The sequence below is a fragment of the Mesorhizobium sp. CA5 genome (assembly GCF_020165105.1).
GTDB lineage: Bacteria > Pseudomonadota > Alphaproteobacteria > Rhizobiales > Rhizobiaceae > Mesorhizobium.
Genome location: NZ_JAIUHJ010000009.1, coordinates 55,904 through 168,681 on the forward strand (window position 1 = coordinate 55,904; position 112,778 = coordinate 168,681).

Sequence of the window (112,778 nt, forward strand, 5' to 3'; positions counted from 1 at the left end):
CGCGCTGCGCCTATTTCACGGACCCGGACGACACGGTTTGGGAGCTTTACGCCTGGCTCGACGGCGGCCTTGGCGACTACCACGACGAACAGCCGTAGACGACGCCGAGCCGAAGGGAACGGCGCCTGGAGAAGAGACGAGAAAAGTCTGCAACAGGAGCGAAAAATGAGTGGGAACAGGGACTTCGAATTGAATCGCCGCGCTTTCGTGAAAGGCGGCATGGCTGCCGTGGCGGCCGTATCTGCCGGCATGCAGCTGGTGCTGACGCCCGGCGCCAAGGCCGCCGGCAAGGTCGTCATCCAGTATGACTGGCTGATGTCCAACGGCCAGATCGGCGATATCGCGGCCGTCGCCAATGGCTACTTCAAGGACGCCGGGCTCGAGGTCGAGTTCAGCCCCGGCGGTCCGAATGCGTCGACCGTGCCGCCGGTGATCTCGGGCGCCGCGCAGCTTGGCCAGTTCTCGGAAACGCCGCAGCTCTATTCGGCCCGCGCCAGCGGCGTGCCGATCAGGATCATCGCCTGCGGCTTCCGCACCGGTCCTTATGCATTGACGTCCAAGCCCGCAAAACCGATCCGCGGCGTGGCCGATCTCAAGGGCAAGAAGATCGGCATCCAGCCGACGGCGCGCTTCGTCATCGACGAGATCCTGGCCAAGAACGGCATCGATCCGTCGGAGGTGACCATCGTCAATGTCGGCTTCGACAAGGCGCCGCTGGTTCGCGGCGATGTCGACGCGATCGGCGGCTGGATTACCAACACGCAGGCGCTCAGCGTCGTCGGCGACGACCGCATCGACCTCTTGACGCGTGACCTCGGGCTGAGCTCCTACGCCGATGTCTATTTCGCGACCGACGCGGCAATCGAAAAGGATCCTGAGACGCTGGCGAAGTTCATCGGCGCCGTCGGCAAAGGCTGGGGCTGGGTCCACGCCAACCCGCAGGAGGCGGTCAAGAAGATGGTCGCCGCTTATCCCGAAATGGATCTCGGCTGGGAGGAAAAGACCGTCAACCTGGTGCTGAAACTCTCCTTCGACGGCGCAACCGCCAAGGATGGCTGGGGTACGTTCGACCCGGCCTCGATCGAGGAGCAATTGGCGCTGCTCGACAAGGTTGGCCAATATCCGAACGGCCGCCCGGCGACCGCCGATGTCTACACCACCAAGATACTCGAACTCTCGGCCGCCGACCGGCCCAAGCTCGACGCGCCCGCCGCGTGATGCCGGACGCGATCGAAGCGCGACAGCTGGATGTCGGCTATGGCGGCGGCCGGAAGACAGCCGTCAAAGTGCTCGCCGGCCTCGACCTCACCGTCGCGGCCGGTTCCTTCCTGTCGATCCTGGGGCCGTCCGGCTGCGGCAAGTCGACCTTGCTCAGAGTGGTGGCCGACCTGCTCGACCCGCTTGGCGGCTCGATCAGCGTGCTGGGCGAAACGCCGCATACGGTGCGCTCGCGCCGCGATGTCGGCTTCGTGTTCCAGGATTCGACCCTCCTTCCCTGGCGCACGGTGCGCGACAATGTGCGCCTGCCGCTCGGCGTCGGTCAGGGCAGCCTGACGCGCAAGATCGAGGATCGCAGCACGGAACTGCTGGAATTGATGGGGCTCGGCGGCCTCAGTGAGCGCCTGCCGCATCAGCTCTCCGGCGGCCAGCGCCAACGCGTGGCAATCGCGCGTGCCTTGCTCGGCGAGCCCAAATTGCTTTTGATGGACGAACCCTTCGGCGCGCTCGACGAGATCACGCGCGACCGGTTGAACGACGAACTGCTGTCCCTTTGGCGGCGCAGCGGCACAACTATCCTTTTTGTCACCCATTCGATTGCCGAAGCCGCCTATCTTGGTGAGCGCGTCATCGTGCTGGCCGCCAATCCTGGGCGCGTGGTCAAGGACCTCGACATGCGGCCCTTCAAGCAGGAGGGCAACCGCTGCAAGCGCGAGGATCCGGCGATCGTCGCCGCCATGGCCGACCTGCGCGTGGCGCTGGAGCGCGCATCGTGAGACAGGCGCCGCTCTCCCCGCAAATGACGGTCGCGCTTCCCATCCTGGGCGCGGCTTCGATCCTGCTTGCCTGGCAATATCTTTTGCCGTTGCTCGGCGTGCCGGCCTATATCGTGCCGACGCCGACAGCGATCTTCGGCGTGTTCCAAAAGAATTTTGCGCTCCTCATCGACAATCTGAGGCCGACGCTGATCGAGGCGCTGGCCGGCTTCGTCATCGGCAATCTCGCCGCCGTGCTGCTCGCCGTGCTCTTCGTCCACAGCCGCGTCCTGCAAGCCGCCTATTTCCCGATCGTGCTCTTCTTCAACACCATTCCGATCCTGGCGCTGTCGCCGATCATCATCCTGATCTTCGGACTCGGCGTGACGCCGAAGATCGTGATTGCCGCGGTAATCTGCTTCTTCCCGACGCTGGTGAACATGATCCGCGGCCTCGATTCGGCGAGCGACAACGAGCACGAGCTGTTCCGCGTGCTGTCAGCGACACACTCGGAGATTTTCTGGAGCCTGCGTCTGCCCCGTGCCCTGCCGATGCTGTTCTCTTCGCTGAGGATCGCGTCGGCCACCGCCGTGATCGGCGCCATCGTCGGCGAGTGGATCGGCTCGGACAAAGGGCTCGGCGCGCTGATCATCCAGGCGACCTTCAACTATCAGTCCGATCGACTTTATGCGGCGATCGTGCTGTCGTCGTCGCTGTCGATCGCGTTGTTTTGCCTCGTCGTCCTGATCGAGCGGCGAATCATCAAATATTGAGCGAGACGGCGGCCCACGCGCCGTGTGCTCACGCATCGAGATAGGAACATCCTCCCGAGCAGGCATTCATCGCGCATTTATTCGGCCTGCGGTAGGATGCCGGCGTGCAACCAAACCGGGAGACAATTCGTGTCAAAAGCTTTTCACGTCTCGATCCGAACGATGCTGGCGTTCATATGTCTGGCCGGGCTGGTCGCCGCGGCGTCCGCCCTTTTCCCCGCCTCCGCCTCGGCGCAGCAACTGCGGCGATGCGCGAATGAGGGCGGCATATGCCGCTTGCCCTACCCCACCCAAGTGATCTACGGCGCCCGAGGCCGAACCACCGCACGGTTTTTCGACCGTCGGGCTGTGCCCTGCTCGAACCGCCTGTTTGGCGACCCCGCCCCCGGCCGCGAAAAGGCCTGTTATTTCGTGGCGCGCGGTGGCGGCGGCTATGGCGATGACGACGACTACGGGGACGACGATTACGGCTCACGCCCCTACCGTGGCGAATGGGTCGCCTGCGCCAGGGAGGGTGAGTTCTGCGATTTCAGCGGCCGCGCGATGGTCAGATACGGCGCACGCGGCCAGTACACGCAGGATGTTTTCAGGAACGGCGTCAGATGCGGCAACGACGCCTTTGGCGATGACCCCGCTCCTGGCGCTCACAAGCGCTGCTACGTCAGGCAGTAGCCGTGCCTGAACCCGGCGCGCAATAAGGTGGCGGCCCCAGCAAGGGCCGTCGCCGCATTCTGCTTCAGCTTGTCCGGCAGGCTGGTGGGCGATGACGGGCTCGAACCGCCGACATCTTCGGTGTAAACGAAGCGCTCTACCAACTGAGCTAATCGCCCGCTTGAGCGCGGACCTTTAAGCAGTTAGGGCCGTATTCGCAAGGCTAAATGAACAGACAGCGCACCCGTCGGTGCGCGGATTTCCCCAGCCTCGGCGCCGCTGTCAAAAAACCTTCTCCTGATTGCTGTAATGCTTGAATGCCGCGCTTGACACCCGCAGGCGAACCCCTTATCCACCGCCCCAACGACGAACACGCCTGACACGTGCTCGTCAAGTGCGCGGGTGTAGCTCAGTCGGTTAGAGTGCCGGCCTGTCACGCCGGAGGTCGCGGGTTCGAGCCCCGTCACTCGCGCCATTTAACTTCCTGACAGGTATATTTTCTGAAGTGGCTCCTGACACTTGGGGGAAGCGTCGGACCGTGTCGGTGCATCTTGCCGGCAGCCGAATGAGAGTGCTTCGCCGTCTCTCCTTGGTCTTTATATCAGCATCTGCTAAAATTTATTTTCGCAGGTGCCGTAATGCGAGCCAACGTTCCGCGCTTTCCCGGCAGTGATGTCGACCCGAGGCGTGATTGCACGCGGGCCAACGCTGGAACTACCGATTGATTCTGCTCGCAGATGGAGGGCCCACAACACAGGGAGGACACGATGGTCAGGCCAAGCAAGTGGGTGATAGCGGCTTTGTGGGTTCTTTGGCTTTTAAACCTGCCCGCCCAGGCGAGCAGCCTGGGCGATCTTGTCAGACATGGCGATCTCTCGGGGGTGGCTTCTGCCTTGGATAAAGGCGCTGCTGTCAACGAAGTTGACGGTGTTACGGCGCTCTATATCGCCTGCGAGGGCGGGAATGTGGAAATAGCAAAACTTCTGATCGATCGTGGGGCGGACGTTAACATGCCCGTCAGCTGGCAAAGAACGCCACTCTACGCGGCCAACAAGGGTGGCTATTCTGACGTCGTGAAGCTGCTGCTCGATAACGGCGCCGATCCAAATCAGGTGGCGAAATCGCAAACCCCGCTGCACGTGGCTGCCGAGAAAGGCTGTCTTCATTGCGTGGTCCATCTTGTGGATGCGGGAGCAGACGTCAACGCGCTGACGTCGAATGGAAACCCACCCATACATTTGGCCAAGCTTAGCGGTCACGAAGACGTCGTGGCTTACTTGCGCGCTCACGGCGCGGGACAACCGCCCATCGCGCCTATTTCGGCGCGACTTGCATCGGCAAACGCCGAATCGGGCAAAAGAACTTTCGACGAAACGTGCGGGGCCTGTCATCTTTCAGCGCCGGATCGCAAGATTCCCAAACGCGTCAATCTCTGGGGCGTGGTAGGGAGACCGAAAGCAGCACAAAGCGACGTCCCGTATTCGTCGGCTCTAAGGGAAGCTGGCGGCACATGGACTTTTGAAGATCTCAATTCCTTTATCTCAAACCCGGCATTCGCATTGCCTGGAACAGACATGATTTTCCCGGGCCTGCGAGACGAGAACCAGCGAGCAAACCTGATCGCTTACCTACGGACCTTGAGCGACAGGCCGTTGCCGCTTCCCGAGAATTGATTGCTCCTGCGAAAATGCGGCGCGACTGCGCTTCGGGCAGGCCCGCGCCCTCCTGGCTGAAGAAGACCGGCCGATTGTCGTCGTCGCAGAGCTGGTCGGTATCCAACGTTGGCAAATTTCAGGCGTCAATTCAAAGCGTTGAAGGGGCCGCCAGGCGAATGCCGCAGCAGGTTTGCAGTCTGAGATTTTTGATCCCGGAACCATTCCAATCTTGTCCCGTTCAGCCAACGGGCGAAAAGACGGGAGAGATAAGATGGCTGTGAGATGCCGGATTTCCATCGACGATGAGAGGGATGTCGACGAGCTCGCCTTCCAGGAATTGCCGCGGGTTGGCGAAAGCGTGTCGATACCGGTCGGAGAGTCGAGCAGGGACCTTCGTGTGCTTCGTGTCGTGCATGTGCCCGGCAGCGAGCAAGGCGCAACGACGATGCTGGAGCTGACCAGCAGGATTCTTTAGCGCTGCCCCCTCGGAATCATTCGCCCAGCACAACCCCGGAAGCGACGATCTGGGCCGTCCGTTCGGTGAGCTTCTGGCGCTTTACCAGCGTGGGCTTTTCGTAAGGCTTTTTCATCCTACCGTTCCAAATCGGCGCGCAGACAGGACGATGAACGCGCTCGCCTCAGTTGCGTTCCGCAATAAGGGGCCGCTAAAAAGCCGCAAAAAATGGAAGGCGGGAGGTCTCAGGCCCTGGCGAGCAGCGCCTCGACCTCCTGCGATGTCGGCATGGAAGGCGCAGTGCCGGGGCGGGTCACCGAGATGCCGGCGACCGCGCAGGCAAAGCGCACGGCCTCCAGCGGCTCGACGCCTTTTGCCAGGGCGGCCGCGAGACCGCCGTTGAACGCGTCACCCGCTCCCGTCGTCTCGATCACCGGACCGGCATTGACCGCGTCGACATGCTCCGAACGGTTCTTGGTGTGGAGCAAAGCGCCCTTCTCGCCGAGCGTCACGATGACTGCGCCGACACCCTTGGCCAGCAGCGCGTCGGCGGCGCGGCGGGCGTCGTCGATCGAGGAAACCTTGATGCCGGTCAGCCCTTCGGCCTCCGTCTCGTTGGGTGTGACATAGTCGCAGAGCGCGTAGACGCGGTCGGGCAGGCTGGCGGCGGGGGCGGGGTTGAGGATGGTCGTCACCCCTGCCCCGCGCGCGATCTCGAGCGCCTTCAATGCTGCGCCGATCGGCTGTTCAAGTTGGGTAACGAAGACGCCGGCGGACCGGATCAGGTCGGCATGCGCCTCGATGTCGGCGGGCGAGATCAGCATCGCCGCGCCCGGGCTGACGATGATGGCGTTGTTGCCGCTGCCTTCCTCGACAAAGATGTAGGCCGCGCCCGTATAGCTGTCCGGCGTGTCGATGACGGCGCTTTTCACACCTGCGTCCTTCCAGGTCTGCTTCGCCATGTCGGCGAAGGCATCGACTCCGAGCCTGGTCAGGAAGGTGATGTCGGCGCCGAGCTTGCCTGCCGCCACTGCCTGGTTCGAGCCCTTGCCGCCCGGGCCGAGCTTGAAGGAATTGCCGAGGATCGTTTCGCCCAGACGCGGCTGGCGGTCAGCGCGATAGGCTGTGTCGGCGACGAACACGCCCAGGATCACAACAGGCTTCATGATGACGGGCTCGCCTGTGGCCATGTCCTTACTCCGCCTTCGGCGGCACGACGCCCTTGCGGAAGGCAAAGCAGCCATAGAAGCGGCGCTCGCCGGTCTGGATCACGCAATAGGCTTTCTTGGAACGCTCGTAGAAGGCGTAGCGCTCGATCGAGATCATCGGCCAGGGCTTGCCCTCGGCGGCGTCGATCTCCTTCTGCACCTCCCTCTGCACCGGCGGGATTTCGTTTGGTTTGCCGACGATCTCCATGCGCGCTGCCGCATCGTCGACGAAAGTATCCAGCGGATAGAGCGAGAGCACCGCCTTCACCACCTCCGCCGCCGTCGCGTCGATACGCAACAGCTTGCCGAGCACCGTCTGCCTGGCCACGGAATCGGACGGGAAATTGGTGTCGGCGATGATCAGGTCGTCGCCATGGCCCATCGCCCGCAGCGCCTGGAGCACATCGGCATTGAGCAGCGGGTTGATCCCTTTGAGCATGGTTTCCTCTTGAAGGGTTGTGTGCGGTTAGAGACGCTTGCCGGTTGCGGCGTCGAAGAGGTGGACCTGGTCGAGACGCGGCTTGAGCTTGAGCGTGTCGCCCGGCTTGAAGTCGTGACGCTCGCGAAATAGTGCTACCATCTCGCCCTCGCCGAACCGTACGAACACCAGCGTCTCCGAGCCTGTCGGTTCGACCACCGAAATCGTGGATGCTACGCCGTCGGGATGGATTTCCAGGTGCTCGGGGCGCACGCCATAAATGACGGCCTGGCCGTCCGCCGCGGCGATATTGGTCGGCATCGGAAACGCCGAGCCTGCAATGTCGACCACGGGCTTCCCGCCCTTTTTAACGGTGCCCTTGAGCAGGTTCATCGCCGGCGAGCCGATGAAGCCGGCGACGAACAGATTGGCCGGCCGGTCGAACAGCTCCAGCGGCGCGCCGACCTGCTCGATGCGGCCGTCGCGCATCACCACGATCTTGTCGGCCATGGTCATGGCCTCGATCTGGTCGTGGGTGACGTAGATGGTTGTGGTCTTCAGCCGCTGGTGCAGCTCCTTGATCTCGGTGCGCATCTGCACGCGCAGCTTGGCGTCGAGGTTGGAAAGCGGCTCGTCGAACAGGAACACCTGCGGGTTGCGCACGATGGCGCGGCCCATGGCGACGCGCTGGCGCTGGCCGCCCGAAAGCTGGCGCGGATAGCGCTTGAGATAAGGCGCAAGGTCGAGGATGTCGGCGGCGCGCTTGACCCGTTCGGCGACGACGGCCGGATCGGTGCCGCGCAGCTTCAGCGCAAAGGCCATGTTCTGCTCCACCGTCTTGTGCGGATAGAGCGCATAGTTCTGAAACACCATGGCGATGTCGCGCTTCGCCGGCGGCAGGTTGTTGACGACGCGGTCGCCGATCGAGATCGTGCCGCCGGAAACGGTCTCCAGCCCGGCCACCATCCTCAAGAGCGTGGACTTGCCGCACCCCGACGGACCGACCAGCACGACGAACTGTCCGTCGGCGATGTCGACACTGACCTCATGCAGGACCTTGACGGTTCCGAACGCCTTGGCCACACTGCTGATCGCGACTTGAGCCATCGTCTCCCCTTTATCGTTTGCGGTGAAGCTAGCCATTGCGAACGGCAACGGCAAGTCGGTATCTTATAGATAAAAAGCCAATCTTGTTGACAAGGTAATCGATTACGCGAATAGTGGCGAGTGCCAATCCGAGAGCAGGCCTGTTATCCTGAAATCGGAGATCCGGCGACGCAGGGTGGGGTCCCACGTCCGGTATGATCGAGGAGAACCGAGAGGCGTTTCGACGTCTGAGAGATTGGCACTTCAATTCAAGCGTTGTTGTTCTGGGAGGAACCTGTAGATGAGAGTCGATCTGTATGAAAAACTGATGCGCGCCGGCGCCAGCCGCCGCGATGTGCTGAAGGGTGCGGCCAGCATGGCCGCAATCGCCGCCGCCTCCGGCGCCGGGCTCGGAGCACTGACGAAGCCCGCGGCCGCCGACGACAGTCTGCGCGCGAAAATCCTGCAGATCCCGGGCGTCGGCAAAGGCCAGCCGACGGATGCCGACTTCCAGAAGGTCGGCGAGCTCTGCCTCGAAGCGACCAAGGCCAATGTCAAGGAAGGCGAGTTTGCCGGTGTCGAGCTCACCTTCATGGGCCTCAACAACCAGAACCTCCACAACGTGCTGTTCCGCGGCTTCCTGAAGCCGTGGGAGGCCTATACGGGCGCCAAGATCAGCTGGATCGACCTTGCTCAGGCCGACTACAACGCCCGTCTGCAGCAGTCCATCGCAACCAAGACCGTCGACTTCGACATCATCGAGATGGGCGCGCCTTTCGAAGGCGACGTCTGCGGCAAGGGCCTTACCTCCGAGATGCCCGATTGGGTCAAGAAGCAGATCGATTTCGACGACCTCGTCAACTACCTGAAGCCGCCGGTCGGCACCTGGGACGGCAAGCAGTATCGCGTGACGATCGACGGCGATGCGCACAATTTCAACTACCGCACCGACGTGTTCGCGGATGCCGATCTCGCCAAAGCCTGGAAGGAAAGCGGCGCCACGACCGAATGGGGCGTGCCGAAGACCTGGCAGGAAGTGCAGGCCGTCACCAAGTTCCTCAAGGGCAAGCAGTTCAAGGGCCAGGACATCTATGGCTATCTGGACGCGCCCAAGCCCTGGGGCGGCTTCGGCTTCTATTTCCTCGGCAGCCGCGCCACCGCTTACGCCAAGCATCCCGATGACAAGGCCTGGCTGTTCGACGCCGACACGATGAAGCCGCGCATCAACAACCCGGCCTGGGTGCGCGCCATCCAGGACGTGATCGACGCCCTGCCGTCCGAACCCGCCGACCAGATCAATGCCGATCCGAACACCACTGCCTTCCAGCAGTTCCTGGCCGGCACCGGCTCGATGATCCCCTGGTGGGGCGACGTCGGCTCGAATGTGAAGACCAATGACTCGTCGGTCATCGGCGATGTCACCGGCTTCTCGATCCTGCCCGGCTCCGACGACGTCTACAATTCCAAGACCGGCAAGTGGGAAAAGCTCGCCAGCGGGCCGAACTATGCGCCGAACTGCGCCTATCTCGGCTGGGGCGTCTATGTCATGGCCCGCGTCGATTCCGACGAGAAGAAGAAGAAGGCCGCGTGGTCGGCCGCCGCTCATCTCGGCGGCAAGGACCTGTCGATCTGGACGGCGATGTATCCGTCGGGCTTCCAGCCCTACCGCAACTCCCATTTCAACGTTTCCGAATGGGTGGCCGCCGGCTATGACGAGGCCTTCATCACCTCCTATCTGAAGTCGGAAGGCGATTCCTACAACCACCCGAACGCGGCGATCGAGCCGCGCATCCCCGGCATCTTCCAGTACTATTCCGCCGCCGAGGACATCCTGGCCAACACCTTTGCCGGCAAGATGAAGGCGCAGGAAGGCGCCGACGCCATCGCCGCGGCCTGGGAAAAGCTGACCGACCAGATCGGCCGCGAGAACCAGATCAAGCTCTACAAAGCCTCGCTCGGCATGTAGGCTGGCTTATGAGACGTCGCGGCCCGGTGGCACATCGTCACCGGGCCGCATTTTTACCGGCTCGGCCGGTTTGATGCGTTTGAGCAATTCCAGGAAAAGTGTGGGCGGTTTTCCGTCCGGAATTGCGTAAAACAAAGAGATAGAGCGGTTCGCCGTTTCCGTGAAACGGTGAAGCGCTCTAGAAGGCGAGAGGCGTGGCTGAACAGACTTCGACCGTGAATGCGTGGCCGGCACATCCGGCCGACCTGATCCCGGCAGGCCGCAAGCGCCTCGGCTGGGGCCTGCTGGCCATTGCAACCCTTGGCCTGCTGGCGATCATCGTTGTGCAGATCCTCTACAAGACCGAGATGTCCACGGTCGGTTTCGACACATGGCGCCCTGTGGTCTACGCCTACATCTTGTGGGGCGCAGCGCTTGGCGCCTGGCAGGTGCTGACGCGCGGCGAGGACGGGCAGCGCGCGCTGTTCCTTTTGCCGGCCCTGCTCTTCACCATCGCCATGGTGATCTTCCCGACGCTGTTCGGCTTCTACATCGCGCTGACCGACTGGAATCTCAGCTCTTTCAGCGGACGCAGGTTCAATGGCCTCGACAATTTCTGGCAGATGCTGGCCGACCCCTATTACCGCAACGCGCTGTTGAACATGGTGCTCTATGTGCTTGCGGTGCTGGTCGAATATGTCATCGCCTTCGGCCTGGCGCTCCTGCTCAATGCGCAGATCCGGGCCCGCAAATTCTTCCGCGTCGTCTTCCTGCTGCCGCTGATGCTGTCGCCGGTCGCGGTATCCTGGATGGTCGGCAAGTCGCTGATGGAGTACCGGTTCGGACCGGCGGCGACGCTGGCGCGTCATCTTGGCTGGAACAATCCCGCCTTCTTCTCCGATCCGATCACTGCCCGCATCTCGATCATGATGCTCGACGCCTGGACCTTCATCCCGTTCATGATGATCATGCTTCTGGCCGGCCTGCAGGCGATGTCGCGCGAGGTGCTGGAAGCCGCCCGCGTCGATGGCGCGACCGCATGGCAGACATTCTGGCAGGTGACCTTTCCGCTGATGCTGCCGGTATCGGTGACAGCCGTGATCCTGCGCATCATCTTCAAGCTGAAGCTTGCCGACATCATCATCACCCTGACCTCCGGCGGACCCGGCGGCGCCACCGATTCCGTGTCGAGCTTCATCTATCGCGAATACCGCGACCGCTCGAATGTCGGCTACGGCACCATGCTGGCCATGGCCTATCTGGTCATCATCGTCGTGTTCGTGACCTGGCTGCTGAAATTTGCCAGTCGCTTCGTGCGCAACGTCAACTGAGCGGCATCATGAGCGTCCAGACCACCGACTACACCGTTTCCGAAATCCGCTCGCCGGCGGCCTTCATCGCCAGCCGCGTCTTCATCTATGGCGCGCTTGCCTTTTGGGCATTCGTCTGCCTGTTCCCGATCTATTGGACGATCACCACCTCGTTCAAATCGGCGGTCGACGTCACCCAAGGTCATCTCATTCCCTTCGTCGACTTCACGCCTGATTGGAAGGGTTGGCGCTCGCTCGGCCTGTCGCCGGATTCGATCTCCCAGACCTCGACCGTGCGCGACGAATTCCTCAAACGCTTCATGAATTCGGTCATCACCTCGGTCGGCGCATCGAGCCTCGCCATCATCATCGGCAGCCTCGCCGCCTATGGCCTTGTCCGCTACCGCTACAAGTTCGCCTGGTTCAAGAACGAGGACATCTCCTTCTTCTTCCTGTCGCAGTTGATCCTGCCGCCGGTCGTTCTGGCGCTCCCCTTCCTGGTGCTCTACCGCGAAGTGGCCCTCCTTGATACGCGCATCGGGCTCGTGCTCCTCTACACGCTGATGGTGCTGCCGATCGTCATCTGGATCATGCGCGACCAGTTCAACTCGATACCCGTTGAATTGGAGGAGGCAGCCCTTGTCGACGGGCTGTCGATCTGGGGCGCCTTTTTCCGCATCGTCATGCCGATCGCGTTGCCCGGCATGGTCGCCGCCTTCATCCTGGCGATGGTGCTGTGCTGGAACGAGTATTTCTTCGCCGCGCTGCTGACATCGACCGACGCCAAGACCATCCCCGTCATGGTGGCGAGCCAGACCGGCTCGCAAGGCATCAACTGGTGGTCGATGGCGGCCTTGGCCACCGCCGCGATCGCGCCGCTGGCCATCATCGGCATCGCGCTCGAGCGCTATCTGATCATGGGCATGACGGCCGGCTCAGTGAAGTAGGATTACTTCCCCTTCCCCCCTTGTGGGGGAAGGTGGCCGCGAAGCGGCCGGATGAGGGGTGTTCCAGGGAAAGCCGACCTCTCACTCCGCTGGAACACCCCTCATCCGTCTCGGCGCTGCGCGCCGATCCAGCTTCTCCCACAAGGAGAAAAGGAAGAACCGCACCTATCGCACCAGAATCGACCGCAAATGGTCGAGGATCATCGCAACCCCGATCTTACCGAGGCCCGCCGAGGCTTCCGCGGCACTTTTCGTGTACCAGCCGGTGTTGTCGGCCAAATGCTTCTCGTCCACCGCCTCCGGGCATAGCGCCAGCATCAGCGAGGTTTCGCCGATGCCGGCATGGTCGAACGGATATTTGCCGTTCATCGCGGCCGGCATCAGCGGATGCACCTGGACCCAGTTGAAGACATTCTCGCCCTGCGCATGGCCGGCATAGTAATCGGCCATCGCGTTCGAGCCCCACCAGCCCTCGCCGCGCTCCTTTTCGAGGAAGCGGAAGATTGCCTGCCGGCCGGCGGTCTTGAAGGCGAGATCGGTCGGCATGCCGGCCGCGAAATTCTCGGTCTGGTGATGAATGATGGCGTGAATGTTGCGGAAGCCGACGCGCAGCAGCCCATAGAACAATTCCTCCGCGAAAGGCGAAAGCGCCGGGCCGCCGACCTGCACCGAGCCGCTGCCTTCCGGCGCCGCCACCGCATAGCTTGCCGCGCCGTAATAGAAGGGCGGCAGGATGACGATGTCCCTTTCCTTCTCGATCAGCTCCACCGTCTTGATGACGGCCAGCGTGTCCATGCCGACCGCCATGTGCTCGCCGTGATATTCGAGCACGCCGAGCGGCAGCACGACCGGCCAGTTCTCCTCGATCGCCTTGCGGATCTGGTGCGGCAGCATCAGTTCGTAGCGCATCTCCTTACTCCATGTTGGTGTGCCTGGCGCGCATCGCTTCCGGCGTCGCATTGGTCAGCGCCTGGAGCTTCAGCACCATGATTTCGAACAGAAGGAACAGCGCGCCTTCGAACAGCGAGCCCATCGGCAGCACCGAGCTTCTTGCCTCGCCCTGGTCGCTGGCCATCGTCTGCGCCGGGATGACGAGCGTGAAGTCGGCGAGCTTGGCGGTGCTGCTTTCCGGTTCTGCCGTCAAGAGCAGCACCTTCGCGCCGGCCTCGCGGGCAACCCGCATCAAGGTCAGCACCGTGGCGGTCTCGCCTGGCCCTGAGCTCGCCAGGAACACATCCCCCCGCCCCAGCGGCGGCGTGGTCATGTCGCCGACGACCGAGACCGGCAGGCCGAGATGGTAGAGCCGCATGGCGAAGCCCTTGACCTGAAGCGCCTCGCGGCCGCAGCCATAGGCAGCGATCCTGCCGGCGCCGGCAAGCATTTCGCAGGCGGCGTCGATGCGAGCTTCATCCGTGCGCGCCAGCACCGCGCCAAGCTCGTCCAGCGCGGTCGCAAACATCCCTGATGCGGCTTTGGTCATGACAGCTCACCTTGCCTGCCGGGGCGTCGCTTGCCTCTATGGAATTGCGGCTCGCGACCACGAAAGGCTTGTTTTTGTTCATGCTACCATTGCGAAAATCGCTGTCCAACGAGCCTCGGCACTTTTGCTGGGCCACGAGCGTGATAGTGTCATGTCAGACAAATCACTCCGGGACATCGTCAGACATGAAGACACGGCACTTCGACCGCATCGGCAATGGCGGCATCACCTTCACCGAGCTCGGCTTCGGCACCGCGCCGCTCGGCAATCTCTATCGCGCCATCTCCGACGAGGACGCCAATGCCACCTTGGAAGCGGCATGGGCCACCGGCTGCCGCTACTATGATACGGCGCCTCTTTACGGCCTCGGCCTGTCGGAAACCCGCCTCAACCCGTTTCTGCGCGGCAGGAAGCGCGACGACTATGTGCTGTCGAGCAAGGTCGGGCGCATCATGCGCGTCGCCCCGCCGGACCAGCGCACCGGCATCGGCAAGTTCTTCGAGACGCCGTCGCGCCGGGAAGTCTACGATTACTCCTATGATGGCGTCATGCGCTCCTTCGAGGCCTCGCTGGAGCGCCTCGGGGTCGACCGTATCGACATCCTCTTCGTCCACGACGTCGACATCTTTACCCATGGCAGTAAGGAAGCCTCCGATGCCCGCATCGAGGAGTTCATGTCATCCGGCTATTACGGGCTGCTTTCGCTGCGCGACCAGGGCGTCATCAAGGCCTTTGGCGGCGGCATCAACGAGTGGCAGGTGGCACAGACCCTCGCCGAACGCGGCGATTTCGACCTGTTCCTGCTCGCCGGCCGCTACACGCTGCTCGAGCAGGAGGCGCTTGCCACCTTCCTGCCGCTTTGCCAGAAGCGCGGCATCGGCATCGTGCTGGGCGGCCCCTACAATTCCGGCGTGCTGGCGACCGGCCCGAAGCCCGGAGCCTTCTACAATTACAGCGAGGCGCCGAAGGAGATCCTGGATCGCGTGGCGCGCATCGAAGCCGTCTGCAAGCGCCACAACGTGCGCCTAATCGAGGCGGCGCTGCAGTTCCCGCTGCAGCATCCTTCGGTGGTGTCGGTGATTCCTGGCGGCCAGCGGCCATCAGAAGTCGAAAGCAACCGCGCGCTGCTCGACACCAAGATACCGGCGGCGCTGTGGGCGGATTTGAAACAGGAAGGCCTGATGCGCGCCGACGCGCCAACGGCCTGAATGGCCTGCGAACAGCCATAAAAAAGAAAAGCCGGGCTTGCCCGGCTTTTCTGTTCTTAAAAGAAAAAGGTCTTAGTTGACCGCGTCCTTGAGGCCCTTGCCGGCCGAGAACTTCGGCACGGTACGCGCCGGAATCTTCACTTCCGCGCCGGTCTGCGGGTTGCGGCCGGTCGAAGCAGCGCGTTTTGACACGGTGAAATTTCCGAAGCCGACAAGCCGGACATCGCCGCCCTTCTTCAGTTCGCCAGTGATCACGGAGAACACCGCATCGACAGCGGACTGCGCATCAGCCTTCGAAATGCTTGCGGAGTCGGCGACGGCGGACACCAGTTCGTTCTTGTTCATAAAAATTCCCTTCCATGAGAAAACCGGAACTACGACTCATCCGGCAGGAGACGGACTTTAGAAAGAAGCGCTCCGGAACCCAAGCCGAAAACCGCGGAATTCCGGGCTTTTTTCCACTTTTTCGTGGCTTTTCACACGAAAAAAGCCGGGCTTGAAAGCCCGGCTCTCTCTTTGTGCGCCGCAATATCAGCAAATGCTAATGAGCGAGCGACTTTCCAGCATCGTCGCCGCTGTCGACCGGAGCCGGCGCATTGACCGGTTCGACCCACTCGATCGGCTCAGGCATCCTGACCAGCGCGTGCGCGAGCACCTCGCCGACCCGCGAGACCGGCACGATCTCCATGCCGTTCTTCACATTGTCCGGAATCTCCGCCAGATCCTTGACGTTCTCTTCCGGGATCAGCACCTTCTTGATGCCGCCGCGCAGTGCCGCGAGCAGCTTCTCCTTCAGGCCGCCAATCGGCAGAATACGGCCGCGCAGCGTGATCTCGCCGGTCATCGCCACATCGGCGCGGACCGGAATACCCGTCAGCACCGACACGATGGCCGTGGCCATGGCCGCACCGGCGGACGGGCCGTCCTTCGGCGTGGCACCCTCCGGCAAATGCACGTGGATGTCGCGCTTGTCGAACAGCGGCGGCTCGATGCCGAAATCGATGGCGCGCGAGCGGACGTAGGACGCCGCCGCAGAGATCGATTCCTTCATCACGTCGCGCAAATTGCCGGTCACCGTCATGCGGCCCTTGCCGGGCATCATGACGCCTTCGACCGTCAGCAGCTCGCCGCCGACTTCCGTCCAGGCAAGACCCGTGACCACGCCGACCTGATCGTCGGCCTCGATCTGGCCGAAGCGGAAGCGCGGCACGCCGAGATAATCGGCGAGGTTGTCCGCCGTGATCTTCACCGTCTTCTTCTTGGTCCGCAGGATCTCGGTCACCGCCTTACGGCCGAGCTTCATCAGCTCGCGCTCCAGGCTGCGCACGCCGGCTTCCCGCGTGTAGGTCTGGATGATGCCGCGGATCGCGTCCTCGCCGACCGAGAATTCGTTCGGCTGCAGGGCATGGTCGCGGATCACCTTGGGCATCAGGTGACGCTTGGCGATCTCGATCTTCTCGTCCTCGGTGTAACCGGCGATACGGATGATCTCCATGCGGTCCATCAGGGGCGCAGGGATGTTCAGCGTGTTCGCCGTCGTCACGAACATCACGCTCGACAGGTCGTATTCGACCTCGAGGTAATGGTCCATGAACGTCGAGTTCTGTTCCGGATCGAGCACTTCGAGCAGGGCCGAGGACGGATCGCCGCGGAAGTCCTGGCCCATCTTGTCGATCTCGTCGAGCAGGAAGAGCGGGTTGGACTTCTTGGCCTTCTTCATCGACTGGATGACCTTGCCGGGCATCGAGCCGATATAGGTCCGCCTGTGGCCACGGATCTCGGCCTCGTCGCGCACGCCGCCGAGCGCCATGCGGATGAACTCGCGGCCGGTGGCCTTCGCGATCGACTTGCCAAGCGAGGTCTTGCCGACGCCGGGCGGGCCGACGAGGCACAGGATCGGCCCCTTCAGCTTCTTCTGGCGGCTCTGCACGGCGAGATACTCGACGATGCGTTCCTTGACCTTGTCGAGGCCGAAGTGATCGGCATCGAGCACGTCCTGCGCAAAGGCGAGGTCCTGCTTGACCTTGGAGTTCTTGCCCCACGGGATCGACAAGAGCCAATCGAGATAGTTGCGCACGACCGTCGATTCAGCCGACATCGGCGACATCGAGCGCAGCTTCTTCAACTCGGCCTCCGCCTTTTCGCGGGCCTCCTTGGAGAGCTTGGTCTTCTTGATGCGCGCCTCGATCTCGGCGGCCTCGTCGCGGCCGTCCTCGCCCTCGCCGAGCTCCTTCTGGATCGCCTTCATCTGCTCGTTGAGGTAGTACTCGCGCTGCGTCTTCTCCATCTGGCGCTTGACGCGCGAACGGATGCGCTTTTCTACCTGGAGCACGGAGATTTCGGCTTCCATGAAGCCCATCGCCTTCTCCAGACGCTCCTTGACGGAAAGCGTTGCAAGCATCTCCTGCTTCTCGGGGATCTTGATGGCGAGATGCGATGCAACCGTATCGGCGAGCTTGGAATAGTCGTCGATCTGGCTGGCGGCACCCACCACTTCGGGCGAGATCTTCTTGTTCAGCTTGACGTAATTCTCGAAGTCGGTGACGACCGAGCGGGCAAGCGCCTCGATTTCGACCTCTTCCTCTTCCGGCTCGGCGAGCGCCGTGGCGCGGGCCTCATGGAAATCGGCACGGTCGGTGAACGAGACGATCTTGGCGCGCGAGGCGCCCTCGACCAGCACCTTCACGGTGCCGTCGGGAAGCTTCAAAAGCTGCAGCACATTGGCGAGCGTGCCGATGTCGAAAATCGCACCGGGCTCAGGATCGTCGTCGGCTGCATTCATCTGGGTGGCAAGCAGGATCTGTTTTTCCTGACCCATCACCTCTTCCAGCGCCTTGATCGACTTTTCACGGCCCACGAAGAGCGGAACGATCATATGCGGGAACACGACGATATCGCGCAGTGGGAGGACTGCGAAAACGCCGTCGCCGGAAGCCTTGGATATCTTGGCCATTGTCCAACCTTTCATGTCGCGGCCGCTTATTTTAGCCAACCGCGAATCTCATATTAACGACCGAGCGTCGTTCCGCCTACCACCGTTTGTGACGGGAATTTTACAGCACAGAATTCGGCGCCTCGGCCTTCTGCTGTTAGGTGGATGTAACCGAGGCAAAGATCAAGGGTTAACACGGTCGTTCGAGCCCTTCCACTGCTCGCCTCCCCGCCCTTGACAGCAAAACGGCGCCACGCGGGCGCCGTTCCATGAAAATTGTCGGGCGCAGTGCCATTTCAGGCGCTGACATTGCCCTTCTTTTCCTTCTGCTCGGAGTAGATGTAGAGCGGCCGGGCGTTGCCGGACACCACCTCTTCCGAAATCACCACCTCGCGCACACCTTCCAGCGCCGGCAGCTCGAACATGGTGTCGAGCAGGATCGCTTCCATGATGGAGCGCAGGCCGCGTGCGCCGGTCTTGCGCTCGATGGCGCGCTTGGCGATCGCCGACAGCGCGTTCTCGTGGAACGTCAGATCGACATTCTCCATCTCGAAAAGCCGCTGATATTGCTTGACCAGCGCGTTCTTCGGTTCGGTCAGGATCTGGATCAGCGCCGGCTCGTCGAGGTCTTCCAGCGTCGCCAGGACCGGCAGACGACCTACGAATTCCGGGATCAGGCCGAATTTCAGGAGATCCTCCGGCTCGACCTGGCGGAACAGGTCGCCGGTGCGCCGATCCTCGGGCGAAGCCACGGTGGCGCCGAAGCCGATCGAGGTCTTGCGGCCGCGATCCGAGATGATCTTGTCCAGCCCCGCGAAGGCGCCGCCGCAGATGAACAGGATGTTTGCGGTGTCGACCTGCAGGAATTCCTGCTGCGGATGCTTGCGGCCGCCCTGCGGCGGCACGGAGGCGACCGTGCCTTCCATGATCTTCAGGAGCGCCTGCTGCACGCCCTCGCCCGACACGTCGCGGGTGATCGAGGGATTATCCGACTTGCGCGAGATCTTGTCGATTTCGTCGATATAGACGATGCCGCGCTGCGCCCGCTCGACATTGTAGTCGGCCGACTGCAACAGCTTCAGGATGATGTTCTCGACGTCCTCGCCGACATAGCCGGCCTCGGTCAGCGTCGTGGCGTCGGCCATGGTGAACGGCACGTCGATGATGCGGGCGAGCGTCTGCGCGAGAAGCGTCTTGCCGCAGCCGGTCGGGCCGATCAGAAGGATATTGGACTTGGCCAGCTCGACGTCGTTGTTCTTGCCGGCATGCGCCAGGCGCTTGTAGTGGTTGTGAACCGCCACCGAAAGCACGCGCTTGGCATAGGGCTGGCCGATGACGTAGTCGTCGAGGACCTTGAGGATTTCCTGCGGTGTCGGCACGCCTTCGCGCGACTTCACCATCGAGGTCTTGTTCTCCTCGCGGATGATGTCCATGCACAGCTCGACGCATTCATCGCAGATGAAGACCGTCGGCCCGGCGATCAGCTTGCGGACCTCGTGCTGGCTCTTGCCGCAAAACGAGCAGTAGAGGGTGTTCTTTGAATCACCGCCGCCGTTGCTGACCTTGCTCATTTTTCTGTCCTTTCACCGACGCCCGCCGACCGTCTGGCTTTGAGTGACGTCTTCACCAATCTATCGCGGGAATCCGCCACCGCCAGTGTCCCGGCTCACACAGCGCATTCCGTACGAAACACAAATCAGAAAACGCGGCAATGATTCGCAGCAACCCCACGCAAAGCTAAGCCGTCGAAAATCAACATAGCCTTAACGTAGGCAATCCCAACGCCTGAGGGAACAGCCAAATGTGGCCGAAATGCCGCAAGACGCGCCAAAACCGCGTTATGCTGCCATTTGCCGTCGAGGTCAGGCTGAAGCGGTGGCTGTCTCGACCGCCTCGCGGCTGGAAATGACCTTGTCGATCAGGCCGAAGTCCCTGGCCTCGTCCGCGGTCATGAAATGGTCGCGGTCGAGCGTCTTCTCGATCTCGTCATAGCTCTTGCCGGTATGCTTGACATAGACCTCGTTCAAGCGGCGCTTCAACTTGATGATGTCCTGCGCATGACGTTCGATGTCCGAGGCTTGGCCCTGGAAGCCGCCGGACGGCTGATGGACCATGATGCGGGCGTTCGGCGTGGCAAAACGCATGTCCTTGTGGCCGGCGGTCAGAAGCAGCGAACCCATCGAGGCGGCCTGGCCGATGCAGAGCGTCGACACCGCCGGCTTGATGAACTGCATGGTGTCGTAGATCGCCATGCCCGAGGTGACGACGCCGCCCGGCGAATTGATATAGAGGTTGATCTCCTTCTTGGGGTTCTCCGCCTCGAGGAACAAAAGCTGTGCACAAACCAGCGTCGCCATCCCGTCCTCGACCGGACCGGTGATGAAGATGATGCGTTCCTTCAAGAGGCGCGAGAAAATGTCATAAGCACGCTCGCCGCGGTTGGTCTGCTCGACCACCATCGGAACGAGGTTCATGTAGGTTTCAACGGGGTTCTTCATGGACTACCCTTGTAGGAGATGGATTCCGGCACCTTGATATATCAGCAATCGCGCGGAATCGTTCTGGATTGGTTACGACCTAAATAGGATGCCGGCTCACCCTAGCGCAAGGCCGCCTCTCCTAGCCATCTGGTTAAGCCGAATCAAGCGCGGTAAGCCCGCGGAGCACGGGCGCGCTCTGGCCTAATGAGACGGGCCCAGTCCCGGTCGGCCCCGTAAGCCGCTCGCACGGTAGCAATTCCTTAACCGCGATGCTTAACGAAAAGCCTTGAAATCGCTGTCCGCCCCCGGAGCTTCCGCTACAGTCCTGCGTTGTGAAGGCGTCCTTTCAACGGGGAATGTCATGATCCGCAAAAGCTCCGCATCGCTGGCGGCAGTCGCGATGCTTGCCAGCGTCTGTGAAACCGCCGCAGGCGGGCGCGCGCTCGAATGCTACGAGCCGATCCACAGGCCGGCACTTTACGATACCGTCTATGAGGACGTGATGCTGAACCCTGGCGGACAGGTGGTCAACTACGACGCGCCGATTTACGGCACCTATCAAGGCGTGGAGCAGATCGCGCCGCCGCGCGTCACCTACGAGACCGAGCCGGCGGTCACACGCACGGTCTACCACACGGTCAAAGTCGACGATGGCGGCTATGGTTGGGAATGGCGCGTCATCCATGGCCGCAAGGTGCTGTGCAAGGTATGGCGCAAGGCCCGCTATGCGCGCGTCGCCGAGACGGTCGTGGTCCAGCCGGAGCGCGTCCGGCGCGTCGTTCAGCCGGCGGAATTTGAAGCGGTTGCCCACGAAGTGCTGGTGCGGCCGCAACAGGTCCGCATCCGGGAAATCCCGCCGTCTTACGGGACGGTAGCGCGTAGGGTGGTGGTGCGGGAAGGTTCGACCAGTTGGCGGCGCGTGCACATTCCGCGGCATTGCCAGGATTAGGCGGTACTTCGCCTACGGGTTGCAGCCGGCCGGGCGGTGGTGTCGCGCGCGCCGGCCGGAGCTGTCGCCGGCTCAGGCGAGGTCGATGTCGAGGATCGCCATCGAGAAATTATAGTCGCCGTCGTCCTCGTCCTTGAAGACGATGCCGAGGAATTCGTCGCCGACATAGACTTCGGCCGAGTCTTCCTTGCGCGGACGCGCCTTCACCTGCAGCTTGGGATTCTGGAAGACGCGCTTGAAATAGGCGTCCAGCTTTCTGATTTCGTCAGGCTTCAAAAGACTTCTCCGAAATGTCGGCTTAATTCATGGGAACGCGCTTCTGACACGCCGACGATGGCGATGTAAAGGCAAGCCGACAGGATAACACGTGACAACCGGCACCTGAAAACCGTGGCCGGATTCCGGTCACCAGGCGGACTGACAGTCTCAGATGTCGAAGCTGACCACGTGGTCCATGCTCTGCGACGGCAGGAGCTGGTCCATCTGTCGCGAGGGCTGATCGCAGCCGGTCTCTCCCACGACCCGCGCCGGCACGCCGGCGACCGTCTTGTTGTGCGGCACGGGCGACAGCACCACCGAACCGGCGGCAATTTTCGAGCAATGACCGACCTCGATATTGCCGAGAATCTTGGCGCCGGCGCCGATCAGCACGCCGCGGCGGATCTTCGGATGACGGTCGCCATTGGCCTTGCCGGTGCCGCCCAGCGTCACGCCGTGCAGGATCGACACGTCATCCTCGATGACCGCCGTCTCGCCGACGACCAGCCCGGTGGCGTGATCGATAAAGATACCCTTGCCGATGCGAGCGGCCGGGTTGATATCGGTCTGGAACACCGATGACGACCTGCTCTGCAGGTAGAGCGCAAAGTCCCGGCGGCCATGGTTCCACAGCCAGTGCGCCAGACGATGCGTCTGGATGGCGTGAAAACCTTTGAAATAGAGCACCGGCATGATGAAACGGTCGCAGGCCGGGTCGCGGTCGTAATAGGCCTGGATGTCGACGCGCACCGTCGTGCTCCAGTCAGGATCGTCGTCCAGCATGGCTTTGAAGGTCTGGCGGATGAGATCGGAGCCGATATCCTGGTGATCGAGGCGCTCGGCAAGCCGGTGGATCACCGCTTCTTCCAGGCTCTCCTGGTTGAGGATCGTCGAATAGAGGAACGCCGCCAGCAGCGGATCGCGGTTCACCGCCTCCATCGCTTCGTCGCGGATCGACCGCCAGATCGGATCGACCGGCTGCACCCTGCTGGGGCGGGCAATCGTAATGCTGTTCATCGACGCTCTCCGGCCTTCCTCATTCTCCGGCGGCACATATAGGCCACATCATAGCACGGTTGAACTCAATTTTCCTTAGTGCTTTGTCAAATGGACCTGGTTCACGCAAATTCAAGCGGCGATGGAAAACGAACCCTTGATCGGGAGCGCATATGCTCTTGAAGCTGGCGGCGACTTGCGTTGTCCTGCCAGCCTTAGCCGCCCGGAAAAATTCGTCATGAAAAAAGAGACGCTGATCGATGATGCGCTGAAAGCCGAGCTTTGCGCCCTCTATCAGGCCGGGGACCGGCACTATCACGACCTCGCCCATATCGAGGCCATGCTGGCGCTGGCTGAAGAATACCAGGGCCTACTCGACGACCCGGGCGCCACCGAAGCGGCGATCTGGTTTCATGACGCGATCTATGACAGCCGCGCCAAGGACAATGAGGCAAAAAGCGCAGACCTGGCCGAGAAAAAGCTCGCCGGGCGCGTCGATCCTCATCGCCTAGCCCGCATAGCGGCGATGATCAACGCCACCGCCACCCATCAATTGCCGCCTTTGCGCGACGAGGGTGCGCTCAACGATGCGGCCCTTTTGCTCGACATGGATCTGGCGATCCTCGGCGCCGAACCGGCGGTGTTCAATGCTTATGAGAAGGCGGTCCGGCTGGAATATGGGTGGGTGGACGAGCCGATGTGGCACGCCGGCCGCTCGGCCGTCCTGAAGAGTTTCCTCGCCCGTCCGCACATTTTCTATACGACCGAGTTCCGGGATCGGTTCGAGGCGCAGGCCAGGGAAAATCTCAGCCATTCATTGCACGCCCTGCAAGACCAGCCCTGATAGGCCCATACTCACGCAGGGCTTTGCCTCTATGCCCAAATTCAAGGCCCTGCGATCGCTATCGAACGTGAACCGTTCTGGGATGGCCGTCACCATGGAAAACAGCTTCCACCAACCCGTCGACGCCGCGCAGGTGCCGCGCTTTGCCGGGCTTTCCACTTTCATGCGGCTGCCGGCCGTGCCGAGCGCGAAGGGGCTCGACATCGCCCTTGTCGGAATTCCCTGGGACGGCGGCACGACCAACCGGGCCGGCGCCCGCCACGGTCCGCGCGAAATCAGGAACCAGTCGAGCCTGATGCGCCGGGTCCACCATGTCTCGGGAACCGAACCGTTCTCCATCGCCAATATTGCCGATGTCGGCGACGTCTCGGTCAACCCGATCAACCTGCTCGACGGGTTGAAGCGCATCGAGGACGGCATTGCCGCGATCGTGGCGGACGGTGCCCTGCCGCTTGCTGCGGGCGGCGATCATTTGACTACGCTGCCGGTGCTGCGCGCGGTAGCCCGCAAGCGGCCGGTCGGCATGATCCACTTCGATGCGCATTCCGACACCAACGACCGCTATTTCGGCGACAATCCCTACACCCACGGAACGCCTTTTCGTCGCGCGATCGAGGAAGGGCTGCTCGACCCGAAACGGATTGTCCAGATCGGGATCAGAGGCTCGATCTATGAACCGGGCGAACACGATTGGGCGACCGCTCAGGGCGTGCGCATCATCTATATGGAAGAATTCGTCCGGCGCGGCGTCGCTTCGGTCATGCAGGAAGCGCGCGATCTAGTCGGCAACAGCCCGACCTATGTGACGTTCGACATCGATTGCATCGACCCGTCCATGGCTCCCGGCACCGGCACGCCGGAGATCGGCGGTTTCACGACACGCGAGGCGCAGGAGTTGGTTCGATTTTTGGACGGATTGAATTTCGTCGGCGCCGATGTCGTCGAGGTCGCGCCTCCCTTCGACGTCGGCGGCATGACGGCGCTGGTCGGCGCGACGATGATGTTCGAGCTGCTGTGCGTCATGGCGAGATCCCTCGCCGACAGGAGGGCGCAGGGCTAGCGCGACGTGCAGATCGACCATTTGTCAGCCCAGCAGCGCCGCGCGCTCAGAGCGGGTTCTCGGCGTAGAACTCGAGCACGCGTTGCTTGAAGCTCTTGTCGCCAACGGCGAGCATGTGGTCGCGGCCCTCAATATGAAAGGCCCTGGCATTCGGCATGAGGGCGGCAAGCTCGTCCGGCGAGCCGCCGATGTCATCTTTGGTGCCGACGGCGATCAGTGTCGGCTGGGCGATGCGGGCCATGTCATCCTCGCTCAGCAACTCGCGCGACTTTGCGATGCAAGCCGCAAGCGCACGACGGTCGCTGCGCGTCTGATCTGCGAAGGCGCGAAAGGAGCGCCCGCGCGGATGCGTGGTCTGGGAAGGGTCTTCCGCCAGCAGGGCCGCCGCGATCGGATCCCAGTCGCCAACGCCGTCGATCATGCCGATGCCGAGGCCGCCGAACACCAGCGTCGCAACCTTCTCCGGATCGGAGAGCGCCAGGAAAGCCGAGACGCGCGCGCCCATCGAATAACCCATAACATGCGCGCGCTCGATGCCGAGATTATCAAGCAGCGCGGCCGCATCGGACGCCATCTTGGCCGGCGTGTAATCGGCCTCGTCATAGCTCTTCGACGACGAGCCATGGCCGCGATGGTCGAAGGCGATCGCCCGGTAGCCGGCGTCGTTCAGCGTCTTGAACCAGCCCGGCGAGACCCAGTTGACGTAGTGGCTCGAGGCAAAGCCATGGATCATCAGCACCGGGTCGCCCTGCCCCGAGGCCGGCCGGCGATCGAGATAGGCAAGTTCGAAACCGTCATGGGAAAAGAACTGCATCGGCAGATTTGCTTTTCAGTTGGCGCCAGTACCGATAGCCGGGTGGCGCAACAGATCGCCTTCCTTGATGCCGTCCCTGGCGGCTGTGCCAGCCTTGAGCTCAAGCACGAAGCGCACGGGTTGTCCCGGCGAGATGATCGCTTCGGATTCGGGCTCGCCGCGCTTGATGGCTTTGATCCTGCCATCCTCACCGATGAAGATCAGGTCGAGGGCCATCGGCGTGTTCTTCATCCAGAAGTCCACCTCGTCCGTTCTTTCAAAGACGAACAACATGCCGTGATCGTCGGCCATGGTCTGGCGAAACATCAGTCCCGCCTCGCGTTCGGCAGAGGTATCGGCGATCTCGATGGAGAAGGAACGCTCTCCCGAACCGGTCGACACCACAAGCGGCGTCCGGTCGATCGGCAGCAGCATCGCATCCGCCGAACTTGGCTTCGCAGCGATGAAACAGGCGGCGAAAACGATCGCGGCGCAGAATATGCCCGCAGTCAGCCAATTGCGATGAACCATGCGTACCTCGTCCAGACGCTCGTCCTAACCCATGATCCGGACAAGTGGAACCGGTTTTCGGACAAGATGGTCGCGCCGCGGCAAAGGGACTTTTCGAGTTGCGTCGAGAAGCCCTCAGTGCGAGACCGACAAGGTACCCATATCAGGGTGGATTTCGGCGGCCATAAGGCCTTTGTCGCCGCGCCCGAACCGAACGAGCACGACTTGGCCGGGCCGGAGCTCGGTTATGCCGTAGCGCCGCAGCGTCTCCATGTGGACGAAGATGTCTTCCGTCCCCTCGCCCCGCGTCAGGAAGCCGAATCCCTTGGTGCGGTTGAACCACTTGACCAAGGCTCGCTCGAGGCCGCTCTCCGGGTTGACGGTGACGTGGGTGCGCTGTTCCTGCTCTGCCGGGTGGACGGCCGTCGAAGCATCCATGGAAAGGACGCGGAAAGCTTGCAAGCCGCGCTCGCCCTGTTTCACCAGGCAGACGACCCGCGCGCCCTCGAGCGCCGTCTGGAAACCGTCCCTTCGAAGACATGTCACATGGAGGAGAATATCACCCGAGACGCCGTCGTCCGGAAGAATGAAGCCGTAGCCCTTGGCCACGTCGAACCATTTGATAGCGCCGGCGATTTCGACAAGCTCGGCGGAGTCGCCGCCATTGTCCCGCTGCAAGGCGTCGTCAAGGCTTCCGTCCCGCCTCGTGAAAGAGGCTTTTTCCCCCATAAGAATGCCCCCTTTTTTCCAACTGAACTGCAACTGATTCTTGCCAAGAGATTAACACTGCGGCTTCCGGGGTGTGCAAGGGCTGACGTGCCTTTTTTCACCGTTCAGCACCGGAAAGGCTGAAATGTCCTTTGCCGGCGCTTCCGGAAGCCGAAATCGCAAGGCCTGAAGTCGACCGTGCCGCCGCTATTGTCGGACGATTGCCCTTTCCCCGGACGGCTCCTATGGTGCCTTCCAACCCCAACACTTTGAGGAAGCCGCCATGCGCTATCTGCACACAATGGTCCGCGTCGCCGATATCGACCAGTCGCTCGATTTCTACTGCAACAAGCTCGGCCTCAAGGAGGTGCGCCGCTACGAGAACGAGCAGGGCCGCTACACGTTGATCTTCCTCGCCGCGCCGGAAGACGAGCAAAGCGGCATCCATGAGAAGGCGCCGCTGATCGAATTGACCTACAATTGGGACCCGGAGGACTATAAGGGCGGCCGCAATTTCGGCCACCTCGCCTATGAGGTCGACGACATCTACGCAACCTGCCAGAAGCTGATGGACAATGGCGTGACCATCAATCGTCCGCCGCGCGACGGCAACATGGCTTTTGTCCGCTCGCCGGACGGCATTTCGATCGAGCTGCTGCAGAAAGGCCCGGCCAAGGCGAAGGCCGAACCATGGGCCTCGATGCCGAACACGGGCGTCTGGTAAATCCACCCCGATTTGACCGGGGGCAGCTAGCGTTTCGCCCGGCGCTGCCTATCTATCCGCGATTGGCGCCAGCCTCATCCAGGCTGGCGTCTCTTCATCCGCCAGGAGAATTTCATGCTGACCAGCCGCGCCGATGTCGCCACCGAACATGCCAGCCGCTACCTGCAGCAGCTCTGCAAGCACTGGTCGCATAAATTCCCGGTCGAGTTCGACCCGCAGCACGGCGCTATCCAGCTCTCGATCGGCCGCACCGTGATGGATGCCGACGATCGTGCCCTGCACATCGCTGTGGCCGCCGACGACGAAGCGTCGCTGGAGCGGCTGGAGAGCGTGGTCGCGGACCATATCAAGCGCTTCGCCTTCCGCGAGGAATTGAGCTTCGACTGGCAAAAGGCTGCCTGAGCCGGAGCAATTCCCGGAAAAGTGCCTCGGACAGTCAGCCGCCGGCCTTGTCGGCCATGTCGAGCAGGGCCAGCACGCTGCGCCAGTTGCGCGCCGTGCCCGGCACCTTCAAGGTACGCGGGATGAGGTTGGCGAACACCGATTTGCCGAGCCCGTCCGGCGCATGGAGGTAAAGCACGTCGCCCTTGATCTCGAAGCGCTCGGGGCCGGAGCATTTGTCGGCGAGCCGCTTCGTCTCCTCGGCGGTCGGCTCCCGTTCCAGCGCATAAGCGTGCAGCTTGGTCGGCTCGCCGGCGACCTCGGGATAGGGATTGTCCTTCACCAGCCGCTCGAACCAGCCGGCATCGCGCACCATGATGCGCGAATGAAAACCCCACTTCTTCTCGAAGGCAGCCTCGATCTCCTTGGTCAGCGCCGCCGCGTCCCCCTTCTTCGCCCGGAACACGACATTGCCGCTCTGCACATAAGTCGCGACATCGCTGAAGCCGAGACTTTCGAAGAAGGCTTTGAGCTCCGCCATTTTGACGATGCGGTTGCCGCCGACATTGATGCCGGAAAATAGCGCAACGAAAACCGGGCCCTTCATATGATGAACCCCGCCAGCGTCTCGTTGTCGGTGATATCCTGATATTGCACGCCTTCGGCGTCGAAATTGGTCTTCAGCAGGTCGAAATTGCGCCGGTCCTTGGTCTCGATGCCGATCAGCACCGAGCCGAAATTGCGCGCCGATTTTTTCAGATACTCGAAGCGGGCGATGTCATCGTCGGGACCGAGCATTTCGAGGAAATCACGCAGCGCGCCCGGCCGTTGCGGGAAGCGGATGATGAAATACTTCTTCAGCCCCTCGAAGCGCAGCGCCCTCTCCTTCACGTCCGGCAGCCGCTCGAAGTCGAAATTGCCGCCGGAGACGACCGCGACGATGGTCTTGCCCCTGATCTCCTTGCGCGAAAAATCCTTGAGCGCGTCGATCGCCAGCGCGCCGGCCGGCTCCAGTACGACCCCCTCGACATTGAGCATCTCGATCATAGTGGCGCAGAGCCGGTTCTCCGGAACCAGCCGCACGGCATCGGCGGTGAAGTCCTTGAGATGGCGCAACGGCTCGCGTCCGATCTCGGCCACCGCGGCACCGTCGACAAAATTGTCGACCTTGGCGAGCTTGACCCGCTTGCCGCCGGCAAGGCTCTCGCGCAGGCTCGGCGCGCCCGCCGGCTCGCAGAACACGAAACGCGGATCGCGATGCTGGTCGGCGAAATAGTGGGTCACACCGGCGGCGAGGCCGCCGCCGCCCACCGGCAGCATGACGATGTCGGGCACGCGCCCGCCCGGCATCTGGGCCGCGATCTCGTAGGCAACCGTCGCCTGGCCCTCGATAATGTCCTTGTGGTCAAAGGGCGGCACCATATGCGCGCCGGCGGCTTCGGTGAATTCGAAGGCGGCGCGGTAGCAATCGTCGAAGAAGTCGCCGACCAGCCTGATCTCGACGAAATCGCCGCCGAACAGCCGCGTCTTGTCGATCTTCTGCTGCGGCGTCGTCACCGGCATGAACACGACGCCCTTCTTGCCGAAATGGCGGCAGACGAAGGCAAAGCCTTGGGCGTGATTGCCTGCCGAGGCGCAGACGAACAGCTCGGCATTATTGCCGGCGGCGAGCGCCTTGCGGAAGAAGTTGAACGCGCCCCTGATCTTGTAGGAGCGCACCGGCGTCAGATCCTCACGCTTCAAAAGGATGCGCGCGCCTGTCTTCTTGGACAGATAATCGTTCTCCTGCAGCGGCGTTTCCGGAAAGATTTCGCGGATCGCCTCGGCGGCAGCGGCGACGCGAGAAGAGAAGCTGTTCAATAGAAGTCCCTCATTTGGTCTCGGCGGTACGCCAGGACAGCCATATCCCGCGCCTGCAATCTTCCTGCCGCCGTTTTGGCTTTCGCGCAACAGTGCGATGGCCGTCGCCCGACGCTGAGCCAATTTCCGCTGGACACGACTTACTTTAGCCGCACTTCGGCTGTCCGGGAGATTTCCGCGGAGGTGGACGGCCAATCGTGGCCGGAGTGGAATGCCAGTGAAAGTGTCGACGTGCGGTTGAAGACAATTCTGATCATCGCCTTTGCCCTGCTGATAGCAGGCTGCGCGGGCCAGCAGACGCAGGAAATCCTGGGCAGCGTCGTCGTGCCGACGACGGCGACCGAGATCGCCGGCAACCACTCGATCTTCATCGCCACGACCCGCAAGCGCTCCGACGACCCGAACAAGGTTTTTGACGGCGAACGCTCGGCGACCCTCAACTATGCGCGTGTCAACGTCACCGTTCCCCCCATTCACCAGACCGGCCAGATCGAGCGCCGTTCGCGCGGCAAGTCGAACGACCCGACGAAATATTTCATGGCCTCCGAAGTCGTCGGCTACGACACGCAGCCGAAATTCGCCAGCGCCCTCAACACCGACATCGACGCCCGCGGCGGCCGCGTCATGGTTTTCGTCCACGGCTACAACACCGGCTTCGACGACGCCGTCTACCGGCTGACCCAGATCGTCCACGATTCCGGCTATCCGGGCACGCCGGTGCTGTTTTCCTGGGCCTCCGGCGCCAAGACCACCGACTATGTCTATGACAAGGAAAGCGCCGCCGCCGCCCGCGACCAGCTGGAGGTGACGTTGCGGATGCTGGCGCAGACCGGCGCCCGGCGCATCGACATTGTCGCCCATTCGATGGGAACCTGGGTGACGATGGAGACGCTGCGCCAGCTTGCCATCACCGGCGACCGCGATCTCGGCGGCAAGCTCGGCGACGTTGTGCTCGCCTCGCCCGACATCGATGTCGATGTGTTCAAGAGCCAGATGCGCCGCTACGGCAAGCCGGACAAGCCCTTCATCCTGCTCCTGTCGGACGACGACCGGGCGCTGCGGCTCTCCGGCCTGATCGCCGGCGCGCGGCCGCGCGTCGGCGACTATCGGGATGCCGCAGATCTCGCCTCCTATGGCGTCACGGTGGTCGACCTCTCCAAGATCAAGGGCGTCGACAGTTTCAACCACACCAAATTCGCCGACAATCCGATGATGGTGCAGATGATCGGACAGCGGCTGCGCGAGGACGATGGCTTTGCCAGCGATCGTGATGTGACGGACCGCATCCGTCAGCTGGCTGCGCAGTAACCGTATCGGTGCGGGTTCCGCGCCGCAGGGACTTTGAACTGGACCCGGCCGCTCTCTGGCTTTATCGCAGTAGCAAGAGATGTTGCCGCCCTTGGGGGACCCCGGGTGATTGCGCATGTGAAGATCGTTGTCGGCCTTGCCTTCACGCTCGCCCTCGCCGGCTGCGCCGGTCCCACGCATGATCTTCTCAACCGCAAAACAGTTACAACGCCTGCCTCCGACATCGCCGCCACGCATGAGATCTTCGTCGCCACCACCCGCCAGCAGGCGACCAAGGATCCGCGCCAGGTCTTCGACGGCGACCGTTCGCTGACCACCAGCTACGCCCGCGTCGACGTCACCGTGCCGAAGATCCACCAGGTCGGCGCGATCGAGCGCGCCAAGGGCTCGGCAGACTCCAATCCGGCCAAGCAGTTCACCGCCACCGATGTCGTCCACTATGGCGACGCGCTGCAATTCGCCAAGGCGGTCGGCGCCGACATTTCCATGCGCGGCGACCGTGCCCTGGTGTTCGTGCACGGCTTCAACAACGGTTTCGACGACGGTATCTACCGCATCACGCAGATAGCGCATGACACCAAATATCCCGGAACGCCGGTGCTGTTCTCATGGGCATCGAGCGCCAAGGCGACCGGCTACATCTATGACAAGGACAGTTCGACCGCCGCGCGCGACGATCTCGAGGCGACGCTGCGGATGCTTGCCAAGACACGCGTCAAGAGCATCGACATCATCGCCCATTCAATGGGCACCTGGCTGACGATGGAGGCGCTGCGACAGCTCGCCATCACCGGCGACCGCGATCTCGGCGGCAAGCTCGGCTACGTCATCCTCGCCTCGCCCGACATCGACGTCGATGTCTTCAAGAAGCAGATGATCCGCTACGGCAAGCCGGACAAACCCTTCGCCATCCTGCTTTCGGGCGACGACCGGGCGCTGAAGCTGTCGAGCTTCATTTCCGGCGACAAGCCGCGCGTCGGCGACTACGGCAACGCCGCCGATCTCGCCGATTACGGCGTGACGGTCGTCGACCTGACCCACGCCAAGGGCGGCGACGGCCTGAACCATGCCAAATTCGCCGACAACCCGATCCTGGTGCAACTGCTGGGCAACCGGCTGCGCACACCGGCCGGGCTTGCGTCGGACGAGCCCGACCCGACGCAGCTCAACGATATCGGCCAAGGCCTCGGCAAGGCGGTCGGCTCGGTCGCCGAGGTCGTCATCACCACGCCGTTCAGGGTCTTGACCATCGTTACCGGCGGATAGCTGACGCTCAGATAAAAAGATCGACCTTCTGGAACGTCGTCACGTCGACCAGGCCGACGTCCGAGATCCTGAGCTCCGGAATGACCACGAGCGCCAGCAGCGAGTGCTGCATATAGGCGTTGTTGAGCGAGCAGCCGACCTTGCGCATCGCCTCGGTCAGTTGATCGGCCTTGGCCGCGACGATCTCGGCGCGTTCGTCGGACATCAGGCCGGCGATCGGCATCTCGACCAGCGCCAGTTCCTCGCCCTCGGAATAAAGCACGACGCCGCCGCCCACCTCGCTCAGCCGGTTCACGGCCAAAGCCATATCTTCCTTGTTGGTGCCGACGACGATGATGTGGTGCGCGTCATGCGCGACGCTGGACGCCATTGCGCAGTCTTTCACATAGCCGAAGCCGGAGACGAAGGCGTTGGTGACGCCGCCCGTGCCGCTATGCCGCTCGACCAGGGCGATCTGGCAGATGTCGTTGCGGCGATCCATGGCGACCAACCCGTCCTCGACCGCCAGATCGGCTTCCAGAGCCCGCGTCGGCGCCTGGTTCTCGATCACGCCGATCACCCGCGCCCGCACCTCGTTGGCGCCCTGCGGCGCGGAAATGTCAAAATCCTCCGCCGCGAGTTTCTTGCCGAGCTTGACGGTGTTCTTCGCGGATTGCGGATAGTCATAGGCGGGGATGTCGATCTCGAGCTTGCCGGCCTTGGCCAGCCGGACGCCGCGGGCATAGACCTCGTCGATGGTCATCCAGGCAAGGTCCGAAACGATCAGCAGATCGGCCAGCCGTCCGGGCGCGATGGAGCCGATCTCGCGCTCCAGCCTGAAATGCTGCGCCGTGTTGAGCGTCGCCATCTGGATCGCCGTCACCGGCTTCAGCCCCTGGCTGATGGCGTGCCGCACCACCCGGTCCATATGACCTTCATGCACAAGCGTGCCGGAATGGCTGTCATCGGTGCACAGGATGAAGTTGCGCGGGTCGATGCCGCCCTCGGTCACCGCCTTGATCTGCGCCGCCACGTCGTACCAGGCCGATCCCAGCCTCAGCATTGCCTTCATGCCCTGGCGCACCCGCGCGATCGCGTCCTCCGCGCGCGTGCCTTCATGGTCGTCCTCCGCTCCGCCGGCGACATAGCCGTGGAAGGGCAGGCCGAGATCGGGCGATGCATAATGCCCGCCCACCGTCTTGCCGGCCCTGACCGTCTCGGCGATCTCGCCCGACATCACCGGATCGTTGGCAGCGACGCCGGGGAAATTCATCACCTCGCCAAGCCCGATGATATTTTCCCAGGTCATGGCCTCGGCGACGTCGGCGACCGTCAATTCGGCGCCGGCATGCTCCAGCCCCGGCGCCGACGGCACGCAGGACGGCATCTGCACATGCACGTTGATCGGCATCGCGACCGCCTCGTCATGCATCAGGCGCACGCCCGGCAGTCCAAGCACATTGGCGATCTCGTGCGGATCGATGAACATCGAGGTCGTGCCGTGCGGGATGACCGCGCGGCAGAACTCCGTCACCGTCACCATGCCGCTTTCGACATGCATATGCGCGTCGCAAAGGCCGGGCACCAGATAGCGCCCGCCGGCGTCGACGACCTTGGTCCCCTCCCCGATGGCGTGGCCGGCATTCGGCCCGCAATAGGCGAAGCGGCCGGCGGCGATCGCGATATCGGTGCCGGGGATGATCTCGCCCGAATGGACGTTCACCCAGCAACCATTGCGGATGACCAGTTCCGCGGGCTTTCGGCCCATCGCGACATCGACCAGATATGTCGCCACTTCGGTCCACGGTTTCGGCTGTGTGGCGCTTGTCGGCTTGGCGTTAGTCATTGGCTGAGTCCTCTGCATGGGCCAGTTTGGCAAATGTCGGCGCCCGGAGCCAGAGCGTCAGGTCGTAAACCACTGTTGCAGAGATGCAATTCCGTTTCGCCGTGATTGGGGCTAGTCTGCCCTAAGGAGTCCTCGAAACCGCCATTTCGGAGCGCCCTATGCGTCGACTGACGCTCGCCAGTGCCGGCCTTCTTGCCCTGCTGTCCGGCTCTGCCTGGGCGGCGGATCTAGGCACTAATCTGCCGATGACCGCGCCCGGGTTCGACTGGACCGGCTATTATGCCGGCCTGCAGGCCGGCTATGGCTGGGGCCGCTCCGACATCAGCGTCGAGGGCGGTTCGGTCAAGCCCGACATCGATGGCGGTTTCGTCGGCGGCCATGTCGCGGGGCTCTGGCAGTTCGACCAGGCTGTGATCGGCGCCGAGGCGGATCTTAACTACGCCTCGATCGACGGCACCGCCGAGGCCGGCCCGGCAAACACATTCGGCACCGACATCAAATGGTTCGGATCGATCGATGCCAAGGCTGGCTACGCCATGGATCGCGTGCTGATCTACGGCATCGGCGGCGTCGCTTTCGCCGGCATCGAGACCTCGCAGGCAGCAGGCACGGCCTTTGCCCAAACCCGCACCAGCACCGGCTGGACGCTCGGCGCCGGCGTCGACTATGCCTTGACCAACAATGTCGTCGTCGGCGCACAATACCGCTACTACGATTTCGGCAAGGAGCATTTCGATGCGCCGGACACGTTCGCCGACCGCGACCAGGACGTGAAGCTGCAGACGCTGGGGGTGAATTTCAGCTACAAATTCTGAGGCTTGCGGTGCCGCGAAATGCGCAACACCCGCTTCCGCATCTCTTGAAAATTCAGATGGCCGGCGCCCGCAGGGGGCGGGGGAATGGGTAGGGGCCTGATAGACGCCGGCCTCGGCGGATCAATCCGCCACGGCGCAAACATTAGCGTTCCCAAGGCAGGCCGTAATAGCGTGATCGCGCCACTTTCCCACCGCCCTGCCCCGCCTAGCGGACATGCTTGGCTGAACGGTCAGGATCGGTCCGAAGCCCTCTTTCCTTCAGGCATGGCCTCGAGACACTTCTCCAGCCGCCGCAGCCGGGCCTTTTGCCAGCGCAACGTGTGGGCGACCTCGTGCAGGTTCCATTTGGCCTTCGAATTGGCGGCCTCGATCAGCCCTCGTTCGAGCCGACCGATCTCCCTGCGCAGCTGCTGCGCCTCCTCCTCCCGCAGTCCCCTGATCCAGCCTGGCCCACGCATGGTTCCACCATCAAAGCCGGCCGTAGACTCGCACATAAAGGCTAATGGGATCAGTTCGGAGAAGTTGGCATTTTAAATATCGCTAATATTAAATCTGCACTTGAGAACGGGCCGGACGGCGGCACAAAGCGCAGCCGATCCGAAACATGGCTTGACGGCTCATATCTGGCATCTGAAAAGGGCACGCCTGCGGACGTGGCGGAATTGGTAGACGCAAGGGACTTAAAATCCCTCGATCTCTGATCGTACGGGTTCGATTCCCGTCGTCCGCACCACCCTTCGCTCTTCGACGAGTCCTCCGAAGCCTTGGCGAAGGAGGAGCTTCGGATGGCAGGCCACCTCCAACGCGCGATCGGCTCAACCTTTCATCGGATTGAGCTTCAGATGCTGGATCAGGATGATCGTCTTGGCATCGACGATGCGGCCGTCGGCGATGCCGGCCAGCGCCTCGTCCAAGGGCATTTCCAGAACCTCGATGTCCTCGCCTTCCTCCGGCGCACCGCCGCCGTCGGAAATGCGGTCGGCCGGCGAATAGCGCGCGGTGAAGAACCAGAGCCGCTCCGTCACGCTGCCCGGGCTCATGAACGGCGAAAACAGCCGCTCGACATCCTTCAGGTGATAACCCAGTTCCTCTTCCGCTTCCTTGCGGATGGCGGTTTCGGGATCGTTCTCGTCGAGCAAGCCGGCGCAAGCCTCGATCAGCGGCTCGTGGTGGCCTACGGCGTAAGCCGGGAAGCGGAATTGACGCACCAGGAGGACGGTCGAGCGCTGCGGATCGAAGGGCAGGATCACGGCGCCGTCGCCGCGGTCGTAGGTCTGGCGGGTCTGCGTCTCCCATCGCCCGTCGCGGCGGCGATAGTCGAGCACCGTCTTCTTCAGCACCGCCCAGTCGTCCGAAAGGACCTCCTGCGAACGGATGCGAATGCGATCTTCCATGACGACCTCCGTATTGGTTGCAAAGGCGTAGCGGTGAAAGGTGTCGCAGGCAATCCAGGAAACCGACTGGCCTGGTATCCGACTGGCCTCGAAACCGATTGGTCCAGCGGGGGAGTCTCACCGGCTCGTGTCTGGCGCGTCGCGTCGCGACTGCCTAGATAGCGGTATCTCTCCAGGAGCCCGTTTCACATGACGTCATCGCTTTTCCAGCCGATCACCCTCGGCGGCCTCACCTTCCCCAACCGCATCGCGGTTGCCCCCATGTGCCAGTATTCGGCCGAGGACGGCTCGGCCAGCGATTGGCATCTCCATCACTGGATGAACTTGGCAATGTCGGGCGCCGGCATGGTGACCGTCGAGATGACCGATGTCGAGCGACGCGGGCGCATCTCGCATGGCTGCCTCGGCCTCTATTCGGACGACAACGAGGCGGCCGCGAAGCGTACGCTCGACGCCGCCAGGCGCGTCGCCGCGCCCGCCACGAAATTCGGTGTCCAGCTTGCCCATGCCGGCCGCAAGGCCTCCAACCGCAAACCCTGGGAAGGCGGCGGTCCGCTGCAGCCGGGCGAAGATCCCTGGCAGACGGTTTCTGCCTCGGCCATCGCCTACGACACGGGCTGGAACGTGCCGCATGCGTTGGAGGAGGACGAGATCCTGGAGCTCATTGCACGTTTTGCGCAATCGGCCGTGCGCGCCGAACGGGCCGGCTTCGACTTTGCCGAACTGCACGCCGCGCATGGCTATCTGATCTTCCAGTTCCTCTCGCCGCTCTCCAACCAGCGTACCGACCGTTGGGGCGGGTCGCTGGAAAACCGCATGCGCTTCGCTCTCGAAATCGCCAGGGCGGTGAGAAAGGCCGTCCCGTCCATGATGCTGGGGGCGCGCCTTTCGGTTAAGGAATGGGTCGAAGGCGGTTTCGACATCGAGGACGCAATCGAGGTGGCCAAGGCGCTGAAGGCCGAGGGCATCGCCTATATCTGCTGCTCCAGCGGCGGCAATTCGCCCCTGCAGCAGGTGCCGCCCGGTCCCGGCTACCAGGTGCATCTGGCGGAGGCCGTGCGCAACGGCGCCGGCATTCCGACGCGCGCCGTGGGGCTGATCGACGATCCGAGCCAGGCCGAGGCGATCGTCGCCGACGGCCGTGCCGACATGGTGGCGCTGGCGCGCGCATTCCTCGCCGACCCGCGCTGGGGCTGGCGCGCGGCCGCCGCCTTCGGTGAGGAAATCCATCCGGCGCCGCAGCTGGCGCGTTCGGTGACGACGATGCGGCATTGGATGAAGGCCGCCGGCTAAAGCAATTCCAGGGAAAGTGTGACACCGTCAGGCTCGGCGGCTTCGCCGTGGCTTTCCGTCCCGAATTGCGTCACAACAAAATCGGAAATCGGCACAGTCCTGAGACGTTTGGGCGCAGGATCCTCGCCACAACTGCAACCAATTTGGCCGCTTTACGTTGGCGGCCATGATGGACAACAAACCCTTTGAAAAGCCGGTGGTGGTCGAGCTCGGCCATGTCGGCAAATACCGCCAGATAAGCAGCACCCGCGAGGCCGCCGAGTGCCTGATGACCGTTTGGCCGCTCAATCGCGGCGATCGCCATCGTTATGCTCTCGACACTTGCCTCAAAGCGCTGGAAGGTTATCGTTCGACAGCGGACGCGCGTCGCGCCCTTGTCGAGGCAGCCAGGGAATCGGAAGTTCTGGTTCCCGAAGACAGGCTGCCCGACGGAAAGCTGCACTGAGCACGCTTCTTAACCGGAGGATTCCATGGCGAAGCTGACTTACAAGATCGTCGAGCATGATGGCGGCTGGGCCTACAAGGTCGGCTCGACATTTTCCGAGACTTTCCGCACGCACCAGGAGGCGCTGCGCGCCGCCGAGATCGCCTCGTCCGAACAGCAGGTTGCCGGCACCACCGACGGCATCCAATATGAGGACGCTGAAGGCACATGGCACGACGAACTCGCCGACGGCCGCGACCGCCCGCAAACCGAAGTCTCCGACTAAGCGAGTTGGAACCGCCCCGCGACCGGCGAAGCCGGAAGGCCTCGCACCGGCCGCTGGTGGCTATGCGGCACTACTTACCGCAGTAGTTATCGTTGACGTTCTGTTGCGAGTTGGCATCCGGACCGGGTGTGTTGTGGGCGCACGGCCCCATGCCACCGGTATTCCCGTAGGTGGTCAGCCCGGAGCCGCCATTGATGCTGCCTGTGGTATAGGGGTCCACCTGCTCGCTTACGTCGGGACGATGGTCGCGGTGCCACCACCACCAGTCATCTGATGACTGCGCCAAGGCCGCGCCACCCATGGCCAGCACCAGCGCCGAAGCTGCGATAAGTCTTGTAAGCATCGGATTTCTCCATTCTCTCGATCGCCAAAAAAACGGGCGCCAAGGCCCTGGCGACACCAACGAAACCCTGGGTTGGGTGCGAAGGTTCCCCTGGAAATTCCGGGTAGGACAGAATGTCCGACACATTTGCGTGACGCCGCGTGAAGAGCCGCGAGCCCCCCCAAGGTCAATTGCGGTCAATGCGCGAAAGCGCGCGCGGCGATACGCTGGACGAAGGCGACGACCCGTTCAGGGTCCGTAAATTGCGGCATGTGGCCCAAGCCTTCGATCCGCTCAAAGTCGAGGCCGTCGATCTTGTCCAGCATCGGTTGGCCATGGACCGCCTCGCCGATCACCTGGTCGCCGGTGCCGAACAGAATGCCTGCCGGCATCGCAATTTCGCGGTAAGACCGTTCGATTTCGCCAAGATCCCGTTCCACGGCCACGACGTCGGTGGAGGTGGCGAAATAGTGGGACGGACGCAACCCCAGCCATCCGCCGCCGCCGATCATGTAGTCTGCCGGAACCGCTTGCGGCGCGAAAATGAACCGCAGCGTCGGCTGCGCGTAACGGAGGCTGAGCGGTATCGCCACCGTATAGGCCAGGACACGGCGCAGCAGTCGTGACGGAACATAGAGCAGGTCAAATCCCTGACGCCCCCTCGCTTCCAGATGCGTCAGCGGCGAGAGCAGCGCAATGCCGGAAATCGCGGTCGGATGCCCGGTTGCCAGCGCAAGCGCGATGGCCCCGCCGAGCGAATGGCCGACGACCAAAGGCCGTTCCAGGCGCAATTCCTCGATGAAGCGCCGCACGATATCAGCCTGCTCGGGCAGCCGGCCGGTGGCCCCGCTCGCCCGAACTGAATAGCCGGAGCCCGGCCGGTCGAGGGCGATCAGCCGGTAGCCAGGACCGAAGCGGCCGAACAGCGTCTGGCGGAAGTGGTGGAGTTGAGCGCCCAGCCCGTGCACAAAGACGATCGGCCTGCCGTCGCCCTCTTCCACATAGTGGATGCGGTTGCCGTCGATCTCGACGAATTTGCCGCAAGCCGGCACCAGTCTTTCGGCCTTTGCCGCAATCCACCAGGTCGCAACTGTCACGGCCAGCACGGCAAGCGCCGCCGCGATGAGTAAGCCGACGAGCAACCACAGGACAAACGACATCAGCATGTTTTCACCCCAGCCGACCGACCGCACCATATCCGCAACGGCCGCCGCCACAAGCACTGATCCGGCTTTCGCATTGCGGCCGGCCGCGGGCCGCGTTATCTCAGGCGACCTTTGCTGCCGGAGCCCGCCATGCCTGAAATCGTCACCGCCGCCATGCTCGTCATCGGCGACGAAATCCTCTCCGGCCGCACCAAGGACAAGAACATCGGCCATCTCGCCGATATCATGACGGCGATCGGCATCGACCTGAAGGAAGTGCGCATCGTCCCCGATGAGGAGGACGAGATCGTTGCGGCGGTGAATGCCCTGCGCGCTCGTTATACCTACGTCTTTACCACCGGCGGCATCGGCCCCACGCATGACGATATCACCGCCGACTCGATCGCCAAGGCCTTCGGCGTGCCCTGCGAATACGACGCCAGGGCCTATGCGCTGCTCGAAGCAAGCTATGCCGGGCGCGGCATCGAATTCACCGAAGCGCGCAAGCGCATGGCGCGCATGCCGCGCGGCGCCGACCATATCGACAATCCCGTCTCGGTCGCGCCGGGCTTCCGTATCGGCAATGTCCATGTCATGGCCGGCGTGCCGTCGATCTTCCAGGCCATGCTCGACAATGTTGTGCCTACGCTCAGGGCCGGCACGAAGATGCTGTCGGCCACGGTGCACTGTCCCTTCGGCGAAGGATTGATCGGCGGGCCGCTGGCCGAGATCCAGAAGGCGCATCCCGACACGATCATCGGCTCCTATCCCAAATATGGCGACGGCAAGTTCTGGACCGAACTCGTCGTCCGCGCCCGCAGCGAGGAAGCGCTCGAGGCCGCGCGCAAGGACGTCGAGGCGATGGTGGCGGGCTTGGCCGAGGCAGGCTGATCCGCGGCTGGAACCAGTCAACGCGCTGAGGCGTTCCCTTGCCGCGCAGATGCGCGGGGTAAACAATTGAGGGACCAGCCATGCGCTTCAAGACGATCGTGGCCATTTTGCAGAACGAGCAGGACGCCGAGCGCGTTCTCGATTGCGCCCTTCCGCTTGCCGAAAGATTCGAGAGCCATCTCGTCGGCATCCATGCCGAGGCGCTTCCCGTGCCCTACACATCGGCCACGGGCTTTCCCGACACCGAATTCCTGCAGGTCTCGGCCGAGATGAACAAGGAGCGCGCCGACAAATTGCAGGCCTATTTCCTCAAGCGGATCGAGGAATCCGGCCTCTCCTTCGAATGGCGAAGCCTGGAGAGCTTTTCCGGCGACAGCGCGCTGACAGGCATATCGAGCGTGCGCGCCGCCGATCTGATCATCGCCGCGCAGCGTGACACCGGCGGCGATCCGAGCGCCGATGTCGACACGCTGGTCTACGATGCCGGCCGGCCGGTGCTGGTCGTGCCGCATGACGGCCCGCTGGTGACAACCTTCAGGCGCGTGTTGCTGGCCTGGAACGGCAGCAAGGAAGCGGCCCGCGCGGCCTTCGACGCCCTGCCCTTCATTGCCGAGGCCGACAAGACCGACATTCTCGTCATCGATCCGCCCGAGAGCCTGGACGAATCCCCCGAGGCGGCCGGCGCCGAGATCGCGGCCGCCCTGTCGCGCCACGGCGCCAATGTCAGCGTCTCGGTGCAGAAGTCGGATGGCTCGGCAATCGACGATATCATCCAGTCGAGGATGGCCGAGTCCGGCACCGATCTGCTCGTGCTCGGCGCCTACAGCCACTCCTGGCTGCGCCAACTCCTGTTCGGCGGCGTCACCCGCACGGTGCTGCGCAGCACGAATGTAGCCGCTTTCCTGTCGCGGTGACGCCGGAGCAATTCCGGGAAAAGCGCGACACGGTTTTCCGTCCGCGATGATATCTCAGTCACGCTCTCCAAACGGAGGTCCACCGGTCTCCCGCGGAAGATCGTCGGAAATTCAGGTCGAGGGTCGTCTCACCCGCCGTGGTCAAACATCATCCGGGGACGTTCATCCGCTGTCCCTTGCCAAGAGCAAGGCTTTCCAGCTAATTCCGCCCGCATTCCATTGTTTCTGCGCGCTGATGGCGCGCGCTTGCGGAGTGCGCGAACATGTCCCTTCCCGAAAAAGCCTTTCCCGTCTCCTGGGACCAGTTCCACCGCGACGCCCGCGCGCTTTCCTGGCGGCTGTCCGGCGCCAACAAGGGACAATGGAAGGCGATCGTCTGCATCACGCGCGGCGGCCTGGTCCCCGCCGCCATCATCGCGCGCGAGCTCGGCATCCGCGTCATCGAGACGGTGTGCGTCGCCTCCTATCATGACTACACCAGCCAGGGTCAGTTGCAGGTCCTGAAAGAGATTTCGCCTCCGCTGCTCGCCGATGACGGAGCCGGCGTGCTGATCATCGACGACCTGACCGACACCGGAAAAACGGCCGGCATAGTGCGCGCGATGATGCCGAAGGCGCATTTCGCGACGGTCTATGCCAAGCCGAAGGGCCGTCCGCTGGTCGACACATTCGTCACTGAGGTCAGTCAGGACACCTGGATCTACTTCCCGTGGGACATGGGCTTCACTTACCAGAAGCCGATCGCGGACGATCACGCCGGCTGAACGGCCATCTTATTTTCCAGAGAATCTGCCTTAAACTTGGGTCGTGTAGTCGTGCCAAGGAGCACGACTACTTTGCGGGATTGACTTTTTCTGGTGAGATTTTCCGACGGAGTGAAGTTTTTTACTTTTAAAGCTCATAATTCGCCGTAAGATTCGTAAGGTGGCAAACGATTCTGGAGGCTGGGGCAGCTTCTTACCATGTTGACGAGGCCGACGACGCACAACCAGATGGCCGAAAGAGTCCGGCGGCTCTTCGGCGTTGCGCCTTGTCGCCTGCAGGTTGCCGCCTTGCCTTGGCGCGAGAGTGAGAACGGCGTCGAGATCATGCTGATCACCAGCCGCGACACCGGTCGCTGGGTGCTGCCCAAGGGTTGGCCCGAAGCCAGGGAACCGCTTTGCGAAGCCGCCGCTCGCGAAGCAGGCGAGGAAGCCGGACTGCGCGGCTCCATATCGCATGTTGAAGCCGGCCGCTATTTCTACGCCAAAGTCCTCGCCTCCGGCGAGGAAGTGCCTTGCGAGGTACTGGTCTTTCCGCTGCATGTCGACCGCGTCGCGGATCGCTGGAAAGAGAAGCGCGCGCGAACGCGCAAATGGGTTGGCCCGAACGAAGCCATCCGGATGGTCAACGAACCCGACCTTTGCCAGATCATTGCTGGCTTCTGCGCCGCGCCGCGCAAGTTCGCCTGACCCGCTCAGGCACGGCCAAAATCGTCGGAACTGAGCCGGGTCCAACGATCGCCCATCAACCCGCCGATGAAAATGTCGCCGGAGCGGACAGCTTCGATGACCTCGGCGATGCGCGAGCGGACCATCGTGCCCCCGGCATAGCGGAAGAAGACGTCCTTGTGGCCGAAGAGTTGCGGCATGAACCGGTTCTGCGTCTGCCCGGCGATGCCGACGCAGCCCATCTCCCGCGCAGCCGCGATGAGGCCATCCAGCGTCGCTCCCCAATGGGATCCGGATGCCTGGATTTGCAATAGGTTCGCGACGCCGCCGGCCTGGCCGTAGAAGGCGTAGCAGCCCAGCATCCTGCCCGTTTCGTCGTAAGTCCCGCCGAAATGAAGTGGCCCGTCAGCCCGCTTCTCGGCAGCCAGCGCGAGCAGCCGCGGCAACTCTCCGTCCGTCCAACTCGGCCGAAGGGAATAATCGGTCATGAGGACAGGCAGTTGCTCCGCAAATCGGGCCGCATCGATCGGCTCCCGGTGGATCCGTTGGGATGACGAATGCTGGGCCGATGGCTCGAATCTTCTTCTTGCAAGAGCGTCGAACGCTCTCGCGCAAGGATCGAGCGCCAGGCGAGGCAGCCCGGGCCATTTACGGCGCAGCACGGCAGCGGCCATGGCGCCCGGCCGGAAAATGCAGGTCCACTCCAGGCAATGCACCGGCAGCAGCTGATACTTCATCGGACGCGCGAACGCCAAGGATGTCCGGTTGGCGGAATCGGTCAGGTACAGGTCGAATTCACCCTGATGCAGGGCACGCAGCAATTGCGGGCCGGCCCAACCGTGATCGATGCTGGAGTCGGTCATGAAGGGACCGATGATGGCCGCGCTCAATGCCCTTCCATTGAGCTCATAGCGGGCTTTCAGAACGCCCATGAAGCCACCCAAGCGGCCCTGCGGGTTGATCTGTACAAGAGCCTTGCTCTCATCCCCGTCCAGGTAAAGCCCCCTCATATAGTCCGCCGTCTGCGCGATCGCTCGATCGCGCTGGCGGCGACGATGGCGAAACTTCATCAGGAACAGCGCGGCGACCTGCTCGAGATCCTCGGCGGTTAAAGGCCGAACCGAGCCATGCTGGGATTCCAGTGGCGCAACCACCTGTCCCGGACTCGCGGAAACAAGATTCATCGTGATTGCCTATACGAAAGCGCTAAAGGCGGTCGTGCTTCTCAAAGGAAATCTCCGCCTGGTCGGCTTCCTGCAAAAAAATCCTATAGGCCTTCTTCTGCCATATCTGATTTTCTTTTCTGTAAATACATTAAAATCATTGTTTGAATGCACGTGAATAGCTAAAATCTAAAATATAATTTCCTAAAAATTTCAATATATATAAAGTAATTTGAAAAACATATTGAACCCCTCTAACCGCATGACGGGAGAGCGGTTGCAACCGTGTTGCGGCTGATGGCGCCCGGCGGAGGCCGGGCGCCGTCCTTTCCTCAGGCGACGAGGCCCTTGGTCAGCTCGAGCGCCTGACGCTCGAACAGCCGCCGGTAGATGCCGCCGTTCAGCCGGATCAGTTCGTCATGCGAACCTTCCTCGGCAATACGCCCGCGATCGAAGACCAGCAGCCGGTCGAGCGCGCGCACCGTCGAGAGCCGGTGCGCGATCACCAGGGTCGTGCGCCCGACCATCAATCGCTCCATCGCCTTCTGAATCAGCACTTCCGAATCCGAATCAAGGCTCGATGTCGCCTCGTCCAGGATCAGGATGCGCGCGTCGGCCAGGAAGGCGCGGGCGATCGCCACACGTTGACGCTCGCCGCCCGACAACTTCACGCCACGCTCGCCGACCAGGGTTCCATAGCCCTTGGGCAGGCTGGTGATGAAATCATGCGCGCTGGCGAGTTTGGCCGCATGCTCGATCTCGGCCTGGCTGGCGCCGGGCCTGGCATAGGCGATGTTTTCGGCGAGCGACCGGTGGAACAGGATCGGCTCCTGCTGAACGATGGCGATCTGGCTGCGCAACGAAGCCTGCTCGACCTGCGAGATGTCCTGCCCGTCGATCAGTATCCGCCCGGCACTCACATCATAAAGCCGCTGGATCAGCTTGACGAAGGTCGTCTTGCCCGAGCCCGAATGCCCGACAAGCCCGATGCGCTCGCCGGCCGCGATATCGACCGAGAAATCGCGGTAAAGCGGCAGAAGGTGGGTGCCGTAGTGGAACGTCACCTTGTCGAAGGCGATGTGCCCGTCGCTGATCCGGATCGGCCGAGCGCCGGGCCGGTCCTCGATGCCGAGCGGCTCGGACTGGAAGTCGACCAGTTCCTCCATGTCGTTGATCGAGCGCTGCAGGTTGCGGATATGCGTGCCGATGTCGCGCAGATATCCCTGCAGCACGAAAAACGAGGTCAGCACGAAAGCAACGTCGCCGGCGCTCGCCTGGCCCCAGGCCCACAACATCAGGGCAAGACCGATCACCGCCGCCCGCATCAGCAGCAGCAGCACCCCTTGTGTGGTGCCGTTGGCAGTGCCGCGCATCCAGGTGCGGCCGGTGCGCAGGCGCCATTTGGCGACGACGCGCGCCAGCCGCGCTTCCTCGCGAGCCTCCGCGCCGAAGCCCTTGACGACGGCGTTGCAGCTCACCGCGTCTGCCAGCGAGCCGCCCAGCCGCGTGTCCCAGCTGTTGGCGAGCCGCGCAGCAGGCGCGACATAGCCGAGCGACAGCATCGCCGTGACGGCGATGAACAGCACCGAACCGGCGGCCACCACGGCCCCCATCAACGGCCAGAACCAGCCGAGCAGCAGCGTGGAGCCGACGAGCATGACGACCGACGGCAGCAGCGCGATCAGGATCGTGTCGTTGAGCAGGTCCAGCGCCCACATGCCGCGCGTTATTTTGCGCACCGTCGATCCGGCAAAGCTGTTGGCGTGCCAGTCCGTCGAGAAGCGCTGCACCCGATGGAAGGCATCGGCCGCGATGTCCGACATCATCTTCAGCGTCAACTCGACGATGCACAGGAACGCGACATTGCGCAGCACGACACCGGCCAGCGCCAGCGCGATCAAGGTCGAGAACGCCGTCATCGCCGCATTCCAGGCGACTGCGTCGGTTCCGGCGCCGCTGGCGACGGCATCGACCAGGCGGCCGGAATAGAAGGGTGTCAGCACGTCGGCGAGCGTCGAGAGCAGGAAGGCGCCCATGATGAGCGAAAGCCGCCACGGCTGGTGGCGCCAATGGCTGAACGTAAAGCCAAGCACGCTGCGAAAGGCGCTTGCGCGCAGGTCGATCTTGAAACGAGCCATGATGTCATCCAGGCGCAAACGAGCCCGGTCCCGGTAAAAATCGAATTGGAAAACCCGCGTCGCGCGTTGCGGCGACCCTGAAAGCGGGAGGTTCAGTATGGTAAGGCCGCCTGCCCTGAGGCGGCGACCGGCAGCGGCAAATGCCTGGTCCGCGTCTGGCTCTCCGAGAAACCTTCGGGGCGCCGGCGCCGACCTAGGCCTCGCGGCCTCGCATAACGATGTCAAATCCTGCCATACGGTCCTCCCGGAAGGGAATCGCGGAAAGGTTGTTATAGGCAGGCATCAGCCGATCGCCAAGTCGGCCCGTCGCCAAAACGACATCTGGTACAAGCACTGCGACGAATTTGCAACAACGGCGGGTTGTGGCCAGGCCTCAGGCAGCGGGTGAGCGATCCAGTCGCATGTAGCGCCCTTCCGCCCGGAACCCGAACTTCTGGTAGAGGCTGTGAGCGTCGCTGGTCGTGAGGCTCCAATGAGAAACCGTCTTCATATCGGGATGATCTAAGAGTGCCTGCACAAGCCGTTTGCCGATGCCATGCCCACGACGCTCCGGCCAGACGATGACGTCGGCAAGATAGGCAAAGACCGTGTAGTCGGTGATCGCGCGGGCGAATCCGACCTGCTTGCCATCGAGATAGGCGCCGACGCAGAGCGAGTTGTCGAAGGCGCGGCGGTTGGCTTCGTCGGTTCTGGACGCACCCCAATAGCTTTGCATGAGCAGATCGGAGGTCGCCCGGAAATCGATCCGCGACAGGTCGAAACTGATTTCAACATCCTGCATGCGCGGCGCAATCTCGCGAACTAGCCGCGATCCCGGAACCGGTTGGTGATCGGGTAGCGGCGGTCGCGGCCGAAATTCTTCTTGGTAATCTTCACGCCAGGCGCCGCCTGCCGGCGCTTGTATTCGGCGATATAGAGCAGATGCTCGACACGCGTCACCGTCGCCCGGTCGTGGCCACGCGCGACGATGTCGTCGACGCTCATCTCGTTCTCCACCAGGCATTCCAGGATGTCGTCCAGCACCGGATAGGGCGGCAGGGAATCCTGGTCGGTCTGGTTCTCGCGCAGCTCCGCCGACGGCGCCTTGTCGATGATGTTGTTGGGGATTACCTCGCCCGACGGTCCGAGCGCACCCGGCGGCACATGGTTGTTGCGCCAGCGCGACAGCGCGTAGACCTGCATCTTGTAGAGATCCTTGATCGGGTTGAAGCCGCCATTCATGTCGCCGTAAAGCGTGGCGTAGCCGACCGACATCTCGCTCTTGTTGCCGGTGGTGACCACCATCGAGCCGAACTTGTTGGAGATTGCCATCAGGATCGTGCCGCGGGCGCGGCTCTGCAGGTTCTCCTCGGTGATACCTTCCTGGGTACCCTCGAAGAGCTGGGTCAGCGCGTGCCTGAAGCCTTCGACCGGCTCGGAGATCGGCACGATGTCATAGCGGCAGCCAAGCGCGCGTGCGCAGTCCTCGGCGTCCTTCAGCGAATCCTTCGACGTATAGCGGTAGGGCATCATGACGGTGCGCAACCGCTCTTCGCCCAACGCATCGACGGCCAAAGCGGCGCAGATCGCCGAGTCGATGCCGCCGGAGAGGCCGAGCACCACGTTCTTGAAACCGTTCTTGTTGACGTAGTCGCGCAGACCCAGCATGCAGGCACGGTAGTCGGCCTCTTCACGCTCGGGGATCTTCGACATCGGGCCTTCCGAGCAGACCCAGCTGTCTCCCTTTCTTTTCCAGGTGGTGACGGCGACCGCCTCCTCGAACTGGCTCATCTGGAAGGCCAGCGTCTTGTCGGCCCCGATGGCGAACGAGGCGCCGTCGAAGATCAGCTCGTCCTGGCCGCCGAGCTGGTTGGCATAGATCATCGGCATGCCGGTCTCGATGACCTGGCGAATGACGACCTGGTGGCGAACGTCGATCTTGGCGCGATAATAGGGGGAGCCGTTCGGCACCAGCAGGATTTCGGCGCCGCTTTCGGAAAGCGTCTCGCACACGGCGATGTCGCCCCAGATGTCCTCGCAGATCGGAATGCCGATGCGCACGCCGCGGAAGTTGACCGGACCCTGCAGTTCCGGCCCGGCCTGGAAGACGCGCTTCTCGTCGAACTCGCCATAATTCGGCAGGTCGAGCTTGTAGCGCTCGGCGATGATCTTGCCGCCGTCGGCGAAGACGATCGAGTTATGCGTGCCGGTCCGGCGCTTCAGCGGCGTGCCGACGATGACGCCCGGCCCGCCATCGGCCGTGTCCTCGGCGAGGTCCTGCGCCGCCTTCTCGCAAGCCTTCAGGAAGGAAGGCTTCAGCACCAGGTCTTCCGGCGGATAGCCGGCGAGGAAGAGCTCGGTGTAGAGCACCAGATCGGCGGCCTGGCGCGCCGCGTCCGCCCTCGCCTCGCGCGCTTTTGCCAGATTGCCGGCGACGTCGCCGACGGTCGGGTTGAGCTGAGCAACGGCAATGCGCAGGATATCGGGAGCGGTCTTGGTCATGGTACGGATTTAGCGTGGCTGAAATCGCCCCGCAATGGCGTTTGGTTGTGCCACTTAGGACTAATCGGCGGAGCCGATTATGTCCCTGATCGATTGAGGACCGTATCCTGACTGATCGGCGGCGCCGGCAGAGCCGACTATCTCCCTGATCGATCGACGGACGTCGATCGATCCCAACCACCTAGTCGCTCATATATTCGCGCAGCGCCTCTGCCGAGCGGTTCTCGCCGATCGACAGCGCCAGGATGCGCGAGATGTGGCGGCGCGGCAGGCCGGTCTCGGCCGACCATTGGTTGATCTGCGCCTGGATCTTGTCGAGGTCCCGCTTCGAGGTCGGGTTTTCGGCGATGTCGAGGCCGGCATCGCGCAATGCCGCCGCCATGTCGGTGGAGACGACAAACGTGTCCCATTCGAGCCAGCGCAGGAAATACTGGCCGGTGTTGCCGCCGAGCCGGCTGCCATGCTTGGCGAGATACGCGGTCAGGCCGACCTGGTCGTCCGCGGGCCAGGAGGCAATGAATTTGCCGAAGCTGCCATGTTCCTTCGAGACGCGATCGACGAAGGCGGCATTGTCGCGCACCGACTTGATCTTCTGCGGATTGCGCACGATGCGGCTGTCGGATGCAAGCTCGTGCCAGAAGTCGTCCGGCTGGAACAGAAGCCGCTTCGGCTCGAAGCCGAGGAACGCTTCCTCGAAACCTGGCCATTTCTGCTCGATGACCCGCCACACGAAGCCGGCGGCGAAAATGCGCTCGGCCATGGTGGAGAGGATGCGGTCGTCGGGGATCTTTGCAACCGCCATATTATCGGGCGCGGGGCCAAGCAACGGCGCCAGCACGGCCTCTCCGCCCTTGCGCTTTGCCGCCCGTGCATGGATTTTCTGGAAATCGAGCATCATTGTCCCCGCTTGTTCGCCGCAATCTATCACTTCACGTCCGGCCCGGCAGCCTCTACCTCTATCGACGCCCGGCCGAAGGAGAGGACAAATGAACAAGATCGTCGAAGACATGGCGAACCGTCTGCTCAAGCGAAAGCCGGACGGTTTCGGTCCGCTCGAGAGCCGGGTGCTCCAGTCGACGCTCGAGCGCACCACCATCACCCGCGACACCAACAAGGCCGTGGCCTTCCACGAGACCTATGGCGACCGTATTGCCGACACCATCGCCAGGATCGGCGGCTCCTGGTCCTTCATCCTGAGCTTCCTGGCCTTTCTTGTTGTCTGGACTGCCGGCAACGCCTGGCTGCTCACCCGCGACGCCTTCGACCCCTACCCTTTCATCTTCCTCAACCTTGTTCTGTCGATGCTGGCGGCTATCCAGGCGCCGGTGATCATGATGTCGCAGAACCGCCAGACCGAGCGCGACCGCATCGACGCCGCCCATGACTACGAGGTCAATCTGAAGGCCGAGATCGAGATCATGGCCCTGCATGAAAAACTCGACGAGCTTCGCCATAGCGAGATCATCGGCATGCGTGACGAAATCCTGCGCATGGCCGAGCAGATCAGGCGCATTGACGAAAAAGTGTCCGCGCGGCCCGCAACGGAATGAGCGAGACCATCCATCGCCTCATCGAGCAATACGGGCTGGTCGCGGTCTTCCTGGGTTGCGTGGCCGAAGGCGAAAGCGCGGCGATCCTGGGCGGCTTCTTCGCTCATCAGCATGTTTTCGTGCTGTGGCAGACTTTCTTTGCCGCCTTCCTCGGCGCCTTCGCCGGCGACACGTTCTTCTTCACCCTGGGGCGCAGCTTCGCCGAACATCGCTATGTGAGACTGTTGCGCAGGCGTCCGGGCTTCAGCCGAGCCTATCGCCTGCTCAACACCCATCCCAACATTTTCGTGCTGACCAACCGCTATATCTACGGCATGCGCCTGGTCGGCGGCGTCGCCGCCGGCCTGTCGACCGTGTCCATGCCGCGTTTCGTCATCCTGAATGCCATCTCGTCCGCGGTCTGGTCGGCCCTGTTCAGCGGCATCGGCTATGTCTTCGGCCTGGGCGCGGAGGAAATCGTGGGCCAGGCGTTTGCTCGCCATCAGCGCCTGCTCATCGCCCTCGGCGTCGGCATCGTTATCGCCGTGGTCGCCTGGTTGGTAGGCCATCACTTCGCGAAGCGCGAACGCGCCAGGGAAGACCAGGCAGGATCTTGATCAATCCGCGAGGATCAGATCGGCGCGCCGACAAGGCGTTCGATGAGGGCGATGCCCCAGACGCCGCCAGCGATCACGATCGAAATCAGCACGGCCAGCGAACCGCAGTCCTTGGCAAGTTGGATGTCGATGTGGAATTCGCGCGAGATTGCGTCGCAGGCCGCCTCGATGCCGGTGTTGAGCACTTCGACCATGATCAGGAGCAGCACAGCACCGATCAGCAGGGCATAGCCGCGCCAGGAAACCGAGATGAACCAGCCCGCCGGCAAGGCGAGCGCCAGCAACAGCAACTCCTGCTGGAACGCCTTTTCGTGGGCGGCCAACTTGCGGAAGGCCCGCACTGAATTGATGAAAGCATCGATCAGCCGCTGCATTCCTCTGCCCCTTTGCGAGTCACCGGCAGGGGATATCGCAATGGTGGGATCAAGGGAATAAGGCAGCCGCTGCAAAATTCATCCGCCCGCGACCTTTATCGACGGCGCCGATTTCTCGAACTGCGGCAACCCGTCCTCGATCGAATAATAATCGCCCTTGTCGCCGACGAAGATGTGGCATTCGCCCTGAAGCCCGCTCGGTTCCTCGAATGAACCAGCCATAACCGAAACATATGCATCGCCTTTCGGCTTCCAAAACAGCACCGAGCCGCATGTCTTGCAAAAGCCACGCTTGGCGAAGTCGGATGCCTCATACCAGGTGAGATTTTCCATGCCTTCGATAACAATGTCGGCGTCCGCTACATTGGTTGCGGCGTAGAAATGGCCGCTCTGCTTGCGGCATTGTGAACAATGGCAATAAATCACGCCGCGTAGCGGGCCCTTCGTTCTGAAACGCACCGCCCCGCACAGGCACGATCCGCTATGATTGTCGTCCATTCCGGCCTCCTTCGACGTCGTCTGCACCGTTCATTGCCGGATGTAGAATTTCAGTTTTGAGATGACCGGGCACCGGAAAATGCGACACCGAAGCGACGCGTTTCAGAAGCTGCCCCTGCACCGCTTTGCACCCTGTGGTAGCAAGGACAACGAGGAAATGCAGGCTATTAAGGAAACTTTAGCAGGACTGCATTTATGATTCCCACAAGCGATGGTCGTGTTGGGGACGCGCCGTCGCAATTCTGATTCAAATCCCCGCGTGAGCGAACGCCGGCGGTGGCAGGTCTCCGGTCGCACTGAAGGGGCAGTGAACAGACATGAAGCCGGCAGCCATTCCGACCGACAGGAATACCGACATTGCCAGCACCGTCGTGACGACGATGCGACAGCTCGGCGTGCTTGGCCTGCCGCGTAACTATGAAATCTTCTACGAGGCGCTCAGCAGCAGCAATCGCGAACTCAGCCTTGCCGTCGTCTCGTTGAGCAACCGCCCGACCCAGGAAGACCTCGACCGCATCGGACGGAGCTTCTTCCCGCAGCACCACGGCCCCGCCATTGTCGAGCACGCCCGTGAGGTGGTGGCCAAGGAGCTCGAGGACATCGCCGCGCTGTTGCGCAGCGAGCGCTCGCATATCGAGAAGTATGGCCGCATCCTCGACGAGACATCGAGCGGCCTGAGCAATCGCAGCCTGCTTTCGCAAGAACTCCTGCAGAAGATCGCAGGCGCCATGTCGGCCGCCACCAGCTCGACGATCGACCATGGCCGTCAGATCGCCAGCACGCTCAGCGAAAAGACAGCCGAGCTTGAAAGCGTCAAGTCGAAGCTCGAGGAATACAAGCGGCTCGCCGACACCGACCCGCTTACGCAGCTGTGGAACCGCCGCGCCTTCGACAAGGAGATCACCCGGATCTACAACAGCAACCGCGGCATATTGTTCAACGCCTTGATCCTTGCCGATATCGATCATTTCAAGGACATAAACGATCGCTATGGCCACCCGGTCGGCGACAGGATCCTGCAGATCATCGCCGAGATCTTCCAGTCCAGCGTGCGTGCCGACATATTTGTCGCGCGCACCGGCGGCGAGGAGTTCGCGCTTATCGTCGAAGGCGCCAGCGAGGAAGCCACATACGAGATCGCCGAGCGCATCCGCGCGCTCGTCGAGCAGACCCCGTTCACCGGCAGCCAGACCGGCATGAACTACGGCACCGTTACCGTATCGATGGGCATCTGCATGGCATCGGAGGCGGAAAACCCCGAGGATCTCTACACCAAGGCCGACCAGGCGCTTTACCGCTCCAAGGTCGGCGGCCGCAACCGTGTGACAAAGCACTCGGCCACGGTCAGCCGGGCTGGCAAAAGCTGGCTGCTTTACAAGAAAGACTGACACACCTCTTTCCAGACGAATTTTTGTGGATTATATTTTCCACAGAAATGAAAGGGTGCGCTTATGCAACGTCCAGTCGCGGCCGCGACGGCGGCCGAAAATGCCGTCGTCACCAAGGCCACGCTGCGCGCGGCCGACCTGCTCGACATCACCGCCAGGACGCTTGCCTTGGTCATCGGCGTGTCGGAAGCAACGGTCTCGCGCATGCGCCGGCAGGAATTCCTGCTTGAACGCGGCACAAAGCCGTTCGAGCTGGCGGTGCTGTTCGTGCGCCTGTTCCGCTCGCTCGACGCCATCGTCGGCGGCGACGAGACCGTCGCCCGGGCGTGGCTGAAGAATCCCAACACCACGCTCGACGGCACGCCGCTCGAAAAAATCCTGACGATTGCCGGACTTGTCGATGTCATTGCCTACCTGGACTCCCGGCGCGCTCTCGTCTGAGGCCGTCCGGCTCGAAGGCAAGTACTGGCGGATGGTCGAGGCGCAGCACCGCGTCTCGACCCTTAAGCTCATCGACACGCTCGACGAGCAGGCGCTGCTTGAGGATCTCATCGAGGACACCAAGCCGCGGATCCCGCTTGAGTGCCGCCATCTCCACTATCTGTTGGCGACGCCTTTTCGCTACGGCTCCGTCTATCCGTACGGCTCCCGCTTCCGCCGCGCCGGCAAGACGAAAGGCGTCTATTACGCCGCCGAGACGGTGCTGACGGCGGTGGCGGAGATGGCCTTCTACCGCTTGCTGTTTTTTGCGGAGTCGCCGGCGACGCAATGGCCGAGCGACGCGGCGGAATACACCGCCTTCGCCGCTGCGATAAAATGCGACCGCGCAGTCGACCTGACACGGCCGCCGCTCGATCGCGACGAGAAGGCCTGGACGCACGCCACCGACTACACCGCCTGCCAGGCGATCGCCGACGTCGCGCGTGAGGCCGAGCTGCAGGCGATCCGCTATCGCTCGGTGCGCGATCCCAAGGGCGTCAATATCGCGCTGTTGACGTGCAAGGGCTTTGCCAAGGCAAAACCGCTGGAGCCGCAGACCTGGCGCATCCGGATCGGCTCTTTCGGCCTTCAGGCGATCTGCGAATTCCCGGACAAGCGGCTGGAATTCTCACGCACCGCCTTTGCCGATCCGCGATTGGCCGGCATGCGCTGGGAGCGGGCCACCTGATATCGGCGATGAGCTGCGTTGAGATTCAGGTCAGGCCGGGCAGAAAACCGTCATTCGCATGCCGCCCTCACCCGAATATCGATCCAGTTTTAGGCCAGGATGTTCACCGCACGCGCCGCCACCAGCGCGATGGTCAGGAGCGAGATCATCGCTTCGGCCATCATCAGGAGCTTCGCGCGCTGCGTGAGCGGCAAGGTGTCGGTCGGCGAGAACGCCGTGGCATTGGTGAAGGCCAGGAAGACATAGTCGACGAAGCCCGGCAGCCAGCCCTGTATCTCGCGATCGGGTAGCGTCATTTGCGGAAAGAGGAAGTCTGCCTGCGCGCGCTTGACCAGCCCGCAGGTCGGCGGACCTCCCCGGTCGGTGCTCCAGAACCACAGCGCAAAGACAATCACATTGGTGACCCAGATGTTGAGCGCGTCGACGAGCAGCGTCGTGCCGGCCCCGGCATGCCCTTCCAGCAACGCCCGCACCAGGAAGACCAGCGACCCGCAATTCATGATGCTGATGACGCCGGTCATCACCAATGCTGCGCGGCGGATATAGAGGCGCAATCGGCCGATCGCGTACCAATGCTCATGGTCGACGGCGTTGCGCGTCGCCATTTGCGTCCAGGCCGTCGCGATCGACAGGGGCGCCAGCAGCGCCGCCTCCACTGTAGGGGCCAGCCAGCGCGGACCGAAGGACAGGTTGTTGATGACCAGAAGCTGCAGGCAGATGACGACGAGAACCGCGGCGCGCGCCGACCAGAAATCGAGGCCCCGGTGATGGATGACGGCATGCTGATGGCGCATGGAGGAACCTGTATTGCTGAAACCGCGGCGCTACGGACGGGCTCCGGCAATGATCGGCCGGCCGGTCCTGCCCGAAGCGCCGGCGACGGGTTCCATCGCAATCTTGGTTTTACAATGTTGCCGAAGAATACTTTTTCGTAAGCTTTTGCTATCGGACTGTTCAGCAATCCATCGGTATGATTTTAGGCCCGTATGTCGAGAACCAGTGAATCCATGCATGTCTGGCCCGCCGCGGCTGCGGCGGAAGACGATCTGTCTTCCATCTGGAAAGGTCTGGTCCGGCATCCATGGCGGTTGCTGGCGCTTTTATGCCTGATCCAGATCGCTTGCTGGACCGTCATGCCGGCGCTCGTCAATGTTGGGCCGCCGCGCGACGTCGTCGAGGGTTTCATGTGGGGACGCGAATGGGTGCTGCTGACCTACAAGCACCCGCAACTCCCCTGCTGGCTGCTCGAGATCAGCCACCTGCTCACCGGCTCATTCCGCTGGCCGCAATATATGCTGTCGCAGTTGATGATCTCGACGACTTTCGTTTTGGTCTACCTTCTCGCGCGCGACATCATGGGCCCGACCCGGGCGATCGCCGCCGTGCTCTTGATGCCGTCGATCTATTTCTTCGGCTGGCCGACCCCGCAATTCAACCATGATTACGCGCAAATGCCGTTCTGGGCCGCAATCTCATGGTTGCTATGGCGCTCGGTGCGCGACGGCCGTCCAGGCGGGTGGCTCGCCCTCGGCCTCGTCTCGGGCATCGGGCTCTACGCAAAGTTCTCGACGGCTCTGCTACTGGTGTTCGGTGGTATCTGGATTTTGTACGACGCCCGCGCTCGAAGCCGGCTTGCCACCCCATGGCCATGGCTCGGTCTTGCGGTTTTTCTGGGCCTCGCGGCGCCGCTGGCAATTGCGCTTTTCCGCCTCGATTTCCTGCCGCTGACCTATGCGGAGCATCGCAACGCCTGGGTGCTCGCTAACCGCGCACGACTCTACTATATCGGCGTTCAGCTTGCCGGGCTTGCCGCTCTTCCCGTCGTTCTTGCTCTTTCCGGCCTGCTGCGACGGCAGGCCGCCCCCGCACGGGACCCCTTACCGGCCCACCCCGTCCCCGAGCGGCGCGCGATTGTCTACCTGGCATGGATGGGCGTGGGGCCGGCGCTCCTGATCATGGTCGCCTCGCTGTTTACCGGCACGGGCGAGTCCTGGGGCGCGACGATGTACAATCTCGTCGGTGCCCTGGCGATCGCGCTTCTAGGCCAGCGACTGGGATCTGTGGAATTGCGCCGGCTGATGGTGCTGGCCTTGCTATGCGTGGTCGGCGTATCGAGCGCCTATGCGGTGACCCGCTGGACGGGTTGCAACGTCCTCGGTCGCCTGCAGCCGATGTGCTGGCCGGCACGATCGATCTCGCAGACGGCCGAGGCGATCTGGCATGAGACGGTGCCAGGACCATTGGGCATCGTCGGTGGCGAGGACGGCGTGGCCCAGCTTGCCGGGCTGGAAGCTGCGGACCAGCCCTCTATCTTCACGGCTCTCGACAGGCGCCTTGCCCCCTGGATCACGGACCAGCGCCTGCGGGATCAGGGTATGCTGCTGGTGTGGCCGACCCATTGGAGGCTTTCCCCGCAACAGCAGGCGTGGATCGCCGGCCTGCCGGTCAAGACGGTGCCGTTCGACTGGTCGCTCAAAGCACCGCCCTTGCAGATCAGCTTTGCCGTCATTCCGCCCGGCAGAACCAATTTCCCGGGCGACCCGCCCGGACCGCCCGATCCGGAATGACCCGCGATCCGACTTGAAGTTTATCGGCCCGACGTCAAAAGGCGACGGCATCGCCGCCGCGCGTCCGACGATAGGCGTCAAGCCTCTGTTCAGGCGTTGGCGGCCTGCTTGTGCTGGACCGGATGGCTCTTCTTGAGCAGGTCCGAGACCAGGAAGGCGAGCTCGATCGCCTGATCGGCGTTGAGGCGCGGGTCGCAATGGGTGTGATAGCGGTCCTGCAGGTCTTCCGCCGTGATGGCGCGGGCGCCGCCCGTGCATTCGGTGACGTTCTTGCCAGTCATCTCTATATGGATGCCGCCCGGATGCGTGCCTTCCGCGCGATGAACTTCGAAGAAGGTCTGCACTTCCTTGAGGATGCGGTCGAACGGCCGCGTCTTGTAGCCGGCCGCCTCGATCGTGTTGCCATGCATCGGATCCGACGACCAGACAACGTTGCGGCCTTCCTTCTTAACTGCCCGCACCAGCTTCGGCAGATGCTCGGCGACCTTGTCGGAGCCGAAGCGCGCGATCAGCGTCAGACGGCCCGGCTCGTTTTCGGGATTGAGCAGGTCGATCAATTCCATCAAGCCGTCCGGCGTCAGCGACGGCCCGCATTTCAGGCCGAGCGGATTCTTGATGCCGCGGCAATATTCGATATGCGCGTGATCGGGCTGGCGGGTGCGATCGCCGATCCAGATCATGTGGCCCGAGGTCGCGTACCAGTCGCCGGAGGTCGAATCGACGCGCGTCAGCGCTTCCTCATAGCCGAGCAGCAGCGCCTCGTGGCTCGTGTAGAAATCCGTCTCGCGCAGCGCGAAATTGGTTTCGGACGTGATGCCCACCGCGCGCATGAAATCCATCGTCTCGGTGATGCGGTTGGCGAGCGATTCGTATTTTTCTCCCTGCGGGCTGTCGGCGACGAAGCCCAGCATCCAGCGATGCACGTTCTCCAGGCTGGCATAGCCGCCCTGCGCGAAGGCGCGCAGAAGGTTGAGCGTGGCGGCGGACTGGCGGTACGCCATCTCCTGGCGCGCCGGATCCGGAATGCGCGAGGAGGCGTCGAATTCAATGCCGTTGATGATGTCGCCGCGGTAGCTCGGCAGCGTCACGCCGGCCTTGGTCTCGTTGTCGGACGAGCGCGGCTTGGCGAACTGGCCGGCGACGCGGCCGACCTTCACCACCGGCTGCGCGCCGGCGAAGGTAAGCACCACCGACATCTGCAAGAAGACGCGGAAGAAGTCGCGGATGTTGTCGGCGCCATGCTCGGCAAAGCTCTCGGCGCAGTCACCGCCCTGGAGCAGGAAGGCTTCGCCGGCTGCCACGGCCGCCAGCTGCTTCTTCAGCTTGCGCGCCTCGCCGGCAAAGACCAGCGGCGGATAGGTCGCAAGCCGCGCTTCCGTGGCCTGCAAAGCCCCAAGGTCCGGGTAGGCCGGCACCTGCTTGATCGGCTTTGCTCTCCACGAATTCGGCGACCATTTCGTCATCGCTGCACCCAACGCCCTTCCAGAGCAACTCCAGGAAAGTGTAACGGCTTTCCGTCCGGAATTGCGTCAAATAAACCGGCGAGCGTGCTTGCCCGCCATTCCAGCCTCGATACGAGGTCGCGGCTCCTTACACGAAGCCGACTGCCTATTCTAGCCGGGTTTTTCAGTGGTGGCGAATGCGTTGAGCTGCTCGGCTTCCAATGTAGACGTCGTTACGCGGCCTTGTCGACGAGCCGCGCCAGTTGCGTCATCACCACGGCCGAGCCGGCGAGCCGCTTCTCCGCGTTCGGCCAGTCGCGGATGAAAACGACGCTATGGTCGGCCCTGATCTTGGCCAGCGATCCCTGCTCGCCGATGAACTTGACCAGCCCGACCGGATTGGGGAACTCGCGCTTGCGGAAATGAATGACGACGCCCTTCGGGCCTGCATCGAGCTTCTCGACATTGGCCTTGCGGCAGAGCGCCTTGATGAAGACGATCTTCAACAGATGCGTCACCTCTTCCGGCAAAGGCCCGAAACGGTCGATCAGCTCGGCGCCGAAGCCGTCGATCTCCTCGGTTGTTTCGAGGTCGCCCAGGCGTCTGTAGAGCGCCATGCGGAGCTGCAGGTCGGGCACATAGCTTTCCGGGATCATCACCGCGGTGCCGACGGCGATCTGCGGCGACCAGCCGCCGTCCTGCGCCTCGCCGGTATCCTTCACCTCGGCCACCGCCTCTTCCAACATCTGCTGGTAAAGCTCGAAGCCGACCTCTTTGATATGGCCGGACTGCTCTTCGCCCAGAAGATTGCCGGCGCCACGGATGTCGAGGTCGTGGCTGGCGAGCTGGAACCCTGCGCCGAGCGTGTCGAGCGACTGCAGCACCTTCAGCCTGCGCTCGGCCGTATCGGTGAGCTTGCGGTTCGCCGGCAGCGTGAACAGCGCATAGGCGCGGACCTTCGAACGGCCGACGCGGCCGCGCAACTGGTAGAGCTGCGCGAGGCCGAACATGTCGGCGCGGTGGATGATCAGCGTGTTTGCGGTCGGGATGTCGAGGCCGGATTCGACGATGGTCGTCGACAGTAGCACGTCGTACTGACCGTCGTAGAAGGCGTTCATGATGTCGTCGAGCTCGCCCGGCGGCATCTGGCCATGCGCCACTGCCACTTTCAGCTCCGGCACGGATTCCCTCAGGAAATCATGGATTTCGGCCAGGTCGCTGATACGCGGCACGACATAAAAGGAATGGCCGCCGCGATAGCGCTCGCGAAGCAGTGTCTCGCGTATGACCAGCGGATCGAAGGGCGAGATGAAGGTGCGCACCGCCATGCGGTCGACCGGCGGCGTGGCGATCAGCGAGAGCTCTCGAACGCCGGTCAGCGCCAGTTGCAGCGTGCGCGGGATCGGCGTCGCCGACAGCGTCAGCACATGCACGTCGGACTTGAGATCCTTCAGCCGCTCCTTGTGCTTGACGCCGAAATGTTGCTCCTCGTCGATGATCAGCAGGCCGAGGCGCTTGAACGAGATCGAGCTGCCGAGCAGCGCGTGCGTGCCGACGACGATGTCGACCGTGCCTTCGGCGATGCCCTTCTTGGTCTCCGCCAATTCTTTTGAACCAACCAAGCGCGACGCCTGCGCAATGCGGATCGGCAGGCCCGAAAAGCGCTGCGAGAAGGTTTTGAAGTGCTGCCGCGACAACAACGTCGTCGGCACCACGACCGCGACCTGGAACCCCTCCATGGCCGCTATGAAGGCGGCGCGCAACGCAACTTCCGTCTTGCCGAAACCGACGTCGCCGCAGATCAGCCGGTCCATCGGTTTGCCGGCGCCGAGATCATCCAGGACGGAATCGATCGCCGTCTGCTGGTCGTCGGTCTCCTCATAGGGGAAACGGGCGGCGAACTCCCCATAAAGCCCTTCCGCCGGGATCATGGAGGGCGCTGCACGCATCTGCCGCTCGGCGGCGATGCGGATCAATTGCCCGGCCATATCGAGCAGACGCCGCTTCAGCCGAGCCTTGCGCGCCTGCCAGGCGCCGCCGCCCAGCTTGTCGAGCGTCGCCTCAGCCGAATCCGAGCCATAGCGCGACAGAAGCTCGATGTTTTCCACCGGCAGGAACAGGCGATCGTCGCCGGCGTAGTGGATTTCGAGACAGTCATGCGGCGCGCCGAGCGCTTCGATGGTGCGCAAGCCGATGAAGCGGCCTATGCCATGGTCGGCATGGACGACGATGTCGCCTGCCGACAGCGACGAGGCTTCGGCTATGAAATCGGAGGCCTTCTTCTTGCGCTTGGAACGCCGAATGAGCCTGTCGCCGAGGATGTCCTGCTCGGCGACGACGACCAGATCGTCGGTCTCAAAGCCGGATTCGAGCGGCAGCACGGCAAGGCCCGCCTGCCCCGGCTCTAGCTTTTCGACCTCGGCCAGCGTCGCGACAGGTTTCAGATTACTGAGATGGTGCTCCGCGAGAATTTGCCCGAGCCGGTCGAGCGAGCCTTCAGTCCAGCCAGCGACGACGACGCGGCGACGCGCCGCGCGCTCGTCGGCAATGTGCTTCACGACGACGTCGAAGACGTTGATGTTGGGATCGGCGCGCTCCTCGGCAAAGCTGCGGCCTTGCCGCGAGCCGCCATGGAAGACTTTTTTGCCGCCGACGTCGGGGGCGTCGAAGACGGTGAAGTCTATGTCCTCGCGCGGTCCGAGCGACGCCTTGAGGTTTTCGGGCGAGAGATACAGCAGATCCGGCGCCACCGGCTTGTAAGGGACGGCATCCTTGAGCGCGCTGTCGGCCTGCTTCCGCCGCGCCTCGTAATGGTCGAGGATCAGCGTGTGGCGCTCGGCCAAGGCCTCATGCGCCAGATGGTCGAACACGACGGGCGCATCCGGCAGATAGTCGAACACGGTCTCCAGCCGCTCGTAGAAGAAGGGCAGCCAGTGCTCCATGCCGGCGAAGCGGCGGCCTTCGCTGACCGCCGCGTAGAGCGCGTCGTCGCGCGACGGCGCGCCGAAGGCCTCGATATAGGAGCGGCGAAAGCGGCTGATCGTTTCCGGTGTCAGCGCCACCTCGCTCATCGCTTGCAGCGACATCGACTTGCGCTGCCCGGTGGTGCGCTGCGTCGCGACGTCGAAGACGCGGATCGATTCCAGCGTGTCGCCGAAGAAGTCGAGCCTGAGCGCCTCGCTCCAGCCGGGCGCGAAAAGGTCGAGGATGCCGCCGCGCACCGCGAATTCACCAAGCCCGCGAACGGTCGGCACGCGCTCGAAGCCGGATGTCTCCAGCCGCGCGATCAGCGCGTTCATGTCGATCTGGTTTCCCGGCTTGGCGTGGAAAGTCTGAGCTTCGATCAGCTCGGCCGGCGGGATGCGCTGCAACAGCGCATTGGCGGTGGTGAGGATCACCGCGCGATGCGGATTCTTCGCCAGCGCGATCATGGCCGAAAGCGCGTCGAGCCGACGCGCCGCGGCATCTGCGCCGGGCGAAACGCGGTCGTAAGGCAGGCAGTCCCAGGCCGGCAGCTCCAGCACCGGCAGGCCGGGCGCGGCAAAGGCGAGCGCCTCGATGATCGCCGGCAGCCGCTGGCCGTCGCGCGCGACGAACAGCAGCGGCTTGTCGGGCGCGATCTCCTGCGCCGTCCGCACCAGGGCGAAAGCTTCGTAGCCGTCGGCGACGCCGTCGACGATGAACTGGCCGGCGCGGCCCTTGGGCAGGCCAATGGAAGGAATGAGGGTCATGGATATGCGTTTTTCAAAATGTCATGGTCCGGTGCGACGCCAGGATCTTCCGCAGAACCGCGCAGTCGATATCGGGCGGAACCGGGCGCTCGCCGGTGACCATCGGGAAAAATTCAGTGTCGGGAATTTCGAGAAGTCTCTCATATTGGTCGATTTCATCGCCGGTCAAGGCGCCGATCTCGGCGTCGGCGAAGGAACCGAGGATCAGGTCCATCTCGCGCATGCCGCGATGCCAGGAGCGGAACAGGAGCTTGCGGCGGCGCGCGTCCAACCCCTCGCTTGATCGCTGTGTTCCGGTCATGGCGCCGCATCCCTGTCCAAAGCGGCGCATATAGCGTGGATAGAGAGCGGTGTCAGCCTTTGCGCTGCCCTCGTCGCGACATAAGCTGACACCATGCGTCCCACCATCCTCGATCCCTTGTTCGTTCCGATCACTTCGCTTGCCGGCGTCGGCCCGAAGGTCGGATTGCTGATCGAGCGTGTCGTGCCGGCCGACCTCGGCGATCGCGCTGCGCGCGCGGCCGACCTTCTGTTCGTGCTGCCCAACACCGTCATCGACCGCCGCAACCGGCCCGGCATCGCGCTGTCGGCCGAGGGGCAGATCGTCACGCTCGAGGTGCGCGTCGACCGCCATCAGCCGCCGCCGCGCGGCAACAGGTCGGTGCCGTACAGGGTCTACGCCCATGACGACACCGGCGAGGTCGCGCTGACCTTCTTCCATGCCCATGCCGCCTATCTGCAGAAAATGCTTCCCGAGGGCGAGCGTGTGGTGATCTCGGGCCGCATGGAGTGGTTCAACGGCCGCCCGACGATGGTCCATCCCGATCACATCGCGCCAATCGACGAGGCCGACGGTCTACCGTTGGTCGAGCCGGTCTATCCGCTCACCGCCGGCCTCTCGGCCAAGGTGCTGCGCCGCGCCATCGGCCAGGCACTAGGCCGCCTGCCGGAACTGCCGGAGTGGCAGGACGACGCCTTCATGCGCCGCCATACATTCCCGTCCTTCGGCGACGCGCTCGCCCGCATCCACTATCCGAAGGACCCGATCGACGTTGCCGTCGAAGGCTCGGCCTGGCGCCGTCTTGCTTACGACGAATTGCTCGCCGGGCAGGTTTCGTTGGCGCTGGTGCGGGCGAGAATTCGCCGTCTTTCGGGCCGGCCGCTTACCGGCGACGGCCGCATCGTCGAGAAACTGCGAGCTGCCCTGCCCTACAAGCTCACCACCAGCCAGGAATTCGCGCTCGGCGAAATCAACGCAGACCTCGCCGATGCCGAGCGCATGCTGCGCCTGCTGCAGGGCGATGTCGGCTCAGGCAAGACGGTGGTGGCGCTGCTCGCCATGGCGCGCGCGGTCGAGGCCGGCGGCCAGGCGGCCCTGATGGCGCCGACCGAGATCCTGGCGCGCCAGCATCTGGCGACGATCGCGCCGCTGGCGGAAAAAGCCGGCCTGCGCCTCGCTATCCTGACCGGGCGCGAGAAGGGCCGCGAGCGTGCCGAGACGCTTGCCGGTCTTGCCGGCGGCGAAATCGACATCGTCGTCGGCACGCATGCGCTGTTCCAGGAAAGCGTGACGTTTCACGACTTGGTGCTTGCCGTCGTCGACGAGCAGCACCGCTTCGGCGTTCATCAGCGCCTCGCCATCACCGCCAAGGGCGATGCACCCGATATGCTGGTGATGACGGCGACGCCCATTCCGCGCACGCTGGTGCTGACCGCCTTCGGCGACATGGACGTCTCGAAACTGACCGAGAAGCCGGCCGGCCGGCAGCCGATCCGCACCGTCACCTTGCCGATGGAGCGGCTGGATGAGCTGGTCGGCCGCATGCTTGATGCCGTCGCCGATGGCCAAAAGATCTACTGGATCTGCCCGCTGGTCGAGGAATCCGAAGAGATCAAGCTGATGTCGGCGGAGGACCGTTTTGCTTCGCTGAAACCGCTCTTCGGCGACCGGATCGGCCTCGTGCACGGTCGCATGAAGGGTGCGGAGAAAGACGAGGCGATGCGCGCCTTCAAGCAGGGCGAAACGCGCATCCTCATCGCCACCACCGTGATCGAGGTCGGCGTCGACGTGCCCGACGCCACGATCATGGTGATCGAGCATGCCGAACGCTTCGGCCTTGCCCAGTTGCACCAGTTGCGCGGCCGGGTCGGCCGCGGCGACAAGCCCTCCTCCTGCGTCCTGCTCTACAAGGAGCCGCTCGGCGAGACGGCCAAACGCCGGCTCTCGGTGATGCGCGAGACAGAGGACGGCTTCAAGATCGCCGAGGAGGACCTGAAACTGCGCGGCGAAGGTGAGTTGCTGGGCACCCGCCAGTCCGGCACGCCGGGCTTCCAGGTGGCGCGCCTCGAGTTCCATGCCGATCTGCTCGAAGCCGCGCGCGACGACGCACGTCTGATCCTGTCGCGCGACCCGGAATTGCAGTCCGAACGCGGCGGGGCGCTGCGGCTGCTGCTTTACCTGTTCGGCCGCGACGAGGCGGTGCGGCTGCTGCGCGCCGGCTGAGCGCCGAGCGGCGGATTGGCGAGCGGTCCTTCGACCGGTTCGCCATTCAGCGTCACCAGCTTGGCCTTGACCTCCGGCGCTACCATGCCGGCCGAGACGATCAGCTTGGCGCCGTCCTCGATCGACATGTCGAGCGGCACGATCTCGGATTTGTGGACATACATCAGGAAACCGGTGGTCGGATTGGGCGTGCAGGGCATGAACACCGCAATCAGCGGATCGCCTTCCTGGTCGAGCTTCTGGTTGATCTCGGTCTCCTTGTCGCTGGCGACGAAGACCAGCGACCAGACGCCCTTTCTCGGATATTCGACCAACCCGACCTGGCGGAACATGTCGCCCTTGTTCGACAGCACCGTCTCGAAAATCTGCTTCAGCGAGCCATAGATGCCACGCACCAGCGGCATGCGGCCAAGCAGCCGCTCGCCGAAATTGACAATGGCGCGGCCGACGATGTTCGCCGTCAGGAAACCGATCAGCGTGATCAGCACCAGTGCCACGATCAGCCCGAAGCCCGGAACCGGGAACGGTAGATAGGTATCGGGGTTGTAGCGGGCTGGGATATAGGGTTTTACCCAGGAATCGACCCAGCCGATCAGCGACCAGGCGATATAGACCGTGATCGCCAGCGGCGCGCAGACGATGAAGCCCGTCAGGAAATAATTCCTCAGCCGGGTCATGCCAGAGGTCTTCAGGGCGTCGGACATGAGTTCACCGCGGCGCAGGTTGCAACGCTGAGATTAGTGAACCGCGAGCCGGTTTGGAACTGCGAAGTTTTTAAAGAGCGATCGTCAGGCCGCTGTATCCAGCGGCACGGCGCGACCTACTCCACGGTCACCGACTTCGCCAGATTGCGCGGCTGGTCGACGTCGGTGCCCATGAAGACGGCGGTGAAATAGGCCAGCATCTGGATCGGCAGCGCGTAGATGATCGGCGAGATGATCTCCGGCACTTCGGGCAGGATGATCGTCTCCATCGTCTTGATGCCGGCCTGCGCCGCGCCCTTCTTGTCGGTGATCAGGATGATCTTGCCGCCGCGCGCCGCCACTTCCTGCATGTTCGACACGGTCTTTTCGAAGATGCGGTCATGCGGCGCAATCACGATCACCGGCATGTTCTCGTCGATCAGCGCGATCGGACCATGCTTCAGCTCGCCGCCGGCATAGCCTTCGGCGTGGATGTAGGAGATTTCCTTGAGCTTCAGCGCGCCTTCCATGGCCAGCGGAAAATTGGTGTCGCGGCCGAGATAGAGCACGTCCTTGTAGCGCGACAGCTCGCGCGAGATGCGCTCGATCTGCTCGTCAAGCTTCAGCACCCGGGTGGCGTAGCGCGGCGCCTCGGAAAGCTCGCGCACCAGCTGCTTTTCCTCATCGCGCGAGATCGTGCCGCGCGCCACGCCCGCGCGGACCGCGAGCGCAGCCAAGACGGATAGCTGGCAGGTAAAAGCCTTGGTCGAGGCGACGCCGATCTCCGGCCCGGCCAGCGTCGGCAGCACGACGTCGGATTCGCGCGCCATGGTCGATTCCCGCACATTGACGACAGCGCCGATTTTCATGCCGGCCTTGCGGCAATAGCGCAGCGAAGCAAGCGTGTCGGCGGTCTCGCCCGACTGCGAGATGAAGAACGCCGCGTCATTGGCCGAAAGCGGCATCTCGCGATAGCGGAACTCGGAGGCGACATCGATGTCGATCGGCAGCCGCGCATAGCGCTCGAACCAGTATTTGCTGATCAGCCCGGCGAGATAGGCGGTGCCGCAGGCCGAAAGCGCCAGGCGGCCGATCTTGGCGAAATCGAAGGGCAGGTCGAGCGGCTTCGACACCCCCGATGCGAAATCCAAGTAATGCGCCAGCGTGTGCGAGATCACCTCCGGCTGCTCATGGATTTCCTTTTCCATGAAATGGCGGCGGTTTCCCTTGTCGACCATGAAGCTGGTCGACAGCGACTGCTGGCGCTTGCGGTCGACCTGTCTGCCGTCGATGTCGTAGATGGTCACGCTTTCGCGACGCACGACCGCCCAGTCGCCGTCTTCGAGATAGGTGACCGCATTGGTGAAAGGCGCCAGCGCAATGGCGTCGGAGCCCAAAAACATCTCGCCCTCGCCATGGCCGACGGCCAAAGGCGGTCCGTTGCGGGCGCCGACGATCAGGTCCTCGTCGCCCTTGAACATGATTGCCAGGGCAAAGGCGCCGGAAAGCCGCTTCAGCGCCGCATGCGCGGCTTCCACCGGCTTCAGCCCCTTGGCGAGCTCGCGCGCCACCAGATGCGCGACGACCTCGGTGTCCGTCTGCGAAGAGAAAGAGTAGCCGTCGCGGGTGAGTTCGTCGCGCAGCTCGGCGAAATTCTCGATGATGCCGTTGTGGACAATGGCGACGCCCTCGGAAAAATGCGGATGCGCATTGGTCTCGTTCGGCACGCCATGCGTCGCCCAGCGTGTGTGGCCGATGCCGATCGTGCCGTCCAGCGGCTCGTCCTTCAGCCGGCGTTCGAGATTGACCAGCTTGCCCTCGGCGCGGCGGCGGCCGAGCTCGCCCCTTTCGATGGTGGCGACGCCGGCCGAGTCGTAGCCGCGATATTCAAGCCGCTTCAGCGCATCGACGATGAGCGGCGCGACTTGGCTTCGGCCAACGATTCCAACGATACCGCACATGGCGATTGCCCCCGATTCCCAGCAGAAAACCCAGCGCTATCTATGGATTGCCGGCCTGCCGTAAAAGTCACTTTGCGTTTCGTTCCATGTCACCGGGAACGGTTTTGTACCATTGGACATTCTCAGATCGCCCTTGCAATCCGGTTACCGCAAACGCTCGTCTTGTCGCTTAGACGGTTTGGCGGCGTTCATCACCATGTAAACATTTGTGGCCGGAGCATGTCATCGTTCGAACGACAAACGCCACGCCACAGTTGGCAAAGGCCCGTATGGCGAACGCTCCTTGGGGGCATTGCCTCGACTCGAGTTGGGCAGTTTATTTAACCTATGAGCAAAGCGACGAATACCGTAACGCTGTGGCGGCCGGTCGGACCGCAGGAGTTGACGCTGATCAAGGCTTCGGGCATGCGCGAATTTCCGCCGCGCCTGCCCGATCAGCCGATTTTCTATCCGGTGCTCACTGAAGCCTATGCTGTCCAGATCGCCCGCGACTGGAACGTGCAGGCGAGCGGTTCCGGCTTCGTCACGCGGTTTGAGGTCCTGAAAAGCTTCCTCGACGGCTATCGCGTCGAGCACGCCGGCAGCAGGGCGCATCTCGAATATTGGATACCCGCCGAAGACCTGCCTCAATTCAACAAGGCAATCGTCGGCGAGATCGTGGTAACGGCTGCTTTCGGCAAAATCACCGAAAGCACCACCTGAAACGCTATTCCGCCGCAGCCTTCTTCTTCGCCGCAGCGGCGGAAGCGAAGCGCTCGCGCAACTCCTTGCCCTTGCCGGGAACCGTCTTCTGGCGGGCGCGGCCGAAGGCCAGCGCGTCGTCGGGCACGCTTTCGGTGATCACGCTGCCGGAGGCGATATAGCCGCCCTTGCCGATCGAGACCGGCGCCACCAGCGAGGAATTCGAACCGACAAAGGCCCCCTCGCCGATATCGGTGAAGAATTTCGAGTAGCCGTCATAATTGCAGGTGATGGTGCCGGCGCCGATATTGGCTGCCGCACCCACGCGCGCATCGCCGATATAGGTCAGGTGGTTGACCTTGGCGCCCTCCTCGATCGTCGCCTGCTTGACCTCGCAGAAATTGCCGACCTTTGCCTTGTTTCGAAGATCCGCGCCGGGCCGCAGTCGGGCGAACGGCCCGACATCGCAATTTGAGGCGATCGTTGCGCCCTCGATATGGCTGAAAGCATGGATCTTGACGCCCGATGCGATCTTAACGCCCGGCCCGAACCAGACATTCGGCTCGACGATCGTATCGGTGCCGATCTCGGTATCGTGCGAGAAATAGACGGTTTCGGGCGCGATCAGCGTAACTCCTGACAGCATCGCCTCGCGCCGCCGGCGCGTCTGCCAGATGGCTTCCGCCTCGGCGAGTTCGGCCCGGTTGTTGATGCCGAGCGCGCTTTCGAAACTCGCTTCCGTCGCTACCACGTCGAGCCCTTCCGCGCCGGCGATCTCGACGATGTCGGTGAGATAAAATTCGCCCTTGGCGTTCTTGTTGCCGACCTTGTCGAGCAGCCGCAGCGCATGCTTGGCCGCAACCGCCATCATGCCGGCATTGCAGAAGCCGATCTTTTTCTCTTCCTCCGAGCAGTCCTTCTCCTCGCGGATGGCGATGAGATGACCGCCCTTTTCGATCAACCGGCCGTAGCCGGTCGGGCTTGGCGGACGGAAGCCGATGACCGCGACGGCGGCACCCTCCGCCAGCTTCTGCCGCGCGGCGGCCAACGCCTGCGCATCGATTAGCGGCGTGTCGCCGAACATCACGAGAATATCGTCATAACCCTTTGATATTGCTTCACGCGCCGCGAGGACCGCATGCGCGGTGCCGAGCCGCTTGTCCTGCACGAAAGTCTCCGCCTTTGGCGCAAATTTCTGCACCGCCTTGCGCATCTCGTCTGCGCCGTGGCCGATCACGAGCGCCACGCCGGTCGCACCGGCACCCTCAGCGGCTTTCACGACGTGAGCCACCATCGGCAGGCCGGCAATGGCATGCAGCACCTTGGGCATCGCGCTTTTCATGCGGGTGCCTTCGCCGGCGGCAAGGATGACAGACAGGCAGGATCTCTGGCTCATGGATGGGCAACCGTATGAAAAAGGTTTGAATCAACGCATATTAACAGCGTAGGCCATGCTGCACCAATGCGGTTAAATTCCGGTGAGATGGCAAAGCCAACTCTCCAAGTGCGAACGTCGGGTGTGATGCCCGATACAAAAGCACCGCCACGGTGGCGTCAGCCGGTTACACAGGTCAGGAAATATCCCCGGCCTGCTGGGGGTGCTGCGTCGCAAGCGGGATGGCGAAATCTCGTGAAGGCAAGGTCGAGCTGCATTTTCCGTTCCACATCGGCGACGGGCGGAGACTGGGAGAGATGGATACCATGCGCGTGGCGCGTCTGGAAGTTGGCGGGACATGGACGCGGAGCGGCACGCGTGCAGGCGCTTGGCCGAGCGGTGCGATGACCGTGCGGCGCCACCTCGCTGCGATCCTGGCTTGCGACGTGGTCGGTTATTCGCGCCTGATGGAGCGCGACGAGCGCTGCACGCTCGAGCGGCTGAAGATCTACCGCAAGGACCTCCTCGAACCGCTGGTCTCCGAGCATCAGGGTCGGATCGTCAAGCTCACCGGCGACGGCATGCTGTGCGAATTCGCGAGCGTCGTCAACGCGGTGACCTCGGCGATGGCGATCCAGCGGACCCTGGCAGAACGCGAGGCGGAGACCCCCGAGGAAGAGAGGATTCGCTTCCGCATCGGCGTCAATCTCGGCGACGTGGTTTGCGAGGAGGACGGCGACCTCTACGGCGACGGGGTCAACATCGCCGCCCGCCTCGAAAGCGTCGCCGATCCCGGCACCGTTGTCGTCTCGGGCACCGCCTACGACCACCTTCAGGGCAAGCTCGACTGCGGCTTCACGCCGCTCGGCGAGCTGCGCCTCAAGAACATCGAGCGGCCCGTGCGCGCCTACCGCGTCGAGTCCGACGCCAGCGCTGCCCCGCCTCCCCTGCCCGAGAAACCCTCGATCGCGGTTCTGCCTTTCACCAACATGAGCGGCGACCCCGATCAGGAATACTTCGCCGACGGGCTGGTGGAGGACATCATCACGGGATTGAGCCGAGTGAACTCCTTCTTCGTGATCGCCCGCAACTCGTCCTTCACCTACAAGGGCCGGGCGGTGGACCTGCGCCAGGTCGGGCGCGAGCTGGGCGTCCGCTACGTGCTCGAAGGCAGCATCCGCAGGGCAGGATCGCGGGTGCGTATCAGTGGGCAGTTGGTGGACGCGATCAGCGGACACCATGTCTGGGCCGACCGCTTCGAGGGCGATATGTGCGACATCTTCGACCTGCAGGACAAGGTGACCGAGAGCGTCGTCGGCGCTGTCGAGCCGAGCATCCGGCTGGAGGAAATCAAGCAGGCGCGCATGAAGCCGACCGACTACATGAGCGCCTACGACCTCTACCTTCGCGCGCTGCCGCGCTTCTACAGCATGACGCGCGAAGGCTTTGCCGACGTGCGTCGGCTCACCAACGAGGCGCTTAGCATCGACCCCGGCTTCAACTTGGCGAAGGCACTCGGCGCCTATATCCGCAGCATATCCGTGAGCCAGTGCTGGCACGAGCCCGAGGATACCCGGGTCGCCACGCGCATGGCGCGCGAGGTACTGGCGGAAGCGCGCGACGACCCCACGAGCCTGCGCTTCGCCGCGCAGGTGATCGCCTACAGCGCGAAGGACTACGAGATGGCGCTGGCCACGATCGAACGATCCCTGCTGCTCAATCCCAATTCGGCGCAGGGCCATACGAGCTGCGGTTGGGTCAACGCACATTCCGGCCGCCCGCTCGTCGCGATCGAGCACTTTCACAGGGCAATGCGGCTGAGCCCGGTCGACCCCGAGAAGGGCATCGCGCTCTCGGGCATCGGGATGAGCTACCTGATGCTCGAGCGCTACGAGGAAGCGCTGGCATGGGGAGAACGCGCGCTGCAGGAGATGCCGAACTACGGCTCCTCGCACCGGGTGGTGATTATGGCGCTGGTCAAACTCAACCGGCTGGAGGAGGCGCGGGCGGCGGCGCGGCGGCTGATGGAGGCGTTCCCGACCTACACGCTCACCCTGCAGAGACAGATCAACCCATGGCAGGACAAGGTGTTCGGCGAGCGTTACGTCGAGGCGCTGGGCATCTCCGGCGTGCAGGAGTGATCGTCGCGGCGGAAATTCCGGTGAGACGGCGGAGCAGGTGACTCGATGGGTTGTCTGAACATAGTGGTCGCCCCAGGTCTCCATAGCAAATTATGGAACACGAGATAGAGGGCACAGGACCCTTCGATGCTGATCTCTACAACGGGTTCACAGCTCGACTCTCTGCCAGCAACTAAACTACCCCAGCCTTCCCAGCACCGGGAAATTCTCCAAGAGCCAATAGGACGCGCTCTGCACGCCGCCGGTGAGGAAAAACACACCGGCGACGACCAGCAGCGCGCCGATTGCCTTCTCGACGCGACCGAGATGGACGCGGAATTTGCCGAGGAAGCGCATGAAGGCGCCGGAAAACAGCGCTGCGATCAGGAACGGGATGCCGAGGCCCAGCGAATAGGCGGCAAGCAGCAGCGCGCCCTCGCCAACGGTCTCGCGCCCGCCGGCCAAAGTCAGGATCGGCCCCAGCACCGGGCCGATGCAAGGCGTCCAGCCGAAGGCGAAGGCCAGCCCCATGACATAGGCCGCGATCATGCTGGCCGGCTTGCCCTGCGACTGGAAGCGCGCCTCGCGCGACAAAAGCGGAATGCGCAGGACGCCAAGGAAGTTCAGGCCCATGATGATGATCAGCACGCCCGCCGCCATCGCCAGCGGTTCCTGCCAGACGCGCAGCAGGCGGCCGATGGTCGAGGCGCCAGCCCCAAGCGCCACGAAGACGGTGGAAAAGCCGAGCACGAAGGCCACGGAAGCATAAAGCAGCGCGCCGCGCGCGCCTTCCTTTGCGGTCACGCTTTGATTGCCGCGGAAATCATCGACCGAAACACCGGCCATGTAGCAGAGATAGGGCGGCACCAGCGGCAGCACGCAAGGCGACAGGAACGAGATCGCCCCTGCCCCGACCGCGCTGACATAGCCGATGTCCAATGCCATCCAATGAGTCCCGATTGTGCTGGCGTCGATATAGCGATGCGGGCACGCCCGTGCCAATCACCATTGTGTGGCACGTCGCCGCTTTGCCGCAGGAGAGACAGGCATCCCAACGCGTTGACCGAACAAGCGCGCGATAGCCGCCCGCCCGGTTCGAGGCGCGCATACATCCATCCCCAAAAAATGTGATCTTTGCCATACACTCTAAGAGTGTATCGTCCGCGGCCGCTTCCCAAATTGGCCGCTTCCCCTTGACCGATGGCAAAAGCACGGCCATGTGAGCGACGAAAAGAGTGGGATTTCGTCGTGCGTCGCGGAGTTCTTCCGCCACCTCACAGCTGATTAAGAGACCTCATGGACGTCGTCGTCGTCGAATCGCCGGCCAAGGCGAAGACAATCAACAAATATTTGGGCAAGAACTATAAGGTTCTGGCCTCGTTCGGCCATGTTCGCGATCTGCCGGCCAAGGACGGCTCGGTGCGGCCCGACGAGGACTTCGCCATGTCCTGGTCGGTCGACACCGCGTCGGGCAAGCGCCTCGCCGACATCGCCAAGGCGGTCAAGGATGCCGACGGGCTGATCCTCGCCACCGACCCAGATCGCGAGGGCGAGGCGATTTCCTGGCACGTGCTCGAAGTCCTGAAGCAGAAGCGCGCGCTGAAGGACAAGCCGGTCAGCCGCGTCGTCTTCAACGCCATCACCAAGGCCTCGGTGCTGGATGCCATGGCCAATCCGCGCCAGATCGACGCGCCGCTTGTCGACGCCTATCTTGCCCGCCGCGCGCTCGATTATCTCGTCGGCTTCACGCTTTCGCCGGTGCTGTGGCGCAAGCTGCCGGGCGCCCGCTCCGCCGGCCGCGTGCAGTCGGTGGCGTTGCGCCTGGTCTGCGATCGCGAATCCGAGATCGAGCGCTTCATCCGCGAGGAATACTGGCAGATTGCAGCCATCCTCGGCACGCCGCGCAACGACAGTTTCGAGGCGCGGCTGACCGCGTTTGCCGGCAAGAAACTGCAAAAACTCGACATCGCCACCAAGGTTCAGGCCGACGACATCAAGGCGATGCTCGAAGGCGCGACCTTCAAGGCATTGTCGGTCGAGGCCAAGCCCACCAAGCGCAATCCCGGCCCGCCCTTCACCACCTCGACGCTGCAGCAGGCCGCCTCGTCAGGCCTCGGTTTTTCGGCCACGCGCACCATGCAGGTCGCGCAAAAACTCTATGAAGGCATGGACATCGGCGGCGAGACTGCCGGCCTCATCACCTATATGCGTACCGACGGCGTGCAGATGGCGCCTGAGGCGATCGAGGCTGCCCGCAGCGCCATAGTCAGCGAGTTCGGCGCCAAATACCTGCCGGAGAAGCCGCGTTTCTACACCACCAAGGCCAAGAACGCCCAGGAAGCCCACGAGGCGATCCGCCCGACCGATTTCAAGCGCACGCCGGCTTCCGTTCGGCAATATCTCGATGCCGACCAGGCCCGGCTTTACGAGCTGATCTGGAAGCGCGCCATCGCCAGCCAGATGCAGCCGGCCGAGATCGAACGCACCACGGTCGAGATCGAGGCGGTCAACGGCGCCCGCACCGCGGAGCTGCGCGCGATCGGCTCGGTCGTCCGCTTCGATGGCTTCATCGCCGCGTATACCGACCAGAGGGACGAGGACGCGGAGGACGAGGAGAGCCGCCGCCTGCCCGAGATCCGCTCCGGCGAGCAGCTTGCCCGTCAGGCGATCAACGCGACCCAGCACACCACCGAGCCGCCGCCGCGCTACTCCGAGGCGTCGCTGATCAAGAAGCTGGAAGAGCTGGGCATTGGCCGTCCCTCGACCTACACCGCGATCCTGAAGACACTCGAGGACCGCGACTACGTCACCATCGACCGTCGCAAGCTCGTGCCGCAGGCCAAGGGCAGGCTGCTCTCGGCCTTTCTCGAAAGCTTCTTCGAGCGCTATGTCGAATATGACTTCACCGCCTCGCTCGAGGAGAAGCTCGACGAGATTTCCGACGGCAAGCTCGCCTGGAAGGACGTGCTGCGCGACTTCTGGAAGGATTTCTCCGGCGCCGTCGACGACATCAAGGAACTGCGCGTCGCCGACGTGCTCGATGCGCTCAATGAAGAACTCGCGCCGCTGGTCTTCCCGGAGCGTGAGGACGGTTCCAATCCGCGCATCTGCCCGAAATGCGGCACCGGCAACCTGTCGCTGAAGCTCGGCAAGTTCGGCGCCTTCGTCGGTTGCTCGAACTATCCTGAATGCTCCTACACCCGCCAGCTGGGCGACGCCGCCAATCCCAATGGCGAGAACGGCAATGGCGAGGACGGCGTCAAGCTGCTCGGCAAGGATCCTTACACCGCCGAGGAAATTACCCTGCGCAGTGGCCGTTTCGGCCCCTATATCCAGCGCGGCGAAGGCAAGGAGGCCAAGCGCTCCAGCCTGCCCAAGGGCTGGACGCCCGACTCGATCGACCACGAGAAGGCGCTGGCGCTGCTGGGTCTGCCGCGCGATGTCGGCAAGCATCCCGAAACCGGCAAGATGATCTCGGCCGGCCTCGGACGCTACGGCCCGTTCGTGCTGCATGACGGCACCTATGCCAATCTGGAAAGCATCGAGGACGTGTTCTCGATCGGCCTGAACCGCGCCGTTTCGGTGATCGCCGAGAAGCAGCAGAAGGGCAAGGGTGGCCGCAACGGCGCCACGCCGGCGGCGCTCAAGGAATTGGGCGATCATCCCGACGGCGGCGGTAAGATCGTCGTTCGCGACGGCAAATATGGTCCGTACGTCAACTACGGCAAGGTCAATGCGACGCTGCCAAAAGGCAAGGATCCGCAATCGGTGACGATGGAAGAAGCGCTCGCCCTGATTGCAGAGAAGGAAGCCAAGGGCGGAGGCGGCAAGAAGCCCTTCCGCCGGGCAGCGAAGAAGGGATAGCAGGACGTGGCGCGCAGGATCTCCGGAAGAAGCCACGGCGATCCGCGCAACGCCGACACCAGGGCCAAGGTCAAGGACGACTATCGTCCGTCGCGTGACGAGGTCCTGCGCTACATCGCCGAAAATCCCGATCGCTCCGGCAAGCGCGAGATCGCCAAGGCCTTCGCGCTGCGCGGCGAGGACCGCATCTGGCTGAAAGACCTGCTGCGAGACCTTCAGGATGAAGGCCTCCTCAACAAGGAGCGCAAGCGCCTCACCCGCGCGGGCGCCGTGCCTCATGTCGCGGTGCTCGACATTTTCGGCCGCGACGATGACGGCGCACTTCTGGCGAACCCGAGCGAATATACCGGCGCCGGCTCGCCCCCCGTCATCGCTATCCGCATCTCGCGCGCCGCCGGCGGCCCGGTCCCCGGCATTGGCGACCGCGTGCTTGCCAAGACTTTCCCGACCGACGATCCGTCAGGCCCTGCCTATACCGGGCGGGTGATGAAGATCTTCGAGAAGCGCAGCGACGCCGTGCTCGGCGTCTTCCGCGTGCTGAAGGATGGAACGTTCCGCATCGAGCCGGTCGAACGGCGCCAGCCGGAACTGATCGTCGACAAGGAATTCCAGAACGGCGCCAGAAATGGCGATCTGGTGGAGGTGGAGCCGGCGCGGGCATCCCGTTACGGACTGCCCCGGGCAAAGGTGCTGGCGGTGCTGGGCTCGCTGAGCAGCGAGAAGGCGGTCTCGACGATCGCCATCCACGCCCACGACATTCCCCATGTCTTTCCTGCGGACGTGATTGCCGAGGCCGAAGCGGTGAAGCCGGCGACGCTCGATCACCGCGAGGACTGGCGCAGTCTGCCGCTGGTGACCATCGATCCGGCCGATGCCAAGGACCATGACGACGCGGTCTTCGCCACGCCCGACACGGACGAGAAGAATCCCGGCGGCGTTATCATCACCGTGGCGATCGCCGATGTCGCAACCTATGTCCGCTACGGCACGCCGCTCGACCGCGAAGCCCTGAAGCGCGGCAATTCGGTCTATTTTCCGGACCGCGTCGTGCCGATGCTTCCTGAACGCATCTCCAACGATCTCTGCTCGCTGCGCGAGGGCGAAGACAGGCCGGCAATCGCCGTGCGCATGACCTTCTCCTCGGAAGGCCGCAAACTCAGGCATTCCTTCCACCGCGTCATGATGAAGTCGGCCGCCAAGCTCGCCTACCCGCAGGCGCAGGCCGCGATCGATGGCGCGCCCTACGACAAGACACGGCCGATCCTCGACAGCGCTTTGAAGCCGTTATGGGACGCCTACGCCGTGCTCAGGCGCGGCCGCCAGTCCCGACAGCCGCTTGAGCTCGACCTGCCCGAGCGCAAGATCCTGCTGAAGCCCGACGGCACAGTCGACCGCGTCGTCGTGCCGGAGCGCCTCGACGCGCATAAGCTCATCGAGGAATTCATGATCCTGGCCAATGTCGCGGCCGCCGAGACATTGGAGGGCAAGAAAGAGCCGCTCGTCTACCGCATCCATGACGCGCCGTCGCTCGCCAAGCAGGAATCGCTACGCGAGTTCCTAGCAACGCTTAGCCTGTCCTTGGCGCGCGGCGCGCAGATGCGGCCGAGCCAGTTCAACGGCATTCTGGAGCGGGTGCGCGGCGCCGACAACGAGGCGCTGGTCAACGAAGTGGTGCTGCGCTCGCAGAGCCAGGCGGAGTACTCGCCGAAGAACATCGGCCATTTCGGCCTCAACCTCAGGCGCTACGCCCATTTCACCTCGCCGATCCGCCGCTACGCCGATCTGATCGTGCACCGCGGGCTGATCGCGGCGCTTGGCCTCGGGCCCGGCGGCCTGGCGCAGCAGGAGGCGGACCGGCTGGAAGAGGTCGCCGCGCTGATCTCGGCGACCGAGCGTCGCGCCATGGCGGCCGAGCGCGATACGGTCGACCGGCTGATTGCCGCCTATCTCGCCGAGCGCGTCAACGACACGTTCGACGCGCGCATCTCCGGCGTCACCAAGGCGGGACTCTTTGTCCAATTGCCGCAGTATGGCGCCGACGGCTTTATTCCGGTGTCAACTCTGGGCGGCGACTACTATATCTACGACGAAACCGCCCGATCGCTGTTCGGTGAACGCACCGGCAAGGGCTATCAGCTTGCCGATCGTGTCGAAGTTCGGCTGGTCGAGGTCGCGCCAATGGCCGGTGCGATGCGTTTCGAGATGCTGACCGACCCGAAGCCTCTGCCCGGCTCGAGGCGGTCGTTCCACAAGGCCAAGGGCCGCGCCCGCGCGTCGCAATCGCGCGTCGGTCCGCGCGGCAGGAGACGATAATGCCAGGTAACTTCCAAGTGCAAGAACAGGTCTTCGGCGGCGAGCATCATTCGGGCCGCGTCGCGCGTCCGCTGTGGACGGCGATCAAGCGCGGGATACTCGGCCGCTGCCCGCATTGCGGCAAGGGAAAGCTGTTCCGCGCTTTCGTGAAGCCCGTGGACAAGTGCGAGGTCTGCGGCGAGGAGCTGCACCACCATCGCGCGGACGACCTGCCCGCCTATCTGGTCATCGTCATCGTCGGTCACATCGTCGTTGGCGGCTTCATGGCCGTCGAGGCCGCGTCGACGCTGTCGACCTGGCAGCACGCGCTGATCTGGGTTCCGCTGACCATTATTCTGGCCGTCGCACTGCTGCAGCCGGTCAAGGGCGCTGTCATCGGCCTGCAATGGGCGCTTTATATGCACGGCTTCGGCGACGAGAAGGACGAATTCGAGAGCCATTAATTAAGCCAGGCCGCACCGCGGTCGGCCCTGGTGCAAAGGCCGCGACGCGCAAGCCACTTTCGCATCAAGGAAGTTTCCGCTAGGTCGAGCGCATGGAAGGAATGACCAAGGCGGATGTCGACAAGCTCGATAAGGCCCTGGCCGTGCGCAGCGGCCGGGCGCTGCGTCCGCGTGATGCCGCGACCCTCATTCTGCTCGATCGCCGGGACAAGGACGTCTTGGTGCTGATGGGCCGGCGTCATGCCGGGCACGCCTTCATGCCCGGAAAATTCGTCTTCCCCGGCGGCCGCACCGATCCCGCCGACAGCCGCGTTCCCGTCGCTGCCCCTCTGGGTGGTGAGGAAGAAGGCAAGCTGGCCGCAGGCCCCGGCCGTGCCAGCGCGGCGCGGGCCCGCGCAATCGCCCTGTCGGCGATTCGCGAAACCTATGAGGAAGCCGGCCTGCTGATCGGCCGCAAGGGCACCTTCTCGACCGCAAAGCGCGACTGGCAGGGTTTCGCCGAACACGGCGTGATCCCCTCGCTGGACGCGCTCCGCTTCGTCGCCCGCGCCATCACTCCGCCCAATCGCGTACGCCGTTTCGATACGCGTTTTTTCAGCGCCTGGCGCCACGACGTTGCCGTGGAATTACCCGGCGGCGGTCCGACGAACGAACTCGAAGAACTCGTCTGGCTGCCGCTTGCCGATGCCCGCAAGGCCGACATCCCCGACATCACCGGCATGGTTCTGGAAGAACTGGAAAGTCGGCTTGCCGAAGATCCACTGCTGCGGCCGGGGGGCGCCGTGCCGTTCTTCCGGCTCGTCCGCAACCGCTTCGTCCGCGAAGTCCTTTAGAAGCAGAGCATTTTGATCTCATGACGGTCGATACCCAACAACAGGGCGACGAACGCGTACACTGGCTGCCGATGGTCGCGGCGATCTCCTCGATCAGCGTCGTCGGCATCGCCATAGGCTTGGGCATGCCGCTGCTCAGCGTCATTCTGGAAAGCCGCGGCCATTCCGCTTCGATGATCGGTCTCAACACCGCTGTCGCCGGTCTCGCCTCGATTGCCGGCGCGCCGCTCGCTACGCCGCTTGCCATGCGGCTCGGCGTCGCCTGGACCATGCTGTTGATGATTGCCATCGGCGCGCTCGCCTTCGTCGGCTTCCATTTCGCGCCGGACTTCTGGATGTGGTTTCCGCTCCGCGTCGCCCTGCATATCTCGCTGACGGTGCTGTTCATCCTGTCGGAATTCTGGATCAGCACCTCCGCCCCACCGAACCGGCGCGGCCTTGTGCTTGGCATCTACGCCACCGTGCTGTCGCTCGGGTTCGCCGCCGGACCATGGCTGTTCGCCCATCTCGGCAGCACGGGCTTCCTGCCGTTCGGCGTCACCATAGCGCTGGTGACGCTTGCCGCCATTCCGGTGCTTGCGGCCCGCAACGAGAGCCCGAGCATCGTCGCCGACAGCGAAACCAGCCACTTCCTGCGCTACATCTGGCTGGTGCCGACCGCGACCTTCGCCGTGCTTGTTTTCGGCGCCGTCGAGACCGGCGGTTTCTCGCTCTTCCCCGTCTATGGCAGCCGTATCGGCTATTCGGAAGCCGACGCCGCGCTGCTTCTGACAATGATCGGGCTCGGCAATGTGCTTCTGCAGATCCCGATCGGCATGATCAGCGACCGCGTTTCCGACCGCCGCTACCTGCTGCTGGCCTGCGCCACGGTCGGGCTCATCGGCACGGTCTTCATGCCGTTCTTCGCACAGAACTGGCATCTGATGGCGGCCCTCCTGTTCGTCTGGGGCGGCGTCGTCGCCGCCATGTACACGATCGGCCTTGCCCATCTCGGCTCGCAGCTGTCCGGCCATGAGTTGGCATCGGCCAATGCTGCCTTCGTGCTCTGCTATGGTGTTGGCATGGTGCTGGGTCCGCAGGCGATCGGCATCGGCATGGATGCCTTCGGCCCATCCGGCTTCGGCTGGTCGCTGGCCTTCTTCTTCGCCGCCTACATGGCTCTGATCCTGGTCAGGCTGGTGCGCAAGATTCTCTAGGCGATGCCGCTGAAGCGTCGGGCATCCTGACATCACCGTGTCAGCAGCACCCCTGTTATAACCTGCCTCCGACGCGAGGTAGGAGAATTGCGATGGTCGACAGCGGCTTTGAAACCAGATCCCTCAGGATGGAACTGCTTCTGCTCGTCACATTCCAAGCGCCGGCCGCCGATGTCGAGCGCATCATGGAGGCCGTGGTGGCGATCACGCCGCTGCGCATGGGCAAGTATGACGCCAACGCCTATCAGTCGGCGCAAGGCATCGAGCGCTACCGGCCGCTCGAAGGCGCCGCGGCCGGCGCTGAGACCGAACTGCGCCGGCGACCCGGCACCGTCGAAGTGTCGTTCGAGATCGCCGACGACCAGGCGCTCGCCGCTCGTGTCGTCGAGGCGATATTCCAAGCCCATTCCTATCAGGAGCCCGTCATCCGCATCCAGCCACTGCTCGCCAGCCGTTCCAAGGGTCTTGACGACCGCGCCAATCCGAACCGCTGGTGGAACACCACGGGCGACTGGAAAAAGGCGGGGCAATTGGTCGAGCATAACGCTTGAGACGTGGACACGGGCCATGCCGAAATGAGGCGAAGAAGGCGCTCGGGCTTGACTTTCCGGGCGCGTTCTTTATGTGTCGCGCCAAGTTTCCCGCGTCCGGGTGTTTTCCCCGTGCTTCAGCGGCCAAAACTCCACGAACATTAACGGACGAAAATCATGGCCAAAGCCGCAAACATCAAGATCAAACTTCTGTCGACCGCCGACACCGGGTTCTTCTACGTCACCAGCAAGAACAGCCGTACCAAGACGGACAAGCTCTCGTTCCGCAAGTACGATCCGGTCGCCAAGAAGCACGTCGAGTTCAAGGAAACCAAGATCAAGTAATCTGGTTATCCCGAGAAATCGAAACGCCGCCCTCTGGGCGGCGTTTTTGTTTTAGGAAGGACCGGACGACAAAGGAGCCGTGCCACGATCAAGCACGGCGGTTCCGATGTCGGTTTTGAGAAAAGGGGGCCGGTCGGCGGTTGGCAGCGGTACGAGGAGGCCACTATGTGCCAGCGCCGGCCGGCCGACCCCACGGACCCAGGAGATGCGGCGGACCTGAGCATCATGGGGTATTTTTGGATCGAGCCGGCTACTCTACCCTCGCGCCGGCCTTGTCTTCTGTCTATGCGTCGCAGATTTGCGCAAGACCTCATAAAAATCAACCATTTCTTAACCACCGCTCACGAATCGCTTGGGTTAAGGTAAATTCGTAACCCTGTTGCAGCGCTGGAGAATCGTCGCCTTTATGCCGAGCACGTCTCCCGAAAGTGGAAACCGGATTCGGGATAAAGACAGGCGCGTGCGGGGTCTGAAAGATCGCGACGCGTCTTAGGCAGCCTTGGCGACCACCCTGTTGCGGCCGCCGCTTTTGGCCTCATAGAGCGCCAGGTCGGCGCGCTTCATCAGCGCAGCGACGCTGTCGGTCCCCTTCAGGAGCGACGACACGCCGACACTGACCGTGACCTCGATCGCCTTGCCGTCGGCACCGATGGCAAAAGCTGCCTGCGCGATCTCGGCGCGAATGCGTTCGGCCACCTTCTCGGCGACCGCGCCGTCGGTGTCCGGCATAACCACGACGAACTCCTCGCCGCCGAAGCGGCAGGCGAGATCGATGCCGCGCACATTCTTGCGCAGCCGCCGGGCGAACTCGCGCAGAACGTCGTCACCGCCGTCATGGCCATGGGTATCGTTGATCGACTTGAAGCGATCGAGATCGGTGATCATCACCGACAAGGGCCGCCGCCGCGCCACGGCGCGATCGAACAGTGTCTGCAGATGGCTGTCGAGGTAGCGGCGGTTGTGCAGCCCGGTCAGCCCGTCGATGACCGCCATCTCGATCGTTTGGACGACACTGGCGCGCAACTGATCGTTGTAGCGCTTGCGCCGCACCTGTGTGCGCAGGCGCGCCGTCAGCTCATGCTGGTCGATCGGCCGGATCAGGTAGTCATTGATGCCAAGTTCCAGACCACGCAGGATGCGGCCCTCCTCCCCCTCGTCTGCGAGCAGCATGATCGGCAGGAAGCGGGTGCGGTCGAGCGAACGCAGCTGCGAGCAGAGTCTCAGCGCATCGAAGTCGGAGAAGGCAGTCGAGATCAGCACGCATTCATACGCCGTCTCGGCCGCCTGGAAGAACCCCGCATTCGGGTCGGTCGCGACATCGAGCTCGGCGGTGTTGCGCAGCATCTTCTGGATGCGTTCGACGGAAGTTTTGCGCTCGTCGATGAGCAGCACCCGCGGCTTGGAGTCTTCGGTCGCAAAATCGCGGCTCAGAAGTTCCTCGATGCCGATATTGCGCGTGGTCGAGGCGCGCAGCCTGAGCTCGTCGGTCAGCGACTTCAGCCTGACCAGGCTCTTGACGCGTGTCATCAGCTGCAGGTCGTTGACGGGCTTGGTCAGGAAATCGTCAGCACCCGCCTCGAGGCCGCGTACCCGGTCCGACACCTGGTCGAGCGCGGTGATCATCACGACAGGGATATGCGAGGTCGCCGGATCGCTCTTCAGGCGCTTGCAGACCTCGAACCCGTCCATGTCCGGCATCATCACGTCGAGCAGCACGACGTCGACCTTGCCGTTCTCGCAGGTCTCGATCGCATCGGGGCCGTTATTGGCCGTCAGCACCTCGAAATACTCGGCAAGCAGCCGAACCTCCAGCAGCCGCACATTGGCGGGGATATCGTCGACGACGAGGATCCGCGCGGTCATCTCAAAACTCCGGTTCTGCTGGTCTCGGGCATCAGGCGTCGCCCAGATAGGATTTGATCGTCTCGATGAAGCGCGGCACCGAGATCGGCTTGGAAATATAGGCCTCGCAGCCGCCCTGGCGGATGCGCTCCTCATCGCCCTTCATGGCGAAGGCGGTGACGGCGATAACGGGGATCGAATGCAATTCGTCGTCTTCCTTCAGCCATTTGGTCACCTCCAGGCCGGACACTTCCGGCAGCTGGATGTCCATCAGGATGAGGTCCGGCCGGTGCTGGCGCGCGAGGTCGAGCGCCTCCAGGCCATTGCGCGTGCGAACCGTTTCGTAACCGCTGGCTTCGATGAGGTCCCGAAAGAGCTTCATGTTAAGCTCATTGTCCTCGACGATCATCACCTTCTTAGCCATCAGTTTCCCGTCCCGACCGCCCTCGAAGCCGAAGGCCGTCGCAATGCGTCCCCTTCGGACCGCACCCAACCCATTTCCACTCTAGCCCAATATGATTGACGAAACGGAAACCGGAGGTTGGAAAGCTGCACCAATTCCACCTTCGGACGTTGCATGGGAAAGAGCGGAGGCTTGCCGCAAGCGACGCTTGCCGTTACTGCGGAAGGAGACTCGAAAAAATCCACCATTGCAAAGGTAACGATGGCGAACGCAGCGTCAATGCGCGAGGAAGCGGAAACCATTGCCGTCAAGGCCCTGGCCTTCGTCGCCGGCGACCCGGAGCTTCTGCCCCGCTTTCTGGCGATCACCGGCATCGAGGCGAACTCGATCCGCAGGGCCGCAGCTGAGCCGGGCTTCCTTGCCGGCGTTCTGCAATTCATCCTGGCACACGAGCCGACGCTTCTGCGCTTCGCCGAGGAAACCGGCACGCCGCCAGCCGCCGTCGGCAAGGCGCTGCGCGCCCTTCCGCTCGGCGACGACGATCACGAGCGCTCGACATGAGCGACGATCCCGAGACGGCGCGGCAGATCGAAGAGCTTGCCGCCGACAATCGGCCGCTGCTGGTGCTCGACGTCGACGATGTCGTGCTCGAATTCGTCCGGCCCTTCCCGCATTTCCTGAAGTCGCGCGGCTTCGGGTTGACGCTGGCTTCCTTCCGCCTCACCGGCAACATCGCCGAGACGGCGAGCGGGCGGCTGATCGAGCAGCCGGAAGTGACGGCGCTGCTCGGCGATTTCTTCGACGCCCAGGCGGACTGGCAAAGCATCGCAGAGGGTGCGGCGGACGCGCTGGCGATGCTCGGCCGAAGCGCCGAGATCGTCCTGCTGACTGCCATGCCGCACAAGCACCGCGCCGTGCGCCGTGCGCATCTCGATGCGCTGGGGCTCAATTACCCGCTGCTGACGACGGAAATGGCCAAGGGACCCGCCATCGCGAAACTGCGCGGCGTCGGGGGCCGGCCTGTCGCCTTCGTCGACGACCAGCCTTCCAACCTGGTTTCGGCGCGCAACTCCGTGGCGGATGTCCATCTCTTCCATTTGATGGCTGACAACTCGCTGCGCGCCTTCCTGCCACCGACGCCGGAAGACATTATCTCGGTCGACGACTGGCGCGATGCGACGCCAAAGATCGCGGCCGCGCTCGGGCTTTAACCCAAGCACTCAGGGCTTCAGCTTCGCTCCGGCCCCACCATTGTCGCCGCCGTCCGAATCGTCTCCGCCGGTGGAATCATCCGTTCCGTCCGCGCCGTCATCGCCTGAGTTGTCATCCTGACCGGCGCTGTCGTCCTGGGCGGCGTCCGGTCCCTTCAGCATCGCGCCGTTGACCGTGACTGATCCATCGGCCTTGGTGTTGATCGTCCACTCCAGCCGGCCATCCGGCAGCGTCTTGCCAAAGCCTTTGACGGCCAGGGCAAAGGGGAAGGCCTGCGCCATCTGCTCATCGCTTTTGGCGGCTTCCTTCAAGGCATCGACGATCTTGTCATAGCCGGCGACATCGACGGTCACGCTCGCATCGGGTTTCTCGCCGGGAAAGGTCATCTCGCCTTCCAGCGCAACTTCGATGGCGCCGTTCTTCACCGTGCTGTGCGCGATCACGACCTTCGGATTCTTGGCCTTGAAATCGGCGACCAAAGCTTTGCCGAATTCATCCGACAGCGGCGGATTCTTATTGAGATCAAAGCCTTCGATCGCCTTTTTCGCCATCGTATCGAGATCGATATTGGCGCCGCCGAAATGCAGGTCGATGTCGGTGGGCAGCAATGGGGTGGTCCATTCCGGCAGGGTCTGATGCGGGATCGTCAGACCGGCAGCCTTGATCGCGTAATCGACCTTGCCGTTCTGGGAGATGCCGTCCATGCCGAATGCGGTGCTGAATTGCGTGGCGCCGAACTTGCCGACAGGGCTGTCGACCTCGAAATTCTTGAAGCCGTAATTGCCGTCGATCCTTTCCCAGATGGGCAGCGCGGCCAGCATAAGCGATTTGAGCTCAGCCTGGTTGGCCTTGAGCTTGGCTTCATCCTCATTGGCCACGGCAAAGGCAAGCAGGTCGAGCAGCGGCTTCGTCCGCACGCCCTTGCCGTTTGCGTCCACCGAAAGTTCCGGCGTCTTCAAGGTGAGCGGAAAATTCATCCCGCTGTCGGGATCGTTCACCTTGATCATCTCGACGAAGTCCGAGACTTTCTGCGTGGCCGTGAAGTCGACGCCGCCATTGGCGGATTTGGTCGCGGTAACGGTGGCGGTGCCGGCGCCAGTCGAGACATCTGCCTGCTGCTTGGCTTGCCGCGACGTCATGGTCATTCCGGCCAATGAGCTGGTCGCGCTGGTGAAGGCGGCCAGGGCCGGATCGTAGACGCTGGTCAGCTTGCCGTCCTTGATCGTGAACTCCATGCTCTGACGGCCTTCCGGTCCTTCGAACTCGAAGGATGCGCCTTGCGAGAAATTCGACGAGACGTCCCAGGATCCGTCGCTGCGCGGCTTCACCATCAGCGCGTATGGCGCCATGTCGAATTTAACAAGCTTCTGTTCCGGCAGCGCATTGACAAGCGCCTTGACGTCAAGCGCGATCTTGTAGGCGTCGCCCTCGACCGAAACCTTGAGCACGCCCTTGTCGAACGCCTGCTTGCCGAAATAGCGCGCCAGATTGTCGGAAAGAGCTTTGGCGCCTTGATTGTCGACGGTCTGGGCAAAAGCCGGCGCGCTGAGCGCGAGGGAAAAGGCAAATGGCAAAATACGCTTCACGTCAGTTCTCCGTGATTTCGGAAGACGAAATATTCATGCTTCTGGTAGGCAAGAAGCGTAACAGCCGCAAGACGCCGACTGTAGGCCAAAAGCTCATTCGGCTAAAGCGCCAGGCGCATCGGCGCGGCTAAAGCACCAAGCGCATCAGCGGCCGGCCGGGCTTGCGCTCCACCAGCCTCTCGAACCCGGCCTTCTCGAACACCCGCGACGAGCCGACGAAAAGCCCGATCGAGCGCGAATCCCGCGAGAGGTCGATGGGGCAGGCTTCCAGCAGCCTCGCTCTATTCTCGCGGGCGAAAGCGATACCGCCCTCGACGAGGCGATGCGTGATGCCCCGCCCCCTCGCCCTGGCGCGGATGAAGAAGCAGGAGATCGCCCAGACGGCCGGGTCGCCGGCATCGGCAGGATCGACCGGGGCCGAGCCCCTGCCCTGATTGTTCCACTCGGGCACATCGGCGCGCGGGCCGACCTGCATCCAGCCGACGGCCTTGCCGTCCTCGAAGGCGAGAAGTCCTGGCGGCGGACCGGCCTCGATTCGCGCCTTGATAAGATCCTTGTTGCGCTCCTTGTCGCTGGCGCGGCGTTCCGCCGGCGCCAGCCGGAAATGCGTGCACCAGCAGCCGTAACAGGCGCCTTGCTTGCCGAAGAGATCTTCGAAATCGGGCCAGCGCTCAGGAGTCAGCGGTGCTATGGTCGTGCTCATGCGTTCTCCCCAGGCCAAGCTTGTTGCCAGCCTTGCGCTGTCGTACCATTGCATTTGTTCTCTTTATGTTCGCAGCGATGGCGGCTCCTGTCAACAATCCCGAACACGGTTTTTGCCGTGACTGCCTGGCGCTCCAGCGCGGCGAGACGCGTCGCTGCGATCGCTGCGGCAGCCCGCGCCTTGTCCGTCACGCCGAACTCTACCGGCTGCGGATCGCCCATATCGATTGCGACGCCTTCTACGCGGCGGTCGAGAAGCGTGACAATCCCGCGCTGAAGGACAGGCCTGTCATCATCGGCGGCGGCCGGCGCGGCGTCGTTTCCACCGCCTGCTATATCGCCCGCATCCAGGGCGTCCGCTCGGCCATGCCGATGTTCAAGGCGCTCGAACTGTGCCCCGAAGCGGTGGTGATCCCGCCCGACATGGAAAAATATGTCGGTGTCGGCCGCCAGGTGCGCGCGTTGATGCTGGCGCTGACGCCGCAGGTCGAGCCGCTGTCGATCGACGAGGCCTTTCTCGACCTCGCCGGCACCGAGCGGCTGCACGGCATGCCGCCGGCGCTGGTGCTGGGCCGCTTCGCGCAGACGGTGGAAAAGGAGCTCGGCATCACCGTTTCGGCCGGCCTCTCCTACTGCAAGTTCCTGGCGAAAATTGCCTCGGACCTCCGCAAGCCGCGCGGCTTTTCCGTGATCGGCGAAGCCGAGGCGCCAAGCTTCCTCGCCGCGCAGCCGGTGACGATGATCTGGGGTGTCGGCAAGGCGCTGGCCGCGACGCTGGAGCGCGACGGCATCCGCATGATCGCGCAGCTGCAGCGCATGGAGCGCGGCGACCTGATGCGCCGCTATGGCGTGATGGGCGACCGGCTCTACCGCCTGTCGCGAGGCGAGGACGACCGCCCGGTCGATCCGGACGGCGATGCCAAGAGCGTCTCGGCCGAAACCACCTTCGACAACGACATCGGAGCCTTGGCGGAGCTGGTGCCGGTGCTGCGCGGGCTGTCGGAAAAGGTCTCGGCGCGACTGAAGAGATCCGGCATCGCCGGCCGCACCGTGGTGCTGAAGCTGAAGACGCAGGATTTCAAGATACGGACCCGCAATCGCCAGCTCGGCGACCCGACGCGCCTGGCCGACCGCATTTTCCAGACTGGGCTCGACCTGTTGCGCCGCGAGGCCGACGGCACAAAATTCCGCCTGCTCGGAATCGGCGTCAGCGACCTCTCCGACGACCAAAAGGCCGATCCGCCGGATCTGGTCGACGTGCAGTCGCGCAAGCGCGCGCTTGCCGAAGGCGCGATGGACACGCTGCGCGACAAGTTCGGCAGGAAAGCCGTCGAGACCGGCTATACATTCGGCAAGGGCCGCGCCGCCAATCCGCCCGAGCCGCTGGAAGATTGAAGGGTCAGGTCCGCTTGAGGTCGATCCGGCTCGTCACCACCATCTTGCCGGTTGCCGGATCCATGTCGGTCACCGTCATGCGCATATTGTCCGGCCCGATCTTTTCTACCGTCAGCTCCGCATTGCGGTCGCCATTGACGACTTTCGCCCAGTGGATGTCGAGGTTGATTGCGTCGCCCTTGCGGCTTCCGCTGAGCCCGGCAGGTCCGCTGCGCGAACCTATATAAGTGCCAGTGTAGCTCGCCCCGTCGACCTTCAGGTCGGCGCGGATTTCCCGCGACATGATCAACAACGCACGACAGGTGCCGTCAAGGGAGAGCGAGTCCGCCGTCGCGTCCGAAGTGAAGTTGCAGTTGATGTTCATAACCGGCGTGTTCGTTCTGATCCTGACCGTCCCCTTGCCGGCGAACTTCCCCTGCAGCGATCGCAGGAAGGCCGCCTCGTCGGCATGCGCGCCCGTCGCGCAGAAAAGACAGGCGGCGGCCAGCAAAGCGGCGGTCGATTTCATCAAGACGTTTCCCTCTCGCGATCATGCGCCCTCCGACGGAAGGCGTGGACTTAACGGGTGCTCAGCCGCCAGGTTCCGCCGCCGCGATGACGGTTTTTTGACGCCCGCTCCGCTGGCCCAGTGGAATGACGCCACTAACGGTTGCGGCCCGGGTCCGGGCTTGCGACATAGGGCCCAAATGGCGTCCGCTCCCTCGATCCCAAAAGCCGCGTTCTGGATGGCTCTGTCAATCGCCTCGATGCTGGCGATGTCGGTTGCCGGCCGCGAGACGACGGCCGAGCTCAACGTCTTCCAGGTGCTGGAGCTGCGCTCGGTGATCGGTTTCTTCATCCTTTTGCCGCTGGTGATGATGAGCGGCGGTTTTGCCGCGATGCGCAGTGAGCGCCCGTTCGCCCATGTCGCCCGCAACATGATCCACTATACCGGCCAGGCCGCCTGGCTCTACGCGCTGACGCTCATTCCGCTCGCCGTGCTGATCTCGATCGAGTTCACCACGCCGATCTGGACGGCGATCCTGGCGGTCAGCTTTCTGGGGGAAAGACTGTCCCGGTCGAAGCTCACGGCGATCGTGCTTGGCCTGATCGGCGTGGTCGTCATCGTGCGCCCCAGCGCCGGCTCGATGGATCCTGGCCACCTCGTCGTCTTGGGCGCCGCGGTCTGCTTCGGCATCTCGATGGTGCTGGTCAAGTCGATGACCAAAACCGAAAGCGTGGTGCGCATCATCTTCTGGATGCTGATGATCCAGTCGGTGGTTGGCTTGATCCCGGCTCTCTGTAGCTGGCACAATCCTTCGCCTGGGCTCTGGCCATGGATCTTCGTCATCGCCTTCACTGGCATGTCGTCGCATTTCTGCCTGGCCCGCGCGCTGGTCCATGCCGATGCCACGATCATCTCGCCGATGGATTTCCTGCGCGTGCCGCTGACGGCGCTAGTCGGCTGGCTGCTCTACCATGAGCAGATCGACGTCTTCACCGCCGGCGGCGCGGCTCTGATTCTCGCCGGCAATTTGCTCAACCTGCAGAAGAAAACGCCGCGGGTGGCAGAGGCGGAGGCGGCAACGCCCTGAGCTAGAGCATGATCCCGAAAAGTGGGAACCGGTTTTCGGACAAAGATCATGCTCCAACAAAAAGTTAGAGCGTGATGGCGATTCAACGAAGCGCCATCACGCTCTAGACCAGCTCCACGTCCACCACGCCCTGCACCGCGCGCATGGCGGAGGCGATCTGCGGCGAGACGCGATAATTACCCAGGCCGATCTCAATCTCGCCCTGCGCCTCTCCCTTGAGAACGATGATGCTGACTTGACTGTCGCCACGCTGTTTGAGCTGCGATTGAATGATCGACGATGGTCCATCGTCCCTGACGAAGATGCGCAGCGCTTTCTGGATGCGGCTGGCTTCGTCGTCCAGTGATTGCACCGAGTTGATGCGCAGGTTTACGCCCTCAGGCCTGTCTTCGGCCGCAACCATGATCACCACCGAACTGCCGGGCTCCAGCATGTCGCGATACTGCGCCAGGCCTTCGGAAAACAGTACGGCCTCATACTGTCCCGTCGTGTCGGAAAACTGCACGACGCCCATCTTGTTACCCGTACGGGTCTTGCGCTCCTGCTTGGAGGTGACCGTGCCGGCGAGGCGCCCGGCGGCGGCGCCGCGTTTGACCGCAGCCGAGAATTCCGCCCAGTTCTGCACCCGCATCTTCTGCAGCGCGGACTTGTACTCATCGAGCGGATGCGCTGAAAGATAGAAGCCGACGATCTGGAATTCACGGTGCAGCTTGTCGGCAGCAAGCCACGGATCGGTCGCCGGCAGGTTGAGAGCCTGCGACTGGCTCCCAAGCGAAGCGCCGAAAATGTCGGCCTGGCCGGAGATGGCGTTTTGTTGCGCCAGCGAGGCAAGGCCCATCATCCGCTCGACGCCGGCCATCATCTGCGCGCGGTCGTGGCCGAAGCAATCCAGCGCGCCCGCCATGATCAGGCTTTCGAAGACGCGCTTGCCGACGATCTTGGGATCGACCCGCTCGCAGAAATCGGCAAGGTTCTTGAACGGCTTCTCGCCGCGTTTCTCGACGATGTGCTCGACCGCCGCGTCGCCGACGCCTTTCAGCGCCGCCAGCGAATAGAAGATCTTGTTCTCGCCGACCTCGAAGGGACGGAAGCTCGACATCACCGACGGCGGCACCACCTCGATGCCGAGGCGCATGGCGTCCTGGCGGAAATCGGCCAGCTTGTCGGTATTGCTCATGTCGAGCGTCATCGACGCCGCAAGGAACTCGACCGGGTAATGCGCCTTGAGATAGGCGGTCTGGTAGGAAACGACCGCATAGGCCGCGGCGTGCGACTTGTTGAAGCCGTAGTCGGCGAACTTGGCCAGGAGGTCGAAGATGAAATCGGCCTGCGGCTTTGAGACGCCGCGCTCGACCGCGCCCGTGACGAAGCGCTCTCGCTGCTTGTCCATCTCGGCGCGGATCTTCTTGCCCATGGCGCGGCGCAGAAGGTCGGCTTCGCCGAGCGAATAGCCGGAAAGCTCCTGCGCGATCTGCATCACCTGTTCCTGGTAGACGATGACGCCTTGGGTCTCCTTCACCAGATGGTCGATCTTGGGATGGATCGAGGCCATCTCCTCCTCGCCATGCTTTCTGGCGTTGTAGGTCGGGATATTCTCCATCGGGCCGGGGCGATAGAGCGCCACTAGCGCGATGATGTCCTCGATGCAGTCCGGCCGCATGCCGATCAGCGCCTTGCGCATGCCGGCACTTTCAACCTGGAACACGCCGACCACCTCGCCGCGCGACAGCATCGCGTAGGTGTCGGGGTCGTCGAGCGGTATCTTGGCGAGATCGATGTCGACGCCGCGCCGCCGTATCAGCTTCACTGCCGTTTCCAGCACCGTCAGCGTCTTTAGGCCGAGGAAGTCGAACTTCACCAGCCCCGCCTGCTCGACATATTTCATGTTGAACTGGGTGACCGGCATGTCCGAGCGCGGATCGCGGTACATCGGCACCAGCTCGGACAGCGGGCGGTCGCCGATGACGATGCCCGCGGCATGCGTCGAAGCATGGCGGTAGAGGCCTTCGAGCTTCTGCGCCGTGTCGAGCAGCGTCTGCACGATCGGCTCCTTCTCCGCCTCCTCGGCGAAACGCGGCTCGTTGGCGATGGCATCCGCCAGCTTGACCGGGTTGGCCGGGTTCTGCGGCACCATCTTGGAGAGCTTGTCGACCTGGCCGTAAGGCATCTGCAGCACGCGGCCGACATCGCGCAGCACCGCGCGCGCCTGCAGCGTTCCGAAGGTGATGATCTGCCCGACCTGGTCGCGGCCGTATTTCTGCTGGACGTAGCGGATGACCTCCTCGCGCCGGTCCTGGCAGAAGTCGATGTCGAAGTCCGGCATCGACACCCGGTCCGGATTGAGGAAGCGCTCGAACAGCAACGAAAAACGCAGCGGGTCGATGTCGGTGATGGTGGTCGAATAGGCGACCAGCGAGCCGGCGCCCGAACCGCGCCCCGGCCCGACGGGAATGCCTTGCGCCTTCGCCCATTTGATGAAGTCGGCAACGATCAGGAAGTAGCCCGGGAACTTCATCTTCTCGATGATGCCGAGCTCGAATTCGAGCCGCTCGCGATATTGCTCCACCGTGTAGCCCGGCGTCGGCCCGTGCGCGGCCAGCCGCGCCTCCAGGCCTTCGCGCGCCTGCCGGGCAAGCTCGGCCGCCTCCGCCTTCTCGGCTGCGTCCTTGTCGGCAGCGTCGGCGCCGGTGAAGCGCGGCAGGATCGGGCTGCGGGTCTTCGGATAGTAGGAGCAGCGCATCGCGATCTCGACCGTGTTGTCGATCGCTTCGGGCAAGTCGGAAAAGAGGCGCGCCATCTCGGCCTGGCCGCGCAGGAAATTGTCAGGCGAAAGCCGCCGGCGGTTGTCGGCGGCAACCACCGAGCCTTCGGCAATCGCAATCAGCGCGTCATGCGCCTCGTAATCCTCGCGTTTGGAGAAGAAGGCCTCGTTGGTGGCGACCAGCGGCAGGTCATGCGTATAGGCAAGGTCGACGGTCGATTTCTCGACCATGCGATCGTAGCCGGCGACCCGCTCCAGCTCGACATAAAGCCTGTCGCCGAACAGGCCTTTGAGGAACAGCAACCGCTGTTCGGCGAGATCGCGCCGGTCCGCTTTGAGCGCACTGCCGATCGGACCGCGCGGCCCACCGGTCAGACAGATCAGCCCGTCGCACCGATCTTCCAGCATAGCGCTGTTCAGATGCACCGGCTCGCCTGGCGGCGTCTCCAGATAGACCTTGCTGATCAGCCGCACGAGATTGCTGTAGCCGTCCTCACTGGCGGCGATCAGCACGACCGGCGACATCTCCGGCCCATGGCGGCGGCGGTCGCGCTGGCCGTCGCTCGCTTCCCCGGAAAAGGCCAGATCGATCTGGCAGCCGATGATCGGCTGGATGCCGTCCTTGACCGCCTTCTGGGCGAATTCCAGCGCGCCGAACAGATTGTTGGTGTCGGTGACGGCGATCGCCGGCGCCTCGTCCTTGACGGCATGGCCGACGATCGCGCTAAGCTGCAAGGCGCCCTCGAGCAGCGAATAGGCCGAATGCACGCGCAGATGGATGAACCTACGCGCCGGCGTTTCGGGCCGCGCGGCCTTCACTGCCGCTTCGCGCTGCAAAGGATCGCGTGGAAGTCGTTCATCCGCCATGTTTTTTCACGCTGTGCCAAGACTCATCGGTGCAGATGTATTGTCCCGGACGGGGCCATGCCAGTCCAGCACAATCGACCGCGACACAGGCTTGCGTCCCGCACCGCCCTTTGTCAGGCAAACTCCATGATCACCGCATCGACCGCCAGGCTGTCGCCGGGCTTCGCGTTGAGCTTGGCTATCGTGAGGTCGCGTTCGGCGCGCAGCACGTTTTCCATCTTCATCGCCTCGACCACGGCCAGCGTCTCGCCGGCCTTGACTTCCTGCCCCTCCGCCACGGCGATCGAGACGACGAGACCAGGCATCGGGCAAAGCAGCATCTTCGAGGTGTCGGGCGGCAGCTTCTCCGGCATCAGCCTTTCGAGCTCAGCGATCCGCGGCAGCATGGCGCGTGCCGTCACCGACATGCCTTTCCAGGCGATGCGCAAACCGTTCAGCGTCGGACGGATCTGCGCCACGACCTTGTCGGCGCCGACCATGCCCTGCCAGATCGCGTCGCCCGGCCGCCAGTCCGAGGCGACGGTCAGCGGCTTGCCGCCGTTGATCGACAAATCGACCTCCATCGGGATGGAAATCATGCCATCGACGATCTCGACCGGCAGATAGTCAGCGCCGATCTTTACCACCCAATCGCGCTTGAGATGTCCGGAATGCGGCGCCAGCCGGCCGCTGAGGCGGTCGAGCCGGTCGCGGCGCAGCAGTTCGATCGCCGTTGCGACGGCGGCGAATACCGCCCTCTCCTCGCCATCCGGCGCGACCGGCAAAAAACCGTCAGGATATTCCTCGGCGATAAAACCGGTCGACAGCCGCCCCTCGCGCCAGCGCGGATGCTGCATCAGCGCCGAAAGGAACGGTACGTTGTGCTCGATGCCGTCGACGACAAAGCTGTCCAGCGCCTCCGACATGGCGTCGATCGCCTCGAGCCTTGTCGGCGCCCAGGTGCAGAGCTTGGCCACCATGGGGTCGTAGAACATCGAGATTTCCGAGCCTTCGGTGACGCCGGTGTCGTTGCGGATGACGGTGCGGCCGAACGTACCCTCCTCCGGCGGTCGATAGCGCGTTAGCCGGCCGATCGACGGCAGGAAGTTGCGGAAGGGATCCTCCGCGTAAAGGCGGCTCTCCACCGCCCAGCCGTTGAGCTTCACGTCGCTCTGCTTGATGCCGAGCTTCTCGCCGGCGGCAACGCGGATCATCTGTTCGACCAGGTCGATGCCGGTGACCAGCTCGGTCACCGGGTGCTCGACCTGCAATCGCGTATTCATTTCAAGGAAATAGAAATTCTTGTCCTTGTCGACGATGAACTCGACGGTGCCGGCGCTCTGGTAGTCGACGGCCTTGGCCAGGGCCACCGCCTGCTCGCCCATCGCCTTTCTGGTCTTGGCATCGAGGAACGGCGACGGCGCTTCTTCCACCACTTTCTGGTTGCGGCGCTGGATCGAGCATTCGCGCTCGCCGAGATAGACTGCCGTGCCATGCGCGTCGGCCAGCACCTGGATCTCAATGTGACGCGGATCCACGACGAACTTTTCGATGAAGACGCGGTCGTCGCCGAAGGAGCTTTTCGCTTCTGAACGCGCACGCTCGAAACCGTCGCGCACCTCCGATTTGCTCCAGGCGATGCGCATGCCCTTGCCGCCGCCGCCGGCCGAGGCCTTGATCATGACCGGATAGCCGATCTCGCCGGCGATCCTTTCGGCATGGTCGGCGTCTTCGATGACGCCCAGCCATCCGGGCACGGTCGAGACCTTGGCCTGGCTGGCGAACTTCTTCGATTCGATCTTGTCGCCCATGGCCTTGATGGCCTTGGGCTTCGGCCCAATGAAGACGATCCCTTGCTTCTCCAGCGCCTCGCAGAAAGAGGCGCGCTCCGACAGAAAGCCATAGCCCGGATGCACGGCTTGCGCGCCGGTTTCCTTGCAGGCGGCGATGATCTTCTCAGGCAACAGATAGCTCTGTGCCGCCGGCGAAGGTCCGATATGCACCGCTTCGTCGGCCATCTCGACGTGCACGGCATCGCGGTCGGCATCCGAATAGACCGCAACGGTGGCAATGCCCATATTGCGCGCCGTCTTGATCACGCGGCAGGCGATCTCGCCGCGATTGGCGATCAGGATTTTCTTGAACATTCGGATGTCGTCCTCCGGCGAAGCGGTCCAGTTCTATGGACAATCCCGCCATGTCTCAAGTGGCCGGCCGGTGCGCATCCGACTTGCTCGAATTGCGACTGCCGCGGCGAAAAACGTCGCAAGGGAAGTTGGCCGCCAGCAAGGAAAGCGATAAGGTGGTCGATGGGCTCGGAGAAACAAACGGCGGGCAGAGATTTCGTCCCGCCAGGCGGGAACGGCGGCCTGCCGTAACCTGAAACTTACTGATTGCCTTGGGAGGAAACGCCTGATGAAAACGCGTGCCGCAGTCGCCGTCGCCGCCGGAAAGCCGCTGGAGATCATGGAGGTCGACCTCGAGGGGCCGCGCGAAGGCGAAGTGCTGGTCGAGGTCAAGGCGACCGGCATCTGCCATACCGACGAGTTCACGCTGTCGGGCGCCGATCCGGAAGGGCTGTTTCCGGCCATCCTCGGCCATGAGGGCGCCGGCGTGGTCGTCGATGTCGGCAAGGGCGTGACCTCGGCCAAGAAGGGCGACCATGTCATCCCGCTCTACACGCCCGAATGCCGGCAGTGCCCGTCGTGTCTGTCGCGGAAGACAAACCTCTGCACCGCCATCCGCGCCACGCAGGGGCAAGGGTTGATGCCAGACGGCACCTCGCGCTTCTCGATGGGCAAGGACAAGCTCTTTCACTACATGGGTTGCTCGACCTTCTCCAACTTCACCGTGCTGCCGGAGATCGCGGTGGCCAAGGTCAATCCCGACGCCCCCTTCGACAAGATCTGCTACATCGGCTGCGGCGTGACCACTGGCATCGGCGCGGTCATCAACACCGCCAAGGTCGAGCAGGGCGCCACCGCCGTGGTCTTCGGCCTCGGCGGCATTGGCCTCAACGTCATCCAGGGCCTTCGCCTTGCCGGCGCCGACATGATCATCGGCGTCGATGTCAACAACGACAAGAAGGCCTGGGGCGAGAAATTCGGCATGACGCATTTCGTCAATCCGAAGGAGACCGACGGCGACATCGTGCCTTACCTGGTCAACATGACCAAGCGCGGTGCCGACCAGATCGGCGGCGCCGACTACACTTTCGACTGCACCGGCAACACCAAGGTGATGCGCCAGGCCCTGGAAGCCTCGCATCGCGGCTGGGGCAAGTCGGTCATCATCGGCGTCGCCGGCGCCGGCCAGGAGATCTCGACAAGGCCTTTCCAGCTGGTCACCGGCCGCACCTGGATGGGCACCGCCTTCGGCGGCGCGCGCGGCCGCACCGATGTGCCGAGGATCGTCGACTGGTACATGGAGAAAAAGATCCAGATCGATCCGATGATCACGCATACGTTGAAGCTCGAGGACATCAACAAGGGCTTCGACCTGATGCATGAGGGCAAGTCGATCCGCAGCGTCGTGGTTTACTAGTGAAGGAAGTTCGAATTCGCTTCATCGACCACGAGAAGTCGACGATCCATCGGATACAGAACTTCGGCGAGGATCTGTGGCGCAGTTTTCGGGAGAACAAGCACGTCGAAATCGACCTGGAGGAGATCGATCGCGCGAAAGACGAAATCGCCTATCTCGTGCATAGCAGGTTCTTGAGGAGGAGCTTGAGCGAGGTGCACCGACTGCTGAAGGTGCACTTCATGGAAGGTGAGGTGGTCATCGACACAGGGTCGGCATGACCAAAAAATGGGAGGAAACGGGAATGGCTGAAAAACTGCATCATTCGATCGACAATGGCTTGCCGAGGGAAAGCGCATCCTTCTCCGGCGGCACGCTGGTTTGCCTATGCACCAGCAATCCGGTGAAGGTGAAGGTCAAGGGCCAGATCGCCCACAATCATGCCTGCGGCTGCACCAAGTGCTGGAAGCCGGAAGGCGCCATCTTCTCGGTGGTGGCCGTTGCCGGCACCGGCGACGTCACCGTCACCGAAAACGGCGACAAGCTCAAGGTGGTCGACCCCTCGGCGCTGATCCAGCGCCATGCCTGCACAAGCTGCGGCGTCCACATGTACGGCCCGGTCGAGCGCGACCATCCCTTCAAGGGCCTGTCCTTCATCCATCCCGAACGTTTCGAGGAGGATGGCTGGTCGCCGCCGGGCTTCGCCGCTTTCGTGTCGTCGATCATCGAATCCGGCGTCGATCCGAGCCGCATGGACGGCATCCGCGGCCAGCTGAAGTCGATCGGACTCGAGCCCTATGACTGCCTCAGCCCCGGCCTGATGGACTATATCGCCACTTGGACAGCCAAGAAGTCGGGAGCCTTGGCGGCCTGACAAATCTCGCGATTTCTGCCATGGGGCTGGCTGACACCCGGCCCCATATTCGTTTGGAAGTAACGATGCCCGAGCCCATCATCTATGTCGATGCCGATGCCTGCCCGGTGAAAGCCGAGGTCGAGAAGGTCGCGGAGCGCCACGGCGTCGTCGTCACCTATGTCTCCAATGGCGGCCTGCGGCCGTCGCGCGATCCGATGATCCGCAACGTCGTCGTCTCCAAAGGCGCGGATGCGGCCGACGACTGGATCGCCGAGAACGCCAGGGCAAACGATGTCGTGATAACGGCCGACATCCCGCTTGCCGCGCGCACGGTGGCGCTCGGCGCGCATGTGCTCGGCCCTACCGGCCGCCCCTTCACTCCGGAAACCATCGGCATGGCGGTGGCGATGCGCGATCTCAAGCAGCATCTGCGCGAGACCGGCGAAAGCCGGGGCTTCAATGCCTCCTTCACACCGAAGGACCGTTCGCAGTTTCTGGGCGAGCTCGACCGCATCTTGCGGCGCGCGCTCAAATCCGTCACACCGGACTGATCCAACGTCTTCAAGGGCCTCGGGCCATGGGTGACGATCTCAAGACGCCGATGCATCGGCACATGCAGTTCGCCCTCGCCGCGGCCATCGGTATCGTGGCACTGCTGCTTGCCTTGTTGCTGCGCTGGCCGCTCCCCTACTCGATCGGCGCCAATGTGTTCTTTGCAAGCTATATCGCCCTGGTGCTGACCCTGATGCCGAGCCTTACCGGCCGCTATCTCCGCAAGAATGCGCGCGCGACCGACCTGCCCGTGCTGCTGATCTTTGCCGTCACCCTCTTTGTCGTCGGCGCGGCCATCGTCTCGCTGTTCCTGCTGATCAACCGCAAGGATGCCGCGCATCCGCTGCAGCTCGCCTTCGCCATATTGTCGATCCCGCTCGGCTGGTTCACAATCCACGCTATGGCGTCGCTGCACTACGCGCACGTCTATTGGAAGGATGGCGACGGGATCGACGAGAAAACCCACAAGAAGATGCCGGTCGGCGGCCTCGATTTTCCGGGCGGCAAAAGGCCGGAAGGCTGGGATTTCCTCTATTTCGCGACGGTCATCGGCATGACGGCGCAGACGGCGGACACGGCCGTCACCACCTCGCAAATGCGGCAGGTCGTGCTTGTTCATTCGATCCTGACCTTTTTCTTCAACACGGTGATCGTCGCGGCGGCAGTCAATCTCGCGGTCAGCCTGGGCTCTCCGTAATAAATCCGTGATCGCATGAAACATTGCCTTGTGCGGCGACGTATTGAGGGGGAGACAATGACCTGAGAAGCCGCTTGCTTGAGGCGGCCGGAGGCAAGATGGACACCGTTGCCAACAACCATTCCGCCGCCGAGGCGGACGGCAAGGACACGACCCTCATCTACCGGCAATCGCGCTGGACGCGGTTGACCCACTGGATTTGGGCTTTCTCGCTGTTCTTCATGCTGCTTTCCGGCCTGCAGATCTTCAACGCGCGGCCGCAGCTCTATGTCGGCAAGCAGTCCGGCTTCGAGTTCAACAACACGATCCTCCAGATCGGCGCCGAAAACACCGCCAACGGTCCGCGCGGCTTCACTGAAATCTTCGGCCATCGCTTCGACACAACCGGCGTGCTCGGCTGGTCGGGTCCCCCGGGACAAGAGACGCCCCGCGCCTTCCCTTCCTGGGCCACGATCCCGTCCTATTACGACCTCGGCACCGCCCGCGTGGTGCATTTCTTCTTCGCCTGGATCCTGACCACGACCCTGCTCATCTGGCTGATCGCCAGCCTGGTCAACGGCCATATCCGTCGCGATCTTGCCCCTCGCGTGTCAGACCTGCGCAAGCTGCCGCGCGACATCGTCGATCATGCGAAGCTGAAGTTCCACCACACGCGCGAATACAACACGCTGCAGAAAATGGCCTATGGCGGCGTGCTCTTCGTGCTTTTGCCGCTGATGATCGTCACAGGCCTCGCAATGTCGCCGAGCATGAATTCGGTATTGCCCTGGCTCAACGAAATCCTCGGCGGCAGGCAGACGGCGCGCACCATCCACTTCACCGTCATGGTGCTGCTCGTGCTTTTCTTCATCGTCCACATCCTGATGATCCTCGCCGCCGGCCCGATCAACGAGCTGCGTTCGATCATCACCGGCTGGTACCGCACCGACCCGCCTGCGAAGCACGTTGAGCCGACCGAGAGGAGCGCCTGACATGGCAAAATTCCAGATCAGCCGCCGCAAGTTCCTCACCTCCGCCAGCCTCGGCCTGTCCGGCATCGCGCTGTCGGGTTGTGACGTATTCGACAGCGGTCTCGACATCGGCGGCGGACTGCGCAGCTTCCTCGAAAACGCCAATAGCCTGACCTGGCGTGCGCAGCGCCTGCTTGCCGGCCGGGACGCGCTGGCGCCGGAATTCACCGAGGCCGATATCCGCCAGCCGCAACGGCCGAACGGCGTTACCGCGCCGGACGACGACACCTACAAGGGCCTGCTCGCCAACAATTTCGCCGACTGGCGGCTGGAGGTTGCCGGCCTCGTCGAAAAACCGCTGTCGTTGACCCGCGAGCAGCTTCAGAACATGCCGAGCCGCACGCAGATCACCCGCCACGACTGTGTCGAAGGGTGGAGTTGCATCGCCAAATGGACCGGCACGCCATTGTCGCTGGTGCTGGACCAGGCCGTGGTCAAGCCGCAGGCCCGCTATGTCATGTTCCACTGCCTCGACACGATCGAGCAAAGCCTGTCCGGTGACATAAAATATTACGGCACCATCGACCTGATCGACGCCCGCCACCCGCAGACGATTCTTGCCTACGGCCTGAACGGCAAGCCCCTGCCGGTCGAGAACGGCGCGCCGCTGCGCGTGCGGGTCGAGCGCCAGCTCGGCTACAAGATGCCGAAATACATCTACAAGATCGAGCTGGTCGACAGTTTCGCCAATGTCGGCGGCGGCCGCGGCGGCTACTGGGAGGACAATGGCTACGACTGGTATGGCGGGATTTGACGGCCCTCGCCTGCAGACCGAGCATGGTCTAGCGGCCGCCGAGCTTGGTGCCATCGAGGAGCGTCTCGACAACGACAACCGGCGGCTGACCGGTCGTGGCGACGACCGTGCTCTGGTCTTTGCGCTGCGGGATGAGCAAGGCCGCGCCGTCGGGGTCGCCGCCGGCTATTCCTGGGCGAGCATTGCCGAGCTCACGCTGATGTGGGTCGACGAAGCCTATCGAGGCCTTGGCCACGGCAGGAAGCTGCTCGATGCCTTCGTCGCGGAAGCCGCCGCGCGCGGCTCGCTGCGGATATGGGTTTCGACCCACGACTTCCAGGCGCCTGGTCTGTACGAAAAGGCCGGCTTCGAGCGCATCGCCGAATTGACCGGCTGGCCCGAAGGCCATTCCAACATCATTCTTTGCAAGACAATTGCAGGAAACGCCTAAGCCACTTTCTCAAGCAGCGGTTTCAGCGTCGGATGGATTTCCGGCGCCGCGTGCTTGATCAGCGTCAGCAGCGCGCGCTCGTTGTCGCGCAGCGGCCGCTGGCCGCCGCCGACACGCTCGGCAAGCCATTCGGCCTCGCTGGCGTCGATCGTCTCGGCGCGGCGAGCAAGCGCTTCGGCGGCCCGGTTCCTGGCTTCCCATTCGGCCTCGATATCGCCGGGCGAATGATAGGCTTCGAGGATCGCCGCGAAACCACCCGAGACCATCCGGCTGAAGAAGCCGCCAAGCGTCGGCGCCGCCTCGTCGAGGAAGTTCTCGTGGCGCAGCGCCACTTCCCGCGTCGGCGGCTCGTAGCCGGTCGAGCACATGATGTGGTTGGCGATCGCCTTGACGAAGAGGTCGCTCCAGGACGGATCGTTGTCGGCTGCCGCGGTCCGGTCGTTGATCCTGAACAGGACCTCCGCCTCGGCCTTGCTGATGGCGATGTTGCCGTCGCCGCCATAGGCATAAAGGATGCGCCGCAGCAGATCGACCTCGGCCTTCGCGATATGGCCGGGAACCAGGCTGCCGCCATGCATCAGCGGACCCTTGCCGTCGATTACCGCATGCGCGACCTGTTCCAGCACATAGGCCGAGAGCTCGCTGGTGGAGGACTTCGCTTCCTCCAGCACATGCACCAGCAGTTCAAGCTCGGTGCGCCCGTCGACCATGCCGTCGCGCGAGACGGTGCGGACAAGCCAGTCGGCATTCTGCTCGGAGATATAGCCCTCCGGCTTTTCCTGGTGGACGATGTAGTCGGTCACCGCCTCGACGAAGAACGGCGCCCATTCGCCGCATTTGTCGCGCGCCGTCTGGTCGAGCGCGAACAGCGCCTCCGCCTCGCCGCGACTTACCACGCCATCGGCGAAGACCTCGCGTCGCAGCATCGTCACGTCTTCGGCCGTGATCTTGTCCTTCGAGATCAGCCCCGCCACCGGAGCGCTCATGATCAATTCGCCCATTTGCCGTCCCTGCCCGTCGCCCGTTGCCGGCGAACTGAATGCGTTACCCCGCCAAGCTTTATCAGCATTATCTTGAGAAACCGGCAAACGGCGTGGTTAGCGAAGCCTTGTCGGCCAATCCATGTCGCTGAAAAGCAGGGCGCGCTTAAAATGTCGCTGGGAGGTGACAAGGTGTCGCCGACGGGCTATGGATGACACGTCGAGGACTTAGGTGACTGAGTCCTACCTGTTTGCGGGAGAGAGCAGCGCAAGCTGTCGCCGAAGGGGAAATCGCCCGAAATCTCTCAGGCAAAAGAACCGTGGACGGGAAAGACAACTCTGGAAAGTCGGGAATCTTCCCGCGCCGAAGGTGTAAGCGCTGCCGACAGAGTTACGGGGCGCGAGTCTCTCAGGCTTCAGACAGAGGGGCACGACTAGGCCGCCAATGGCGGTCGATCGCCGTGCGACTCTGGAGAAGACATGACGGGCCAAGACACCAGACACCTCCCCCTTGAGGATTTGCATCAGGCCGCGGGCGCGCGTTTCGGCGCCTTCGCCGGCTGGTCGATGCCACTCACCTACCCACCCGGCGTGATGAAGGAGCATCTTCACACGCGCGAGCATGCCGGCCTGTTCGACATCTCGCATATGAAGCTGTTCGAGGTCTCCGGTCCGGGGGCCATCGCTTTGTTGAACCGCGCCTGTCCGCTCGATGCCGGCGCGCTGGAAATCTCGCAGTCCAAATACACCTTCTTCCTCAACGAGGCTGCCGGCATCATCGACGACCTCATCGTGACTCGCCTAGGCGATGACCGGTTCATGGTGGTGGCCAATGCCGGCAACGCGGTGGAGGACGAGAAGCATCTGCGCGCGCTTGCTGCCGGTTTCGATGCCAGGGTCGATCCGCTCGACCGCGTCTTCCTGGCGGTCCAGGGGCCGGACGCCTGGGCAGCTTTGGCGCGGGCCGGCATCGAGACCGGCTCGCTGCTCTTCATGCATGGGGTCGAGCCCCGGCAAAACTGGTTCATGAGCCGCTCCGGCTACACCGGCGAGGACGGATTCGAGATCGGCCTGCCGGAAGCGGACGCGCGGGATCTGGTCGCGAAGCTGCTGGGGGACGAGCGCGTGCAGTGGATCGGCCTTGCCGCCCGCGACAGCCTGCGGCTCGAGGCCGGGCTTTGCCTGCACGGCCAGGACCTGACGCCGGAAATCGACCCGGCAAGCGCCGGACTGATGTGGGCGATTCCCAAGGATATCCGCGCCTCGGGTCATTTCATCGGCGCCGACGCGCTGCGCTCGATCATCGAGCGCGGGCCGTCGCAGAAGCGCGTCGGCCTGAAGCCCGATGGACGCCAGCCGGTGCGCTCGGGCGCCGCATTGATCGACGCCGACGGCCATCCGGCCGGTCATGTCGCTTCGGGCGGCTTCGGCCCCTCGGCGGGCCACCCGGTCGCCATGGGCTATGTCAACACCGCGCTGGCCAAGGCCGGCACGAAGCTCTTTGCCGATGTCCGCGGGACGAAAATCCCGGTCGACGTCACGCCCCTGCCCTTCACCCCACATCGCTACCGCAAAGGATGATTTTCAGATGGCAAAGACCTATTTCACGGAAGACCATGAGTGGCTGCGCGTCGACGGCGGCGTCGCTACGGTCGGCATCACCGATTATGCGCAGGAACAGCTCGGCGATCTCGTTTTCGTCGAGCTGCCGGAAATCGGTCGCAAGCTCGCCAAGGGCGACACCGCCGTCGTGGTCGAATCCGTCAAGGCGGCCTCGGACGTCTACGCGCCGGTCGACGGCGAGATCACCGAAGCCAACGCCTCCCTGTCGGCCGACCCCTCGCTGGTCAATTCGGCCGCGACCGGCGACGGCTGGCTCTGGAAGATGAGGCTGGCCAACGAAAGCCAGCTCGACAGCCTCATGGATGAAGCCGCCTACAAAGCCCATATTGGCTGATATCAGGATCCTGGAAATGACCGCAGCACCTATTCCCTTCTCGGCCCGCCACATCGGCCCAGGCGTCAACGACGTCAGGGCAATGCTCGCCGTCATCGGCGTTCCATCCGTCGAAACGTTGATCAGCCAGGCCGTGCCGAGATCGATCCGCCTCGACCTGCCGCTCAACCTGCCCGCTCCGGCGAGCGAAGCCGAAGCGCTGGCCGAATTGTGGGCGATCATGGCGAAGAACACGGTGCTGAAGAGCTTCATCGGCGCCGGCTATCACGGCGTCTTCGTGCCGCCGGTCATCCAGCGGAACCTGTTCGAGAACCCGGCCTGGTACACGGCCTACACCCCATACCAGGCCGAGATCAGCCAGGGCCGGCTGGAGATGCTGTTCAACTTCCAGACCCTGGTCGCCGAGCTCACCGGCCTGCCGGTGGCGTCGGCCTCGCTGCTCGATGAAGCGACTGCCGTCGCCGAAGCCGTCGGCATTGCGCTGCGCCACCACCGCGACAAGCGCACCAAGGTGGCGCTTGCCGGCACGCCGCATCCGCAGACGCTGGACGTCGTGCGCACCCGCGCCGAGCCGCTCGACATCGAGGTCGACGGCGAGACGATCGACGACAACACCGCCGCCTTGCTCGTCTCCTGGCCGGACACGTTCGGCGTCTATGGCGACCACAAGGCGGCGATCGAGAAGGCCCGCGCCGCCGGCGCGCTGGTCGTCTTCATCGCCGATCCGCTGGCGCTGACGCTGACGGATGCGCCGGCGAAGCTCGGCGCCGACATCGCCGTCGGTCCGATGCAGCGCTTCGGCGTGCCGATGGGCTTCGGCGGCCCGCACGCCGCCTATTGCGCCGTCTCCGACAAGCTGACCCGCCTGATGCCTGGCCGCCTTGTCGGCCAGTCGACCGATACCAAGGGCCGCCCGGGCTACCGGCTGGCGCTGCAGACGCGCGAGCAGCATATCCGCCGCGACAAGGCCACCTCCAACATCTGCACCGCACAGGCGCTGCTGGCCAACATGGCCACCGCCTATGCGATCTGGCACGGCCCCGCCGGCCTGCAGGCAATTGCCGGGCAGATCCACGCGTTGGCCAGCCGCCTCGCCTCGGGCCTCAAAGCAACCGGTGTTTCGGTGCTCGGCGCGAGGCGCTTCGATACGGTCACGGCCGAGGTTAAGGGCAAGGCCGCTTCGATCGCAGAAGCCGCCGAGAAGACCGGCCGGCTGTTGCGCGTCATCGATGCCGACCATGTCAGCATCGCCTTCGACGAGACCTCCACGGAAGCCGATCTCGAGGCGATCGCTGCCCTGTTTGGCGCCAAGCCCGGCGCGGCTGAAGGCAGCTCCATGCCGGGCAAGCCGCGCGGCAAGGAGTTCCTCACCCAGCCGGTCTTCCACGACAATCATTCCGAAACCGAGATGATGCGCTTCCTGCGCCGTCTGGCCGACAAGGACCTGGCGCTCGACCGCACGATGATCCCGCTCGGCTCCTGCACCATGAAGCTCAACGCCGCCGCCGAGATGATGCCGGTGAGCTGGCCGAGCGTCGCCAATCTGCATCCCTTTGCGCCGGCCGGCCATTCGGCGGGCTATCGCAAAATGGCCGCCGATCTGGAGGCATGGCTGTCGGAAATCACCGGCTTCGACGCCGTCAGCCTGCAGCCCAATGCCGGCAGCCAAGGCGAATATGCCGGCCTGCTCGCCATTCGCGCCTATCACCGCGCGCGCGGCGAAGGCCACCGCACCATCTGCCTGATCCCGTCTTCCGCGCATGGCACCAATCCGGCAAGCGCCGCGATGGCCGGCATGAGCGTCGTCGTCGTGCGTTGCCTGGACGACGGCAATATCGACATGGACGATCTGCGCGCCAAGGCCAATGAGCATTCCAAGAACCTCGCGGCGCTGATGTTCACCTACCCTTCGACGCATGGCGTCTACGAGGAAGGCGCGCGTCATCTGTGCGCGCTGATCCACGAGCATGGCGGCCAGGTCTATTTCGACGGCGCCAACCTCAACGCCCTGGTCGGCCTCGCCCGTCCCGGCGACATTGGCGCCGACGTCTGCCACATGAACCTGCACAAGACCTTCTGCATCCCGCATGGCGGCGGCGGCCCGGGCGTCGGTCCGATCGGCGTCAGGGCGCATCTGAAACCCTATTTGCCGGGCCATGTCACCGAAGGCTCGGCGCATGCCGTGGCGGCGGCGCCCTTCGGCAGCGCCTCCATCCTGCCGATCACCTGGATGTATATCCGCATGATGGGCGGCACCGGCCTGAAGCAAGCGACGGAGACGGCGATCGTTTCGGCCAACTATGTGGCGACACGGCTCGCGCCGCACTACCCGCTGCTTTACAAAGGCAGAAGCGACCGCATCGCCCATGAGTGCATCCTCGACACGCGCGTTCTCAAGGAGAGCGCCGGCATCAGCGTCGACGACATCGCCAAGCGCCTGATCGACTACGGCTTCCATGCGCCGACGATGTCGTTCCCGGTTGCCGGCACGCTGATGGTCGAGCCGACCGAGTCCGAGCCCAAGCGTGAGCTCGACCGGTTTTGCGAGGCGATGATCGCCATCGCCGCCGAGGCGGCGAAAGTGGCGAAGGGCGAGTGGCCGTCCAACGACAACCCGCTGGTCAACGCCCCGCACACCGCGGCGGAAGCGCTTGCCGGCGAGTGGAAGCATCCCTATTCGCGGCTGGAGGCGGCCTATCCGGCGGGCGACGCCGATCTGGCGGCGAAATACTGGCCGCCGGTCTCGCGCATCGACAACGTCGCCGGCGACCGCAACTTGGTCTGCTCCTGTCCGCCGCTGTCGGAATATCTCGGCGCGGCCGAGTAGCGTCTGCTCAGGCAGACTTCAGGGCCGGCCCGGCATCGGGCTGGACCGCTCCGTCCTGAACGACGACACGGTTGCGCCCGGCACGCTTGGCCGCATAAAGCGCGGCGTCGGCCTGCGCCAGCACCTCATGGAGCGGACGGCCCGCGATCGACCCGAAACCCATGCCGCCGCTGACACTGCTGCGCAGCGGCCCGCGATGGGTCGCGACGACCTCGGTGCCGAAAGCGACGCCGATCCGGCTTGCAATGTCATGCGCTTTTTCCGGTGTCACGCGCGACATGACGAGCGCGAATTCCTCGCCGCCCAGCCGGAACGCGTCGATCCCTGTCCTGCCATATTTCCTGATCACCGCCGCGAAGCGGCAAAGAACCTGGTCGCCAACGGGATGACCGAAGACGTCGTTGGTCATCTTGAAATGGTCGAGATCGAACATGGCGATCGCCATGAACGGACCGAAGCTGCGCTCGCCGTAAAGCTCGGTGAGCGCCCTGCGGTTCATCAGGCCGGTCAGCGGATCGGTCATGGTTTCGGCCTTGAGCTCGATCTGCGCCTGCAGATGGTGCAGTGAAAGCGTCAATGCGCCGAGGCCGGTCATGCAGGCGACCGCGACGACGGAGTTCAATCGCTCCGCCCAATTGTCGGGCGCAGCGCCGAGAACCCATTGCTCTTGCGTCAGCAACGCCAGGCCGCACAGCACGAAGGACAAGCCGCAGGCGCCGCTGAGGAACGAAACGACGAGCAATATCCGGCGGTCGTGATCCCCCTTCATCCAGAACATCGCCCCGATCGCCGCAAGCAACGCCGTCACGGCCGCATAGGTGATCTGAAAGCCGATGCCGTCGAAACCGAGAAAGGTGAAGATCGCGCAGGCAGCCATCGCGGCCAGCGTCGGCACGATGGCGCGGCGATAGTCGCGAAAGCCGAGATACTGCATCGCCGACAGGCAGAGGACCAGGAAACCCAGAGTCAGCAGCGCGAGCACGACCTGGCACAGCCAGGGATCGGCATTCTTGGTATAGCGCCAGAACGCGACGACATGGGCGACGAGCACGAGGATGCCGCAGGCGACCGTGAGCACGAAGCGCGCCCTCGGTGTGGCGAGCCAGATCGCAAACATAGTGATGCTGAGGCATGTACCCGACAGCGCCGCCGCGAGCAGGAGCGAACTGAAATCCAACATCCTGAAGAACTGCCTCTAGCGGGTGCCCGTCGCTCCTCAATGTAGACTGGCGGCGCCCGGCGCAAACCGTTTTCGGCGGACACCCAACGCGACCTCGACACAGGGTTTACAAAGCGTCGACATGTGAGGCGAAATCTCATGACGGCACACGGAATACGCGAACCGGGAGCAGGATCAGCCCTTGTCGAGCAGCGCCAGATTGGCATCGACCACTGTCTGATCGGCCATGCCGGCCTTGGCCTCGAGCAGCAGCGCGCGCGCTTTTTTCTTGTTGCCGCGCAGAAGCTGCGAATAGCCCATATTGTTGACGATCTGCGGCTTGCGCCCGGCGACCTTCAACAGCTGCATATAGGCGCGATCGGCGAAGTCGAAGCGGCCAAGCTCGTCATAGGATGCGGCAAGCCCCATCCAGGCCTCGGCATTGTCGGACTTGAGCTCGACCGCCTTGCGGAAATGCTGTTCGGCAAGGCCGAAATTCGCCTCGCGGAACTGCGCCTTGCCTTCAACGAGGTCGTTGGCGCTGACGTCCTTGGCCACCGGCTGGATCGCCGTGGTCTTGGTCGTGTCGACATCGTTGTTCGTCGTGCAGCCGGTAATCATCAAGACGGCCGCCAATGCCGCCGCTGCCCTGGGAAGTCTCTGACGCATGCCCCTGCCCCATCGCCCGATTTGCCGGGTCGTTCTTCAGGAAAAACGATACAGGACAGCGATTAAGCTTCGGTGCCGAAATGCAGATAAAATTCGGTTGCGCGCCAAGGATGCGTTAACCACGGCTATGTCCTGGATTCAGGTAAGGCCGAGTCGAAAATGGCAGATTCCGAGAACCGGGGCGGAGCGCAGGAAGCTGCCGTTTGCAAACCGGCCTCAGCTGAATACTCAACGCGCGGTCAGCTTCACAATGATCGGAATGATGGCGATCATCAGCACCACCGGCAGGATACAGACCGTCACCGGGACCGACATCTTGGCCGGCAGGGCATGCGCCTTCTCCTCGGCCAGCGACATGCGCTTGTGCCGCATTTCGTCGGAAAAGACACGCAGCGAGCCCGACAGGCTGGTGCCGAGTTCCTTGGATTGCTGCAGCAGCGTCGCGAAGGAGCGAACCTCGTCGAGGCTGAGGCGGTCGGCAAGCGCCTTCAGCGCGTCGTCGAGGCTGCGCCCGGCCCGCAACTCCAGCGACACCAGGATCAGGTTCTGGCTGAGCGACGGATAGGTCCTGGCAAGCTCTCTGGAGACCCGCTCGATGCCGGCCTCCATGCTCATGCCGGCATCGGAGCAGACGATCATCAAATCCATGAAATCGGGAAAGCCGTTGCGGTATTCGCGCATCTTTTCCCGAATTTTCTGCATCAGCACCAGGCCAGGCAGGAAATAGCCGCCGGCAGCCGACAGGATAATGAAGGTCCAGCGGCTGGTCATGGTCGACTCGGCGCTTGCCGCCCAGTGATTGACCAGGAACGCGCCGAGCGCCGCGCCGACCAGCGCGGCGAAACGGATGAGGAAGAACATGCCGACGGCGCGCGGTTCCATGTAGCCGGCCTGGATGAGCTTCAGGCGCAGCCGCGCGACATGTTCCGGATCGCTCTTGGCGTAGAACTCCTGTGCCCGTTTCACCGCCTTCTCGCGCACGGCGTTGGTGCTCTTCTTGGGCGCGGGCTCCGCCTGCTCGACCGGCTGCAATGTCTCCACCTTCAGCCGGCGCTTGACCTCGCCGCGATCACCCTTGGCGAGCACCAGCGGCCAGGCGACGGCGCCGCCGCCCAGCACAAGGAGCAGCACGGCGACCGGCACCAGCGAGGTCGGCGCGAGCGAGGCGAGGAAGCGGATCACGTCTTCCATCTCAAAACCTGAAATTCGACATCTTGAACATGATGGCGTTGCCGAGCAGCAGCCAGATGATGGAGCCGCCCATCATGTACCAGGTCTTCGGCACGTCCCAGACATCCTGATAGAATTGCGGCATCAGCACCATGATGGCGGTGAACAGAAGCACTGGCACCGCGGTCAGGATGTAAGCCGACATGCGTCCTTCCGTCGAAATGGCGCGCACCTTGCGGCGCAGCTTGCCGCGGTCGCGGATCGTCGCCGACAGGCCGTCGAGGATCTCGCGCAGATTGCCGCCCGAACTGCTCTGGATCGAGACCGCCGTAACGAACAGCGGCAGGTCCTCATGGCCCACCCGGTCGAAAAGATTGTTCAACGCCGAGACCAGGTCGGAGCCGTAGGTCACCTCGTCGGCCACGACGCCGAACTCGGTGCCGATCGGATCGGCCATCTCGCGCGACACCATGGCAATCGCCACCGGCACCGGATGGCCTGCCTTCAGCCCGCGCGTGATCAATTCAAGCGCCTCAGGCAGTTGCATCCCGAAACGCTTGTGCCGGCGCTTGCGCATCCAGCGCAATGCCATGACCGGCAACACCGGCAACAGCAAGAGAAGCAGGATAAGGCCGAACAGGAGCGGCAAGCCTTTCCAGATCGCCACGAGCGCCAGGGCGAGAGCGATCCCCGATGTGATCGTCAGGAATTTCGGCAGCGGCGTGCTTATGCCGGACTGCGTGCGCAGGGCGCGGAAGCGGTCGAAGATGGAGGTGCCGCCGTCGATCCCGCGTTCCTTGCGCAATTGGATCAGCACCTGCTCCTGGCTGATCTTGTTCTCCGCGAGCTTCATGCGGCGGTTGATGGCCGTGCGCTTGTCGCTGCGCCCGGCATAGAGCAGATAAAAGCCCTCGGCGATCATGATGCCGGTGAGCGCCGCCGCGGCGTAGATTACGTAGACCGGGCTGAATCCCTCGAACACCGGCCTAGTCCTGCGGCCGGCCGGGTTCGAAATACTTGCCCGGGAATTCGATGCCCATGTTGCGCAGATCCTCGAGGAAGCGCGGGCGGATACCGGTCGCCTCGAAGTGGCCGAGGATCTTTCCGTCCGCCTCCATGCCGGTGCGCACGAAGCGGAATATCTCCTGCATCTGGATGACGTCGCCTTCCATGCCGGTCACTTCGGCGACGCTGGTCACCTTGCGCTTGCCGTCGGAAAGGCGCGTCAGCTGGACGATGATGTCGATGGCGCTGGAGATCTGGCTGCGGATCGACTGCACGGTCATCGGCATGCCGGTCATCCCGAGCATCTGTTCCAGACGCGAGATGGCATCGCGCGGCGTGTTGGCATGGATGGTGGCCATCGACCCTTCATGACCGGTGTTCATCGCCTGCAGCATGTCGAAGGCTTCCTCGCCGCGACATTCGCCGAGGATGACGCGGTCGGGGCGCATGCGCAGCGCGTTCTTGACCAGGTCGCGCTGCTTCAATTCGCCCTGGCCCTCGATGTTGGCCGGACGCGTCTCCATGCGCGCGACATGCGGCTGCTGCAATTGCAGCTCGGCCGCGTCCTCGATGGTGATCAGGCGCTCGTCTTCCGGAATGAAGGCCGACAAAGCGTTGAGCATCGTCGTCTTGCCCGTGCCGGTGCCGCCGGAGATGATCGTGGTCTTGCGGGCATGCACCGCCGCCGCCAGCACCTCGGCCATGTTCTGGGTAATGGCGCCGAATTCGACGAGCTTGTGCAGGCCGAGCTTGTTCTTGGAGAACTTGCGGATCGATACCAGCGGGCCGTCGACGCCGACGGGGCGAATCGCCGCGTTGAAGCGCGAGCCGTCGAGCATCCGGGCGTCGACCATGGGCTGAGATTCATCGACGCGGCGGCCGACCGCCGCGACGATTTTATTAATGATTCTAAGCAGATGCGCCTCGTCCTTGAACGGGATGTGGACCTGCTGCAGCTTGCCGCGCTTTTCGACGAAGCAGTTCTGGTGGCCATTGATCAGGATATCGTTGATCTCGGGATCCTTGAGCAGCGGCTCCAGCGGGCCGAGGCCGACCATCTCGTCGACGATGTCATCGACCAAGGCGTCGAGCTCGGCATTGTTGATTGCCATCCGCTCCTGGCGCGTCTTTTCCGAGACGAAATCATGCACCTGCCGGCGCATTTCATCCCGGGGCAGCCGCTCCAGCGCCACGAGGTTGATCTCCTCAAGCAACATGCGATGGATGCGCACGCGTGCGTCCAGCACCTTGTTGGCGCTCTTTGCGGGGGCTGCCTCAGGCCTGGGCGGCGCCGGTTTGCGGGTCGTCGGGATGATCACTGCATTGTGCGTGACCGGCGCGGGTTCGGGCGCCCGCTGCGGGCGGACGTCGCGGCTCTGCAGGTTGGAGAAGCGGCTGGTCATCCTGCCTTCCTCTTCAGCAAGCCTTTGCCCAGGCCGAACAGCGACCTCGACTTGGCGATCGTCTGGACGGCCTCCTCGGGCAGAATGATCTTCTTCAGGTCGTTGACGACATTGGCGTTAGGGTCGATCGCGTGCAGCGGCACGCCGCGGTCGACCGCCTCGCGCACCAGCCGGTAATTGTTGGAGATGCCGCCGACGAAATGCTCGCCGAGTATCTCCTGAACGTCGGCCTGCTTGATGCCGTTGTCGAACATCTTCTGCTCGAAGCGGTTGACGATGACGTTGGGCTTCACTTCCTTGCCGGCGGTCTCATAGACGGCCTGGATGAGACGCTGCGTATGGCGCAGGCAGGGCACCGTCATCTCGGCGACGATATAGAGCTTGTTGGAACCCAGTAGCACCGTCTCGGTCCAAGGGAACCAGGTGCGCGGCATGTCGATGACGACATTGTCGAAATAGGCCGCCACGAGGTCGAGCATGCGCACCACGACATCGGTCTTGAACGAGCGCATGTCCGAGGGTCGCGTCGGCGCGGCAAGCACGCACAGTCCGCTCGCGTGCTTGGACAGCATCACGTCAAGCAGTTGCCGGTCGAGGCGCTCCGGCT

General features: G+C 63.3%; 108 protein-coding genes, 3 tRNA genes and 1 riboswitch (2 of these 112 running past the window's edge). Of the genes, 59 read left to right on the top strand and 52 right to left on the bottom strand.

The annotated features are described in order from the left end of the window. From LB529_RS13725 to LB529_RS13745, 5 genes are all read left to right on the top strand, one after another. Positions 1-98: the 3' portion of a VOC family protein gene (locus LB529_RS13725; RefSeq protein ID WP_224711371.1), read on the top strand. The gene continues 337 nt to the left of window position 1, outside the view; 98 of the gene's 435 nt are visible here — the last part of the coding sequence; its start codon lies off the left edge, out of view; the stop codon is at positions 96-98. A 67-nt stretch (positions 99-165) separates the two neighbouring features. Next, positions 166-1,218, top strand: a complete 1,053-nt coding sequence (locus LB529_RS13730; protein WP_224711372.1) for an ABC transporter substrate-binding protein — start codon at positions 166-168, stop codon at positions 1,216-1,218. Next, on the top strand, positions 1,218-1,994 hold the full coding sequence (locus LB529_RS13735) for an ABC transporter ATP-binding protein (protein WP_224631892.1): 777 nt from the start codon (positions 1,218-1,220) through the stop codon (positions 1,992-1,994). The genes LB529_RS13730 and LB529_RS13735 overlap by 1 nt, the downstream gene beginning before the upstream one ends. After that, positions 1,991-2,746, top strand: coding sequence for an ABC transporter permease (locus tag LB529_RS13740; protein WP_224711373.1), 756 nt, complete (start codon positions 1,991-1,993; stop codon positions 2,744-2,746). Before LB529_RS13735 ends, LB529_RS13740 begins: the two co-directional genes overlap by 4 nt. A gap of 129 nt (positions 2,747-2,875) precedes the next feature. Beyond that, complete coding sequence (locus LB529_RS13745; protein ID WP_224711374.1) at positions 2,876-3,418, top strand: hypothetical protein; 543 nt, start codon at positions 2,876-2,878, stop codon at positions 3,416-3,418. 82 nt (positions 3,419-3,500) lie between these two features. Here LB529_RS13745 and LB529_RS13750 read toward each other — a convergent pair. Beyond that, a tRNA-Val gene (locus tag LB529_RS13750) sits at positions 3,501-3,576 on the bottom strand. A 219-nt stretch (positions 3,577-3,795) separates the two neighbouring features. Here LB529_RS13750 and LB529_RS13755 point away from each other — a divergent pair. The 3 genes from LB529_RS13755 to LB529_RS13765 all read left to right on the top strand — a co-directional run bounded on the left by LB529_RS13755 (position 3,796) and on the right by LB529_RS13765 (position 5,527). After that, positions 3,796-3,872 (top strand) — tRNA-Asp (locus LB529_RS13755). A gap of 292 nt (positions 3,873-4,164) precedes the next feature. Beyond that, on the top strand, positions 4,165-5,070 hold the full coding sequence (locus LB529_RS13760) for an ankyrin repeat domain-containing protein (protein ID WP_224711375.1): 906 nt from the start codon (positions 4,165-4,167) through the stop codon (positions 5,068-5,070). Between the two features lie 253 nt (positions 5,071-5,323). Further along, a complete protein-coding gene (locus LB529_RS13765) occupies positions 5,324-5,527 on the top strand; it encodes a hypothetical protein (protein ID WP_224602593.1) in 204 nt (67 codons plus the stop codon). A gap of 16 nt (positions 5,528-5,543) precedes the next feature. Here the strand turns inward: LB529_RS13765 and LB529_RS13770 are convergent, their stop codons facing one another. From LB529_RS13770 to LB529_RS13785, 4 genes are all read right to left on the bottom strand, one after another. Next, complete coding sequence (locus LB529_RS13770) at positions 5,544-5,642, bottom strand: putative RiPP precursor (protein WP_208648418.1); 99 nt, start codon at positions 5,640-5,642, stop codon at positions 5,544-5,546. 109 nt (positions 5,643-5,751) lie between these two features. Next, positions 5,752-6,696 carry a ribokinase gene (rbsK, locus tag LB529_RS13775; RefSeq protein WP_224525531.1) on the bottom strand — a complete coding sequence of 315 codons (945 nt, stop codon included), beginning with the start codon at positions 6,694-6,696 and terminating at the stop codon, positions 5,752-5,754. 4 nt (positions 6,697-6,700) lie between these two features. Next, a complete protein-coding gene (locus tag LB529_RS13780) occupies positions 6,701-7,153 on the bottom strand; it encodes an RbsD/FucU family protein (protein WP_224711376.1) in 453 nt (150 codons plus the stop codon). Positions 7,154-7,180: 27 nt separating this feature from the next. Next, on the bottom strand, positions 7,181-8,239 hold the full coding sequence (locus LB529_RS13785; RefSeq protein WP_140840238.1) for an ABC transporter ATP-binding protein: 1,059 nt from the start codon (positions 8,237-8,239) through the stop codon (positions 7,181-7,183). A gap of 280 nt (positions 8,240-8,519) precedes the next feature. Here LB529_RS13785 and LB529_RS13790 point away from each other — a divergent pair, with 280 nt between their 5' ends. From LB529_RS13790 to LB529_RS13800, 3 genes are all read left to right on the top strand, one after another. Then, complete coding sequence (locus LB529_RS13790; protein ID WP_224631889.1) at positions 8,520-10,184, top strand: ABC transporter substrate-binding protein; 1,665 nt, start codon at positions 8,520-8,522, stop codon at positions 10,182-10,184. A gap of 194 nt (positions 10,185-10,378) precedes the next feature. Next, complete coding sequence (locus tag LB529_RS13795; RefSeq protein ID WP_140840240.1) at positions 10,379-11,494, top strand: carbohydrate ABC transporter permease; 1,116 nt, start codon at positions 10,379-10,381, stop codon at positions 11,492-11,494. A gap of 8 nt (positions 11,495-11,502) precedes the next feature. Beyond that, the gene (locus tag LB529_RS13800) at positions 11,503-12,420 is read left to right on the top strand and encodes a carbohydrate ABC transporter permease (RefSeq protein WP_224711377.1); all 918 of its coding nucleotides are present in this window, start codon (positions 11,503-11,505) and stop codon (positions 12,418-12,420) included. A gap of 165 nt (positions 12,421-12,585) precedes the next feature. On the opposite strand, the gene LB529_RS13805 is transcribed toward LB529_RS13800, so the two are convergent. Continuing rightward, positions 12,586-13,329 carry a creatininase family protein gene (locus LB529_RS13805; RefSeq protein ID WP_224601473.1) on the bottom strand — a complete coding sequence of 248 codons (744 nt, stop codon included), beginning with the start codon at positions 13,327-13,329 and terminating at the stop codon, positions 12,586-12,588. A gap of 4 nt (positions 13,330-13,333) precedes the next feature. Next, a complete protein-coding gene (hxlB, locus tag LB529_RS13810; protein ID WP_224711378.1) occupies positions 13,334-13,900 on the bottom strand; it encodes a 6-phospho-3-hexuloisomerase in 567 nt (188 codons plus the stop codon). Between the two features lie 185 nt (positions 13,901-14,085). Between hxlB and LB529_RS13815 the strand changes: the two genes are divergently transcribed. Beyond that, positions 14,086-15,108 (top strand): aldo/keto reductase, encoded by a 1,023-nt coding sequence (locus LB529_RS13815; protein ID WP_224602603.1) that lies wholly within the window; start codon positions 14,086-14,088, stop codon positions 15,106-15,108. A gap of 72 nt (positions 15,109-15,180) precedes the next feature. On the opposite strand, the gene hupB is transcribed toward LB529_RS13815, so the two are convergent. The 4 genes from hupB to LB529_RS13835 form a co-directional block, all read right to left on the bottom strand. Continuing rightward, positions 15,181-15,453, bottom strand: a complete 273-nt coding sequence (gene hupB / locus LB529_RS13820) for a DNA-binding protein HupB (RefSeq protein ID WP_027166452.1) — start codon at positions 15,451-15,453, stop codon at positions 15,181-15,183. A gap of 196 nt (positions 15,454-15,649) precedes the next feature. After that, positions 15,650-18,061: an endopeptidase La gene (lon, locus tag LB529_RS13825; RefSeq protein ID WP_224636330.1), complete on the bottom strand. Its 2,412-nt coding sequence runs from the start codon at positions 18,059-18,061 to the stop codon at positions 15,650-15,652. A gap of 275 nt (positions 18,062-18,336) precedes the next feature. Beyond that, a complete protein-coding gene (gene clpX / locus LB529_RS13830) occupies positions 18,337-19,611 on the bottom strand; it encodes an ATP-dependent Clp protease ATP-binding subunit ClpX (RefSeq protein ID WP_040981372.1) in 1,275 nt (424 codons plus the stop codon). A gap of 291 nt (positions 19,612-19,902) precedes the next feature. Further along, a complete protein-coding gene (locus LB529_RS13835) occupies positions 19,903-20,538 on the bottom strand; it encodes an ATP-dependent Clp protease proteolytic subunit (RefSeq protein ID WP_095765152.1) in 636 nt (211 codons plus the stop codon). 343 nt (positions 20,539-20,881) lie between these two features. Between LB529_RS13835 and LB529_RS13840 the strand changes: the two genes are divergently transcribed. Beyond that, positions 20,882-21,469, top strand: coding sequence for a hypothetical protein (locus LB529_RS13840; protein WP_224711379.1), 588 nt, complete (start codon positions 20,882-20,884; stop codon positions 21,467-21,469). 72 nt (positions 21,470-21,541) lie between these two features. On the opposite strand, the gene LB529_RS13845 is transcribed toward LB529_RS13840, so the two are convergent. Continuing rightward, entirely contained in the window at positions 21,542-21,745 is a 204-nt protein-coding gene (locus LB529_RS13845) for a DUF3126 family protein (RefSeq protein WP_027166457.1), read from the bottom strand. A gap of 150 nt (positions 21,746-21,895) precedes the next feature. Continuing rightward, positions 21,896-22,744 carry a serine O-acetyltransferase gene (gene cysE / locus LB529_RS13850; RefSeq protein ID WP_095765150.1) on the bottom strand — a complete coding sequence of 283 codons (849 nt, stop codon included), beginning with the start codon at positions 22,742-22,744 and terminating at the stop codon, positions 21,896-21,898. Positions 22,745-22,961: 217 nt separating this feature from the next. On the opposite strand from cysE, the gene LB529_RS13855 reads away from it, so the two are divergent. Both LB529_RS13855 and speB read left to right on the top strand, forming a co-directional pair. Then, positions 22,962-23,567 (top strand): hypothetical protein, encoded by a 606-nt coding sequence (locus LB529_RS13855; RefSeq protein WP_224711380.1) that lies wholly within the window; start codon positions 22,962-22,964, stop codon positions 23,565-23,567. 94 nt (positions 23,568-23,661) lie between these two features. Further along, a complete protein-coding gene (speB, locus tag LB529_RS13860; protein ID WP_224711381.1) occupies positions 23,662-24,627 on the top strand; it encodes an agmatinase in 966 nt (321 codons plus the stop codon). A 46-nt stretch (positions 24,628-24,673) separates the two neighbouring features. Here the strand turns inward: speB and LB529_RS13865 are convergent, their stop codons facing one another. The 3 genes from LB529_RS13865 to LB529_RS13875 form a co-directional block, all read right to left on the bottom strand. Then, positions 24,674-25,441 carry an alpha/beta fold hydrolase gene (locus LB529_RS13865; RefSeq protein WP_224636326.1) on the bottom strand — a complete coding sequence of 256 codons (768 nt, stop codon included), beginning with the start codon at positions 25,439-25,441 and terminating at the stop codon, positions 24,674-24,676. A gap of 15 nt (positions 25,442-25,456) precedes the next feature. Continuing rightward, positions 25,457-25,951, bottom strand: a complete 495-nt coding sequence (locus LB529_RS13870) for a DUF192 domain-containing protein (RefSeq protein ID WP_224525491.1) — start codon at positions 25,949-25,951, stop codon at positions 25,457-25,459. 114 nt (positions 25,952-26,065) lie between these two features. Continuing rightward, the gene (locus LB529_RS13875; RefSeq protein WP_095765583.1) at positions 26,066-26,659 is read right to left on the bottom strand and encodes a cold-shock protein; all 594 of its coding nucleotides are present in this window, start codon (positions 26,657-26,659) and stop codon (positions 26,066-26,068) included. 262 nt (positions 26,660-26,921) lie between these two features. Between LB529_RS13875 and gloA the strand changes: the two genes are divergently transcribed. Both gloA and LB529_RS13885 read left to right on the top strand, forming a co-directional pair. Beyond that, the gene (gloA, locus tag LB529_RS13880; RefSeq protein WP_095765146.1) at positions 26,922-27,362 is read left to right on the top strand and encodes a lactoylglutathione lyase; all 441 of its coding nucleotides are present in this window, start codon (positions 26,922-26,924) and stop codon (positions 27,360-27,362) included. 114 nt (positions 27,363-27,476) lie between these two features. Next, entirely contained in the window at positions 27,477-27,764 is a 288-nt protein-coding gene (locus LB529_RS13885) for a DUF2218 domain-containing protein (RefSeq protein ID WP_224525489.1), read from the top strand. Between the two features lie 34 nt (positions 27,765-27,798). Here the strand turns inward: LB529_RS13885 and LB529_RS13890 are convergent, their stop codons facing one another. Together LB529_RS13890 and ilvA are read right to left on the bottom strand one after the other, a co-directional pair. Beyond that, on the bottom strand, positions 27,799-28,350 hold the full coding sequence (locus LB529_RS13890) for a DUF1697 domain-containing protein (RefSeq protein WP_224711382.1): 552 nt from the start codon (positions 28,348-28,350) through the stop codon (positions 27,799-27,801). Next, positions 28,347-29,603, bottom strand: a complete 1,257-nt coding sequence (gene ilvA / locus LB529_RS13895) for a threonine ammonia-lyase IlvA (protein ID WP_224543785.1) — start codon at positions 29,601-29,603, stop codon at positions 28,347-28,349. Before ilvA ends, LB529_RS13890 begins: the two co-directional genes overlap by 4 nt. A gap of 231 nt (positions 29,604-29,834) precedes the next feature. On the opposite strand from ilvA, the gene LB529_RS13900 reads away from it, so the two are divergent. After that, positions 29,835-30,911 carry an alpha/beta hydrolase gene (locus LB529_RS13900; RefSeq protein WP_140840540.1) on the top strand — a complete coding sequence of 359 codons (1,077 nt, stop codon included), beginning with the start codon at positions 29,835-29,837 and terminating at the stop codon, positions 30,909-30,911. Between the two features lie 105 nt (positions 30,912-31,016). Further along, positions 31,017-32,177, top strand: coding sequence for an alpha/beta hydrolase (locus tag LB529_RS13905; protein WP_224711383.1), 1,161 nt, complete (start codon positions 31,017-31,019; stop codon positions 32,175-32,177). Between the two features lie 7 nt (positions 32,178-32,184). Here LB529_RS13905 and ade read toward each other — a convergent pair whose 3' ends face one another. Continuing rightward, positions 32,185-34,002: an adenine deaminase gene (gene ade / locus LB529_RS13910; RefSeq protein WP_224711384.1), complete on the bottom strand. Its 1,818-nt coding sequence runs from the start codon at positions 34,000-34,002 to the stop codon at positions 32,185-32,187. A 158-nt stretch (positions 34,003-34,160) separates the two neighbouring features. On the opposite strand from ade, the gene LB529_RS13915 reads away from it, so the two are divergent. After that, positions 34,161-34,817, top strand: coding sequence for an outer membrane protein (locus tag LB529_RS13915; protein ID WP_224711385.1), 657 nt, complete (start codon positions 34,161-34,163; stop codon positions 34,815-34,817). Between the two features lie 230 nt (positions 34,818-35,047). Here LB529_RS13915 and LB529_RS13920 read toward each other — a convergent pair whose 3' ends face one another. Continuing rightward, entirely contained in the window at positions 35,048-35,275 is a 228-nt protein-coding gene (locus tag LB529_RS13920) for a hypothetical protein (RefSeq protein WP_224711386.1), read from the bottom strand. A gap of 189 nt (positions 35,276-35,464) precedes the next feature. Between LB529_RS13920 and LB529_RS13925 the strand changes: the two genes are divergently transcribed. Next, positions 35,465-35,550 (top strand) — tRNA-Leu (locus LB529_RS13925). An 82-nt stretch (positions 35,551-35,632) separates the two neighbouring features. Here LB529_RS13925 and LB529_RS13930 read toward each other — a convergent pair. Continuing rightward, positions 35,633-36,211 carry an NUDIX domain-containing protein gene (locus LB529_RS13930; protein WP_095765140.1) on the bottom strand — a complete coding sequence of 193 codons (579 nt, stop codon included), beginning with the start codon at positions 36,209-36,211 and terminating at the stop codon, positions 35,633-35,635. Between the two features lie 189 nt (positions 36,212-36,400). Between LB529_RS13930 and LB529_RS13935 the strand changes: the two genes are divergently transcribed. From LB529_RS13935 to LB529_RS13945, 3 genes are all read left to right on the top strand, one after another. Continuing rightward, the gene (locus LB529_RS13935) at positions 36,401-37,504 is read left to right on the top strand and encodes an NADH:flavin oxidoreductase/NADH oxidase (RefSeq protein WP_224543779.1); all 1,104 of its coding nucleotides are present in this window, start codon (positions 36,401-36,403) and stop codon (positions 37,502-37,504) included. 166 nt (positions 37,505-37,670) lie between these two features. Next, positions 37,671-37,949, top strand: coding sequence for a DUF982 domain-containing protein (locus LB529_RS13940; protein ID WP_095765138.1), 279 nt, complete (start codon positions 37,671-37,673; stop codon positions 37,947-37,949). A 25-nt stretch (positions 37,950-37,974) separates the two neighbouring features. Further along, a complete protein-coding gene (locus LB529_RS13945) occupies positions 37,975-38,214 on the top strand; it encodes a DUF2188 domain-containing protein (protein ID WP_095765137.1) in 240 nt (79 codons plus the stop codon). Between the two features lie 70 nt (positions 38,215-38,284). Here the strand turns inward: LB529_RS13945 and LB529_RS13950 are convergent, their stop codons facing one another. Together LB529_RS13950 and LB529_RS13955 are read right to left on the bottom strand one after the other, a co-directional pair. Then, positions 38,285-38,557: a hypothetical protein gene (locus LB529_RS13950; RefSeq protein WP_224711387.1), complete on the bottom strand. Its 273-nt coding sequence runs from the start codon at positions 38,555-38,557 to the stop codon at positions 38,285-38,287. Positions 38,558-38,733: 176 nt separating this feature from the next. Then, positions 38,734-39,753 carry an alpha/beta fold hydrolase gene (locus LB529_RS13955; RefSeq protein ID WP_224711388.1) on the bottom strand — a complete coding sequence of 340 codons (1,020 nt, stop codon included), beginning with the start codon at positions 39,751-39,753 and terminating at the stop codon, positions 38,734-38,736. A 78-nt stretch (positions 39,754-39,831) separates the two neighbouring features. Here LB529_RS13955 and LB529_RS13960 point away from each other — a divergent pair, with 78 nt between their 5' ends. The 4 genes from LB529_RS13960 to LB529_RS13975 all read left to right on the top strand — a co-directional run bounded on the left by LB529_RS13960 (position 39,832) and on the right by LB529_RS13975 (position 42,937). Continuing rightward, positions 39,832-40,572, top strand: coding sequence for a competence/damage-inducible protein A (locus LB529_RS13960; protein WP_224711389.1), 741 nt, complete (start codon positions 39,832-39,834; stop codon positions 40,570-40,572). Between the two features lie 80 nt (positions 40,573-40,652). Then, positions 40,653-41,486, top strand: a complete 834-nt coding sequence (locus tag LB529_RS13965; RefSeq protein WP_224525470.1) for a universal stress protein — start codon at positions 40,653-40,655, stop codon at positions 41,484-41,486. 263 nt (positions 41,487-41,749) lie between these two features. Continuing rightward, positions 41,750-42,250 carry a xanthine phosphoribosyltransferase gene (gene gpt / locus LB529_RS13970; RefSeq protein WP_095765134.1) on the top strand — a complete coding sequence of 167 codons (501 nt, stop codon included), beginning with the start codon at positions 41,750-41,752 and terminating at the stop codon, positions 42,248-42,250. A 198-nt stretch (positions 42,251-42,448) separates the two neighbouring features. Further along, a complete protein-coding gene (locus tag LB529_RS13975; protein WP_224525466.1) occupies positions 42,449-42,937 on the top strand; it encodes an NUDIX hydrolase in 489 nt (162 codons plus the stop codon). Positions 42,938-42,942: 5 nt separating this feature from the next. On the opposite strand, the gene LB529_RS13980 is transcribed toward LB529_RS13975, so the two are convergent. From LB529_RS13980 to LB529_RS14000, 5 genes are all read right to left on the bottom strand, one after another. Continuing rightward, on the bottom strand, positions 42,943-44,100 hold the full coding sequence (locus LB529_RS13980; RefSeq protein ID WP_224711390.1) for a hypothetical protein: 1,158 nt from the start codon (positions 44,098-44,100) through the stop codon (positions 42,943-42,945). 311 nt (positions 44,101-44,411) lie between these two features. Continuing rightward, positions 44,412-46,217, bottom strand: coding sequence for an ABC transporter ATP-binding protein (locus LB529_RS13985; RefSeq protein ID WP_224711391.1), 1,806 nt, complete (start codon positions 46,215-46,217; stop codon positions 44,412-44,414). A 373-nt stretch (positions 46,218-46,590) separates the two neighbouring features. Continuing rightward, positions 46,591-46,998, bottom strand: coding sequence for a GNAT family N-acetyltransferase (locus LB529_RS13990; protein WP_224628109.1), 408 nt, complete (start codon positions 46,996-46,998; stop codon positions 46,591-46,593). A 20-nt stretch (positions 46,999-47,018) separates the two neighbouring features. Further along, complete coding sequence (locus LB529_RS13995) at positions 47,019-48,698, bottom strand: NAD+ synthase (protein ID WP_224711392.1); 1,680 nt, start codon at positions 48,696-48,698, stop codon at positions 47,019-47,021. A 181-nt stretch (positions 48,699-48,879) separates the two neighbouring features. After that, on the bottom strand, positions 48,880-49,593 hold the full coding sequence (locus LB529_RS14000) for a DNA-3-methyladenine glycosylase I (RefSeq protein WP_224711393.1): 714 nt from the start codon (positions 49,591-49,593) through the stop codon (positions 48,880-48,882). Positions 49,594-49,684: 91 nt separating this feature from the next. Here LB529_RS14000 and LB529_RS14005 point away from each other — a divergent pair, with 91 nt between their 5' ends. Together LB529_RS14005 and LB529_RS14010 are read left to right on the top strand one after the other, a co-directional pair. Continuing rightward, complete coding sequence (locus tag LB529_RS14005) at positions 49,685-50,248, top strand: DUF1003 domain-containing protein (RefSeq protein WP_224711394.1); 564 nt, start codon at positions 49,685-49,687, stop codon at positions 50,246-50,248. Continuing rightward, positions 50,245-50,844: a DedA family protein gene (locus LB529_RS14010; protein ID WP_224601557.1), complete on the top strand. Its 600-nt coding sequence runs from the start codon at positions 50,245-50,247 to the stop codon at positions 50,842-50,844. The genes LB529_RS14005 and LB529_RS14010 overlap by 4 nt, the downstream gene beginning before the upstream one ends. 14 nt (positions 50,845-50,858) lie before the next feature. On the opposite strand, the gene LB529_RS14015 is transcribed toward LB529_RS14010, so the two are convergent. Continuing rightward, positions 50,859-51,218, bottom strand: coding sequence for a diacylglycerol kinase (locus LB529_RS14015; protein WP_095765126.1), 360 nt, complete (start codon positions 51,216-51,218; stop codon positions 50,859-50,861). A 78-nt stretch (positions 51,219-51,296) separates the two neighbouring features. After that, positions 51,297-51,716, bottom strand: coding sequence for a GFA family protein (locus tag LB529_RS14020; protein WP_140691016.1), 420 nt, complete (start codon positions 51,714-51,716; stop codon positions 51,297-51,299). 317 nt (positions 51,717-52,033) lie between these two features. Between LB529_RS14020 and LB529_RS14025 the strand changes: the two genes are divergently transcribed. The 3 genes from LB529_RS14025 to LB529_RS14035 all read left to right on the top strand — a co-directional run bounded on the left by LB529_RS14025 (position 52,034) and on the right by LB529_RS14035 (position 54,272). After that, positions 52,034-53,104 carry a GGDEF domain-containing protein gene (locus LB529_RS14025; protein WP_095765125.1) on the top strand — a complete coding sequence of 357 codons (1,071 nt, stop codon included), beginning with the start codon at positions 52,034-52,036 and terminating at the stop codon, positions 53,102-53,104. A gap of 63 nt (positions 53,105-53,167) precedes the next feature. Continuing rightward, positions 53,168-53,545, top strand: coding sequence for an antitoxin Xre/MbcA/ParS toxin-binding domain-containing protein (locus LB529_RS14030; RefSeq protein ID WP_140840295.1), 378 nt, complete (start codon positions 53,168-53,170; stop codon positions 53,543-53,545). Continuing rightward, the gene (locus LB529_RS14035; protein WP_224601562.1) at positions 53,505-54,272 is read left to right on the top strand and encodes an RES family NAD+ phosphorylase; all 768 of its coding nucleotides are present in this window, start codon (positions 53,505-53,507) and stop codon (positions 54,270-54,272) included. Before LB529_RS14030 ends, LB529_RS14035 begins: the two co-directional genes overlap by 41 nt. 89 nt (positions 54,273-54,361) lie before the next feature. On the opposite strand, the gene LB529_RS14040 is transcribed toward LB529_RS14035, so the two are convergent. Next, entirely contained in the window at positions 54,362-55,066 is a 705-nt protein-coding gene (locus tag LB529_RS14040; protein WP_140840299.1) for a hypothetical protein, read from the bottom strand. 213 nt (positions 55,067-55,279) lie between these two features. Here LB529_RS14040 and LB529_RS14045 point away from each other — a divergent pair, with 213 nt between their 5' ends. Further along, complete coding sequence (locus LB529_RS14045) at positions 55,280-56,839, top strand: ArnT family glycosyltransferase (RefSeq protein WP_224711395.1); 1,560 nt, start codon at positions 55,280-55,282, stop codon at positions 56,837-56,839. Positions 56,840-56,928: 89 nt separating this feature from the next. On the opposite strand, the gene LB529_RS14050 is transcribed toward LB529_RS14045, so the two are convergent. The 3 genes from LB529_RS14050 to LB529_RS14060 form a co-directional block, all read right to left on the bottom strand. Continuing rightward, positions 56,929-58,302 (bottom strand): class II 3-deoxy-7-phosphoheptulonate synthase, encoded by a 1,374-nt coding sequence (locus LB529_RS14050; protein WP_095765121.1) that lies wholly within the window; start codon positions 58,300-58,302, stop codon positions 56,929-56,931. 212 nt (positions 58,303-58,514) lie between these two features. Beyond that, on the bottom strand, positions 58,515-62,012 hold the full coding sequence (mfd, locus tag LB529_RS14055; RefSeq protein WP_224711396.1) for a transcription-repair coupling factor: 3,498 nt from the start codon (positions 62,010-62,012) through the stop codon (positions 58,515-58,517). A gap of 13 nt (positions 62,013-62,025) precedes the next feature. Next, positions 62,026-62,313, bottom strand: a complete 288-nt coding sequence (locus LB529_RS14060; protein WP_224631858.1) for a succinate dehydrogenase assembly factor 2 — start codon at positions 62,311-62,313, stop codon at positions 62,026-62,028. Positions 62,314-62,406: 93 nt separating this feature from the next. Here LB529_RS14060 and recG point away from each other — a divergent pair, with 93 nt between their 5' ends. After that, the gene (gene recG, locus LB529_RS14065) at positions 62,407-64,515 is read left to right on the top strand and encodes an ATP-dependent DNA helicase RecG (RefSeq protein ID WP_224711397.1); all 2,109 of its coding nucleotides are present in this window, start codon (positions 62,407-62,409) and stop codon (positions 64,513-64,515) included. On the opposite strand, the gene LB529_RS14070 is transcribed toward recG, so the two are convergent. Together LB529_RS14070 and glmS are read right to left on the bottom strand one after the other, a co-directional pair. Next, positions 64,467-65,219 carry a DUF502 domain-containing protein gene (locus LB529_RS14070; RefSeq protein ID WP_224525452.1) on the bottom strand — a complete coding sequence of 251 codons (753 nt, stop codon included), beginning with the start codon at positions 65,217-65,219 and terminating at the stop codon, positions 64,467-64,469. The genes recG and LB529_RS14070 overlap by 49 nt on opposite strands. A gap of 116 nt (positions 65,220-65,335) precedes the next feature. Then, positions 65,336-67,159 (bottom strand): glutamine--fructose-6-phosphate transaminase (isomerizing), encoded by a 1,824-nt coding sequence (gene glmS / locus LB529_RS14075; protein ID WP_095765116.1) that lies wholly within the window; start codon positions 67,157-67,159, stop codon positions 65,336-65,338. Between the two features lie 327 nt (positions 67,160-67,486). Here glmS and LB529_RS14080 point away from each other — a divergent pair, with 327 nt between their 5' ends. Then, a complete protein-coding gene (locus LB529_RS14080) occupies positions 67,487-67,861 on the top strand; it encodes an ADP-ribosylation/crystallin J1 (protein WP_224525448.1) in 375 nt (124 codons plus the stop codon). A 4-nt stretch (positions 67,862-67,865) separates the two neighbouring features. Here LB529_RS14080 and glmU read toward each other — a convergent pair whose 3' ends face one another. Continuing rightward, positions 67,866-69,236, bottom strand: a complete 1,371-nt coding sequence (gene glmU, locus LB529_RS14085) for a bifunctional UDP-N-acetylglucosamine diphosphorylase/glucosamine-1-phosphate N-acetyltransferase GlmU (RefSeq protein ID WP_224711398.1) — start codon at positions 69,234-69,236, stop codon at positions 67,866-67,868. A gap of 221 nt (positions 69,237-69,457) precedes the next feature. Between glmU and LB529_RS14090 the strand changes: the two genes are divergently transcribed. Then, on the top strand, positions 69,458-71,356 hold the full coding sequence (locus LB529_RS14090; RefSeq protein WP_224711399.1) for an adenylate/guanylate cyclase domain-containing protein: 1,899 nt from the start codon (positions 69,458-69,460) through the stop codon (positions 71,354-71,356). Between the two features lie 177 nt (positions 71,357-71,533). Here LB529_RS14090 and LB529_RS14095 read toward each other — a convergent pair whose 3' ends face one another. After that, positions 71,534-72,280 (bottom strand): cytochrome c biogenesis CcdA family protein, encoded by a 747-nt coding sequence (locus tag LB529_RS14095; protein WP_224711400.1) that lies wholly within the window; start codon positions 72,278-72,280, stop codon positions 71,534-71,536. A gap of 351 nt (positions 72,281-72,631) precedes the next feature. On the opposite strand from LB529_RS14095, the gene topA reads away from it, so the two are divergent. The 7 genes from topA (at position 72,632) to rpmG (ending at position 80,859) form a co-directional block, all read left to right on the top strand. Beyond that, positions 72,632-75,199 carry a type I DNA topoisomerase gene (gene topA / locus LB529_RS14100; protein ID WP_224711401.1) on the top strand — a complete coding sequence of 856 codons (2,568 nt, stop codon included), beginning with the start codon at positions 72,632-72,634 and terminating at the stop codon, positions 75,197-75,199. Between the two features lie 6 nt (positions 75,200-75,205). Continuing rightward, positions 75,206-77,512: a ribonuclease R gene (rnr, locus tag LB529_RS14105; protein ID WP_224711402.1), complete on the top strand. Its 2,307-nt coding sequence runs from the start codon at positions 75,206-75,208 to the stop codon at positions 77,510-77,512. Then, positions 77,512-77,955, top strand: coding sequence for a DUF983 domain-containing protein (locus LB529_RS14110; RefSeq protein WP_140840323.1), 444 nt, complete (start codon positions 77,512-77,514; stop codon positions 77,953-77,955). The genes rnr and LB529_RS14110 overlap by 1 nt, the downstream gene beginning before the upstream one ends. Positions 77,956-78,047: 92 nt before the next feature. Further along, complete coding sequence (locus tag LB529_RS14115) at positions 78,048-78,788, top strand: NUDIX hydrolase (protein WP_095765108.1); 741 nt, start codon at positions 78,048-78,050, stop codon at positions 78,786-78,788. A 20-nt stretch (positions 78,789-78,808) separates the two neighbouring features. After that, positions 78,809-79,984 (top strand): MFS transporter, encoded by a 1,176-nt coding sequence (locus LB529_RS14120; RefSeq protein WP_224602661.1) that lies wholly within the window; start codon positions 78,809-78,811, stop codon positions 79,982-79,984. Between the two features lie 92 nt (positions 79,985-80,076). Further along, complete coding sequence (locus LB529_RS14125) at positions 80,077-80,535, top strand: hypothetical protein (RefSeq protein WP_224601585.1); 459 nt, start codon at positions 80,077-80,079, stop codon at positions 80,533-80,535. 156 nt (positions 80,536-80,691) lie between these two features. Then, positions 80,692-80,859: a 50S ribosomal protein L33 gene (rpmG, locus tag LB529_RS14130; protein ID WP_006201775.1), complete on the top strand. Its 168-nt coding sequence runs from the start codon at positions 80,692-80,694 to the stop codon at positions 80,857-80,859. 489 nt (positions 80,860-81,348) lie between these two features. On the opposite strand, the gene LB529_RS14135 is transcribed toward rpmG, so the two are convergent. Together LB529_RS14135 and LB529_RS14140 are read right to left on the bottom strand one after the other, a co-directional pair. Continuing rightward, a complete protein-coding gene (locus LB529_RS14135) occupies positions 81,349-82,722 on the bottom strand; it encodes a PleD family two-component system response regulator (protein WP_224711403.1) in 1,374 nt (457 codons plus the stop codon). A gap of 31 nt (positions 82,723-82,753) precedes the next feature. Continuing rightward, entirely contained in the window at positions 82,754-83,125 is a 372-nt protein-coding gene (locus LB529_RS14140; protein ID WP_027166515.1) for a response regulator, read from the bottom strand. Between the two features lie 240 nt (positions 83,126-83,365). On the opposite strand from LB529_RS14140, the gene LB529_RS14145 reads away from it, so the two are divergent. Then, positions 83,366-83,665 carry a DUF3572 domain-containing protein gene (locus tag LB529_RS14145; protein WP_224711404.1) on the top strand — a complete coding sequence of 100 codons (300 nt, stop codon included), beginning with the start codon at positions 83,366-83,368 and terminating at the stop codon, positions 83,663-83,665. Further along, complete coding sequence (locus LB529_RS14150; protein WP_224711405.1) at positions 83,662-84,315, top strand: hypothetical protein; 654 nt, start codon at positions 83,662-83,664, stop codon at positions 84,313-84,315. Before LB529_RS14145 ends, LB529_RS14150 begins: the two co-directional genes overlap by 4 nt. 9 nt (positions 84,316-84,324) lie before the next feature. Here LB529_RS14150 and LB529_RS14155 read toward each other — a convergent pair whose 3' ends face one another. Together LB529_RS14155 and LB529_RS14160 are read right to left on the bottom strand one after the other, a co-directional pair. After that, entirely contained in the window at positions 84,325-85,902 is a 1,578-nt protein-coding gene (locus tag LB529_RS14155) for a hypothetical protein (RefSeq protein WP_224711406.1), read from the bottom strand. Positions 85,903-86,029: 127 nt separating this feature from the next. Continuing rightward, positions 86,030-86,605, bottom strand: coding sequence for a GNAT family N-acetyltransferase (locus tag LB529_RS14160; RefSeq protein WP_224711407.1), 576 nt, complete (start codon positions 86,603-86,605; stop codon positions 86,030-86,032). Positions 86,606-86,670: 65 nt separating this feature from the next. Here LB529_RS14160 and LB529_RS14165 point away from each other — a divergent pair, with 65 nt between their 5' ends. Beyond that, entirely contained in the window at positions 86,671-87,999 is a 1,329-nt protein-coding gene (locus tag LB529_RS14165) for a DNA polymerase IV (RefSeq protein WP_224711408.1), read from the top strand. 4 nt (positions 88,000-88,003) lie between these two features. On the opposite strand, the gene LB529_RS14170 is transcribed toward LB529_RS14165, so the two are convergent. Beyond that, on the bottom strand, positions 88,004-88,507 hold the full coding sequence (locus LB529_RS14170) for a hypothetical protein (RefSeq protein WP_095765098.1): 504 nt from the start codon (positions 88,505-88,507) through the stop codon (positions 88,004-88,006). A 178-nt stretch (positions 88,508-88,685) separates the two neighbouring features. Here LB529_RS14170 and LB529_RS14175 point away from each other — a divergent pair, with 178 nt between their 5' ends. Further along, positions 88,686-89,573, top strand: a complete 888-nt coding sequence (locus tag LB529_RS14175; RefSeq protein ID WP_224711409.1) for a DMT family transporter — start codon at positions 88,686-88,688, stop codon at positions 89,571-89,573. 103 nt (positions 89,574-89,676) lie between these two features. On the opposite strand, the gene dnaE is transcribed toward LB529_RS14175, so the two are convergent. Both dnaE and LB529_RS14185 read right to left on the bottom strand, forming a co-directional pair. Beyond that, complete coding sequence (dnaE, locus tag LB529_RS14180) at positions 89,677-93,201, bottom strand: DNA polymerase III subunit alpha (RefSeq protein WP_224711410.1); 3,525 nt, start codon at positions 93,199-93,201, stop codon at positions 89,677-89,679. A 113-nt stretch (positions 93,202-93,314) separates the two neighbouring features. Next, a complete protein-coding gene (locus LB529_RS14185; RefSeq protein WP_224711411.1) occupies positions 93,315-95,327 on the bottom strand; it encodes an acetyl/propionyl/methylcrotonyl-CoA carboxylase subunit alpha in 2,013 nt (670 codons plus the stop codon). Positions 95,328-95,595: 268 nt separating this feature from the next. On the opposite strand from LB529_RS14185, the gene LB529_RS14190 reads away from it, so the two are divergent. From LB529_RS14190 to LB529_RS14225, 8 genes are all read left to right on the top strand, one after another. Continuing rightward, positions 95,596-96,723: an S-(hydroxymethyl)glutathione dehydrogenase/class III alcohol dehydrogenase gene (locus LB529_RS14190; RefSeq protein WP_224711412.1), complete on the top strand. Its 1,128-nt coding sequence runs from the start codon at positions 95,596-95,598 to the stop codon at positions 96,721-96,723. Beyond that, on the top strand, positions 96,723-96,983 hold the full coding sequence (locus LB529_RS14195; protein WP_224628152.1) for a hypothetical protein: 261 nt from the start codon (positions 96,723-96,725) through the stop codon (positions 96,981-96,983). The genes LB529_RS14190 and LB529_RS14195 overlap by 1 nt, the downstream gene beginning before the upstream one ends. Positions 96,984-97,006: 23 nt before the next feature. Further along, positions 97,007-97,576, top strand: a complete 570-nt coding sequence (gene gfa / locus LB529_RS14200; protein WP_224511451.1) for an S-(hydroxymethyl)glutathione synthase — start codon at positions 97,007-97,009, stop codon at positions 97,574-97,576. 65 nt (positions 97,577-97,641) lie between these two features. After that, complete coding sequence (locus LB529_RS14205) at positions 97,642-98,109, top strand: YaiI/YqxD family protein (RefSeq protein WP_224628153.1); 468 nt, start codon at positions 97,642-97,644, stop codon at positions 98,107-98,109. Between the two features lie 26 nt (positions 98,110-98,135). Further along, a complete protein-coding gene (locus tag LB529_RS14210) occupies positions 98,136-98,807 on the top strand; it encodes a DUF1345 domain-containing protein (protein WP_224602678.1) in 672 nt (223 codons plus the stop codon). Between the two features lie 98 nt (positions 98,808-98,905). Further along, positions 98,906-99,778, top strand: coding sequence for a cytochrome b/b6 domain-containing protein (locus LB529_RS14215; RefSeq protein ID WP_140840353.1), 873 nt, complete (start codon positions 98,906-98,908; stop codon positions 99,776-99,778). 1 nt (position 99,779) lies between these two features. Then, positions 99,780-100,571 (top strand): molybdopterin-binding protein, encoded by a 792-nt coding sequence (locus LB529_RS14220; RefSeq protein WP_224711413.1) that lies wholly within the window; start codon positions 99,780-99,782, stop codon positions 100,569-100,571. Beyond that, on the top strand, positions 100,543-101,001 hold the full coding sequence (locus LB529_RS14225; RefSeq protein ID WP_224601613.1) for a GNAT family N-acetyltransferase: 459 nt from the start codon (positions 100,543-100,545) through the stop codon (positions 100,999-101,001). Before LB529_RS14220 ends, LB529_RS14225 begins: the two co-directional genes overlap by 29 nt. Here LB529_RS14225 and LB529_RS14230 read toward each other — a convergent pair. Continuing rightward, positions 100,998-102,002 carry a hypothetical protein gene (locus tag LB529_RS14230; protein ID WP_224711414.1) on the bottom strand — a complete coding sequence of 335 codons (1,005 nt, stop codon included), beginning with the start codon at positions 102,000-102,002 and terminating at the stop codon, positions 100,998-101,000. The genes LB529_RS14225 and LB529_RS14230 overlap by 4 nt on opposite strands. 223 nt (positions 102,003-102,225) lie before the next feature. Continuing rightward, a riboswitch (glycine riboswitch) is annotated at positions 102,226-102,312 on the top strand. Between the two features lie 149 nt (positions 102,313-102,461). Here LB529_RS14230 and gcvT point away from each other — a divergent pair. Genes gcvT through gcvP form a run of 3 tightly spaced genes read left to right on the top strand, consistent with a single transcriptional unit; the run spans position 102,462 to position 106,765 of the window. Next, positions 102,462-103,562 (top strand): glycine cleavage system aminomethyltransferase GcvT, encoded by a 1,101-nt coding sequence (gcvT, locus tag LB529_RS14235; RefSeq protein ID WP_140840361.1) that lies wholly within the window; start codon positions 102,462-102,464, stop codon positions 103,560-103,562. A 7-nt stretch (positions 103,563-103,569) separates the two neighbouring features. Then, entirely contained in the window at positions 103,570-103,938 is a 369-nt protein-coding gene (gene gcvH, locus LB529_RS14240; protein WP_095765085.1) for a glycine cleavage system protein GcvH, read from the top strand. Positions 103,939-103,954: 16 nt separating this feature from the next. Further along, a complete protein-coding gene (gcvP, locus tag LB529_RS14245) occupies positions 103,955-106,765 on the top strand; it encodes an aminomethyl-transferring glycine dehydrogenase (protein WP_224711415.1) in 2,811 nt (936 codons plus the stop codon). Positions 106,766-106,772: 7 nt separating this feature from the next. On the opposite strand, the gene LB529_RS14250 is transcribed toward gcvP, so the two are convergent. The 6 genes from LB529_RS14250 to LB529_RS14275 all read right to left on the bottom strand — a co-directional run. Next, a complete protein-coding gene (locus LB529_RS14250; RefSeq protein ID WP_224525376.1) occupies positions 106,773-107,945 on the bottom strand; it encodes a GGDEF domain-containing protein in 1,173 nt (390 codons plus the stop codon). A gap of 174 nt (positions 107,946-108,119) precedes the next feature. Then, positions 108,120-108,593, bottom strand: coding sequence for a hypothetical protein (locus tag LB529_RS14255; RefSeq protein WP_095765082.1), 474 nt, complete (start codon positions 108,591-108,593; stop codon positions 108,120-108,122). 228 nt (positions 108,594-108,821) lie between these two features. Next, positions 108,822-109,784: a type II secretion system F family protein gene (locus tag LB529_RS14260; RefSeq protein WP_224711416.1), complete on the bottom strand. Its 963-nt coding sequence runs from the start codon at positions 109,782-109,784 to the stop codon at positions 108,822-108,824. Position 109,785: 1 nt separating this feature from the next. Then, positions 109,786-110,745 (bottom strand): type II secretion system F family protein, encoded by a 960-nt coding sequence (locus LB529_RS29130; RefSeq protein WP_224711417.1) that lies wholly within the window; start codon positions 110,743-110,745, stop codon positions 109,786-109,788. Between the two features lie 4 nt (positions 110,746-110,749). Continuing rightward, positions 110,750-112,171 carry a CpaF family protein gene (locus LB529_RS14270; protein WP_140840376.1) on the bottom strand — a complete coding sequence of 474 codons (1,422 nt, stop codon included), beginning with the start codon at positions 112,169-112,171 and terminating at the stop codon, positions 110,750-110,752. Beyond that, positions 112,168-112,778, bottom strand: partial view of a CpaE family protein gene (locus tag LB529_RS14275; protein ID WP_095765078.1) — the 3' portion only. It continues 604 nt past the right edge of the window; 611 of the gene's 1,215 nt are visible here — the last part of the coding sequence; its start codon lies off the right edge, out of view — the gene reads right to left on this strand; the stop codon is at positions 112,168-112,170. Before LB529_RS14275 ends, LB529_RS14270 begins: the two co-directional genes overlap by 4 nt.

Coding starts and splice junctions, on each gene's coding strand:
- LB529_RS14150 (WP_224711405.1), top strand. CDS start 83,662: ATGAGCGACGATCCCGAGACGGCGCGGCAGATCGAAGAGCTTGCCGCC.
- LB529_RS14205 (WP_224628153.1), top strand. CDS start 97,642: ATGCCCGAGCCCATCATCTATGTCGATGCCGATGCCTGCCCGGTGAAA.
- LB529_RS13920 (WP_224711386.1), bottom strand. CDS start 35,275: ATGCGTGGGCCAGGCTGGATCAGGGGACTGCGGGAGGAGGAGGCGCAG.
- LB529_RS13990 (WP_224628109.1), bottom strand. CDS start 46,998: ATGCAGGATGTTGAAATCAGTTTCGACCTGTCGCGGATCGATTTCCGG.
- LB529_RS14090 (WP_224711399.1), top strand. CDS start 69,458: ATGGCGAAATCTCGTGAAGGCAAGGTCGAGCTGCATTTTCCGTTCCAC.
- LB529_RS14225 (WP_224601613.1), top strand. CDS start 100,543: ATGGCTACGACTGGTATGGCGGGATTTGACGGCCCTCGCCTGCAGACC.
- LB529_RS14070 (WP_224525452.1), bottom strand. CDS start 65,219: ATGTCCGACGCCCTGAAGACCTCTGGCATGACCCGGCTGAGGAATTAT.
- LB529_RS14210 (WP_224602678.1), top strand. CDS start 98,136: ATGGGTGACGATCTCAAGACGCCGATGCATCGGCACATGCAGTTCGCC.
- glmU (WP_224711398.1), bottom strand. CDS start 69,236: ATGAGCCAGAGATCCTGCCTGTCTGTCATCCTTGCCGCCGGCGAAGGC.
- LB529_RS13885 (WP_224525489.1), top strand. CDS start 27,477: ATGCTGACCAGCCGCGCCGATGTCGCCACCGAACATGCCAGCCGCTAC.
- mfd (WP_224711396.1), bottom strand. CDS start 62,012: ATGACCCTCATTCCTTCCATTGGCCTGCCCAAGGGCCGCGCCGGCCAG.
- LB529_RS14230 (WP_224711414.1), bottom strand. CDS start 102,002: ATGGGCGAATTGATCATGAGCGCTCCGGTGGCGGGGCTGATCTCGAAG.
- LB529_RS13815 (WP_224602603.1), top strand. CDS start 14,086: ATGAAGACACGGCACTTCGACCGCATCGGCAATGGCGGCATCACCTTC.
- LB529_RS14185 (WP_224711411.1), bottom strand. CDS start 95,327: ATGTTCAAGAAAATCCTGATCGCCAATCGCGGCGAGATCGCCTGCCGC.
- hupB (WP_027166452.1), bottom strand. CDS start 15,453: ATGAACAAGAACGAACTGGTGTCCGCCGTCGCCGACTCCGCAAGCATT.
- LB529_RS14050 (WP_095765121.1), bottom strand. CDS start 58,302: ATGACGAAATGGTCGCCGAATTCGTGGAGAGCAAAGCCGATCAAGCAG.
- gcvP (WP_224711415.1), top strand. CDS start 103,955: ATGACCGCAGCACCTATTCCCTTCTCGGCCCGCCACATCGGCCCAGGC.
- LB529_RS14035 (WP_224601562.1), top strand. CDS start 53,505: ATGTCATTGCCTACCTGGACTCCCGGCGCGCTCTCGTCTGAGGCCGTC.
- LB529_RS14170 (WP_095765098.1), bottom strand. CDS start 88,507: ATGAAATCGACCGCCGCTTTGCTGGCCGCCGCCTGTCTTTTCTGCGCG.
- clpX (WP_040981372.1), bottom strand. CDS start 19,611: ATGAGCAAGGTCAGCAACGGCGGCGGTGATTCAAAGAACACCCTCTAC.
- LB529_RS14250 (WP_224525376.1), bottom strand. CDS start 107,945: ATGTTGGATTTCAGTTCGCTCCTGCTCGCGGCGGCGCTGTCGGGTACA.
- LB529_RS13770 (WP_208648418.1), bottom strand. CDS start 5,642: ATGAAAAAGCCTTACGAAAAGCCCACGCTGGTAAAGCGCCAGAAGCTC.
- LB529_RS14165 (WP_224711408.1), top strand. CDS start 86,671: ATGTTCGCAGCGATGGCGGCTCCTGTCAACAATCCCGAACACGGTTTT.
- LB529_RS13870 (WP_224525491.1), bottom strand. CDS start 25,951: ATGGTTCATCGCAATTGGCTGACTGCGGGCATATTCTGCGCCGCGATC.
- LB529_RS13835 (WP_095765152.1), bottom strand. CDS start 20,538: ATGAAGAACCCCGTTGAAACCTACATGAACCTCGTTCCGATGGTGGTC.
- LB529_RS13875 (WP_095765583.1), bottom strand. CDS start 26,659: ATGGGGGAAAAAGCCTCTTTCACGAGGCGGGACGGAAGCCTTGACGAC.
- LB529_RS13915 (WP_224711385.1), top strand. CDS start 34,161: ATGCGTCGACTGACGCTCGCCAGTGCCGGCCTTCTTGCCCTGCTGTCC.
- LB529_RS13935 (WP_224543779.1), top strand. CDS start 36,401: ATGACGTCATCGCTTTTCCAGCCGATCACCCTCGGCGGCCTCACCTTC.
- rpmG (WP_006201775.1), top strand. CDS start 80,692: ATGGCCAAAGCCGCAAACATCAAGATCAAACTTCTGTCGACCGCCGAC.
- gcvH (WP_095765085.1), top strand. CDS start 103,570: ATGGCAAAGACCTATTTCACGGAAGACCATGAGTGGCTGCGCGTCGAC.
- LB529_RS13780 (WP_224711376.1), bottom strand. CDS start 7,153: ATGCTCAAAGGGATCAACCCGCTGCTCAATGCCGATGTGCTCCAGGCG.
- LB529_RS14015 (WP_095765126.1), bottom strand. CDS start 51,218: ATGCAGCGGCTGATCGATGCTTTCATCAATTCAGTGCGGGCCTTCCGC.
- LB529_RS14020 (WP_140691016.1), bottom strand. CDS start 51,716: ATGGACGACAATCATAGCGGATCGTGCCTGTGCGGGGCGGTGCGTTTC.
- LB529_RS14215 (WP_140840353.1), top strand. CDS start 98,906: ATGGACACCGTTGCCAACAACCATTCCGCCGCCGAGGCGGACGGCAAG.
- LB529_RS13960 (WP_224711389.1), top strand. CDS start 39,832: ATGCCTGAAATCGTCACCGCCGCCATGCTCGTCATCGGCGACGAAATC.
- LB529_RS14110 (WP_140840323.1), top strand. CDS start 77,512: ATGCCAGGTAACTTCCAAGTGCAAGAACAGGTCTTCGGCGGCGAGCAT.
- LB529_RS14190 (WP_224711412.1), top strand. CDS start 95,596: ATGAAAACGCGTGCCGCAGTCGCCGTCGCCGCCGGAAAGCCGCTGGAG.
- LB529_RS13995 (WP_224711392.1), bottom strand. CDS start 48,698: ATGACCAAGACCGCTCCCGATATCCTGCGCATTGCCGTTGCTCAGCTC.
- LB529_RS13980 (WP_224711390.1), bottom strand. CDS start 44,100: ATGAATCTTGTTTCCGCGAGTCCGGGACAGGTGGTTGCGCCACTGGAA.
- gpt (WP_095765134.1), top strand. CDS start 41,750: ATGTCCCTTCCCGAAAAAGCCTTTCCCGTCTCCTGGGACCAGTTCCAC.
- LB529_RS13790 (WP_224631889.1), top strand. CDS start 8,520: ATGAGAGTCGATCTGTATGAAAAACTGATGCGCGCCGGCGCCAGCCGC.
- LB529_RS14080 (WP_224525448.1), top strand. CDS start 67,487: ATGAGCAAAGCGACGAATACCGTAACGCTGTGGCGGCCGGTCGGACCG.
- LB529_RS14125 (WP_224601585.1), top strand. CDS start 80,077: ATGGTCGACAGCGGCTTTGAAACCAGATCCCTCAGGATGGAACTGCTT.
- LB529_RS13735 (WP_224631892.1), top strand. CDS start 1,218: ATGCCGGACGCGATCGAAGCGCGACAGCTGGATGTCGGCTATGGCGGC.
- LB529_RS13730 (WP_224711372.1), top strand. CDS start 166: ATGAGTGGGAACAGGGACTTCGAATTGAATCGCCGCGCTTTCGTGAAA.
- LB529_RS13855 (WP_224711380.1), top strand. CDS start 22,962: ATGAAAAAAGAGACGCTGATCGATGATGCGCTGAAAGCCGAGCTTTGC.
- LB529_RS13865 (WP_224636326.1), bottom strand. CDS start 25,441: ATGCAGTTCTTTTCCCATGACGGTTTCGAACTTGCCTATCTCGATCGC.
- LB529_RS13760 (WP_224711375.1), top strand. CDS start 4,165: ATGGTCAGGCCAAGCAAGTGGGTGATAGCGGCTTTGTGGGTTCTTTGG.
- recG (WP_224711397.1), top strand. CDS start 62,407: ATGCGTCCCACCATCCTCGATCCCTTGTTCGTTCCGATCACTTCGCTT.
- LB529_RS14140 (WP_027166515.1), bottom strand. CDS start 83,125: ATGGCTAAGAAGGTGATGATCGTCGAGGACAATGAGCTTAACATGAAG.
- LB529_RS14270 (WP_140840376.1), bottom strand. CDS start 112,171: ATGACCAGCCGCTTCTCCAACCTGCAGAGCCGCGACGTCCGCCCGCAG.
- glmS (WP_095765116.1), bottom strand. CDS start 67,159: ATGTGCGGTATCGTTGGAATCGTTGGCCGAAGCCAAGTCGCGCCGCTC.
- LB529_RS14175 (WP_224711409.1), top strand. CDS start 88,686: ATGGCGTCCGCTCCCTCGATCCCAAAAGCCGCGTTCTGGATGGCTCTG.
- LB529_RS13965 (WP_224525470.1), top strand. CDS start 40,653: ATGCGCTTCAAGACGATCGTGGCCATTTTGCAGAACGAGCAGGACGCC.
- speB (WP_224711381.1), top strand. CDS start 23,662: ATGGAAAACAGCTTCCACCAACCCGTCGACGCCGCGCAGGTGCCGCGC.
- LB529_RS13945 (WP_095765137.1), top strand. CDS start 37,975: ATGGCGAAGCTGACTTACAAGATCGTCGAGCATGATGGCGGCTGGGCC.
- LB529_RS13890 (WP_224711382.1), bottom strand. CDS start 28,350: ATGAAGGGCCCGGTTTTCGTTGCGCTATTTTCCGGCATCAATGTCGGC.
- LB529_RS13975 (WP_224525466.1), top strand. CDS start 42,449: ATGTTGACGAGGCCGACGACGCACAACCAGATGGCCGAAAGAGTCCGG.
- LB529_RS14120 (WP_224602661.1), top strand. CDS start 78,809: ATGACGGTCGATACCCAACAACAGGGCGACGAACGCGTACACTGGCTG.
- hxlB (WP_224711378.1), bottom strand. CDS start 13,900: ATGACCAAAGCCGCATCAGGGATGTTTGCGACCGCGCTGGACGAGCTT.
- gfa (WP_224511451.1), top strand. CDS start 97,007: ATGGCTGAAAAACTGCATCATTCGATCGACAATGGCTTGCCGAGGGAA.
- LB529_RS13940 (WP_095765138.1), top strand. CDS start 37,671: ATGATGGACAACAAACCCTTTGAAAAGCCGGTGGTGGTCGAGCTCGGC.
- LB529_RS14045 (WP_224711395.1), top strand. CDS start 55,280: ATGCATGTCTGGCCCGCCGCGGCTGCGGCGGAAGACGATCTGTCTTCC.
- LB529_RS14115 (WP_095765108.1), top strand. CDS start 78,048: ATGGAAGGAATGACCAAGGCGGATGTCGACAAGCTCGATAAGGCCCTG.
- LB529_RS14000 (WP_224711393.1), bottom strand. CDS start 49,593: ATGCTCGATTTCCAGAAAATCCATGCACGGGCGGCAAAGCGCAAGGGC.
- LB529_RS14260 (WP_224711416.1), bottom strand. CDS start 109,784: ATGGAAGACGTGATCCGCTTCCTCGCCTCGCTCGCGCCGACCTCGCTG.
- LB529_RS13805 (WP_224601473.1), bottom strand. CDS start 13,329: ATGCGCTACGAACTGATGCTGCCGCACCAGATCCGCAAGGCGATCGAG.
- gcvT (WP_140840361.1), top strand. CDS start 102,462: ATGACGGGCCAAGACACCAGACACCTCCCCCTTGAGGATTTGCATCAG.
- topA (WP_224711401.1), top strand. CDS start 72,632: ATGGACGTCGTCGTCGTCGAATCGCCGGCCAAGGCGAAGACAATCAAC.
- gloA (WP_095765146.1), top strand. CDS start 26,922: ATGCGCTATCTGCACACAATGGTCCGCGTCGCCGATATCGACCAGTCG.
- LB529_RS13930 (WP_095765140.1), bottom strand. CDS start 36,211: ATGGAAGATCGCATTCGCATCCGTTCGCAGGAGGTCCTTTCGGACGAC.
- LB529_RS14220 (WP_224711413.1), top strand. CDS start 99,780: ATGGCAAAATTCCAGATCAGCCGCCGCAAGTTCCTCACCTCCGCCAGC.
- rbsK (WP_224525531.1), bottom strand. CDS start 6,696: ATGGCCACAGGCGAGCCCGTCATCATGAAGCCTGTTGTGATCCTGGGC.
- LB529_RS14145 (WP_224711404.1), top strand. CDS start 83,366: ATGGCGAACGCAGCGTCAATGCGCGAGGAAGCGGAAACCATTGCCGTC.
- LB529_RS14010 (WP_224601557.1), top strand. CDS start 50,245: ATGAGCGAGACCATCCATCGCCTCATCGAGCAATACGGGCTGGTCGCG.
- LB529_RS13985 (WP_224711391.1), bottom strand. CDS start 46,217: ATGGCTCGTTTCAAGATCGACCTGCGCGCAAGCGCCTTTCGCAGCGTG.
- LB529_RS14040 (WP_140840299.1), bottom strand. CDS start 55,066: ATGCGCCATCAGCATGCCGTCATCCATCACCGGGGCCTCGATTTCTGG.
- LB529_RS14255 (WP_095765082.1), bottom strand. CDS start 108,593: ATGCGTCAGAGACTTCCCAGGGCAGCGGCGGCATTGGCGGCCGTCTTG.
- LB529_RS14025 (WP_095765125.1), top strand. CDS start 52,034: ATGAAGCCGGCAGCCATTCCGACCGACAGGAATACCGACATTGCCAGC.
- LB529_RS14135 (WP_224711403.1), bottom strand. CDS start 82,722: ATGACCGCGCGGATCCTCGTCGTCGACGATATCCCCGCCAATGTGCGG.
- LB529_RS14005 (WP_224711394.1), top strand. CDS start 49,685: ATGAACAAGATCGTCGAAGACATGGCGAACCGTCTGCTCAAGCGAAAG.
- LB529_RS14060 (WP_224631858.1), bottom strand. CDS start 62,313: ATGACCGGAACACAGCGATCAAGCGAGGGGTTGGACGCGCGCCGCCGC.
- LB529_RS13950 (WP_224711387.1), bottom strand. CDS start 38,557: ATGCTTACAAGACTTATCGCAGCTTCGGCGCTGGTGCTGGCCATGGGT.
- LB529_RS13785 (WP_140840238.1), bottom strand. CDS start 8,239: ATGGCTCAAGTCGCGATCAGCAGTGTGGCCAAGGCGTTCGGAACCGTC.
- dnaE (WP_224711410.1), bottom strand. CDS start 93,201: ATGGCGGATGAACGACTTCCACGCGATCCTTTGCAGCGCGAAGCGGCA.
- ade (WP_224711384.1), bottom strand. CDS start 34,002: ATGACTAACGCCAAGCCGACAAGCGCCACACAGCCGAAACCGTGGACC.
- LB529_RS14160 (WP_224711407.1), bottom strand. CDS start 86,605: ATGAGCACGACCATAGCACCGCTGACTCCTGAGCGCTGGCCCGATTTC.
- LB529_RS13765 (WP_224602593.1), top strand. CDS start 5,324: ATGGCTGTGAGATGCCGGATTTCCATCGACGATGAGAGGGATGTCGAC.
- lon (WP_224636330.1), bottom strand. CDS start 18,061: ATGGCCAAGATATCCAAGGCTTCCGGCGACGGCGTTTTCGCAGTCCTC.
- LB529_RS13800 (WP_224711377.1), top strand. CDS start 11,503: ATGAGCGTCCAGACCACCGACTACACCGTTTCCGAAATCCGCTCGCCG.
- LB529_RS14030 (WP_140840295.1), top strand. CDS start 53,168: ATGCAACGTCCAGTCGCGGCCGCGACGGCGGCCGAAAATGCCGTCGTC.
- cysE (WP_095765150.1), bottom strand. CDS start 22,744: ATGAACAGCATTACGATTGCCCGCCCCAGCAGGGTGCAGCCGGTCGAT.
- LB529_RS13840 (WP_224711379.1), top strand. CDS start 20,882: ATGATCCGCAAAAGCTCCGCATCGCTGGCGGCAGTCGCGATGCTTGCC.
- LB529_RS14095 (WP_224711400.1), bottom strand. CDS start 72,280: ATGGCATTGGACATCGGCTATGTCAGCGCGGTCGGGGCAGGGGCGATC.